The 113341-nt window shown below is 63.1% G+C and carries 99 protein-coding genes, 2 tRNA genes and 1 pseudogene (1 of these 102 cut by a window edge); 35 read left to right on the top strand and 67 right to left on the bottom strand.

The genetic code is table 11. The annotated features are described in order from the left end of the window. Positions 1-326: the 3' portion of a 3-hydroxyacyl-CoA dehydrogenase gene (locus GJV37_RS28270; RefSeq protein WP_065086533.1), read on the top strand. 910 nt of this gene lie to the left of the window's left edge; only the last 326 of its 1236 coding nucleotides appear in the window; its start codon lies off the left edge, out of view; the stop codon is at positions 324-326. A gap of 2 nt (positions 327-328) precedes the next feature. Continuing rightward, on the top strand, positions 329-2119 hold the full coding sequence (locus GJV37_RS28265; RefSeq protein WP_193453210.1) for an acyl-CoA dehydrogenase C-terminal domain-containing protein: 1791 nt from the start codon (positions 329-331) through the stop codon (positions 2117-2119). Between the two features lie 253 nt (positions 2120-2372). On the opposite strand, the gene GJV37_RS28260 is transcribed toward GJV37_RS28265, so the two are convergent. Genes GJV37_RS28260 through GJV37_RS28250 form a run of 3 tightly spaced genes read right to left on the bottom strand, consistent with a single transcriptional unit; the run spans position 2373 to position 4992 of the window. Further along, positions 2373-2885, bottom strand: a complete 513-nt coding sequence (locus tag GJV37_RS28260; RefSeq protein ID WP_193453209.1) for a dihydrofolate reductase — start codon at positions 2883-2885, stop codon at positions 2373-2375. Positions 2886-2905: 20 nt separating this feature from the next. Next, the gene (locus GJV37_RS28255; protein ID WP_170859019.1) at positions 2906-3973 is read right to left on the bottom strand and encodes a hypothetical protein; all 1068 of its coding nucleotides are present in this window, start codon (positions 3971-3973) and stop codon (positions 2906-2908) included. Then, positions 3970-4992, bottom strand: a complete 1023-nt coding sequence (locus GJV37_RS28250) for a hypothetical protein (protein WP_193453208.1) — start codon at positions 4990-4992, stop codon at positions 3970-3972. The genes GJV37_RS28255 and GJV37_RS28250 overlap by 4 nt, the downstream gene beginning before the upstream one ends. A gap of 179 nt (positions 4993-5171) precedes the next feature. Here GJV37_RS28250 and GJV37_RS28245 point away from each other — a divergent pair, with 179 nt between their 5' ends. Then, the gene (locus tag GJV37_RS28245) at positions 5172-6548 is read left to right on the top strand and encodes a DUF2868 domain-containing protein (protein ID WP_193453207.1); all 1377 of its coding nucleotides are present in this window, start codon (positions 5172-5174) and stop codon (positions 6546-6548) included. After that, entirely contained in the window at positions 6541-7914 is a 1374-nt protein-coding gene (locus GJV37_RS28240) for a GTPase/DUF3482 domain-containing protein (protein ID WP_193453206.1), read from the top strand. The genes GJV37_RS28245 and GJV37_RS28240 overlap by 8 nt, the downstream gene beginning before the upstream one ends. A 40-nt stretch (positions 7915-7954) precedes the next feature. On the opposite strand, the gene hisD is transcribed toward GJV37_RS28240, so the two are convergent. Further along, the gene (gene hisD, locus GJV37_RS28235; RefSeq protein WP_193453205.1) at positions 7955-9214 is read right to left on the bottom strand and encodes a histidinol dehydrogenase; all 1260 of its coding nucleotides are present in this window, start codon (positions 9212-9214) and stop codon (positions 7955-7957) included. A 12-nt stretch (positions 9215-9226) separates the two neighbouring features. Then, a complete protein-coding gene (locus GJV37_RS28230; protein WP_193453204.1) occupies positions 9227-10276 on the bottom strand; it encodes an ABC transporter substrate-binding protein in 1050 nt (349 codons plus the stop codon). A gap of 296 nt (positions 10277-10572) precedes the next feature. Between GJV37_RS28230 and GJV37_RS28225 the strand changes: the two genes are divergently transcribed. After that, a complete protein-coding gene (locus tag GJV37_RS28225) occupies positions 10573-11175 on the top strand; it encodes a cupin domain-containing protein (protein WP_084358832.1) in 603 nt (200 codons plus the stop codon). Here GJV37_RS28225 and GJV37_RS28220 read toward each other — a convergent pair. Together GJV37_RS28220 and GJV37_RS28215 are read right to left on the bottom strand one after the other, a co-directional pair. Continuing rightward, positions 11172-11642 carry a metallophosphoesterase family protein gene (locus GJV37_RS28220; protein ID WP_170859013.1) on the bottom strand — a complete coding sequence of 157 codons (471 nt, stop codon included), beginning with the start codon at positions 11640-11642 and terminating at the stop codon, positions 11172-11174. The two genes, GJV37_RS28225 and GJV37_RS28220, sit on opposite strands and share 4 nt — an antisense overlap. 49 nt (positions 11643-11691) lie before the next feature. Further along, entirely contained in the window at positions 11692-13083 is a 1392-nt protein-coding gene (locus GJV37_RS28215) for a nucleobase:cation symporter-2 family protein (RefSeq protein ID WP_024762204.1), read from the bottom strand. Positions 13084-13352: 269 nt separating this feature from the next. Between GJV37_RS28215 and GJV37_RS29735 the strand changes: the two genes are divergently transcribed. Next, the gene (locus GJV37_RS29735) at positions 13353-13808 is read left to right on the top strand and encodes a pilin (RefSeq protein ID WP_170859012.1); all 456 of its coding nucleotides are present in this window, start codon (positions 13353-13355) and stop codon (positions 13806-13808) included. A gap of 66 nt (positions 13809-13874) precedes the next feature. Here GJV37_RS29735 and ilvD read toward each other — a convergent pair whose 3' ends face one another. Next, entirely contained in the window at positions 13875-15713 is a 1839-nt protein-coding gene (gene ilvD, locus GJV37_RS28205; RefSeq protein ID WP_170859011.1) for a dihydroxy-acid dehydratase, read from the bottom strand. A gap of 377 nt (positions 15714-16090) precedes the next feature. Between ilvD and GJV37_RS28200 the strand changes: the two genes are divergently transcribed. Beyond that, entirely contained in the window at positions 16091-16405 is a 315-nt protein-coding gene (locus tag GJV37_RS28200; RefSeq protein WP_024762207.1) for a hypothetical protein, read from the top strand. Positions 16406-16546: 141 nt separating this feature from the next. Here GJV37_RS28200 and GJV37_RS28195 read toward each other — a convergent pair whose 3' ends face one another. Both GJV37_RS28195 and GJV37_RS28190 read right to left on the bottom strand, forming a co-directional pair. After that, entirely contained in the window at positions 16547-17743 is a 1197-nt protein-coding gene (locus GJV37_RS28195) for a class I SAM-dependent rRNA methyltransferase (RefSeq protein ID WP_193453203.1), read from the bottom strand. 81 nt (positions 17744-17824) lie between these two features. Next, complete coding sequence (locus tag GJV37_RS28190; RefSeq protein ID WP_193453202.1) at positions 17825-18364, bottom strand: type 1 glutamine amidotransferase domain-containing protein; 540 nt, start codon at positions 18362-18364, stop codon at positions 17825-17827. Between the two features lie 193 nt (positions 18365-18557). Here GJV37_RS28190 and GJV37_RS28185 point away from each other — a divergent pair, with 193 nt between their 5' ends. Then, entirely contained in the window at positions 18558-19382 is an 825-nt protein-coding gene (locus tag GJV37_RS28185; RefSeq protein WP_089285862.1) for an HDOD domain-containing protein, read from the top strand. A gap of 67 nt (positions 19383-19449) precedes the next feature. On the opposite strand, the gene GJV37_RS28180 is transcribed toward GJV37_RS28185, so the two are convergent. The 38 genes from GJV37_RS28180 to GJV37_RS28000 all read right to left on the bottom strand — a co-directional run bounded on the left by GJV37_RS28180 (position 19450) and on the right by GJV37_RS28000 (position 62955). Continuing rightward, positions 19450-21348: a beta-ketoacyl synthase gene (locus GJV37_RS28180; protein WP_193453201.1), complete on the bottom strand. Its 1899-nt coding sequence runs from the start codon at positions 21346-21348 to the stop codon at positions 19450-19452. A gap of 266 nt (positions 21349-21614) precedes the next feature. Further along, positions 21615-22547 (bottom strand): carbamate kinase, encoded by a 933-nt coding sequence (arcC, locus tag GJV37_RS28175; protein ID WP_024762211.1) that lies wholly within the window; start codon positions 22545-22547, stop codon positions 21615-21617. A gap of 71 nt (positions 22548-22618) precedes the next feature. Beyond that, positions 22619-23629: an ornithine carbamoyltransferase gene (locus GJV37_RS28170; protein WP_024762212.1), complete on the bottom strand. Its 1011-nt coding sequence runs from the start codon at positions 23627-23629 to the stop codon at positions 22619-22621. Between the two features lie 141 nt (positions 23630-23770). Further along, entirely contained in the window at positions 23771-25027 is a 1257-nt protein-coding gene (gene arcA / locus GJV37_RS28165; protein WP_024762213.1) for an arginine deiminase, read from the bottom strand. A gap of 16 nt (positions 25028-25043) precedes the next feature. After that, a complete protein-coding gene (gene arcD, locus GJV37_RS28160) occupies positions 25044-26495 on the bottom strand; it encodes an arginine-ornithine antiporter (protein ID WP_193453200.1) in 1452 nt (483 codons plus the stop codon). 587 nt (positions 26496-27082) lie between these two features. Continuing rightward, positions 27083-28477 (bottom strand): sigma-54-dependent transcriptional regulator, encoded by a 1395-nt coding sequence (locus GJV37_RS28155; protein ID WP_193453199.1) that lies wholly within the window; start codon positions 28475-28477, stop codon positions 27083-27085. Continuing rightward, positions 28474-30264, bottom strand: a complete 1791-nt coding sequence (locus tag GJV37_RS28150) for a sensor histidine kinase (RefSeq protein WP_170859007.1) — start codon at positions 30262-30264, stop codon at positions 28474-28476. The genes GJV37_RS28155 and GJV37_RS28150 overlap by 4 nt, the downstream gene beginning before the upstream one ends. A 332-nt stretch (positions 30265-30596) precedes the next feature. Next, on the bottom strand, positions 30597-31145 hold the full coding sequence (gene gmhB, locus GJV37_RS28145) for a D-glycero-beta-D-manno-heptose 1,7-bisphosphate 7-phosphatase (protein WP_170859006.1): 549 nt from the start codon (positions 31143-31145) through the stop codon (positions 30597-30599). Further along, complete coding sequence (locus tag GJV37_RS28140; protein ID WP_170859005.1) at positions 31142-31831, bottom strand: nucleotidyltransferase family protein; 690 nt, start codon at positions 31829-31831, stop codon at positions 31142-31144. The genes gmhB and GJV37_RS28140 overlap by 4 nt, the downstream gene beginning before the upstream one ends. Next, entirely contained in the window at positions 31831-32415 is a 585-nt protein-coding gene (locus tag GJV37_RS28135) for a D-sedoheptulose 7-phosphate isomerase (RefSeq protein ID WP_276511410.1), read from the bottom strand. The genes GJV37_RS28140 and GJV37_RS28135 overlap by 1 nt, the downstream gene beginning before the upstream one ends. Then, positions 32415-33446 carry a GHMP family kinase ATP-binding protein gene (locus tag GJV37_RS28130; RefSeq protein WP_170859003.1) on the bottom strand — a complete coding sequence of 344 codons (1032 nt, stop codon included), beginning with the start codon at positions 33444-33446 and terminating at the stop codon, positions 32415-32417. Before GJV37_RS28130 ends, GJV37_RS28135 begins: the two co-directional genes overlap by 1 nt. A gap of 12 nt (positions 33447-33458) precedes the next feature. After that, positions 33459-34490, bottom strand: a complete 1032-nt coding sequence (locus tag GJV37_RS28125; protein ID WP_170859002.1) for a GDP-mannose 4,6-dehydratase — start codon at positions 34488-34490, stop codon at positions 33459-33461. Between the two features lie 18 nt (positions 34491-34508). After that, the gene (locus GJV37_RS28120) at positions 34509-35642 is read right to left on the bottom strand and encodes a glycosyltransferase (protein ID WP_170859001.1); all 1134 of its coding nucleotides are present in this window, start codon (positions 35640-35642) and stop codon (positions 34509-34511) included. Beyond that, complete coding sequence (locus GJV37_RS28115; protein ID WP_170859000.1) at positions 35639-36730, bottom strand: acyltransferase family protein; 1092 nt, start codon at positions 36728-36730, stop codon at positions 35639-35641. The genes GJV37_RS28120 and GJV37_RS28115 overlap by 4 nt, the downstream gene beginning before the upstream one ends. Then, positions 36727-38748 carry a glycosyltransferase family protein gene (locus tag GJV37_RS28110; protein ID WP_170858999.1) on the bottom strand — a complete coding sequence of 674 codons (2022 nt, stop codon included), beginning with the start codon at positions 38746-38748 and terminating at the stop codon, positions 36727-36729. Before GJV37_RS28110 ends, GJV37_RS28115 begins: the two co-directional genes overlap by 4 nt. A gap of 5 nt (positions 38749-38753) precedes the next feature. After that, positions 38754-39680, bottom strand: a complete 927-nt coding sequence (locus tag GJV37_RS28105) for a GDP-L-fucose synthase family protein (RefSeq protein ID WP_170858998.1) — start codon at positions 39678-39680, stop codon at positions 38754-38756. A gap of 67 nt (positions 39681-39747) precedes the next feature. Beyond that, a complete protein-coding gene (locus tag GJV37_RS28100) occupies positions 39748-42126 on the bottom strand; it encodes a class I SAM-dependent methyltransferase (RefSeq protein ID WP_193453198.1) in 2379 nt (792 codons plus the stop codon). A 2-nt stretch (positions 42127-42128) separates the two neighbouring features. Next, positions 42129-43499: an ABC transporter ATP-binding protein gene (locus GJV37_RS28095; RefSeq protein WP_170858996.1), complete on the bottom strand. Its 1371-nt coding sequence runs from the start codon at positions 43497-43499 to the stop codon at positions 42129-42131. Then, on the bottom strand, positions 43489-44307 hold the full coding sequence (locus tag GJV37_RS28090) for an ABC transporter permease (protein ID WP_170858995.1): 819 nt from the start codon (positions 44305-44307) through the stop codon (positions 43489-43491). The genes GJV37_RS28095 and GJV37_RS28090 overlap by 11 nt, the downstream gene beginning before the upstream one ends. Next, positions 44307-44852, bottom strand: a complete 546-nt coding sequence (rfbC, locus tag GJV37_RS28085) for a dTDP-4-dehydrorhamnose 3,5-epimerase (RefSeq protein WP_170858994.1) — start codon at positions 44850-44852, stop codon at positions 44307-44309. Before rfbC ends, GJV37_RS28090 begins: the two co-directional genes overlap by 1 nt. Then, positions 44852-45733 carry a glucose-1-phosphate thymidylyltransferase RfbA gene (gene rfbA / locus GJV37_RS28080; RefSeq protein ID WP_170858993.1) on the bottom strand — a complete coding sequence of 294 codons (882 nt, stop codon included), beginning with the start codon at positions 45731-45733 and terminating at the stop codon, positions 44852-44854. The genes rfbC and rfbA overlap by 1 nt, the downstream gene beginning before the upstream one ends. Further along, entirely contained in the window at positions 45730-46638 is a 909-nt protein-coding gene (rfbD, locus tag GJV37_RS28075; protein WP_170858992.1) for a dTDP-4-dehydrorhamnose reductase, read from the bottom strand. Before rfbD ends, rfbA begins: the two co-directional genes overlap by 4 nt. After that, on the bottom strand, positions 46635-47693 hold the full coding sequence (gene rfbB, locus GJV37_RS28070) for a dTDP-glucose 4,6-dehydratase (RefSeq protein WP_170858991.1): 1059 nt from the start codon (positions 47691-47693) through the stop codon (positions 46635-46637). Before rfbB ends, rfbD begins: the two co-directional genes overlap by 4 nt. A 4-nt stretch (positions 47694-47697) precedes the next feature. Next, on the bottom strand, positions 47698-48597 hold the full coding sequence (locus tag GJV37_RS28065; RefSeq protein ID WP_240967297.1) for a glycosyltransferase family 2 protein: 900 nt from the start codon (positions 48595-48597) through the stop codon (positions 47698-47700). Between the two features lie 404 nt (positions 48598-49001). Then, positions 49002-49077: transfer RNA gene (locus GJV37_RS28060), tRNA-Thr, on the bottom strand. Between the two features lie 75 nt (positions 49078-49152). Continuing rightward, positions 49153-50691 carry a DHA2 family efflux MFS transporter permease subunit gene (locus GJV37_RS28055; RefSeq protein ID WP_170858989.1) on the bottom strand — a complete coding sequence of 513 codons (1539 nt, stop codon included), beginning with the start codon at positions 50689-50691 and terminating at the stop codon, positions 49153-49155. 10 nt (positions 50692-50701) lie between these two features. Continuing rightward, positions 50702-51886: an HlyD/EmrA/EmrK family protein gene (locus GJV37_RS28050; protein ID WP_170858988.1), complete on the bottom strand. Its 1185-nt coding sequence runs from the start codon at positions 51884-51886 to the stop codon at positions 50702-50704. A 14-nt stretch (positions 51887-51900) separates the two neighbouring features. After that, positions 51901-53382: an efflux transporter outer membrane subunit gene (locus GJV37_RS28045; protein ID WP_170858987.1), complete on the bottom strand. Its 1482-nt coding sequence runs from the start codon at positions 53380-53382 to the stop codon at positions 51901-51903. Positions 53383-53384: 2 nt separating this feature from the next. Beyond that, positions 53385-53858, bottom strand: a complete 474-nt coding sequence (locus tag GJV37_RS28040) for a MarR family winged helix-turn-helix transcriptional regulator (protein WP_024762232.1) — start codon at positions 53856-53858, stop codon at positions 53385-53387. Positions 53859-54247: 389 nt separating this feature from the next. Beyond that, on the bottom strand, positions 54248-55468 hold the full coding sequence (locus GJV37_RS28035) for a methyltransferase (protein WP_170858986.1): 1221 nt from the start codon (positions 55466-55468) through the stop codon (positions 54248-54250). A 66-nt stretch (positions 55469-55534) separates the two neighbouring features. Next, the gene (locus GJV37_RS28030; protein ID WP_024762234.1) at positions 55535-56227 is read right to left on the bottom strand and encodes an ABC transporter permease; all 693 of its coding nucleotides are present in this window, start codon (positions 56225-56227) and stop codon (positions 55535-55537) included. Beyond that, positions 56224-56919 carry an ABC transporter permease gene (locus GJV37_RS28025; RefSeq protein ID WP_024762235.1) on the bottom strand — a complete coding sequence of 232 codons (696 nt, stop codon included), beginning with the start codon at positions 56917-56919 and terminating at the stop codon, positions 56224-56226. Before GJV37_RS28025 ends, GJV37_RS28030 begins: the two co-directional genes overlap by 4 nt. 55 nt (positions 56920-56974) lie before the next feature. Then, the gene (locus GJV37_RS28020; RefSeq protein WP_024762236.1) at positions 56975-57727 is read right to left on the bottom strand and encodes an ABC transporter substrate-binding protein; all 753 of its coding nucleotides are present in this window, start codon (positions 57725-57727) and stop codon (positions 56975-56977) included. Positions 57728-57741: 14 nt separating this feature from the next. Further along, a complete protein-coding gene (locus tag GJV37_RS28015; protein ID WP_024762237.1) occupies positions 57742-58515 on the bottom strand; it encodes an ABC transporter ATP-binding protein in 774 nt (257 codons plus the stop codon). Positions 58516-58799: 284 nt separating this feature from the next. After that, positions 58800-61130, bottom strand: coding sequence for an LTA synthase family protein (locus GJV37_RS28010; protein ID WP_170858985.1), 2331 nt, complete (start codon positions 61128-61130; stop codon positions 58800-58802). 413 nt (positions 61131-61543) lie between these two features. Then, on the bottom strand, positions 61544-61666 hold the full coding sequence (locus GJV37_RS29730) for a hypothetical protein (RefSeq protein ID WP_281368026.1): 123 nt from the start codon (positions 61664-61666) through the stop codon (positions 61544-61546). Positions 61667-62028: 362 nt separating this feature from the next. Further along, positions 62029-62577, bottom strand: a complete 549-nt coding sequence (locus tag GJV37_RS28005) for an ImmA/IrrE family metallo-endopeptidase (RefSeq protein WP_193453197.1) — start codon at positions 62575-62577, stop codon at positions 62029-62031. A 12-nt stretch (positions 62578-62589) separates the two neighbouring features. Continuing rightward, the gene (locus tag GJV37_RS28000) at positions 62590-62955 is read right to left on the bottom strand and encodes a helix-turn-helix domain-containing protein (RefSeq protein WP_193453196.1); all 366 of its coding nucleotides are present in this window, start codon (positions 62953-62955) and stop codon (positions 62590-62592) included. A 426-nt stretch (positions 62956-63381) separates the two neighbouring features. Between GJV37_RS28000 and GJV37_RS27995 the strand changes: the two genes are divergently transcribed. Continuing rightward, the gene (locus GJV37_RS27995) at positions 63382-63963 is read left to right on the top strand and encodes a recombinase family protein (RefSeq protein WP_193453195.1); all 582 of its coding nucleotides are present in this window, start codon (positions 63382-63384) and stop codon (positions 63961-63963) included. Here the strand turns inward: GJV37_RS27995 and GJV37_RS27990 are convergent. Then, positions 63949-64251, bottom strand: a complete 303-nt coding sequence (locus GJV37_RS27990) for a helix-turn-helix domain-containing protein (protein ID WP_193453194.1) — start codon at positions 64249-64251, stop codon at positions 63949-63951. The genes GJV37_RS27995 and GJV37_RS27990 overlap by 15 nt on opposite strands. A 97-nt stretch (positions 64252-64348) precedes the next feature. Between GJV37_RS27990 and GJV37_RS27985 the strand changes: the two genes are divergently transcribed. Beyond that, a complete protein-coding gene (locus GJV37_RS27985) occupies positions 64349-64567 on the top strand; it encodes a hypothetical protein (RefSeq protein ID WP_193453193.1) in 219 nt (72 codons plus the stop codon). Positions 64568-65285: 718 nt separating this feature from the next. Here the strand turns inward: GJV37_RS27985 and GJV37_RS27980 are convergent. The 6 genes from GJV37_RS27980 to GJV37_RS27955 all read right to left on the bottom strand — a co-directional run bounded on the left by GJV37_RS27980 (position 65286) and on the right by GJV37_RS27955 (position 71424). After that, positions 65286-67016 (bottom strand): site-specific integrase, encoded by a 1731-nt coding sequence (locus GJV37_RS27980; RefSeq protein WP_246228455.1) that lies wholly within the window; start codon positions 67014-67016, stop codon positions 65286-65288. 152 nt (positions 67017-67168) lie between these two features. Beyond that, positions 67169-67244, bottom strand: a tRNA-Phe gene (locus GJV37_RS27975). 78 nt (positions 67245-67322) lie between these two features. Further along, on the bottom strand, positions 67323-67595 hold the full coding sequence (locus GJV37_RS27970) for an oxidative damage protection protein (RefSeq protein WP_037012291.1): 273 nt from the start codon (positions 67593-67595) through the stop codon (positions 67323-67325). Next, complete coding sequence (gene mutY / locus GJV37_RS27965; RefSeq protein WP_038803540.1) at positions 67592-68659, bottom strand: A/G-specific adenine glycosylase; 1068 nt, start codon at positions 68657-68659, stop codon at positions 67592-67594. The genes GJV37_RS27970 and mutY overlap by 4 nt, the downstream gene beginning before the upstream one ends. Beyond that, positions 68656-70884 carry an AsmA family protein gene (locus GJV37_RS27960; RefSeq protein ID WP_170858984.1) on the bottom strand — a complete coding sequence of 743 codons (2229 nt, stop codon included), beginning with the start codon at positions 70882-70884 and terminating at the stop codon, positions 68656-68658. The genes mutY and GJV37_RS27960 overlap by 4 nt, the downstream gene beginning before the upstream one ends. A gap of 141 nt (positions 70885-71025) precedes the next feature. Further along, on the bottom strand, positions 71026-71424 hold the full coding sequence (locus GJV37_RS27955; protein WP_037012303.1) for an acetyl-CoA sensor PanZ family protein: 399 nt from the start codon (positions 71422-71424) through the stop codon (positions 71026-71028). A 139-nt stretch (positions 71425-71563) separates the two neighbouring features. Here GJV37_RS27955 and hisB point away from each other — a divergent pair, with 139 nt between their 5' ends. The 7 genes from hisB to GJV37_RS27920 all read left to right on the top strand — a co-directional run bounded on the left by hisB (position 71564) and on the right by GJV37_RS27920 (position 76526). Continuing rightward, entirely contained in the window at positions 71564-72157 is a 594-nt protein-coding gene (gene hisB, locus GJV37_RS27950) for an imidazoleglycerol-phosphate dehydratase HisB (RefSeq protein WP_015479330.1), read from the top strand. Next, the gene (gene hisH / locus GJV37_RS27945) at positions 72157-72795 is read left to right on the top strand and encodes an imidazole glycerol phosphate synthase subunit HisH (RefSeq protein ID WP_024762242.1); all 639 of its coding nucleotides are present in this window, start codon (positions 72157-72159) and stop codon (positions 72793-72795) included. Before hisB ends, hisH begins: the two co-directional genes overlap by 1 nt. A gap of 3 nt (positions 72796-72798) precedes the next feature. Then, the gene (locus tag GJV37_RS27940; RefSeq protein WP_015479328.1) at positions 72799-73059 is read left to right on the top strand and encodes a DUF2164 domain-containing protein; all 261 of its coding nucleotides are present in this window, start codon (positions 72799-72801) and stop codon (positions 73057-73059) included. Between the two features lie 40 nt (positions 73060-73099). After that, positions 73100-73837: a 1-(5-phosphoribosyl)-5-[(5-phosphoribosylamino)methylideneamino]imidazole-4-carboxamide isomerase gene (hisA, locus tag GJV37_RS27935; RefSeq protein ID WP_024762243.1), complete on the top strand. Its 738-nt coding sequence runs from the start codon at positions 73100-73102 to the stop codon at positions 73835-73837. 23 nt (positions 73838-73860) lie between these two features. Then, positions 73861-74631 (top strand): imidazole glycerol phosphate synthase subunit HisF, encoded by a 771-nt coding sequence (gene hisF, locus GJV37_RS27930; protein WP_024762245.1) that lies wholly within the window; start codon positions 73861-73863, stop codon positions 74629-74631. Between the two features lie 231 nt (positions 74632-74862). Further along, positions 74863-75618, top strand: a complete 756-nt coding sequence (locus tag GJV37_RS27925) for a substrate-binding periplasmic protein (RefSeq protein ID WP_170859084.1) — start codon at positions 74863-74865, stop codon at positions 75616-75618. A 152-nt stretch (positions 75619-75770) separates the two neighbouring features. Further along, positions 75771-76526 (top strand): substrate-binding periplasmic protein, encoded by a 756-nt coding sequence (locus GJV37_RS27920; RefSeq protein WP_037012335.1) that lies wholly within the window; start codon positions 75771-75773, stop codon positions 76524-76526. A 124-nt stretch (positions 76527-76650) separates the two neighbouring features. Here GJV37_RS27920 and GJV37_RS27915 read toward each other — a convergent pair whose 3' ends face one another. From GJV37_RS27915 to gpmI, 4 genes are all read right to left on the bottom strand, one after another. Further along, a complete protein-coding gene (locus tag GJV37_RS27915; RefSeq protein ID WP_170858982.1) occupies positions 76651-77433 on the bottom strand; it encodes a divergent polysaccharide deacetylase family protein in 783 nt (260 codons plus the stop codon). Positions 77434-77436: 3 nt separating this feature from the next. After that, positions 77437-78747 carry a S41 family peptidase gene (locus GJV37_RS27910; protein ID WP_024762247.1) on the bottom strand — a complete coding sequence of 437 codons (1311 nt, stop codon included), beginning with the start codon at positions 78745-78747 and terminating at the stop codon, positions 77437-77439. A 27-nt stretch (positions 78748-78774) separates the two neighbouring features. Further along, the gene (locus GJV37_RS27905; protein ID WP_038803538.1) at positions 78775-80064 is read right to left on the bottom strand and encodes a murein hydrolase activator EnvC family protein; all 1290 of its coding nucleotides are present in this window, start codon (positions 80062-80064) and stop codon (positions 78775-78777) included. A 138-nt stretch (positions 80065-80202) separates the two neighbouring features. Continuing rightward, a complete protein-coding gene (gpmI, locus tag GJV37_RS27900) occupies positions 80203-81738 on the bottom strand; it encodes a 2,3-bisphosphoglycerate-independent phosphoglycerate mutase (protein WP_084359704.1) in 1536 nt (511 codons plus the stop codon). Between the two features lie 145 nt (positions 81739-81883). Between gpmI and GJV37_RS27895 the strand changes: the two genes are divergently transcribed. The 3 genes from GJV37_RS27895 to secB are packed head-to-tail and all read left to right on the top strand — an operon-like array spanning position 81884 to position 83082. Continuing rightward, positions 81884-82306 carry a rhodanese-like domain-containing protein gene (locus GJV37_RS27895; RefSeq protein WP_024762248.1) on the top strand — a complete coding sequence of 141 codons (423 nt, stop codon included), beginning with the start codon at positions 81884-81886 and terminating at the stop codon, positions 82304-82306. Between the two features lies 1 nt (position 82307). After that, entirely contained in the window at positions 82308-82562 is a 255-nt protein-coding gene (grxC, locus tag GJV37_RS27890) for a glutaredoxin 3 (RefSeq protein ID WP_024762249.1), read from the top strand. 37 nt (positions 82563-82599) lie between these two features. Continuing rightward, the gene (gene secB / locus GJV37_RS27885) at positions 82600-83082 is read left to right on the top strand and encodes a protein-export chaperone SecB (RefSeq protein WP_024762250.1); all 483 of its coding nucleotides are present in this window, start codon (positions 82600-82602) and stop codon (positions 83080-83082) included. A 790-nt stretch (positions 83083-83872) separates the two neighbouring features. On the opposite strand, the gene GJV37_RS27880 is transcribed toward secB, so the two are convergent. After that, positions 83873-84325 carry a hypothetical protein gene (locus GJV37_RS27880; RefSeq protein WP_170858981.1) on the bottom strand — a complete coding sequence of 151 codons (453 nt, stop codon included), beginning with the start codon at positions 84323-84325 and terminating at the stop codon, positions 83873-83875. Between GJV37_RS27880 and trmL the strand changes: the two genes are divergently transcribed. Then, on the top strand, positions 84324-84785 hold the full coding sequence (gene trmL / locus GJV37_RS27875) for a tRNA (uridine(34)/cytosine(34)/5-carboxymethylaminomethyluridine(34)-2'-O)-methyltransferase TrmL (protein ID WP_065086484.1): 462 nt from the start codon (positions 84324-84326) through the stop codon (positions 84783-84785). The two genes, GJV37_RS27880 and trmL, sit on opposite strands and share 2 nt — an antisense overlap. A gap of 403 nt (positions 84786-85188) precedes the next feature. Here the strand turns inward: trmL and ntrC are convergent, their stop codons facing one another. From ntrC to GJV37_RS27855, 4 genes are all read right to left on the bottom strand, one after another. After that, entirely contained in the window at positions 85189-86619 is a 1431-nt protein-coding gene (ntrC, locus tag GJV37_RS27870) for a two-component system response regulator NtrC (RefSeq protein WP_024766654.1), read from the bottom strand. 2 nt (positions 86620-86621) lie between these two features. Then, complete coding sequence (gene glnL, locus GJV37_RS27865) at positions 86622-87698, bottom strand: nitrogen regulation protein NR(II) (protein WP_024766655.1); 1077 nt, start codon at positions 87696-87698, stop codon at positions 86622-86624. Positions 87699-87905: 207 nt separating this feature from the next. Beyond that, positions 87906-88484, bottom strand: coding sequence for a DUF4124 domain-containing protein (locus GJV37_RS27860; RefSeq protein ID WP_193453191.1), 579 nt, complete (start codon positions 88482-88484; stop codon positions 87906-87908). Positions 88485-88486: 2 nt separating this feature from the next. After that, positions 88487-89014, bottom strand: coding sequence for a DUF4124 domain-containing protein (locus GJV37_RS27855; RefSeq protein ID WP_024766657.1), 528 nt, complete (start codon positions 89012-89014; stop codon positions 88487-88489). Between the two features lie 194 nt (positions 89015-89208). On the opposite strand from GJV37_RS27855, the gene GJV37_RS27850 reads away from it, so the two are divergent. After that, positions 89209-91416: a mechanosensitive ion channel family protein gene (locus tag GJV37_RS27850; RefSeq protein WP_024766658.1), complete on the top strand. Its 2208-nt coding sequence runs from the start codon at positions 89209-89211 to the stop codon at positions 91414-91416. A 167-nt stretch (positions 91417-91583) separates the two neighbouring features. On the opposite strand, the gene glnA is transcribed toward GJV37_RS27850, so the two are convergent. Continuing rightward, positions 91584-92993, bottom strand: coding sequence for a glutamate--ammonia ligase (gene glnA / locus GJV37_RS27845; protein ID WP_037012316.1), 1410 nt, complete (start codon positions 92991-92993; stop codon positions 91584-91586). Between the two features lie 332 nt (positions 92994-93325). Between glnA and thiI the strand changes: the two genes are divergently transcribed. The 9 genes from thiI to GJV37_RS27800 all read left to right on the top strand — a co-directional run bounded on the left by thiI (position 93326) and on the right by GJV37_RS27800 (position 106912). After that, on the top strand, positions 93326-94780 hold the full coding sequence (thiI, locus tag GJV37_RS27840; protein ID WP_024766659.1) for a tRNA uracil 4-sulfurtransferase ThiI: 1455 nt from the start codon (positions 93326-93328) through the stop codon (positions 94778-94780). A 170-nt stretch (positions 94781-94950) separates the two neighbouring features. Further along, on the top strand, positions 94951-96771 hold the full coding sequence (gene typA / locus GJV37_RS27835) for a translational GTPase TypA (protein ID WP_024766660.1): 1821 nt from the start codon (positions 94951-94953) through the stop codon (positions 96769-96771). 353 nt (positions 96772-97124) lie between these two features. Further along, complete coding sequence (locus tag GJV37_RS27830; RefSeq protein WP_425326849.1) at positions 97125-100772, top strand: DUF2339 domain-containing protein; 3648 nt, start codon at positions 97125-97127, stop codon at positions 100770-100772. Then, positions 100769-102133 (top strand): DUF3999 domain-containing protein, encoded by a 1365-nt coding sequence (locus GJV37_RS27825; RefSeq protein WP_193453189.1) that lies wholly within the window; start codon positions 100769-100771, stop codon positions 102131-102133. Before GJV37_RS27830 ends, GJV37_RS27825 begins: the two co-directional genes overlap by 4 nt. A 101-nt stretch (positions 102134-102234) precedes the next feature. Then, complete coding sequence (gene estP, locus GJV37_RS27820; protein ID WP_193453188.1) at positions 102235-104142, top strand: esterase EstP; 1908 nt, start codon at positions 102235-102237, stop codon at positions 104140-104142. A gap of 231 nt (positions 104143-104373) precedes the next feature. Then, positions 104374-105387, top strand: coding sequence for a class 1 fructose-bisphosphatase (locus GJV37_RS27815; protein WP_024766663.1), 1014 nt, complete (start codon positions 104374-104376; stop codon positions 105385-105387). Further along, on the top strand, positions 105387-105992 hold the full coding sequence (locus GJV37_RS27810; RefSeq protein ID WP_169887104.1) for a DUF924 family protein: 606 nt from the start codon (positions 105387-105389) through the stop codon (positions 105990-105992). The genes GJV37_RS27815 and GJV37_RS27810 overlap by 1 nt, the downstream gene beginning before the upstream one ends. A gap of 73 nt (positions 105993-106065) precedes the next feature. Continuing rightward, the gene (bamE, locus tag GJV37_RS27805) at positions 106066-106320 is read left to right on the top strand and encodes an outer membrane protein assembly factor BamE domain-containing protein (protein WP_024766664.1); all 255 of its coding nucleotides are present in this window, start codon (positions 106066-106068) and stop codon (positions 106318-106320) included. A 37-nt stretch (positions 106321-106357) separates the two neighbouring features. After that, the gene (locus GJV37_RS27800) at positions 106358-106912 is read left to right on the top strand and encodes a lipocalin family protein (RefSeq protein ID WP_170858976.1); all 555 of its coding nucleotides are present in this window, start codon (positions 106358-106360) and stop codon (positions 106910-106912) included. 80 nt (positions 106913-106992) lie between these two features. Here GJV37_RS27800 and GJV37_RS27795 read toward each other — a convergent pair whose 3' ends face one another. After that, positions 106993-108357 carry a formimidoylglutamate deiminase gene (locus tag GJV37_RS27795; RefSeq protein ID WP_193453187.1) on the bottom strand — a complete coding sequence of 455 codons (1365 nt, stop codon included), beginning with the start codon at positions 108355-108357 and terminating at the stop codon, positions 106993-106995. A gap of 247 nt (positions 108358-108604) precedes the next feature. Here GJV37_RS27795 and hutC point away from each other — a divergent pair, with 247 nt between their 5' ends. Together hutC and GJV37_RS27785 are read left to right on the top strand one after the other, a co-directional pair. Then, positions 108605-109315 (top strand): histidine utilization transcriptional repressor HutC, encoded by a 711-nt coding sequence (gene hutC, locus GJV37_RS27790; protein WP_065086557.1) that lies wholly within the window; start codon positions 108605-108607, stop codon positions 109313-109315. After that, on the top strand, positions 109312-109902 hold the full coding sequence (locus tag GJV37_RS27785; RefSeq protein ID WP_170858974.1) for a HutD/Ves family protein: 591 nt from the start codon (positions 109312-109314) through the stop codon (positions 109900-109902). Before hutC ends, GJV37_RS27785 begins: the two co-directional genes overlap by 4 nt. A 57-nt stretch (positions 109903-109959) precedes the next feature. Here the strand turns inward: GJV37_RS27785 and hutH are convergent, their stop codons facing one another. Next, complete coding sequence (hutH, locus tag GJV37_RS27780; RefSeq protein ID WP_170858973.1) at positions 109960-111489, bottom strand: histidine ammonia-lyase; 1530 nt, start codon at positions 111487-111489, stop codon at positions 109960-109962. 232 nt (positions 111490-111721) lie between these two features. On the opposite strand from hutH, the gene GJV37_RS27775 reads away from it, so the two are divergent. Together GJV37_RS27775 and GJV37_RS27770 are read left to right on the top strand one after the other, a co-directional pair. Continuing rightward, the gene (locus GJV37_RS27775) at positions 111722-112738 is read left to right on the top strand and encodes an ABC transporter substrate-binding protein (RefSeq protein ID WP_089285856.1); all 1017 of its coding nucleotides are present in this window, start codon (positions 111722-111724) and stop codon (positions 112736-112738) included. 435 nt (positions 112739-113173) lie between these two features. After that, positions 113174-113341 (top strand): annotated as a pseudogene (locus GJV37_RS27770) (urocanate hydratase); the annotation flags it as partial.

The following is a 113341-nucleotide window of genomic DNA, read 5'->3' as shown; positions in this document are numbered from 1 at the left end:
GCCTGGGCTACGCCCGCCGCGATATCGGTGCCGAGGAAATCCTCGAGCGCTGCCTGCTGGCCCTGGTCAACGAAGGCGCGAAGATCCTCGACGAAGGCATCGCCTCCACCAGCGCCGACATCGACACCGTTTACCTCAATGGTTATGGCTTCCCCAAGGACAAGTCCGGCCCAATGGCCTGGGCCGATGCCCAGGGCCTGCAGAGCGTGCTGGCGCGCCTGCGCGACCTGGCTGGCGAGCACGGCGCGCACTGGCAGCCGGCCGCGCTGATCGAGCGCCTGGCCGCCGCCAATGGTCGCTTCGCCGACGTCAAACAGGAGCATTGAACATGAGTTACCAGGCACCCTTGCGCGACATGCGCTTCGTCCTCCACGAACTGTTCGACGTCAGCGCGCACTGCGAGCTGCTGGGCAACGGCCTCGACCGCGAGCTGATCGACGGCGTGCTGGAAGAGGGCGCGCGCTACACCGGCGAAGTGGTCGCACCGCTGAACCGCAACAGCGACGAGCAGGGCGCGACCTTGCTCAATGGCGAAGTCACCACGCCGGACGGCTTCCGCGACGCGTACAAGCAGTACTGCGACAACGGCTGGGCGAGCATGACCGGGCCGACCGAGTTCGGCGGCCAGGGCTTCCCGCAGATGGTTTCGGCCAGCTTCCACGAGATGCTGATGGCCGCGTCGCTGTCCTTCCGCGTCTATTCCGGGCTGACCGAGGGCGCGGTGCTGGCGCTGTACAAGCACGGCGCGCCGGAGCTTCAGCGCGACTACCTGGCGAAGATGGTCAGTGGCGTGTGGAGCGGCACCATGTGCCTCACCGAGCCGCAGGCCGGCACCGACCTCGCGCTGCTGCGCACCCGCGCCGAGCCGCAGGCTGACGGCTCCTACAGCGTCAGCGGCAGCAAGATATTCATCAGCGGCGGCGAGCAGGACCTGTCGGAGAACATCGTCCACCTGGTGCTGGCGCGCCTTCCGGATGCGCCGGCCGGGGTGAAGGGCATCAGCCTGTTCCTCGTGCCCAAGTTCATCGCCAACCCCGACGGCACGCCGGGCGCGCGCAACTCCCTGAGCTGCGGCGCCATCGAGCACAAGATGGGCATCAAGGGCGCGTCCACCTGCGTGATGAACTTCGACGGCGGCACCGGCTGGCTGATCGGCCAGGCCAACCAGGGGCTGGCCTGCATGTTCACCATGATGAACGACGCGCGCTTCCAGGTCGGCCTGCAGGGACTGGGTATCGCCGAGCGCTCCTGCCAGGGCGCGCTGGCTTACGCCCGCGAGCGCCTGCAATCGCGCGCGCTGACCGGCGCGGCCGAGCCGTCGAAAGCTGCCGATCCGATCATTGTCCACCCGGACGTGCGACGCATGCTGCTGACCCAGAAGACCCTGACCGAGGGCTGCCGGATGGTGTCGGCGCTCTGCGCCCGCGAGCTGGACCTGGAGCACGGCCATCCCGAGGCGGACGGCCGCAAGGCCGCGGGCAAGCGCGCCGCATTGCTGATCCCCATCGTGAAGTCGTTCTTCACCGACGTCGGCCAGGAGGTTTCCAGCCTCGGCGTGCAGGTCTACGGCGGTCACGGCTACATCCGCGAATGGGGCATGGAGCAGTTGATGCGCGACAGCCGCATCACTCAGATCTACGAAGGCACCAACGGTATCCAGGCGCTCGACCTGATCCGTCGCAAGCTGCTGGGCGACGGCGGTACGGAGTTGAATGCGCTGATAGGCGAACTGGCGACGGTCTGCGAAACCGTGGGTGCGCGAGCGGAACTGGCTGGCCTGGCGGAAACCGTACGCCAGCGCCTGCTGGAATGGCGCAGCCTCACCAGTGAAGTGATCGCCGCCTGCCAGCGCGACCCGCAGGAAATCGGCGCCACCTCGGTGGACTTCCTGCAGTACTGCTCCTATGTGCTGCTGGCGGGCCTGTGGCTGCAGGCCGCTGGCGTGGCCCAGGCGAAGCTGGCGGCCGGCGAGGGCGATGCGGACTTCTACCGCGCCAAGCTCGCCAGCGCCGAGTTCTACGTCAAGCGCATCCTGCCGCGCGCCAGCATGCACCGCGAGGCGCTGCTGGGCGGGGCGGATTGTCTGATGGGGCTGGACGCGGAGCACTTTGCGTTCTGATGCGCCGGTAATGAAAAACGCCGCGCCGGGTGACCCGGGGCGGCGTTTTTCTTTGTGGGTTCGGAGTTGGGCGTTCCCTCACCCTAACCCTGGCTGCGCGCCCCGCTCAGAGGGAGAGGGGACCGTTTAGTGCGCTTTGAAAGCTTTGAGTGAGCCGGAGGGGCCAGGGAACGCAGAGTTCATCTCGGCACATTCGGCTCCCTCTCCCTCTGGGAGAGGGCTGGGGTGAGGGGGCTCTGAATACGCTGAGCAATCAAGCCCGCTCCCACACCTCGAACGCATAAGCCGGCGTCTCACCCTCCGCGGCGTGCTCGATGCTCGACGCCATATGCCAATGCGCTTGGTCCACTTCCGGGAAGTGCGCATCACCCGCCGGGCTCAAGCCCACGCGGGTCAGGTACAGCCGCTCGGCACGTTCCAGCGCCTCGCCATACAGCTGCGCCCCGCCGATCAGCATCAGTTCCTCGGCCTCTTCCTGCTTCGCCCATTCGGCGGCGCGCTCAAGGGCGGCGTCGAGGCTGGTGAAGACTTCCGCGCCTTCCAGCTGCAGCCCGGCCTGGCGGGTGACCACGATGTTCAGTCGGCCCGGCAGCGGGCGGCCGAGGGAGTCCCAGGTCTTGCGGCCCATGATCACCGGCTTGCCCAGGGTCATCGCCTTGAAGTGCTTGAGGTCCTGCGGCAGGTGCCAGGGCAGGCGGTTGTCGACGCCGATCACGCGGTTGTCGGCAAGGGCGGCGATCATCGCCAGGGGCAGGGCTTCGGACATCGTGACTCCAGTGCTGAACATCAGTGGGAACTCCCAGTGCCAGAGGATACCAGCCGCTCACCCTCGGTGGGGCCGGCGGCCGGCGGAACGCGCATGAAGAAGGTGCCGTCCTCGTTGACCTGGGTGATGCCGGTGGAGAGCACCTTGCGATAGTCCTTGAGGTTGAACGACAGCGTCTGCTCGGGCCGCTCGGCCTTGAGCAGAACCTGAGAGTAGGTAATCAGGATCTCGAAGATCTTCAGGTCCCCCGATTGCAGCCAGATATAGGACGGCCCCGCCTGGCGCGGCGGTTCGAAGGCCAGCGAAGCGGCGCCGGGCTTGGGCGCGAACTTCAGGTGCAGTCCCTTGGCGTCCAGCCAGCTGGATTCGACGCGGCCATCGATGCCCACCAGCGGGAAGACCTGGTGGTAGTTCAGGTGCATCACGTTGTCCTGCAGCACCGCGCCGGGACGCTCCAGGGTTACCAGCGAATCCAGGCGCAGGCCGACCAGACTCATGGCGCCGTAGCTGGGCACGCCGAGCACCTTCACGCTGTCGGGCTGGTAGTCGAGGTTGTCGCCGTCGAGCTTCACCGTGCCGGACAGCCGCAGCGGCAGCCAAGGCCCGACGCCCAGCGGCTGGACCTCGCCGGAGACCAGCAGGCGGTCGCCTTCGACGCTCAGCTGGAAGCCCCGCAGCATGGTCTCCGGGTAATCGAGGATGTGCTGGTTGAACAGGTTGGCGAGCTGCTCGGGGCTGAGGATCACCTCGCCTTCGGAGACGTTGATGCGCATGTCCTGGGGGCGGTCGAAGTCGATGGGCTCGCCGGCCTTGAGCGGCACCAGCCAGCCCTTGAGCTGCGGGCTGTGGAAGCCGATGCCGCCCTGGAAATAGAGGTCCACGTTGTTCAGCAGGATGCCCACGCCGTCCTGGCCGGAGTCGCGCAGGCCGCCCGGCCGGCTGGCCTTGAAGTCCGCTGCCGGCGGCGTCTGCTGGAACCAGCCCTGGCGCAGCACGCCCAGTTCGCGCTGCTGCTTGTCGATGGCGCTCTCGGCGGTGGCGTGGCCGGCAAATACCAGCAGGAGCAGGGAAGTGAGGAGGGTTCTCATCGGATTTTCTCCTCCGGGGCGGGCGCCTTCACGGGCGAGACGGCGATGTGCACCATGCCGTCCTCGCGCAGGCGGATTTCGCCGTACTGCAGCTGGCGGCGGTAGTCGTAGAGGTTGAACAGCAGCGGCGCGTCGGGGCTCAGGCTGGTGAACAACGCGTAGGCCTTCACCAGGATGGTCCGCGCCATCTTGATGTCGCCGCCCTCGATGAACATGTAGCTCTGCGGCGCCTTGAGCTGCGGCCATTTCAGCTCGGCCAGCTCGCCCCCCAGCAGCAGGTCCATGCCCCCGTCGGCGAGTTTCAGGCGGCTGACGGTGAAGTCCAGGCGCGGCGGCGGGAACAGGCCGTCGAGGTCGACCAGGATGCGGTTGCCGATCAGCTGCATGTGCGCGGTGTGCAGTTGCAGCACCTCGGACATCTCGATGGAGGCGGCGCTCAGCGAGGGTGTCACGTCCACGCCATCGACGTAGATGCGCTGCGGCACCAGCGCCACCTTCAGTGGCCCGGCCTGTTCGATTCCGGTGACCATGCGCAGCGGCCGCCAGCGCCCCTTGCGCAGCAGTTCGCCGTGGACTTCCTGGCCGTCGGCGCGGGTGCTGAGTTTGAGGTTGCGTACCGGCGCGTTGGCGTTGCGCAGCTCCTCGTTGAGCAGGCTGGCGAGCGTGGCGTCGGCAACGAAGATGTCCCCGGCCTGAATGTGCGCGACCATGGATTTCGGGTCGTCCAGCATCAGCGGCGTACCGGCGCCGGCCACCGGGCTCATCTGGATCAGCATCTTGCGGATGAAGAAGCCGATGTCATCGTGCAGGCGGAAGTCGGTCTGGCTGATCCACAGTTGCGAGGTATTACTGGCGGACTGCCGGGCGCCGACGCTGGCGTCCAGCTGGCGCGGCGGCACGGCCTGCATCAGCGGGGTGTCCGGGCCCCAGTCGGAGGGGCGCACCGGTGGCGTTTCCACGGCCGCCGCGGTGGCGGCGACGAACAGCAGGGGCAAGGCACTGAGCAGCGAGCGCAGCATGGCGAGGCCTCATTGTTTTTTTTATAGGGGCAGTGCTATTCGCCGAGTCTGAGCCTGACCGCGCCCGGCGAGAGCCCCTCCTTGGTTTGGTTGACGATACCGGGTGTTACCGGCGGCGCCGGGACGCCGCAGCGCACAGCGGTTATCCTTGCTGGCGAATACCGATTGCCGGAGACGCTGTGAGCGAGTCCCCCCTCCAATCCCTGTGGCTGTGCGAGGCCGTACGCCTGCGCGAGGAACAGGTCGGTCCCCTGGAAGACAGCGAAGCCAACCGCCGCGCCGTCGTCGTCGGCGGCGACCTCGCGCAGCGCCTGCAGAGCCGCGCACTGCTGCTGGCCGAGCGCGACGGCCAGCGCGCTGCGCTGCGCACCTGGGCCCAGGGTGCGCGCCTGTCGATCTACCTGCTGCTGGCCCTGGCGCTTTTCACTGGCGGTGGCCTGGCCTTCGCCGCGCTCGGCGACGGGCAGCGCCCGGTCAACGTCTTCTGGGCTTTGGCGAGTCTGCTCGGATTGCACCTGATTACGCTGGTTGGCTGGACGCTGGCCTTCTTCGCCGGCGGCGAGGCAGCCGGCGCGCTCGGGCGCCTGTGGCTGTGGCTGAGCGGCAAGCTCGCCCGCGATGCCCACGCGGCGCAGTTGGCGCCGGCGTTGCTGGTGCTGCTGGATCGCCAGAAGCTGACCCGCTGGGCACTCGGCCTGCTGGTCCACGGTCTGTGGTTCGTCGCGCTCACGACTGCGCTGGGCGTGATGCTGGCGCTGCTGGCGACGCGGCGCTACGGCTTCGTCTGGGAGACCACCATCCTCGGTGGTGACACCTTCATTGCGTTGACCCACGGCCTCGGCGCGTTGCCGTCGCTGCTTGGCTTCCCGCAGCCGGATTCGGAGCTGGTGCGCGCCAGTGGCGATGCCCTGGTGGCCAGCGAGAACGCGCGCCACGCCTGGGCCGGCTGGCTGGTGGGTATCCTGCTGGTGTATGGCGTGCTGCTGCGCGGCGCGCTCTGGCTGCTCTGCCTGTGGCGCTGGAAGCGCGGGCGCGCGCAGCTGGCGCTGGATGTCTCGCTGCCCGGCTACGCCCTGCTGCGCGAACGCCTGATGCCTGCCAGCGAACGGCTGGGTGTCAGCGATGCCGCACCGGATGAGCTGGTCGAGCCACAAGCGCAGCTGCCGGCGTCCACCGCCGATGGCGCGCTGCTGGTCTCCATCGAACTGCTGGACCGACCCAACTGGCCGCCGAAGCTGCCGGCAGGGATTGCCAATGCCGGCGACCTCGACGACGGCGCCCAGCGCCGCCGCCTGCTGGAGCAGTTGACGCGCTACCCGCCAGCGCGCCTGGTGATCGCCTGCGACCCGCGCCGCTCGCCGGATCGCGGCACCCTGGCGTTGATCGCCGAACTGTCGCGTTGCGCCGCCGCCACTCGCATCTGGCTGCTGCAGGCGCCACAAGGCGAAGCACTGGACGCCGAGCGCCTGGGCGATTGGCACGCCGGCATCGAGCGCCTGAATTTGCCGCACACCTCGGCATCCCCGCTGGGCTGGCTGGAGACCGGGCATGACTGATGCGCTGAAACTGGCCGTGGTCGGCCACACCAACGTTGGCAAGACTTCGCTGCTGCGGACCCTGACCCGTGATGTGGGCTTCGGCGAAGTCTCACACCGTCCCAGCACCACGAGGCATGTGGAAGGTGCACGCCTGTCTGTGGACGGCGAGCCGCTGCTGGAGCTGTATGACACGCCGGGCCTGGAAGACGCCATTGCCCTGCGCGATTTCCTCGACGGCCTGGAGCGCCCCGGCGAGCGCCTGGATGGCCCGGAGAAACTCCGTCGTTTCCTCGACGGCAGCGAAGCCCGCGGGCGCTTCGAGCAGGAAGCCAAGGTGCTGCGCCAGTTGCTCGCCTCCGACGGCGGCCTCTACGTGATAGACGCCCGCGAGCCGGTTCTGGCCAAGTACCGCGACGAGCTGGCGGTACTGGCTGCCTGCGCCCGGCCGTTGCTCCCGGTGCTCAATTTCGTCGCCAGCCCGCAGCACCGCGAAGAGCAGTGGCGCGAGGCGCTGTCCCGCCTCGGTCTGCACGCGCTGGTGCGCTTCGACAGCGTGGCGCCGCCGCTGGACGGTGAGCGCCGCCTCTACGAAAGCCTTGCACTGTTGATGGAGCGTGCGCGCCCGCAACTGGATCGACTGGTGGCCGATCATGAAGCGCAAGCTGTCGCTCGCCGCGAAGCCGGAGCTCGGCTAATTGCCGAACTGCTGGTGGATGTCGCCGCCTGTCGCCAACTGGTGCCGGCAGGCGATGCCGCCGTGCGCGCCGCTACCGAGACCCTGCGCAACCAGGTGCGCCAGCGCGAAGATACCTGCGTCAAGGCGCTGCTCAGCCTCTACGCCTTCCGCAAGGACGATGCCCGTGCGGCTGATCTGCCATTGATGGACGGCCGCTGGGGCGATGACCTGTTCAACCCGGAAACCCTGCGTCAGCTGGGCATCCGACTCGGCGGCGGCGTTGCGGCCGGCGCGGCGGCGGGGGCGGGGATCGATCTGCTGGTGGGTGGCCTGACCCTTGGCGCAGCCACCGCATTGGGCGCCATCGCCGGTGGCGCCTGGCAGACCGTCGGCCACTACGGCCAGCGCCTGCTGGGCAAGCTCAAGGGCAGCCGCGAGCTATCGGTGGACGACAGCGTGCTGCGCCTGCTGGCGCTGCGGCAGCGGCAATTGCTGGCGGCGTTGCAGACTCGCGGGCATGCGGCGGTGGAGGCGATCCACCTGCAGTCGCCGGAGGACAAGCAATGGCGCGAGGGCAAGCTGCCCGAGGCGTTGCGCAAGGCGCGGGCGCATCCGGAGTGGTCGGGTCTCAATGGCAAGCGGCGCAGCGAGAAGATCGAGCGGCAGGAGGCGGTGGCGCAGTTGGCCATGCAGTTGCTGGAGCCTTGATGAAGCTGCGCACGGCAGGGCGCCGTGCGCAGTTACTTACTCAGACGACATCGTAGTGGTAGCGAATCTCCGCCGCCTTGCGATGCCCTTCCAGGCCCTCGCGGGTCGACTGGCGCACGGCCACCGGGGCCACGGCCTCCACGCCCCGCTGGTCGAGCCACTGGTGGGTACAGACCTTGATGAAGGTACCCACCCAGACGCCGCCGGTGTATTTGCCGGCGCCGCCGGTGGGTAGGGTGTGGTTGGTGCCACTGATCTTGTCGGAATACACCACCGAGGCTTCCACGCCGATGAACAGCGAGCCGTAGTTGCGCAGGCGTTTGCCCACGCCGTGCGGATCGCGGGTATGCACCTGCAGGTGTTCGGCGGCCACCTCGTCGGAGTAGGCGATGGCCTCTTCCAGGCTGTCGCAGAGGACGATCTCGCCACGCTTGCGCCAGGACTGCTCGGCGACCTCGCGGGTGGCCAGCAGGGTCAATTGCCGCTCGACCTCGGCGAGGGTCTTCTCTGCCACCTCGCGCGAGGTGGTGATCAGGCCGACGCGGGTCTCCACGTCATGCTCCGCCTGGCCGAGCATGTCGGCGGCAAGAATCTTCGGATCGGCGCTGTCGTCGGCCAGGGTGAAGATTTCCGAAGGGCCGGCCAGTTGGTCGATGCCGACGCTGCCGATGGCCTGGCGCTTGGCCTCGTTGACGTACATGTTGCCCGGGCCGCAGATCTTGTCGACCTTGGGAATGCTCTCGGTGCCGTGGGTGAAGGCGGCGATCGCCTGCGCGCCGCCAACGCGGAAGATGCGCGTGGCGCCGGACAGGTGCGCGGCATAGAGCACCGCCGGGTGCACCTTGGGCGGGGTGCAGACGATGATCTCTTCGACCCCGGCCACCTTGGCTGGAATGATCGACATCTGCGCGGTGGACAGCAGCGGATAGCGGCCGCCGGGCACATAGGCGCCGACTCGCTGGATCGGGATCAGCCGGTGTCCCAGGTGCAGACCGGGGAGGGTTTCCACCTCCAGCGGTTGCAGGGTCTTCAACTGGGCCTCGGCGAAGGCGCGGATGCGCTCGATACCGAAGCGCATGTCGGCCAGCAGTTGCTCGTCGCAGGCCTGGCGCGCCGCCTCGATTTCCTCGGCGGTGACTTCGAACTGCTCCAGGCGCATGCCGTCGAACTTTTCGCTGTAGTCGCGCAGCGCGGCGTCGCCACGCTCCTGCACGTCGTTCATCAGGGCGGCGATCATCTCGCGCAGTTCGCGGGATTCCTGCTCGCGCTTGGGTTCCGGGGCTTTGATGTAGATAGGCATGTGTTCCTCGTCTTACTGAGCGATCCAGGCGTTGAAGCGCTGGTTCAGGTTTTCGATGTTGTCGACCCAGAAGTCGACATCCAGCGGCAGGGATTGGGCGAGGTTGGCCGGGGTGGTCGGCAGTTCCTCGCGCAGTTCGGCCGGGATCAGGTCGTTGGCGCGGGTGTTGGTCGGGCCGTAGGCGATGTAGGGCGGCAGCTTGGCCTGGTTTTCCGGCTGGCTGGCGTAGCCGATGAAGCGCATGGCGGCGTCCTTGTTCGGCGTGCCCTTGAGCACCACCCAGGAGTCGATGGCGTAGATGCTGCCGGGCCAGACCAGCTTGAAGTTGCGTCCTTCGTTGCGGTTGAAGCCGCTGATCCGGCCGTTGTAGGCGGAGGTCATCACCACATCGTTGGCCGACAGCAGTTGCAGCGATTGGGCACCGGCTTCCCACCAGACCAGGTTGGGCTTCAGCTCGTTGAGCTTGTTGAAGGCGCGGTCCACGCCTTCTGGCGTACGCAGGACCTTGTAGACATCGGCGGGCGCCACGCCATCCGCCATCAGGGCGATTTCCAGCGCGTATTTCGGCCCCTTGCGCAGGCCGCGCTTACCGGGGAATTTCTTCACGTCCCAGAAGTCCGCCCAACTGCTGGGTGCGGTCGTCAGGCGGCTGGCGTCGTAGGTCAGCCCGGTGGACCAGACCATGGCGCCGACACCGCAGTCGCTCACGGCGCCGGGGAGGAAGTCGGCACGGTTGCCGACCTGGTTCCAGTCGATGGGTTCGTAGATCCCGGCCTCGCAGCCCAGCGCGAGGTCTTCGGCTTCCACCTCGACCACATCCCACGGCGGCGTGCCGACCTTGGTCTTGGTTTCCAGGATGCCGATGCCGCCGTCCCAGCTCTGGTCCAGTACACGCTGTCCGGTGAGCGTGGCGAAGGGTTTGAAATAGATTTCCCGCTGCGCATCCTGGAAGTTGCCGCCCCAGGATATGACGGTGAGATCGCGTGCTTGGGCGGCGAGGGCCGCGCCAAGCAAGGTCACGCCGACGAGCGTGGACGAAATCGAGCGTGCTACCGGGTACATGGAGTTACCTCAGGCGAAGTGGATTGTTCTTGTCGTTTCACTCGAGTGGTAAAAATATTTACCAGTGAAGATCGGCGGCGGCAATCCCCCATGCCCGAGCCATGGCCCGTATTTCGTTGTTTTTCGCTTATAACCTATTGATAAGTAATGAAATAAAATCGGTAAAAATATTTACCACTTAATCCTCGAACACCGTGGCGTGCACCTCGATTGCTCTCAGAGTGGGGCGGGGGAAGGATGCTAGACTGCGCGCCGCCGGTGCCTTTCCCTGCGTCGGCTGGAACGAGGAAAGCAGCATGTCGGATGTTCATCGCACTGTGGTCGGCGTCGCCGACACGCCATCTCCTGCCGAAGAGAGCCTCGGCAGCCGCCTGCGCGACCTGCGCCAGGGGCAGGGCTTGTCCATCCGGCAACTGGCGGAGCGGTGCGGCGTCTCACACCCCAATATCTCGCTGATCGAACGCGACATGCAGAGCCCGTCGGTCAGCGTGCTCAAGCGCATTCTCGAGCCGCTGGGCGTGACCCTCAGCAACTTCTTCTCCGCGGCGCCGGTGCGCGACCGCGCGGTGTTCTATCGCGCCGACGAACTGGTGGAGCTGGCCGATGGCAAAAGCCTGTCCTACCGCCAGGTCGGCGCCAACCTGAGGGGGTCGTCGATGATGATCCTCCACGAACGCTACGCACCGAACGCCGATACCGGCCTGGAGCCCTACAGCCATGAAGCCGAAGAGGGCGGCGTGGTGGTCAAGGGGCGGCTGGAGATGACCGTGGGCGACGAGGTGCGAATCCTCGAAGCGGGGGATGCCTATTACTTCGACAGCCGGCTGCCGCACCGCATGCGCAACCCATTCGAGGAAGAGTGCGAGGTGATCAGTGCGGTGTCGCCGCCGACCTTCTAAGGCACCAAGACCAGCAGCTCGGCATGCGCCCGGCGGTTTTCCAGATGGAGCACCGCCACGCTGATCGGCAGCTTGAAGCGCCGTGGGCCCGCGCTCCCCGGATTCAGGTAGAGCACGCCCTCGCGCACCTCGTTCAGCGGCTTGTGTGAATGCCCCGCGAGCACCACGTCGATGCCTTCGGCTGCCGGATCGATGGCCAACTGCTTGAGGTCGTGGATCAGGTACAGCCGCAGCCCGCCCAGCTCCAGCAGTAGCGTTTCCGGCAGCGCTCCGGCCCAGTCGTCAGTGTCGTTGTTGCCGCGCACTACTTCCAGCGGGGCGAGTTCGCCGAGCTGATCGAGCAGCGAGGCAGGGCCGATGTCGCCCAGGTGCAGGATGCGCTCACAGCCGCGCAGCGCCTCCAAAGTTTCGGGGCGCAGCAGGCCATGGGTGTCGGCGATGACGCCGATGCGCAGGGATGTGGTCATACCAGGGAGCATAAACGACGACGCCACCCGAAGGTGGCGTCGTGGCGGCTCAGCCGTTGTGCGAGGCCTTGGCGGCGTCGGACTCGGGCAGGAACCAGTTCAGCAGCAGGGCGCAGATGCCGCCGGTGGCCACGCCTGATTCCAGCACATTGCGGATTGCGTGGGGCATGTGCGCGAGGAACTCCGGTACCTGGGAAATGCCCAGGCCCAGCGCCAGGCTGACGGCGATGATCAGCAGCGCGCGGCGGTCCAGATGGGTGCCGGCGAGGATGTTGATGCCCGAGGCGGCAACCGCGCCGAACATCACCATTACCGCGCCGCCGAGCACAGGCTCGGGAACGGCCTGGATCACCCCGGCGACGCTGGGGAACAGGCCCAGCACGATGAGCATCGCGGCGATCCACAGGCCGACGTGGCGGCTGGCGACGCCGGTCAGCTGGATCACGCCGTTGTTCTGCGCGAACACCGAGCTGGGGAATGTGTTGAACAGGCCGGCCAGCAGCGAGTTGGCGCCGTTCACCAGCACGCCGCCCTTGATGCGCTGCATCCACAGCGGGCCTTCGACCGGCTGCTTGGAGATCTTGCTGGTGGCGGTGACGTCGCCGATGGCTTCCAGCGAGGTGACCAGGTAGATCACCAGCATCGGGATGAACAGGCTCCAGGAGAAGCCCAGGCCGAAGTGCAGCGGCACCGGGACCTGGAAGGCCGGCGCCTCGTGCATGCCGGTGAAGTCCAGGCGGCCCAGGTAACCGGCCAGCGCATAGCCCACGGCCAGGGCGATGACGATGGCGCCGCTGCGCATCCACACCACCGGGATGCGGTTGAGGATGACGATGATCGCCAGCACCAGGCCCGACAGCATCAGGTTCTCGCCGTTGGCGAAGGTGCCGTTGGACATGGCGGAGAAGCCGCCGCCCATGCTGATCAGACCGACCTTGATCAGGGTCAGGCCGATCATCAGCACCACGATGCCGGTGACCAGAGGGGTGATCAGGCGCTTCACGAAGGGCAGGATGCGCGACACGCCCATTTCCACGAAGGAGCCGGCCATGACCACGCCGAAGATCGCCGCCATCACCGCTTCCACCGGGGTGCCGTTCTTCACCATCAGCGCCCCGCCGGCGATCAGCGGGCCGACGAAGTTGAAGCTGGTGCCCTGGACGATCAGCAGGCCCGCGCCGAACGGCCCGAAGCGCTTGCACTGGACGAAGGTGGCGATGCCGGAGATCACCAGCGACATCGACACGATCAGGTTGGTGTCGCGCGGCGACACGCCCAGCGCCTGGCAGATCAGCAGGCCGGGAGTGACGATCGGCACGATGATCGCCAGCAGGTGCTGCAGCGCAGCCAGCAGGGCGATGGGCAGGGCGGGGCGGTCTTCCAGGCCGTAGACCAGGTCGGGCTGGTCCTTGGCGGCGGACGGGTTCTCGAGGGAGCTCATGGGCGGCGGTCCGGGAAAAAAGAGCGCGATTTTACTGGCCCGAGGCGGGATCGCACAGTGCCATGAGGCAAGGAGGGATAAACGGGGAAGACCGTTTTCCTACGTCCTGGCAGGGCAGGTGTACTGCCGGGGCTTTCGGCACAGGGAAAAGTGCCGAATTTTCAACAGGGTGCGCGGACATGTCTGAATGTGCGAGCCAGGTGGCGTGACTTCACTGGAAGGCATCCGGAGCCATTCGGAGTTCCGGCTCAATCCAGAGGGATACGCAGATGGCTAAACAACAAGGCTTCACCCTGATCGAGTTGATGATCGTCGTGGCGATCATCGGGATCCTGGCGTCTATCTCCATCCCCATCTATTCCAATTATTCCTCTCGTGGAAAGGCCACCGCTGCGCTCGCGGAAATGTCCGGAATCAAGACGGCGGTCGGCATGTGCATTGTCGAGACGGGGAAAATGACGGAATGCAAAGCCGGGGCATTTGGGATACCGGAAACTTTCGCGACTTCGAACGTGCCAACCGGATACTCGGTTAAGGATGGGGTGATCGAGGCCACCACAAGCGCAACTGACGCTGACGGCAATTCTCTGGCGCTGTCCCTGAAGCCTGAAACGGACTCCAAGTCCGGCACGATCAACTGGAACCTGTCGGGAACCATCTGTAACGATGAGCGTGGTGTCAAGACTGGCACAGGTGGATGCGCAAAGTCCGATGAGGAGGGCTGATCCAGCGCCTTTTTCACCCACAAAAAAGCCCGGCATTCGCCGGGCTTTTTCATGTCACCGCCAGACTCAACCGTCCAGCAGCGCCTTGTCGCGCACCGCGCCCTTGTCGGCGCTGGTGGCGAGCAGGGCGTAGGCTTTCAGCGCGGTGCTCACCTTGCGCGCGCGCGGCAGCGCCGGCTTCCAGCCCTTCTTGTCCTGCTCGGCACGGCGGGTGGCCAGTTCTTCATCGCTGACCAGCAGGTTGATGCTGCGGTTGGGGATGTCGATCAGCACCTTGTCGCCGTCCTGCACCAGGCCGATGGCGCCGCCGGCTGCGGCTTCCGGGGAGGCGTGGCCGATGGACAGGCCCGAGGTGCCGCCGGAGAAGCGGCCATCGGTGAGCAGGGCACAGGCCTTACCCAGACCCTTGGACTTCAGGTAGCTGGTCGGGTACAGCATTTCCTGCATGCCCGGGCCGCCTTTCGGGCCTTCGTAGCGGATGATCACGATGTCGCCCGGTTTCACTTCGTCGGCGAGGATGCCTTTCACGGCACCGTCCTGGCTTTCGAAGATCTTTGCGCGGCCTTCGAACACGTGGATGGACTCGTCCACGCCAGCGGTCTTCACCACGCAGCCGTCGAGGGCGATGTTGCCGTACAGCACGGCCAGGCCGCCTTCCTGGGAGTAGGCGTGCTCGACGCTGCGGATGCAGCCTTCGGCGCGGTCGTCATCCAGGCTGTCCCAGCGGGTGCTCTGGCTGAACGCCACCTGGGTCGGGATACCGGCGGGGCCGGCCTTGAAGAAGGTGTGGACCTTCTCGTCCTGGGTCTGGGTGATGTCCCACTCGGCGATGGCGTCGGCCATGCTCGGGCTGTGCACGGTCGGTACGTCGGTGTGCAGCAGGCCGCCACGGGCCAGCTCGCCGAGGATGGAGAAGATGCCGCCGGCGCGGTGCACGTCTTCCATGTGGTACTTCTGGATGTTCGGCGCGACCTTGCACAGCTGCGGCACCTTGCGCGACAGGCGATCGATGTCGCGCAGGTCGAAGGCGATCTCCGCCTCCTGGGCGGCGGCCAGCAGGTGCAGGATGGTGTTGGTCGAACCGCCCATGGCGATGTCCAGGGTCATGGCGTTCTCGAACGCCTTGAAGCTGGCGACGTTGCGCGGCAGCACGGACTCGTCGCCTTCGCCGTAGTAGCGCTGGCACAGCTCGACGGCCAGGCGGCCGGCGCGCAGGAACAGCTGCTCGCGGTCGGCGTGGGTAGCCAGGGTCGAACCGTTGCCCGGCAGCGACAGGCCCAGGGCTTCGGTCAGGCAGTTCATCGAGTTGGCGGTGAACATGCCGGAGCAGGAGCCGCAGGTCGGGCAGGCGCTGCGCTCGTACTCGGCGACCTTCTCGTCGGAGCAGGAGTCGTCGGCGGCGACGACCATGGCGTCCACCAGGTCCAGGCCGTGGTTGGCCAGCTTGGTCTTGCCGGCTTCCATCGGGCCGCCGGAGACGAATACCACCGGGATGTTCAGGCGCAGGGCGGCCATCAGCATGCCGGGGGTGATCTTGTCGCAGTTGGAGATGCAGACGATGGCGTCGGCGCAGTGGGCGTTGACCATGTATTCCACGGAGTCGGCGATGATCTCGCGCGACGGCAGGGAATAGAGCATGCCGTCATGGCCCATGGCGATGCCGTCGTCCACGGCGATGGTGTTGAATTCCTTGGCCACGCCGCCGTGTTTTTCGATCTCGCGGGCGACCAGCTGGCCCAGGTCCTTCAGGTGCACGTGGCCGGGCACGAACTGGGTGAAGGAGTTGGCGATGGCGATGATCGGTTTCTTGAAGTCTTCGTCCTTCATCCCGGTGGCGCGCCACAGGGCGCGGGCGCCGGCCATGTTGCGGCCGTGGGTGGAGGTTTTCGAACGGTAATCGGGCATGACAGGTTCCTGCGGCTCAGGTGCACGGTGGGAGTCGATCCGGGTCTTTAAGTGCGGCGGTGTGCAGCGGATGGCGCTGGCCGGCGAGACCTTGAGCAGACTCTAAGTCGTATCGTGAGCGCGGTACGCACCGGATGCAAACAGCAGATGGCCTTGCATGGGCGAGGTCGGCGCGGGGCTTGGCGGGGTCACCGCCTGCTCGGCCGGGGCTCACAGGCCCGCCGGGGGATAAATGGCAGGAATGAGCCGGATTCTACGCCGGGCCTTGCCGCCAGGGAAAGGCTGGCGGTCGGCGCGGGCCATAGACTTTCGCCGCGCTGGCATGGTCAGAATGGCCATTGGCGCTTTTCGATCCCGTTCGTTGAAGGAGCAACCCCATGAAAGTCATCTCAATTGCTCTGCTGGCTGCAGTCTTTGCCGGCAGCGTGCAGGCCTCGTCCGACGCGGCCTGGCAGGCGCAGGACAAGCAGCAGCGCGAGGCCTGCCTGGCGCTGAGTCATCTGCAGAACAAGAAGGTGCTGGGGACTCCGGTGCTGTTCGACGACAGCGTGGGCTATACAGCGCTGATGATCGGGGGGACCTATGCGCAGAAGCACATGAAGGGCAAGCCAGGCCGCGAGTTGTGCCTGTTCGAGCGCAAGACTGGTAAAGCGGTGCTCAGCGAGGCGGATTCGCTGATGCCGGTGAAATGATGTGCTCCCCTCGACCAGAGGGCGCATGACGCCTCAAGCGTTATCCGCCATCCGCGGAATCGGGTGCAGAGACGGCGGATAAAGCGTTCCGCTTTATCCGCCCTGTGCCGATGAATGAAATACGGGGCGTGCGGTGATGCCTTAGCCGTTGGGCAGCAGACGCACCGTCAGGCTCTTGATGTAGCGGGTTTCCGGGATCCCCAGGTGGACGGGGTGGTCCGGGCCCTGGCCGCCGCGCTCCAGCAGTTGGATATTACGGTCCAGGTGACGGGCGCTGCCCAGCAGGATGTTCTGCAGGTCGTCCTCGGGCAGGTGCATCGAGCAGGAGGCGCTCACCAGCACGCCATCCTTGGACAGCAGGCGCATGGCCTGTTCGTTGAGGCGGCGGTAGGCGGCCTCGCCGTTTTTCAGGTCCTTCTTGCGCTTGATGAAGGCGGGCGGGTCGGCAACGATCACGTCGAAGCGCTCGTCGGCGGCCTTCAGCTCGCGCAGGGCATCGAATACGTCACCTTCCACGCAGGCGACTTTCTCGGCCAGGCCGTTGAGGGTGGCGTTGCGCTCCACGCCATCCAGGGCGAAGCCGGAGGCATCGACGCACATCACTTCGCTGGCGCCGAAGGCTGCGGCCTGGATGCCCCAGCCGCCGATATAGCTGAACAGGTCCAGAACGCGCTTGCCCTGCACATAGGGCTGCAGGCGGGCGCGGTTCATGCGGTGGTCGTAGAACCAGCCAGTCTTCTGACCTGCCAGTACTGGGGCTTCGAACTTCACGCCGTTCTCTTCCAGGCCGACCCATTCCGGGACTTCGCCGTAGGCGTTCTCGACGTAGCGCTCAAGGCCTTCGGCATCGCGGGCGCTGGAGTCGTTCTTCCACAGCACGGCGCTGGGCTTGAGCACCTGCAGCAGGGCGGCGAGTACGTCGTCGCGGTGCTTCTCCATGGTCGCCGAGGCGAGCTGGACCACCAGTACGTCGCCGAAACGGTCTACCACCAGACCCGGCAGCAGGTCGGAGTCACCGTAGACGAGGCGGTAGAACGGCTTGTCGAACAGGCGCTCGCGCAGGCTCAGGGCGACATTCAGGCGGTGAACCAGTAGCGATTTGTCGAGAACGTGCTTGATGTCACGGGAAATCAGGCGGGCGCAGATGAGGTTGTTCGGGCTCATCGCGACGATGCCCAGCGGCTTGCCGTTGGCCATTTCGAGGATGGCCTGTTCGCCGGCGCCGAAGCCGTTCAGCGGGGTGGCGGCGACGTCCACTTCGTTGCTGTAGACCCACAGGTGGCCGGCGCGCAGGCGGCGCTCGGCGTTGGCTTTCAGACGCAGGCTGGGCAGGGTCATGGGGAAGGCTCCGGCAAAAGAGCGGGATTATAGCGCAGCAGCGCGCGCCCCCGGAGCAGGGCGCACGCGCTTTTGATCGGATCAGGCGGCGAGGGTTTCGATCAGCTGCTTGTTGAAGGCGGGGATATCGTCGGGCTTGCGGCTGCTGATCAGGTGCCCGTCCTTGACCACCTGGCGGTCGACCCAGTGGCCGCCGGCATTGTTGATGTCGTCCTTGAGCGAGTTCCAGCTGGTCAGCGTCTTGCCCTTCACCAGGCCGGCGGAGACCAGCAGCCAGGCGCCGTGGCAGATCACGGCGATGGGTTTGCCGGCCTCGCTAGCCTTCTGCACGATTTCCTGGGCCTTGGGCAGGTTGCGGATCTGGTCGGCGTTGATCACGCCGCCGGGCAGCAGCACCGCGTCATAGTCATCGATGCGGGCGGTCTCGAAAGTGCTGTCGACCTTGAAGCAGTCAGCCGGCTTGTCATGGTTCCAGCCGCGTACCTTGTCGGTGCTGTCGGAGAGGATCCTCACCTTGGCGCCGGCCTCCTCGAGCGCCTCGCGCGGGCCGGTCAGTTCGACCTGTTCGAAGCCATCGGTGACCAGGATGGCGATGGTCTTGCCTTTGAGTGTCTGGCTCATGGCGTGTCTCCCATTTCTTCCGCTTGGGTGTAAAGGTTCCGACACAGCAGCCGATGAAAGTTCAGTCTAAAACGGCAGTTCCAGAATGCGTTGCTCTGGGTAAACTGTGCGCCCCGTCAACTTTCCAGTCCGCGCCTACATGTCCCAAGAACTCTCCGCCGAACAGATCCGTCAGGCCCTGCAGGGCATCAGCGTGCCGCCGCAGCCGCAGATCATGGTTGACCTGCAGATGGAGCAGTTCATGCCCAATCCGGACCTGAAGGCGATCGCCAAGCTGATCAGCCAGGACCCGGGGCTGTCCGGTGCGCTGCTGAAGCTGGTGAACTCGCCGTTCTTCGGCCTGGCCAACCGCATCACATCGATCCAGCGGGCGGTGAACCTGCTGGGCAGCCGTTCGGTGATCAACCTGATCAACGCCCAGTCGATCAAGGGGGAGATGACCGACGACACCATCGTTACCCTCAATCGCTTCTGGGATACGGCGCAGGACGTGGCCATGAGCTGCCTGACCCTGGCCAAGCGCATTGGCTACGAGTCGGTGGACGAGGCTTACGCGCTGGGGCTGTTCCACAATTGCGGCATTCCGCTGATGCTCAAGCGCTTCCCGCACTACATGGCGGTGCTGGAGGAGGCGTATGCCAGCGCCAGCGACGAGCGCCGCGTGGTGGACACCGAGAACCGCGTGCTGAATACCAACCATGCGGTCGTCGGTTACTTTACCGCGCGCTCCTGGCGTTTGCCGGAGCACGTCTGCGAGGCCATCGCCAACCACCACAATGCGCTGTCGATCTTCAGCGACGACAACTCCCGTGACACCCAGCTGAAGAACCTGCTGGCGATCCTGAAGATGGCCGAGCATATCTGCGGTTCCTACCGCGTGCTGGGTAACCAGGACGAGGACCACGAGTGGGAGAGCGTGCGCGCGCTGGTACTCGATTACGTCGGGCTCACCGAATACGACTTCGAGAATCTCAAGGGCAGTATTCTCGAGCTGGGCGTGGGGCAGGGGACGTACTGATCGCTCCTGTGGTGAAAGGCATGAAAAAGCCGGGAATCTACCCGGCTTTTTCGTTCAACGTCGGTGATCAGTCGATCATATCGCTGAAGCGCTCGTCCTTCTTGTAGGCAATGGTCTGGCTGAAGCCGGGGACCTGGATGCCCTGGTCGCTGATCTCGATGGCCTGCTCGTCGATCATGTCGTTGCCGAAGTTGTAGATGATGTCGAAACGGCCCTGGGTCGCAGCTTCGTCGTACTGGCGGGCGGCGGCGCGGGTGGCTTCGCGACGGGCCTGGTAGTCGTTGAAGGCAGCATCGCCGTGGCGCTTGCGCAGCATCTTTTCGGTCACCGCTGGGGACAGCAGCACGCCGGTGGCGTTGTTGCCGCCAAAACCCTTGGAGTTGATGAAGCAGACTTCCAGGTCGTTGCGGCGCACATCGGTGTTGGAGAGGGCGATGTGGTCCTTGAAGACGTCGTCGGCGAAGGTGTCCACGGTCTTTATGCCGGGGATGACGCCGTAGTGGAAGGTGCCCAGTGCCGAGATCAACTGGTCGGCGCTGGCGGTGGCCAGGGAGTGGCCGACGAAGGCTTTCACTGCGGTGATCGGCCAACCTTCGATACCGAAGGCGGTAGCGACGCGGTCGAGGATTTCCGACTCGGTCACGCGGTTGGCTGGGGTGCTGGAACCGTGGGCGTGGACGAAGCTGTGCTGGCGCACGCTTTTCTCGCCAACGATCTGCGCGGCGGCGGCCACGGCCTTGGCCATGGTCAGGTAGTTGCCCGGGCCGGGCGCGGAGATGGATTTCTTGAAGCCATCGGCGTTGATGAACACGTCCGGCACAGAACCGTGAATATCGGCACCCAGTTCGAGGGCCAGGGCGTCGTCCATCAGCACCACGTACTGCGCGGACTCGGCCAGGGAGAAACCGCAATTGTCGCCGAACGGGCGGCTGGCGCGGCGGAAGTCGACATCATCGCGGCCTTCGATCAGGCGCAGGCCTTCCTCGGTGGCCAGCGCGCCCATGGCGGCGTAGCCCTCGATGATCTCGGAGGTGATCGGCGCCTCGGCATTGCCGACGATGGCCACGCGGGCCTGGCCGCTGGTGATGACGTCGATGCCTTTCTGCAGGTTATAGAGGAAGGTGGCGCAGGCGCCGGTGACGCTGCCGGTCATGCCGACGCTGCCCAGCACGTAGGCGTTGATGAAGTCGGTGGGCATGCTGTTGAAGCCCAGCGGCAGTTGCTTGGCCGAGACACGGTGGCCGCGCAGGCGCGATTGCAGCAGGCCGCCGAAGCCGTTTTCGTCCAGCTGGCTCATGATGCTGCTGGAGAACACGGCGATTTCGTCAGGCTGCACGGCGTTGCAGATGGTCTTCCAGTCGATGCCGGTGGAGCGCACCGCGTCGGTGGCGGCGACCACGGACATCTGCAGCCCGCGCGGGTGGAAGCGCGAGTTGTACAGTTCGCTCGGCTCGAAGCCGGTGGGCAACTGGCCGGCCGATTTCACCGGCAGCGCGCGGTAGCTGTCGACCTTGAATTCGCAGCTGTCGTGCAGGGTGACGCGGACTTCGCCGCCTTCGGTCTCTTCCACCGACCAGTTGGCCGGCAGCGGTTCGGGCAGTTGCTTGCGCAGGGTGGTGAAGGTCACGGGAGCGCCGGCTGCGCTGACGGTCAAGCTTTTATGGCAGTGCGCGGCGTCGACGTCGAGGTACTGCAGCTCGATGCGACGGATCAGGGTGGACTGGCGAATCTGCTGCCCGAAGCGTTGTTCGATGGCAACCAGATCGAGGGCTTTGCCGTCGGCATCCTGATACTGGCCGTCGACGACTTTCACCAGCTTCATCATCACCGCGAGGCCGGCGAGGGTTTCCTGGCGGGCGGCGCTCTCCATGGATTCGAGGACGGTGCGGCGGAACCCATGGTGGAAGGAACTGCGGCCTGCCGCGTTATATCCACCAAAACCAACGATGACCGGTAGTCGAGACATCTCTCGGAAACTCCTTCAGCAAGTGCATCTTGTGCGACTGGGCGCCAGTTGCGCAGGGAGGCGCGGCCCGGTGGCACAAAGCCAGGCGGTGGCTTCTAGTGATTCGAATGCTTTAGCTGACGAGGATGATGACTGCCGAGTCACGCTTGCGCCAGGAATTGTCGGAAGTAGGCGACGAGTTTCCGGGCAAATCGCGCAGGGGCCTTGAACGAAAACGGGAGCCGTGGGGGCTCCCGTTTCGATATTGCCTTTGCTGAGGACAGGACTTAACGGTACTCGATGCCAGCCTTCTTGGTGCTGACGCGGGTGCCGGATTCGCCTTTGGTGATGGCGACGATGTTTTCCAGCGAGCCGATCACCGCATCCTTGCCGGTGGCGCGAGCGAACTCGATGGCTGCCATGACCTTCGGACCCATGGAGCCGGCGGCGAAGCCGAGGCGTTCCAGTTCGTCCGGGTGTGCCTGGGCGATGGCCTTCTGGGTCGGTTTGCCCCAGTCGATATAGGCTGCGTCCACGTCGGTGGCGATGATCAGGATGTCAGCCGACAGCTCCTGGGCCAGCAGCGAGGAGCACAGGTCCTTGTCGATTACCGCTTCGACGCCGGAGAGTTTCTTGCCGGATTCGTCGTACATGGTCGGGATACCGCCGCCGCCTGCGCAGATGACGATGGTGCCTTTCTCCAGCAGCCACTTGACCGGGCGGATTTCGAAGATGCGCTTTGGACGCGGACTCGCCACCACGCGGCGGAACTTGTCACCATCAGGGGCGATGCTCCAGCCTTTCGCCTTGGCGAGGCTTTCGGCCTCTTCCTTGGAGTAGACCGGGCCGATGGGCTTGGTCGGGTTCTGGAAGGCCGGGTCCTTGGCGTCGACTTCGACCTGGGTGAGGATGGTGGCGAACGGCACTTCGAACGGCAGCAGGTTGCCCATTTCCTGTTCGATCATGTAGCCGATCATGCCTTCGGTTTCGGCGCCGAGAACGTCCAGCGGATAGGGAGCGACCTTATCGTAGGCCGCGCCCTGCAGGGCCAGGAGGCCGACCTGCGGGCCGTTGCCATGGGCGATCACCAGCTCGTTGCCGGGAGCGACCTTGGAAATCTGTTCGGCAGCAATGCGAACGTTCAAGCGTTGATTGTCAGCAGTCATGGGCTCGCCACGACGCAGCAGGGCATTACCGCCCAATGCGACGACGATACGCATATTCAGTACCTCCGAAAGAGTGGAAACGCGCCCGGACCGGCGCTTGTGGCGCGGCCCGGGGCGGCCCGGCATTACATGTCGGCGAGGGTCGAAACGAGGATTGCCTTGATGGTGTGCATGCGGTTTTCCGCTTGCTCGAAGGCAATGTTGTACGGGGATTCGAAGACGTCTTCGGTCACTTCGATACCGTTCTTCAGGTTCGGGTACTTGGCGGCGATTTCCTTGCCGACCTTGGTCTCGCTGTTGTGGAAGGCTGGCAGGCAGTGCATGAACTTCACGCGCGGGTTGCCAGCGGCTTTCATCATGTCCATGTTGACCTGGTAGGGCAGCAGTTCGTTGATGCGCTCGCCCCAGGCTTCCACCGGCTCACCCATCGATACCCAGACGTCGGTGTGGATGAAGTCCACGCCCTTGACGGCGACTTTAGGGTCTTCGGTGATGGTGATGCGGGCACCGCTTTCTTCGGCGAATTTCTTGCAGGCGGCGACGTGCTCGTCGGTCGGCCAGAGTTCCTTGGGAGCAGCGATGCGCACGTCCATGCCGAGCTTGGCGCCGATCAGCAGCAGGGAGTTACCCATGTTGTTGCGGGCGTCGCCCAGGTAGGCGTAGCTGATGTCGTGCAGGGGCTTGTCGCTGTGCTCACGCATGGTCAGGACGTCGGCCAGCATCTGGGTCGGGTGGTACTCGTCGGTCAAGCCATTGAACACCGGGACGCCGGCGTATTTGGCGAGCTCTTCGACGATTTCCTGCTTGAAGCCACGGTATTCGATGGCGTCATACATGCGGCCCAGTACGCGGGCGGTGTCCTTCATGGACTCCTTGTGGCCGATCTGCGAGGAGTTCGGGTCGATATAGGTGACGTTGGCGCCTTGGTCATAGGCGGCGACTTCGAAGGCGCAGCGGGTGCGGGTCGAGGTCTTCTCGAAGATCAGCGCAATGTTGTTGCCTTTCAGGTGCTGTTGCTCGGTACCGGTGTACTTGGCGCGTTTCAGGTCGCGGGACAGGTCGAGCAGGTAGCGCAACTCGCGAGTGCTGTGATGCATCAGGCTGAGCAGGTTGCGGTTGTGCATATTGAAAGCCATGTTCGTTCTCCTTGTGGGATGGAAAGCTGGGCCTCGTCAGTACAGCTCGTGGCTGGCGGGGCAGGCGGCCCTGGCTTGGGCCGCCTTTTTCAGATCAATGCGCTCTGTGGGTTGTAGTCGCGTTCTTGTCCGTACCGTCGATCAATAGTCGATCGGGTCGCGGATGATCGGGCAGGTCATGCAGTGACCGCCGCCACGGCCACGGCCCAGTTCGCCGGCGCTGATGGTGATGACTTCCACACCGGCCTTGCGCAGCAGGGTGTTGGTGTAGGTGTTGCGGTCATAACCGACCACCACGCCCGGCTCCAGGCAGACCACGTTGTTGCCGTCGTCCCACTGCTCGCGCTCGGCGGCGAAGCTGTTGCCGCCGGTTTCGACCACGCGCAGTTTCTTCAGGCCCAGGCTCTCGGCGACGACGGTCATGAAGTCCTTGTCTTCGCGCTGGACGTTGATGCCGTAGGGGCTCTTCTCGTCCGGGCGCAGGGTGAAGGCGACGATCTCTTTCACCACTTCCGGGAAGACGGTGACCAGGTCGCGGTCGCAGAAGGTGAAGACGGTGTCCAGGTGCATCGCGGCGCGGGACTTGGGCAGGCCGGCAACGATGACTTTCTCCGCTGCGCCTTTGGCGAACAGTGCCTGGGCGACCTGGCCGATGGCCTGGCGGGAGGAGCGCTCACCCATACCGATCAGTACGACGCCGTTGCCGATGGGCATGACGTCACCACCTTCGAGGGTGGACATGCCGTGATCCTTGTCCGGGTCGCCGTACCAGACTTCGAAGTCGGCGTTGACGAATTCCGGGTGGAACTTGTAGATCGCGGTGGTCAGCAGGGTTTCCTGACGTCGCGCCGGCCAGTACATCGGGTTCAGGGTCACACCGCCGTAAATCCAGCAGGTGGTGTCACGGGTGAACTGGGTGTTGGGCAGCGGCGGCAGCAGGAAGCTGGAATGACCGAGGTAGTCACGGTACATCTTCAGCGCCTTGGCGCCTTCGCTTTCGGGGATGTCGTCAGCGGCCACGCCGCCGATGAGGAATTCCGCCAGTTTGCGAGGTTCCAGGCTTTCCAGCCAGCCGCGCAGTTCCTGGGTCAGGCCCACGCCGACGCTGTCATTGGTGATCTTGCGATCGAGGATCCACTTGAGGGCTTCGGGGTTCTGGACGGTCTCGGTCAGCAGGTTGTGCATTTCGAGGACGTCGATGCCACGCTCGCGCATCTTGGTGACGAAATCGAAGTGGTCACGCTTCGCCTGGTTCACCCAGATAACGTCGTCGAACAGCAACTCGTCGCAGTTGCTCGGGGTCAGGCGTTGGTGGGCGAGTCCGGGCGAGCAGACCATCACTTTGCGTAGTTTGCCAGCTTCAGAATGGACGCCAAGTTTGGTTTTTTCCGTGCTCATGAGATGTCTCCAGGAGTTACAGAGTGAGGAAGCCGTCGTAGAGGCCGTACGCCGCGATCAGGGCGCCGATGACAACGCCAGCGAAGATCAGCTTCTCGATATTGGTGAAGATGGGTTGGCCCACTTCACGTTTCGCCTTTGCGAAGAGGATTACCCCCGGCGCATACAGCAGCGCCGACAGCAGCAGGTACTTCAGGCCACCAGCGTAGATCAGCCAGATGGCGTAGATGACCGAGATACCGGCGATGATCAGGTCCTTGGTGCGGTCGGCCGAGTCGGTTTCGTAGGTCTCGCCCTTGACCGCCAGCAGCAGGCCATAGGCGGCGGACCAGAAGTACGGGATGAGGATCATCGAGGTCGCCAGCAGCAGCATCTTGGTATACGGGGCCATTTCGCCGTCGGCACCGCCGGAGGTGAAGAACACGATGACCAGGAAGACCTGCACGCAGATGTTGGTCAGCCAGAGGGCGTTGGCCGGCACCTGGTTGGCGTTCTCCTTGCGGAGGAACTCCGGCATGGTGTGGTCCTTGGCGGCGGCGAACATGATCTCGGCGCACAGCAGGACCCAGGAGAGCAGGGCGCCCAGCAGGGAGATCAGCAGACCGACGCTGATCAGGACAGCGCCCCAGTGGCCGACCACATGCTCCAGCACCAGCGCCATCGACGGGTTCTGCAGCTTGGCCAGTTCCGGCTGGGTCATCACGCCCATGGACAGCACGTTCACCAGTACCAGCAGCAGCAGGACGGTGATGAAGCCGATCACGGTAGCTTTACCGACGTCCGAGCGTTTTTCCGCACGGGAGGAGAAGATGCTCGCGCCTTCGATGCCGATGAACACCCAGACGGTGACCAGCATCATGTTGCGCACCTGGTTCATCACGCTGCCCAGGTCGGGATTGCTCTTGCCCCAGATGTCCGCGGTGAAGATGTCCAGCTTGAAGGCGAACAGGCAGATCAGGATGAACAGGAACAGCGGGACGATCTTCGCCACCGTGGTGATGGTGTTGATGAACGCCGCTTCCTTGATCCCGCGCAGCACCAGGAAGTGCAGGGCCCACAAGAGGATCGACGCGCAGACGATCGCCGCGACCGTGTCGCCCTTGCCGAAGATCGGGAAGAAGTAGCCCAGGGTGCTGAACAGCAGGAGGAAGTAACCGACGTTGCCCAGCCAGGCGCTGATCCAGTAACCCCAGGCCGAGGAGAAGCCCATGTAGTCACCGAAACCGGCCTTGGCGTAGGCGTAAACACCACCGTCGAGCTGGGGTTTGCGGTTGGCCAGGGTCTGGAAGACGAATGCCAGGGTCAGCATGCCGACCGCGGTGATAGCCCAACCGATGAGAATGGCGCCGACGTCTGCGCTGGCGGCCATGTTTTGCGGAAGGGAGAAAATGCCCCCCCCGATCATGGATCCTACGACCAGGGCTGTCAGCGCGCCGAGTCGTAGTTTTTGGCTGCTTTCTTGCGACATTTAAGAATCTCCCTATAGGAAGTTGGAGAGTGGTGCTATTAGGCGCCTGTCCCTGGGGGGGTACCCCTGACTCAGGTCAATAGCTTGCTATCCAATGTATTGGGCAGTACTTCCTGCTCTGCCCACCCCGGATAAACCATAGGAGAGGTTTTGCATTAGCGCCCGATTTAGAGGGGATTTCGTGAAGATTTGAGCGCGGTTTCATGACCGCGGAATGGCAGATGAATATGCAAATCCACGCAGGAGGCGCGATGGCGCTTGATTCTCAGCTACGAGCAGGCTGAGGACCGCTGTGTAGGAAAATCCTGAGCGATGATGCGGTAGGAGGGAATTGGCCGGGGCAGGATCACTGCACCCGGCGATGCACCTGTGGAATTGAAAGTGCGAGATGGCAAGAAGCCCGAAGGACACCACCGGGCTCGTGGCCCGGCGGGGCGGCGTGACGGGCACGCCGCGAGATGTAATGCTCAGAGGCGATCACACCCATGTCGCAGAGCAAGGTGTGTGCCAGGATGAAAGACTACGTCAGAGCGCTCTGCGGCGCTTTTCGCCCTTGGTCGCAGTCGAGCTCATCGGCGGATTCTTGCTCACGCGTCGGCATCGTCGGCGGAAATTCCGCCACTGCCGGAAAAAAGCAGCCCATGCTTGCGCAACTTGTCGTGCAGCGTCTTGCGCGGCAGGCCCAGCGCCTCGGCAAGGCTGCGCATGGAGTTGTGCGGTCGGCTCATCTCGGCGGCGATCAATGAGCGTTCGAAAGACTCCACCTGCTCGTTCAAACCGGCTCCAGGAGCGGCAGTCTTGGCCTGGCTGTGGCCTTCGTCCAGACCCAGATCCAGCCCGAGTGCAAAGCGCTCTGCCGCGTTCTGCAATTCGCGGACATTACCCGGCCAGCCATGGGCCAATAGCTGCGCCCTTTGTGCTGAGTCTAGCGGCCTTGCGCTCAAGCCATGGCGTTCTGCAGCGCGTTCGGCGAAGTGTTGGAACAGCAGCAGGATGTCGTCGCCGCGCTCGCGCAGCGGTGGAATGCGCAGGCTGGCAACATTGAGGCGGTAATAAAGGTCGGCGCGGAAGCGGCCTTCGTCCGAGGCCAGGCGAAGGTCCTCTTTGGTTGCCGCGATGATGCGGATATCCAGCGGGATGAGCTGGTTGGAGCCCAGGCGTTCGACAGTACGCTCCTGTAGCAGACGCAGTAGCTTCACCTGAACGTCAAGGCTCATGCTCTCGATTTCGTCGAGGAACAGGGTGCCGCCGTTGGCGAACTCGAACTTGCCAATGCGGCGCTTCTGCGCGCCGGTAAAGGCTCCCTGCTCGTGGCCAAACAGTTCGCTTTCGACGACCGACTCGGCAAGGGCTCCGGCGTTGATGGCAACGAAGGGGCCATTGCAGCGATTGGACAGATCATGGAGAGCACGCGCCACCACTTCCTTGCCCGAGCCCGTTTCGCCCAGCACTAGTACATCTGCCTGGATTGCCGCCAGTGAGGCGACCTGCTGTTGCAGGCGTTGCATCGGCGCGGACTGGCCCACGAGGCGTCCTCGGACCTCCTTCTGCTCTGTCAGCGCCAGACGCAGGCTGCGGTTCTCCAGCACCAGACGGCGCACGTCCAACGCGCGGCGCACGCTGTCCAGCAAAGCATCGCTGGGAAAGGGCTTTTCCAGGAAGTCGTAGGCGCCCGAGCGCATGGCCTTCACCGCGAGCGGTACGTCACCGTGGCCTGTCACCAGGATCACCGGCAGCTCCGAATCCTGCGCGTGCAACTGTTCGAGCAATTGCAGTCCATCGATGCCCGGCATGCGGATATCGCTGACGATCACTCCCGGCCAGTCGCGTGCCAGGTGGGGATCGATCCCTCGTGCATCGCCCAGCGGCACTACCTTGAAGCCAGCGAGGTCGAGTGTCTGGCAGAGCGCCTGGCGCAAATGCGGATCGTCATCGACCAGCAAAACCTGGGTCGTGGGATCGAAAGGCTCGGCCGAACTCATGCGCGGGTTTCCTCTTGCGGCGTCAGGGTCACACCGGGAGTGCCCGGCAGCAGGTGCAATTGTACGAGAGCGCCGCCCTCCGGGTGATTTCCAAGTTCCAGACGGCCGCCGAGAGTGCGTAACAAGGTGTCGCAGATGGCCAGTCCCAGGCCGAGACCCTTTGCACTGGTCTTGGTGGTGAAGAAAGGCTCCCGAGCATGCGCCAGGGCCTGCTCCGAAAAGCCGGGGCCGTTGTCGCGCAGCGAGACGATGACGCGCTCCGGCGTTTGCTCGGCGGTTAGCCAGATACGCCGCGGCAGGCCTTTTTCCGCAAGGGCGTCAAGGGCGTTGGAGATCAGGTTGGAAAGGATCTGTCGGAGCCGTGTTTCGCCCGCTTGTACCCAGAGTGCCGCATCCGGCAGGTCTCGCAACAATTCGACGTTCATCGCCTGGCGCCGCTGCGCGACCAGGGCCAGGGTGTCGTTGATCGCCGGCTGCAACGCGACGTTCTCCGGAGCCCGACGGGCGCCGCGGGCATAAGCCTTGAGGTGGCCGATGATCGAGGCCATGCGCCCCGTCAGTTCGCCAATCTGTTGCAGGTTGCCGCGGGCATCGTCATAGCGCTCGTGATCGAGCAGAACGCGGGCGTTGTCGGCATAGCTGCGGATGGCCGCGAGCGGCTGGTTGAGTTCGTGGCTGATGCTGGCTGACATGGTGCCCAGGGCGGTGAGTTTCCCGGCCTGTACCACTTCATCCTGGGCGTGCATCAGTTCGCGTTGCGCCTGTTCGCGGTTGCTGACCTCCTCCAGTAGCCGGGTATTGGCGCCTTCCAGCTCCTGGGTGCGCTCCTGTACGCGCAGCTCCAACTCATGCTTTGCCTGGGCTTCCAGGGCGATGCGCTCCAGGAAGTGGCGGCGGCTAATCGTCAACAGTGACAGCAATAGAAGAAGGGCCACCAGGGTAGCTGCGCCGATCAGCACGACGCTGCGCACAGGGCCGTCGACTTGGGTGCGCGGCGTATAGATGCTCACCGTCCAGCCGGTCTCCGGCAGATCGCGGCTCTGGCTGATCCAGCGGCGCTGATCGATTTTCAGCGGCAGCGGATGCAGCACTGGATAGGGAATGTTCTCGGCGATCTCGCGCTGCTTGGCCGGCGACAGCTCCTTTCCGGTATGGAAGCGCCACGCGTTGCTGGAGGAGAGGATGACGACGCCGTTGGAGTCCATCACCAGCAACTGCTCCGGCGTATTGCCCCAGAGCTGCTCCATGTGTTCGAGGTCGACCTTCACCACCAGCACGCCGAGCAACTTGCCGCCATCGCGCACACCGCTGGCGAAATAGTAGCCGCGTCGCTTGGAGGTGGTGCCCAGGCCGAAGAAACGCCCCTGTCGGCCAAGCGTCGCTTCCTTGTAGTAGGGGCGGAAGGCGAAGTTGCGGCCGACGAAGCTGTCCGGCTGATCCCAGTTGGAGGCGGCGTGGGTCATACCGTCTGCCTGTATCAGGTAGATGACGTCCGCCCCGGTGCGCCCGCGGATGCGCTGCAGCTCCAGGTTGGCGGCGTTCTGCGCCGTCAGGCTGTCAGGCGTCTGCAGAGCGGCGCGCAGGGTCGGCAGCTCGCCGAGGATCGGTGGCAGGTCCTCGTAACGGCGCAGGGTGCCCAGCAAGTTGGCGACGTAGAGGTCGAGGGTCTGCTGGTTCTGTTCGGCGAGTTGCTCGCTGTAGTAGCGCTGGGCGATGTAGTGCAGCGGCCAGAGCAGCGGGGCAGTCAACGACAGTATCAGGGCGTACCAGCCAAACCGATTCTTCATAGCCAGGTTTGCCTGTGAGGCGGTTCGGGGATGATCGGAAATTTTATGGGATCCACCCCGCTTTTGGATATGCATCGGCCGCGCGCGATGGAAGCGTTCAGTGTGCCAATAAGGCCGGCCGGCCTGCTTGACTCCAGCGGTTCATCGCCAACGGCGGTGTCAAGGTTGGAGCGAATACCCAGCGCCAGAACCGGAATTGTTGCTGGGATTGTGGAGAGCGTTGCCGCGCAGTTGCCACGGAGTCCCCCTTGCAGGCTCCACAAGGGGGGCTCTCGAAACCACCGCGCAAGCCGCTACCGGTTCATCGAGCCGCTGAGGGCTCCGCCAGGTCGCTACTTTCGTGGATGGAGAAAGCCGACTGCATCACCGAGCTGCCGAATCGGGGTTCCTTGCGCTACGCCAGGTTCATCGCCGACGTAGAGCAGGACGCCAACACCAGCTCGTTGTCCCGCCTGCATGTCGGTGATCTTGTCTCCCACCATGATTGACGCGTTCAGGTCGATACCATGCTCGCGTGCCGCCTGTATCAGCATTCCCGGTCCGGGCTTTCGATACTCGCTCTCGCGACGGTACTCGCCAATGCCATGTTCCGGGTGGAACGGGCAGTAGTACACGCCATCGATATGCGCGCCGTGCTGGGCAAATCGGGCTTTCATCCAGTCGGTCAGTGCATGGAAATCGGCTTCCGAGTAGTAGCCGCGACCGATGCCAGCCTGGTTGGTCACGACAATGACCAGATAGCCGGCTTGGTTTGCGGCAGCCACCAATTCAAAGATGCCGTCAATGAACTGAAAGTCATCGGGGCGGTGGACGTAGGCGTGATCGATATTGATCACGCCGTCGCGGTCCAGAAAAAGCGCAGGGCGCATGGCGTCGCTCATCGTCCGGCCAGTTCTGTCTGTGCCCGTTGGTAGTCTTCCGGCACCCCGATGTCGATGAAGTGGCCGCCGGTCACGAAAACGTTCACCGGCATCGTCTGCACCGCATTGGCGAGAAAGTCGGCCTCGAGTGAGAACGGCTGGTTCAGCTCGAAATGATCCAGTTGATTGCGATCAAATACATAGCATCCGCCATTGATCAGGCCTGGCCCGGAAACACCCTTCTCGGTGAATCCCCGCACCAGGTCGTCCTGCACCAGCAAGCGCCCGAAGCGCGCGGTGTCAGTTACCTGCCGGGCGACGATGAGCGGATTCCGCCTGGCCAGCCAGAGCTCGTCGATGGCCGATGCTTCCAGGTCGAGAAAGGTATCGCCGTTCAGCACGAATACGTGATCCCGGGTACAACGGGTCATCGCCAGGCGCACTGCGCCACCCGTACCGAGCGGGCTATCCTCGACCACGTAATCCAAGTCCATCCCGGCAAACCGGCTGCCAAAATGATTCGAGATTTTCTCGGCCATATAGCCCAGCGACAGCACCACCCTGGAAAAGCCCTTGCTCGCAAGCGAGCCCAGGAGAATTTCCAGGAACGGGCGCCCCGCGACGGGAGCCATCGGTTTGGGCCAGTCGGGCACTACTTCGCGTAAGCGGGTGCCGAAGCCACCCGCCAGCACAATGGCTTCACGCATCAGGCTTGAGCCTTGAAGATGGCATTTTCCACCAATCCGCAAAGAATATGCCCCAGCACCAGATGGCCTTCCTGAATCTTGGGCGTATCACTGGCGGGCACTTCCAGCAGGTGATCGCACAGCTCCTGCATCGGTCCACCGCGGTTACCCGTCAAGCCGATGCATACCATACCCAGCGCGCGAGCCTCTTCGAATGCCTTCAACACGTTGGGCGATTTACCCGAAGTGGAGTAGCCGATGAAGATGTCGCCCTTTTGTCCCAGCGCCTGTACCTGCCGCGCGAAGAGTTTTTCATAACCGTAGTCGTTGCCGATGGCGGTCAGGATGGAGGTGTCCACTGTGAGCGCGATAGCAGGCAGGCCCGGGCGATCGAAAGCAAAACGACTGACGAACTCCCCTGCAATGTGCTGGGCGTCGGCGGCACTGCCACCATTCCCTGCCAGCAGGATCTTCCCACCATTCTTCAGGCACTGGATGGTGGCTGTTGCCGCCGCACCCAGTTGCGCTTGCAAGGCGTGGTCTTCCAGCATCGCGCCCATGACACGCTGAGCTTCCTTGATCTGATCGAGTACATACTGGTGCATCAAACTCTCCATGCCTGTGTGCCTTGCTTCGTAAAGTGGCAGTTACTGACCTGCCCGTTGAATTGATTCAAAGTGCGAATCACATCCATGCGTCGCTCGGTGGGTACGAAGAACAGCATAAAGCCGCCGCCGCCCGCCCCCGAGACCTTGCCCGCCAGGGCACCGGCGCTTATGGCGGCCTCGTAGATCTCTTCAATGTGCGGATTCGACACAGTCTTGGCCGACCGCTTCTTGTTCTCCCAACCCAGCCGCATCGAGTCGACGAAACCTGCGAAGTCTCCTCGCAGCAGGCATTCTTTCATGACTTGTGCTTCGCGCTTGATGCCGTGCATCGCCTCGATCGCATCGGTGGCGCCTGATTTCACGTTGCTGCTCTGGTCGGCAATGATGCGGGCCGATTCGCGCGACACGCCCGTGAAGAACAGCACCAGCGAAGCCTCCAGTTCACAGAGGATCCAGTTCTTGATGCGCAGCGGGTTGATGATCGCGCGGTCGTCGGCATAGAACTCCATGAAGTTGAAGCCGCCGAACGTGGCTGAATACTGGTCCTGCCGTCCGCCTTGCAGAGCGCAATCAATACGTTCGATCTTGAATGCCAGGTGCGCCATGGCGTAATCGTCGAGCGGAAGGTTCAACAACTCGACGAAAGCTCTGATGATGGCCACTACGAGGGTCGAAGACGAACCCAGTCCTGAGCCGGCCGGAGCATCACAGAAGGTGCTCAGTTCCAGAGGGATTGGTCGACCGCCGTTGAAGTGCTGCACCATGTGGTTGTAAACCGCCTTGTGCAGATCGAGCTTGCCATTCAACAGCAGGGGTTCGCCCAGCGCATGCACGGTTTCCGTCTGCTGGTCGGTGGCGAGGAAGCGTACCTCGGGCACATCCAGCGTCTTGATCACTGCATAGGCATAGCGGTCAATGGCGGCATTCAGAACGTAGCCACCGTGAATGTCGCAATAGGGGGACACATCGGTGCCGCCGCCTGCCAGTCCAAGTCGCAGGGGCGCACGCGCTCTAACAGTCACAGACATACAAGAACCTGATCAGCGGTTGAGTGGGATTTTGCCTTTGGCGATCTCGTCCCGCCAATGATTGAGCAGGTCCTCAAACATCTTGCGGGCAGTGATTTCGGGCTTCCAATCAATGGCTGCGCGAATCTTCGTGTTGTCGAACATCTGATAGTCGGCATCGATGGGGCGCAGTCTGTCCGTATCTGTGGCCACGGTGATGTCGTTGCGCGTGCTCATTTCCAGAAGAATATCAATCACCTCGGGGAGCTGGAACGCCTCTTCCCCGGCGATGTTGAAGTATTCGCCGCGGGCGATTTTCCCTTGAGCGCTGGCCTCGAGCAGGAAGAAGTAAGCTCGAACCGCATCGCGTGCATCCTGGAAGGTACGCGTGCTGGACAGGTTGCCGACCTTGATGACTGGTTCCTGGAGACCTGCCTCGATCAGCGCAATCTGCTTGGCTACCGTGCTTTCGAAGAATACATCGCTGCGGCGGGGGCCGGAGTGGGTCCCCATGCGGGTGACGAAAGTGCGCATGCCGTAGGCTTCGCCATAGAAGCGACCGAGATAGTCGGTGCCAATCTTGCTGATGCTGTAAGGGCTGGCGCCGTGGAACGGGGTGTCTTCGGCAAGTGCGACGCCCGGTTCGGCCCGCCCATAAACCTCGCTGGAGGAGCAGACGTGAATCACGGGGTCATATCCATCGGCTTCCTTCTGCTGGCGGATGCTCTCCAGCAAGTTGGCGGTACCGATGATGTTGGTTTGCAGGGTCTCAATCGGGATGTCGAACGAGGTCTTGGGGTAGGACTGTGCGGCCAGGTGCGAGATGAAGTCGGGTTTGACGGCCTTGATCATCCGTGCAAGGGCGGCGTAATCATTGAGGTCTGCGTAGTACAGACTGATCCGATCCTTGCGATTGATGCGTTGAGTCAGATGGTAAAGATTGTCCATCGGCTCCTGCCAGCGCATCATGCCGACCACTTCGTAGGGGGTGTGCTCGAGAACGTAGTCGGCCAGTTGAGAGCCAACCTGTCCAGTTATCCCGGTAATCAGTATCTTCTTGGTCATGTGGGTTCCTCCGTAAAGTCAGATATTTAATTCGTAGGTGGATGCAATTTCTGGCCGCCAGGCGGACCACTGATAATGAGCGCTGCATACGGCCATGGCTTTTTCCTTGGCCCGTTCTCTACGTTTTTCATCCTGAAGCAATGTAATGCAGGCTTCAGAGAAGTCATCGGCGTTGCCCGCGATGAAGATACTTTCACCATCCTTATAGGAAAGCCCCTCACAGGCAATGGGCGAGGCGACACAGGGGAGACCAAACGCGGCATATTGATGAATCTTTCCACGAACGCCGGCGCCACTGAGTGCGGGCGAAATACCTATCGCCGCGCCACTGAGTGCCTCCGTGATCGTGCTGACGGGACCGACTACGTCGATCTGCTCGACTGCGCAGTTTTCCAGGACTGATTCGTTGATGCCGTGGCCAACCAGACGGAACCGGTAGTTTGGCAAGGCTTGGCATATGGCCGGATGGACCTTCTGAACAAACCAGTAAAGAGCTTCCTGGTTTGTTCTGGAGCCGAAATAGGCAAAGAAAACTATTGTCTCGTTGCCTTTGGAGGGTTCAGGCGCAGCAATAGGCAGAGCATTCTGGGGCGACATACAGGTCGGCAGGCATATCACTTTCCCAGCCTGCTTTAAGAGTGCCAAGGCGTCCCGGTCACTGTCTGAGACGGTAACTACCTTGTCTGCCTTCAATGCATAGACAATTTCCATCGACGCGTTCAGTGCCAGTCCGAGCGTATTTCGCCATGTGCGCCAGAGTCTGCGCCTCCCTTGCGTCAGGGCAATCTTGGCAGCGCGCAGCTGGGACTCCATAGGGGAGAAAATCAGCGTTGCCGAGGGCCAGAGCGCTCGGAGTGCGCCGATCAGGGCTCCGGACTGATGGTACTGAACGTCAATCAGTGAAAAATCCGTGTTGCCAAGGTTCAGCGCTGACAGTCCTCGCTTTGAAAACTGGCTTGCTGCAATGCAGTGCACCTCGTCGAAGATATCTTTCAACAAGGCAAGGTCATAACTCTGGTCACCGCATGTAACCAGCGTTAAATGCAGTTCCGGCTGGATTTTTTTCAGCTCGCCGTACAGATCCAGTAGCCGCTGGCCACCCGCGTGCTCTGTGGACGGCGGGAGATAACTAACAAGCAGGACTCTTTTCATGAGGCTGACTTTGGCCTCGTGAATCTCCGGCCGAAGCTGATGGCAGGCTTTTCGACGGACTGATGCAGCAACCAGGACGCAAGCAGCGAGGCAAATACGGCGGATAGCAAGATCAGATAGGGCTGCTGGGTATGCTCGCGGACAAGTGCCATCGCAACAAGTCCGATAGCGGCATGAATCAGATAGAACGGATAGACCAGGTCGGCCAGGGTATCGATCATTTTAGGCAGCCGCTTCAGTACTATCGGGCCCAAATGGTAGAAAATGAGGAATATGCCTGCTGCAAGCAGATGAGTCCCGAGGTTTTCATAGGTCGATGCATCGACCTTGCCGAGCTTGAATATCTGGAAGCCGACGTAGGAAAGAATAATCGAGGGCAACAGGGTTACCGCTTTCGTCAGCACGGCGTCTTCTTTTTCCGCCAGATAGATCGCCGAGCCGATGGTAATGAACAGCAGGAAGCGCGACTGGTAACCCGCAAGCCAGACGAAGTAATGCTCGCGGTAAGCTACGCCGAGGAAAATGCTCAGCAGTAGAATCGCCTGTATGAACATCAGTCGGCGCAGAGTGAAGTTTCCGACAAGAAATGCAATGAAATAGAACAGCACTTCTATTACCAGGGTCCAGAGTACCCCCGCTATCGGAGCAATGCCGAGCCAGGGGTAGGTGAGGGTGATACTGGCTAGGTAGGTCGACGCTCCAAAAGTGATTCCCTGGGTGAAGTAAAGAAAGATGCCAAGAATGACTACCGCGGCAATCAGTGTCGGAAAAATCCGGAAAAACCGATTCAACAGAAATTCCGCGCGATTGTAGCGTGCGCACATCATTGGCATCAGATAGCCGGTAATCAGAAAGAAGAGACTGACTCCCAATATTGCTGATTGAGTTGAGAATGCCTCGATCAGAAATACTTCGAGCAGGTACGCGTGCCACTGCGTCTGGTCAATCAACGGTAGGGTGGTCAAGTCTGGGTTGATGATCCCAGGAATTACCTGGGCCCCCCCGCCGACCATCACAAAGTGTCCCCACATGACCAAGATGACGCTGACTACGCGCAGCAGGTCGAGGTAAGCCAGTCTCCGAATCACTTTCTGGCTCCCAGGCCGACCGTTTCACGCAGTCTTTTATAGTAACGATAAATCGGACGCAGTCGGCCGATGAACCCGTTGACTACATGTACTGCCGGATCGACGGGGGGCATTGCTGGCAATGCATGCCCGGATACATGATCAATGATCTCCCTGGCGATCGGGGATTCATGATGTACGTCGTACAGGGCATTCAGTTCGTGGTTGTAGTTGGTCCGCAGCTCATAATGCTGTGCCCAGAAACCGCGCTCTGTCGCTTTGCGATAGGCCTCATAGTGTCGATGGAAATGCCCGAACTTGACCCGCTGTAACATGTGGCGGGATCGGTGAAGCGCCAATCCTTGTCCTGATGCGGCAGCGATGATGCTGATGGGCAGGAGAACGTCAAGACGCTCGACCTGCTCCTGCTCAAGCAGATACAGCGACTTGTTACCGAAGAACAGGGTCGAAAGCTGATGCTCCGCCAGGCTGTTTTGAGTCCAGCGATAAAGACCTGTCGAGGCATTGTTTCGGAGGATACCGACAGTGCCCAGCGGTGCCGTTTGAGTTTGATCGTTCACATAGAACCCGCCTACGTGAACGCCGCTTGCGCGCTCGGCCGGCGCCGCAGAGAACCAGTCGAGTGCCTTCGAAAAAGCATCGTAGAGGGGGTAATCGAACTGGGTCAGGAAGGTGACGAAGTCAGCGTCTGTCTTCTTCGATGCCAGAGATACCTTCTCTCCCAGGCGCAGCTTGGCCCAATCCTTCTGGGTCAGTATCCGCGCATCGAAATCCACCAGAGACACATTTGCCGGCAGGTCCGGAACGCTGGGAAGCGAACCGCCACAGGTAATGATGCGCACTTGTACGTCGTGCAGCTGAGCCGCCTGACCGGCAGCCTCAACCACGTGCGGGATATTCAGGAAGTCGGTTGTGCTGCCCTGCGCTTCCGGATCCGTCTCGTGCTGAAGCAGGAAAACATCGACCTTCTTTTGCGCGAGCACCGTGCATTTGGCAGCCATGCGTTCTTTACGATACCGCAGGGCGCGCTCAAAGCACGGCTCGAAGCAAAAGCGTTCTGCCATCAGTGCCTGGGCGCGAATGACGCGGTCCCTGGCTTCAGTCGGATTGCTGTTGATGGCCTGAAGTGCGGCTAATACCGACTGTGCACGCTCCTTTTCGTCATTACCCGAGAAGTAATATACAAGGTCCCCGAACAGATGCTTCACGTGGGGATTCTCATCGGAAATCACGGGTACACCCGCAGCGATCCCTTCGAAAACGCGGCTGGAAGATGTTTCCGACTTTATGTGCGCCGGCGAAGAGACCGCCAGTACGGCGCCGTACTGACGCATCACTTGCGTCATGCTGACGCCATCGAAGGGAATCTCTCCCTTATAGGAGCTGAACCCTTCCCACGGACTGATGCCTTCGAGCTTGTTTGGGCCATAGAAGTCGGCGGCATCCCGCTCCTGCAGAATGTCCAGCAGGCCTTGGGCGCGCCCGGCCCTGTCGATGCCGCGCTCCCAGTTCACGCCACAGTAGAAAACCTTGTGCGCTGCCTCTGTGCCCAGTTGGTCCAGGGACTTGGGCGGAACCAGCTCGCGCAATGAGCAGGCAGGGAACATCTCAAGCTCGCTATCCCGCCACTCGGAACCCACAACACTCTTTATATGCCTCTTCAGAAGAGCAGAGCCATTGTAAAGGTATTCGTCGTACGCTCTGAGATGGTGAAGTAGGACGCTTCGGTAATCTCCGCGCAGGTGCATGAATTCCAGTGGGTTGGCAACCCAGAGGAACGTCGGGAGATTCAGGAACTTCGGCGTGTCGTAGTGAAACGAGATCGCGAAGTCATACTCATGAGGTAGCGCTTCTGTGTTCAGACACAGTCCGCTTTCAACATCGAAACCGAAGTAGTCAACTACTTTTATCGTGTAGCCAGTCTGTTTGATTTTCTCAATCAGCTCATATTCGCCATTCTTTACGTTTGGCCATTGTGAGATGAGAAGAATGCGCGGCGAAGCTGGGTTCTTGTTCATGTTGCTCAGTCCTGGGCGTTCTCTGTGTACCACGCCCAAGTTTCTTCCAGGCCCTGCCGGATGGTGTGCTGACAGTTGAAGCCGATGGAGTCGATCTTGGTCAGGTCGTAAGCGCGGTAGTCCTGACCGTTTGGCTTCGTTTCATCCCAAACGACCTGGTCCTGCATGCCGGTGATATCGGCAATCATCTCGACGATGTCGCGAATGCTATAAACCGTGCCGCTGCCGATATTGGCCGGCCCGCTGATGTTCTTCATGATCGCCAAACCCACGCGGGCGGTATCTTTGACATACATGAAGTCACGTTGGGCACTGCCGTTGCCCCATACCACTACTTTCTCCCCGCGGCGCTTGGCATCGAAGAATTTCTTGATCAACGACGGTACGACATGGCCGAACTCGGTATCGAACTTGTCTCGCGGCCCGAACAGGTTGCACGAAACAACATAGGCCCACTCCATGCCGTAACTTTCTTCATAGGCACGGAGCATGGCGAGCATGGCACGCTTGGCATGGGCATAGGAGTTCTCCGCGGCATGCGGCTCACCCATGAAAATCATGTCTTCTTTCAGCGGAAGGCCAGGCGAAGGATAGGGGTAAACAGCGCCAGTGCCCATGACGGTGATCTTTTTAACTCCAACTTTCTGAGCGGCGTCTACCACGTTGGTATTGATCATGACGTTGTCGTAAAAAGACAAAGCCTTGTTCTTCATGTTTCCCATGATTCCATAAACACGAGCGGCGGCATGGAAAACATAGGTCGGTTGGTGTTTTTCGAAATATGCCCTGGTCGAAGCGGCATCGGTCAGGTCGCAATCCTGACGGCCCAGCGCGAGGACGTTGCTGAACCCTTCTTCCCTCAGGTGCTCAACCAGCGACGAGCCAACCAGACCTCTTGCGCCAGTTACCAGGATTTTTTCGTCAAACTTCATTTTTTCCCCACATGATTTCAATGTTGATAATTGGCGCCGTTTCAACATACGGCAGCCTGTCAGTCGATCAGGGTTGATTGCCCAATTTGGCTACACAGCTTTCGAGCCGCTCAGTCCGCTCACGCAGGGTCTCTCGCGTAGCGACCAGTTCGTCGGTTCTGGATACGAGATCCTCACAGGCCTGTTCAAGCCGCTCTGTACGTTCGCGGAGTATCTCTCGGTTGGCCACCAGTTCCTCGGTGCGAGACTTCAATTCCTCGGCGACTGCTTCAAGCGTTTCCGTTCTTTCTCGCAGCGTTTTTCGAGTGCTCAGAAGCTCCTGGCTACTTTCGGCGAGGAAATCACGCGTGTGCATCAAGTCCTTACTGACGCCGAGGTACTCGGTCTGGAAGCAGTTGTCCAGCGTTGTAAAGTTGAGCGCCTTTCCGCTGTTCAGAAGGTTGATGCCATTCGCGCATCTGGCAATGTTGTCCCAAGCCGCCGCGTACTCCCGCACGCCGTCTCCGTGATTGAATCGGTTGGGGTATTCCGGATTGATGAGTATGTCCGAAAGGTTTGCCTCAAGAAGTGTCGTGCCAAGATTGACACCGAACTTCCAGGCGTTTTCAGCTGCAGTGACGTCGCCAAGTGAATAAGCAATCAGTCCTGCGCGATATGCGGCTTCTGTTGTCTTGGTCGAGAGATGAATGCCGAAAGAACTGACCGGAGTCTTTGCACATTCGAGATAGGCACGCATGGCACCAAGCTGATCTCCGATGGACTCAAGGAGTTTTGCCCTGACGAAACCAAGAGAAACGTTCCACCGCAGAGCTATCGGGTCGCTGCAAGGTGCGCTTTGTGCCTGATTCAGCAGGTCAATCTGACGCTGCCTTCTGTGGCTATCCGGACTTTCCAGGACGGAGTAGGAAAGGACACAGAGTCCTGCAGCGAAGTCATTGGAGCCTTGCGGGTACTTGGCTACAACCTCAGCGGCCAGAGCTTCCAGGGCCTGTCGGCTCTTCAGACGGTACTCGGAGTTGACCATCGCATGCATGAGCCAGGGGTTCTGGAAATACTTGGCATACTGAATGGAAGGATGATTGGTGGTAGAGATATTCGAAAATACTTGCTCTACATAGTCGTCGGAGCTTCCTGCCAGTGGCGACTTCATGGCAGTCATCAGCCACCATTCGCAATCGGTTGGGGAATCTTCCGAGAACACCACCTCATGGAGGCTCCGCGCTCGCGGCTCCCACTGGTTGTCCTTTTCCCGGGACTTGCAGCGGCTGGCAGTCTGCGCAAATGCATTTTCGAGAATGAAATGCGTGCTCAACTGTTGCTTGAGCTTATTCCAGTCGTACACATGCAGGTGGTACGGATTGGGGTCTTCGCCTGTTTCGTCGCTCCAGTCATTGGGAACGCTTACGATGATGCGTCCGCCTGGCTTCAGCACCCGGTTGAATTCTGCGAGCAGTTCCTGCGGAGCTTCGACATGCTCAAGAGTTTCAAATGAAACCACGACGTCGAAATGCGCATCAGGGAAACGAGAGAGGAACTCAGGGAGCATTCCGCAGAGATAGTCGGCGCCGTTCTTGTCCGTGCCGTAGAGTTTATTGGCGTATTCGGCCGAATGTTCGCTGCCATCTACGCCAATGACCTGGGCTGCATCCGTGAGGCTTCGAATGACGTGTGCGCCATATCCAAGGCCGCAGGCTGCATCCAGTACGCGATCCCCCGGCTTGATGTAGTTGCACGCCCAGTCGTAGCGAATCACGTGGGCATCAGAGCGCTCCCCCACATCGCGGAGCATGTCCATATGCAGGCCGCGCTCGGCTTCCAGGAATGAGAGCGGATAAGCCGAGACTACCGGCAGCGGAGCTTTCTGCAGGAGAATAGTGATCTGCCAGCCATCCTGGTTGAGCTCTTCATAGCCATTGACCCGGTAATACCGGGGGTGCTTGATGAAGCCGGCTTCCAGGCAGCGTTGTTCCCACCATTTACGGCCCTCGACCGTGAGGTGCCAATGCCCGTCGCGGTCCTGTGTGGTCGCTATCTGGAGCAGCACATTCCGGCTGCAGATCCGATGGATTTCCGCCAATGCGGATGGAACATCCTCTGGTGAGAGATGCTCCAGGCAATCGGTTGAGACAATGGTTTCAAACTCATTGTCGGCAAAAGGCAGGCTGAGTACATTGCCCTGGGTGAAGCGGCCCGGCAGTCTGGCGTTGCAGCGCTCAACGACTACTTCGGAGACATCCACACCATGGGCATTGCATCTGCGCCGTACCAGCGCCTCGACCAGCCCACCTTCTCCTGCACCGATATCGAGGGTTTTGCCCAGGCCGCAACTTGAGATCAGCAGTTCGGCAACCGTGTCCATGTTTGCACTCGACTCGCCAATTCGATCTGGCAGGTCCCAGTAGTTATTGTATATGCTGGAGTAGTCAGTCTTTTCTAGATTTTTCATTGTCAGTCCCAAGTGGCGTTCATTCTTAAGTCGCATATACCGCCAAAGAAATACGCCTCTTTGCGCACAAGTACTTTGAAGAAAGCTGCTTCATCTATCCAGTGCAGTATGCGTTGCTGCAAATAGTCTGGAGTGGCTTCGAAACTCAGGCAGGCTTGAACTTCGTACAGGTTCATTCCCAGCGGGCAGTCACATAGAAAATCAACCGAGAATTCTTCGTTAGAGTGGAAGTTCTTCTCCCAGAAGATATCTCGCGCGCTGCCATCGGCGTAGCGAGATATATCCTGGTTCAAAGTGCCCCACGAGTAGACCTTGACTCCCTCTTTATTTCTGAGGCGAATGGCTACATTGAGATTGCGTGCGGTCGACAGGGCTTGGCATCGTACATTGATGCGCAATTGCTCGCCAGGGTAGAAGCTGGAGCATTCTTCGCCTTCACTATTGAGTACTCGGACTCCAACGATACGGGCATGTCCATCGCCGAACTCCATCAGTTCGGAGCGATTGTTTGCCTTTGCCGGCGTCTCGGCAGGAACTGCAGTGCTGCTTGGAGTGTCAGCAGTGGTCTCGCTCAGCAAGGCAGTAAAATAGGCGCTCTCTTCATCGTGCAGGAGTTTCCGATACTCCAGGACGACCTCCGACGAGGTCCCCCAGGCCAAGCTCTTGCCATGAGCAAGCAGAAGTGCGCGATTAGTCAGTGTGCGAACACTTTCCTGATCATGTGAGACGAACAGTAGGGTTGTCCCGTTCGCGGCCAGTTGTTCGATCTTCTGGAAGCAACGCTTCTGGAATAGCCAATCGCCCACGGCGAGGGCTTCATCGACAATCAGGATATCCGGCGCAACATTGACCGCCACGGCGAAGGCGAGTCGAACCATCATGCCGCTGGAGTAGGTTTTGACAGGTTGTTCGATAAAGTCGCCAATATCGGCGAAGCCAACAATTTCATCGAACCGGCTGTCGATCTCTTCCCGGCTCAGGCCGAGCACTGCGCCATTGAGGTAGACGTTTTCCCGGCCGGTGAACTCGGGATTGAAGCCCGAACCCAGTTCCAGCAACGCAGCAATTCGGCCATTGGTCTGAACGGTGCCGTGGGTGGGGTTGAGGGTGCCGCAGATCATTTGCAGCAAGGTAGATTTTCCGCTGCCGTTGCGGCCGACAATGCCGACGGTCTCGCCCTTCCTGACTTCGAAGCTCACATCCTGGAGTGCCCAGAATTCGCGGAAATACTGCCTGGGCTGCATGCCGATCGCGCGCTGCAGGCGCGGCAGGATCATCTGCTTGAGGCGATCACGAGGCTGATCGTAGATGTGGTAGCACTTGCTCAAGCCTTCGATCTTGATGGCCATGTCATTGTGTTGCTCAGAGGACATCGGCGAACCCCTTGCGTGTCTTCTGGAACCAGGCAAACCCCAGCCAGGCGATGACCAGCGTTGCTGCCCAATAGGCTCCCAGCAGCGCGAAGTCTGGTGCGTGGCCGAAATACAGCACGGCTCGCATCTGCTCGATGGCCGGGGTGAGGGGGTTCAGGTACAGCAGGTGCCGATAGGCTTCCGGCAAGGCGGTCGCTGGATAAAAGAGCGGGCTGAGGAACATCAGGATCGTGGTCACGATGCCTATCAACTGGCCAACGTCGCGCAGGTACACGCCAAAGGAGGCGAGTGCCCAGCTCAGGCCCATGATGAAGAGCATGAATGGCAGGATGATCAGCGGCAAATAGAGTGCCGTGGCATGGGGAACGCCAAACAGGATGAGGTAGGCCAATAGCCAGACGATGAGGCTGATGGTGCCGTGGAACAAGGCTGAAAGCAGATTCACGAACGGCAGGATTTCCAGAGGGAAAATTACCTTCTTGACGTAATTGACGTTGGAAAGAATCAGCCCGGGCGCCCGGTTTATGCACTCTGCAAAGAGATTGAAAACGATAAGCCCGGCAAACAGCACCAGAGCAAATTCGGACTTGGAATCGCTGCCGCCACTCCAGCGCGCCTTGAATATTTCGCTGAAGACGAATGTATAAACTGTCAGCATCAGTACCGGGTTGAAGAAGGACCAAAGGAGACCCATGGCTGACCCCCGGTAACGCCCCAGAACTTCACGTCTGGTCGAGGCCTTAATGAGCTCTCGATGTTTCCACAGGCTGGCGATTATCGCCTGAGGGGTGGCTGAGAAGTGTTGCATCAGGCAAACACCTCTGCTTGTTCGAAAAGCATGCCGGCATGGTCCTTGGCGGAAAGTATGGGTTGAAGGTCGGCTGGCCAGGCGATTTTTAGGCTCGGATCGTTCCAGGCGATGCAGCGCTCGAACGCTGGGGCGTAATAATCCGTGGTTTTGTACAGAAACTCGGCGGATTCGGACATTACGATGAAGCCGTGGGCAAAGCCCTCGGGCAGCCAGAGTTGGCGCTTGTTCTCGGCGCTCAGTGTCGCACTGACCCAGCGACCAAAAGTCGGCGAGCTTTTGCGCAGGTCGACGGCAACGTCTAGCACTTCACCTGCGACTACTCTGACCAACTTCCCCTGTGGTTGCTGAATCTGATAATGCAGGCCGCGCAGAACGCCTTTCGCCGAGCGCGAATGGTTGTCCTGTACGAAGTTGACCTGACGTCCGATGATCTCCTCGAATTTCCGCTGATTGAAACTTTCCAGGAAAAATCCTCGATCATCGCCGAAGATCTCGGGTTCTAGTAGTAAAACGTCCGGAATGGCGAGATGGGTAGCTCTCATCAGTAAACTGTCTCGTCGAGAATTCGCCTGAGGTATTGCCCGTAGCCATTCTTGGATAGCGGAGCAGCAAGGGTGGCCAGTTGTTCGGCTGTGATCCATTGCTGGCGAAAAGCGACCTCTTCCGGGCAGGCTACTTTCAGGCCCTGGCGATTTTCCAGGGTGGCGATGAGCTGACCGGCATCCAGCAGTGAGTCATGGGTGCCTGTATCCAGCCAGGCATAGCCGCGCCCCATGATCTCCACGTTGAGCTTGCCCTGTTGCAGGTAGATGCGGTTGAGGTCGGTGATTTCGAGTTCACCACGTGCTGAGGGTTTTAGGCTCTTTGCCAGCTCTATCACCTGGTTGTCATAGAAGTAGAGGCCGGTGACTGCATAGCTGGACTTGGGAGTCAGCGGCTTTTCCTCCAGTGAGAGCACCTTGCCGCTGCTGTCGAATTCCGCCACGCCATATCTTTCTGGATCCTGGACGTGGTAGGCGAATACGCTCGCGCCTTCTTCTTGGCGCGCCGCATGCGTCAGGAGCTGCTGGAAGTCATGGCCGTAGAAGATGTTATCCCCCAGCACCAGGGTGCTGGGGGAGTCGCCAAGGAAGTCCTCGCCGATCAGGAAGGCCTGGGCCAGTCCGTCCGGGGAGGGCTGCACGGCGTACTGCAGGTTAAGGCCCCATTGGTTGCCACTGCCGAGCAGTTGCTCGAAGCGTGGCGTGTCTTGTGGCGTGGAGATGATCAGGATGTCGCGAATACCAGCGAGCATCAGGGTGCTCAGCGGATAATAGATCATCGGTTTGTCGTATACCGGCAGCAATTGCTTGGAAATTGCCAGGGTGGCTGGATGCAGCCGAGTACCAGAGCCGCCAGCGAGAATGACGCCTTTGCGTTTCATACGATTCCTAGATCAACCAGTTCTCTGACCGTGCGCTGCGCATGGTGTTCCCAGTGGGGCAGCACGAGGCCGAAGGTCTGCTGCAGTTTGCCATTTGCCAGTCGCGAGTTGGCTGGCCGCTGGGCGGCGGTCGGGTACTCGCTGGTCGAGATGGGTGCAATGCGGTCCGGGGAGGTGCGCAGGCTGGCGCCCAGTCGAATGGCTTCATCTATGAGAAAACGGGCGAACTGGTGCCAGCTGGTTTCGCCACTTGCCACCAGGTGATAGGTGCCAGAGGCGTTCTCGCGCAGGGCCGGTTTGCTCATGAGGTCGCGCAGTATAAGGGCGGTGATATCGGCAATGAGTTCGGCGCTGGTCGGGGCTCCGACTTGATCGGCGATTACGCGTAGTTCGTCGCGCTCCTTCGCCAGCCGCAATATGGTTTTGGCGAAGTTGGCGCCGCGCGTCGCATAGACCCAACTGGTTCTGAAAATCAGGTGGCGGCAGCCGATCTCGCGGATGGCCAGTTCGCCTTCCAGCTTGGTCTGCCCGTAGATTCCGAGCGGTCCGGTGGGGGCGTCTTCGCTGAAGGGCTGGCGGCCTTGGCCATTGAAGACATAATCGGTGGAGTAATGCACCAGCCATGCGTTGCTGGTCCGTGCCGCACTGGCCAGGACCCTGACTGCTTCTGCGTTGATTCTGCGGGCGTTGGCGAGGTTGCTCTCGGCCTTGTCCACGGCGGTGTAGGCACCGGCATTGACGATGATGTCGGGGCGCTCTGTCGTGACCAGGCGGGTCAGGGCGTCAAGGTCATTCAGATCAGCGCGCTGGCGGTCACAGGCCACGAGTTGAGCCAGGGGGGGCAGGGCGCGTTGAAGCTCCCAGCCGACCTGACCATTGGCGCCGAGAAGAAGGATCTTGTTCATACGTATTGCTTGCCTACCCACTCGCGGTATGCGCCGCTGGTGACATTGGCGACCCAGGTCTGGTTTTCAAGGTACCAACGTACGGTCTTGCGAATGCCTGTCTCGAAAGTTTCTGCCGGTTTCCACCCCAATTCGCGCTCGAGGCGACTGGCGTCGATCGCATAGCGACGATCGTGCCCAGGGCGATCTTTAACGAAGGCGATCTGTTCCCGATAGCTCCGCCCGTCAGTTCGCGGCTGCTCCTGGTCGAGTATGTCGCACAGCGTTTGGACGACGTCGATATTGGCCTTTTCGTTCCAGCCGCCAACGTTGTAGGTCTCGCCCAGGGCGCCAGCCTCTAGTACTCGGCGGATGGCGCTGCAGTGGTCTTTGACATAAAGCCAGTCGCGAATCTGCTGGCCGTCACCGTAAATCGGCAGTGATCGATCTGCCAGGGCGTTGTGGATGACCAGCGGAATGAGTTTCTCGGGGAAATGATAGGGGCCGTAGTTGTTCGAGCAGTTGGTGGTCAGTACCGGCAGGCCGTAGGTGTGGTGGTAGGCGCGGACCAGATGGTCAGAGGCGGCCTTGGAGGCCGAGTAGGGGCTATTGGGTTCGTACTTGTTGTGCTCGGTGAATGCAGGGGCGTCCGGGGACAGGGAGCCATAGACTTCATCGGTCGATACATGAAGGAACCGGAACTCGTCCCTCTCGGCGACCGGCAGGGCCTGCCAATAGTGGCGTACGCACTCCAGCATGCGGAAGGTGCCTACAATGTTGGTTTGGATGAACTCCTCGGGGCCCAGTATCGAGCGGTCCACGTGGGATTCGGCGGCGAAGTTGAGGACTGCCCGGGGCCGGTATTCATCAAGCAGCCGGGCGACCAGGTCGGTGTCGCCGATGTCGCCCTGTATGAAGGTATGGCGCGGGTCGCTCTCCAGACTCGCCAGATTTTGCCGATTGCCCGCGTAGGTCAGTTTGTCCAGGCTGACGACCGCTTCGTCGTGTTCGTTGAGCCAATCCAGTACGAAATTGGCGCCGATGAAGCCGGCGCTTCCGGTTACGAGAATAGTCATGAAGTCAGAGCCTCTGGAGAATGGCCGCAGCAGTCAGCCCGAGGTTGCCGAGAAGGGTTTGTCGATACACGCCAGCCTTGAGAATCAGGCTCAGGCGCTTGGGCAGTGAAGACTTTCTGGCTTGTTCGAACAGCTCCAGAGTCTGTTGGCTCTCCGCGCTGAGCTCACCTTCAAGGGCTCTGATGGCACGAAGATTGGCGTCATTCCAGTCTTTGAATGTCCCCGTCATCATTTTCTTGATTCGGACAAGGCGCTCCGAGACGCCCGTATTGGAGCCAATCAGATTGCTGCCGTGCTGGCGGTATCCGATGGTCGGCATTGGGTCGTAATAGATGGTGCCCTTGCACCCGGACACGACCAGATAGGCCCACCAGTCGTGGGAAATGATTCTGTCGTTGTCATTGGTTTTGGCGAGCAGGCGGCGGGTGGCGCCATTGAAGAGCATCGTGTTGCCGCCAGCCAGGCTCTGGACCAGGGCGTTGCGGAAGCTGGGAGGGGCGCTGAACAGCGGCGACAGGCCGATGGGTGTGCCGGCGCAGTCGATCAATTGCGTGCGTGCGCAGTACAGGGCGGGAATGTCGGGTGCAATTTTCTCGCACCAATCCATGGCAAGCTTTAGCTTGTGAGGCTCCCAGAAGTCATCCTGATCGCAGAACGCGAAAAAATCGGCATCTACCTCTGGGCGTTTTAACAGCGATAGAAAATTGGCAGAGAAGCCTTTGTGGGGGCCGTCGACTATGAACAGGCGCTCTTCGCCCAGTTTTTTCTGGTAAGAGTCGAGAATTTCCAGAGTCTCATCGCTGGAGCCGTCATCGGAAGCATAAATGGCCCAGTTCCGATGCGTCTGCCCAATGATGGAGTCGAGCTGTTCCGCCAGGAATGGCGCACCGTTGTAGGTGGACAACAGAACGGCCACCTTGGGTCCTGGCGCGTCCTGGTCGAGTGGTCCATGTGTTGGCTGTACCGCTCTGCTGGCGATCACTGTGCTGCCCTCGGCGGTTCCGTCCGCATCTCGAAGTATGCCCTGTTGGTGCTTTGCGGCGCTCCAGGCGGGTCGATCGGCCGGCCGCTTGCGAGTGGCCATGGCGTGATTGCGGTCATTATATTCATGCAGACAGGTCCGTAAACCTATGCCGTCACTCGAAATTTTGATCCGAGGGAATTCGGTAGGTCTCTCTATACAAAAGCATGATTGACTCTATGCGGCGCAGAAGGTTCTGCCCGACATGCTATCCGTTCGTCAGAGTTTCTCACGGTAAAAGAAAAAGGCCCACCGCCAGGGGTGGGCCTTTGTCAAGTCGCTATTCATGGTGCCGGCACCAGGAGTCGAACCCGGGACCTACTGATTACAAGTCAGTTGCTCTACCAGCTGAGCTATACCGGCAAGGAGGGCGGCCATTATAGCCATGCCAACCTTTGTGTAAACCACTGATTTGTCAGACTGATCCGACAGTTTCTGTCAGTGTCCTCCGGCCGTCGCCGCGCCGGGCTTGGCGCCGAAGGGGGGCTTGGCCAGGCAGATGATGACCAGCATGGCGAGGAACAGCCAGCCGAGCAGGGTGAAGTAGTCGATGGTGCTGATCATGTAGGCCTGGCTTTCCACCATGCGTTCGAGCAGGGCGGCGCTGTGCTGGCCGGGGCCGCCCAGTTGTTCGACGGTGGCGCGGGTGGCCGGGTCGTACTGGCTGATGTTCTCGGTCAGGTAGGCGTGGTGCATGGTGGCGCGGCGGTTCCAGATCCAGGTGGTGAGTGACGCGGCGAAGCTGCCGGCAAGGGTCCGCAGGAAGGTCGCCAGGCCCGAGCCGTCGGCGATCTGGTCCGGCGGCAGGTCCGACAGAAGGATGCTTAGGATCGGCATGAAGAAGAACGCCACGCCTAATCCCATGAACAATTGCACCAGTGCGATGTGCAGGTAGTCGACGTCAGTGGTGAAGTCGGCGCGCATGAAGCAGGTCGCTGCCATCGCCAGGAAGGCCAGGCCAGCCAGCAGGCGAAGATCGAAATTGTTCGCGTAGCGGCCGACGAGCGGCGACAGGAAGACCGGCAGAATCCCGATCGGCGCTGCCGCCAGGCCTGCCCAGGTCGCGGTGTAGCCCATCTGTGTCTGCAGCCACTGCGGCAGCAGCAGGTTCATGCCGAAGAAACCGGCGTAGCCGCCAACCAGTGCCAGGGTTCCCACCGTGAAGTTGCGGTGCACGAACAGTCTCAGATTGACGATCGGGTGCTTGTCGGTCAGCTCCCAGATCACGAACACCGCCAGGGCGATCACCGCGATGACCGTACCGCCGATGATGAAGCCGGATTCGAACCAGTCCAGGTCGTTGCCCTTGTCGAGCACGATCTGCAGCGCCCCGACGCCGATCACCAGCATCGCCAGGCCCATGTAGTCCATCGGCGCGTGCTTGATCACCACCGGGCGGGCGCGCAGTTGCTGGTAGACGACCATGGCGGCGAACAGGCCGATGGGCACGTTGATGAAGAAGATCCACGGCCAACTGTAGCTGTCGGTGATCCAGCCGCCGAGGATGGGCCCGGCGATGGGCGCCACCACCGTCACCATCGCCAGCAGTGCCAGTGCCATCCCCCGTTTCGCCGGGGGATAGATGGAGATCAGCAGGGTCTGGGTAATCGGGTAGAGCGGCCCGGCGACGAAGCCCTGGATGGCGCGGAAGCCCACCAGCATGCCCATCTGCTGCGCGACGCCGCAAAGGAACGAGGCGATGACGAAGAGCAGGGTGGCGGCGATGAACAGCCGCACTTCGCCGATCTTCCGGCTGAGCCAGCCGGTCAGCGGCAGGGCGATGGCGTTGCTCACCGCGAACGAGGTGATGACCCAGGTACCCTGCTCGGAACTCACCCCGAGGTTGCCGGAGATGGTCGGCAGGGCGACGTTGGCAATGGTGGTGTCCAGCACCTGCATGAAGGTCGCCAGCGACAGGCCAATGGTGGCCATGACCAGGCTGGGCGGGCTGAAACTGCTGCTGTTGGGCTGGCTCATGGCAGTCGGATCAGCGCTGCGCGGTGCTGTGGTTGGCGTCGGCCAGATTGGCCTGGATCAGCTTCTCGATCAGTTGGTCCGCAGAGGCCAATTGCTCCTGGTAGATGTCGGTGGAGAACACCGCCTCGTGCGGCGCCTGCTGGGCAAGCGCGGGGCCGCTCTGGTCATGCAGGCTGACGTTGACGTCCATGGACAGGCCGATGCGCAGCGGATTCTTCGCCAGTTCCTCGGCGTTGATGCGGATGCGCACGGGTACGCGCTGGACGATCTTGATCCAGTTGCCGGTGGCGTTCTGCGCCGGCAGCAGGGAGAAGGCGCTGCCGGTGCCGACGCCAAGGCTGTCGACGGTGCCGGAGTATTTCACTTCGCTGCCGTAAAGATCTGAGCGGATGTCTACCGGCTGGCCGATGCGCATGTGCTTGAGCTGGGTTTCCTTGAAGTTGGCGTCGATCCACACCTGGTCCAGCGGAATCACCGCCATCAGCGCGGCGCCCGGCTGCACACGCTGGCCGACCTGCACGGTGCGCTTCGCAACGTAGCCGGTAACCGGCGCGATGATCACAGCGCGGGCGTCGTCCAGATAAGCCTGGCGCAGCTTGGCGGCGGCGGCTTTGACGTCCGGGTGCGAGGCAATCACGGTGTCGTCGACCAGCGCGCGGTTGGTGTCCAGTTGCTGTTCGGAGGTGGTCAGCGAGCTGCGCGCTGTGTCCAGGGCGTCGCGGGCGTGGGCCAGTTCTTCCTGGGAGATGGCGCCGTCGTTGGCGAGGTTCTGGCGGCGCTTGAAGTCGGCCTCGGCCTTGGCCAGGGCGACCTTCTTGGCCGCCACGTCGGCCTTGTAGCCGTCGACGTTGCTGAACAGCCCTCGCACCTGGCGCACGGTGCGCGCGAGGTTGGCTTCGGCCTGCTGCAGGGCGATGTCGGCGTCGCTGGGGTCGAACTTCACTAGCACCTGGCCCTTGCGCACCAGGTCGCCGTCATCGGCGCCGATGCTGACCACGGTGCCGGTGATCTGCGGGGTGATCTGCACGACGTTGCCGTTCACGTAGGCATCGTCGGTGTCCTCGTGCCAGCGGCCGTAGAGGATTTCCCAGGCGACGCTGGCGAGGCCTGCGAGGATGACGACGGCGAGCAGGATCAGCAGCCAGCGCTTGCGCTTGGGATTGCTGCTCGGGGTTTCTTGCATTGCGGTGCTCATGTCGGGTGCCTCGTTCAGTGCGCGGCGGCCGCGTTCGCCTGGGCGAGCGGGGCGGGAGTGGGAGTGGTGTCGGGCTGGTAGCCACCACCCAGGGCCTGGATCAGCTGCACCGAGAGGTCGATGCGCTGGGCGTCCAGGCTGGCCAGTTGGCGTTCGGCGAGGAGCAACTGTTGTTGCACGCTGAGGGCGTCGAGGTAGTTGCCGACACCTTCGCCATAACGGCGCATGGCCAGGTCGAAGTTGGATTTGGCGATGTCGCGGGCATCGCGCTGGTCGTCGATCTGCTGCTCCAGCGAGCGCAGCTTGCCGAGGTCGTCGGTGACTTCGCCCAGGGCATTGACCAGGGTCTTGTTGTACTGGGCAACAGCCAGGTCGTAGTCGGCGTTTTTCCCGGCGAGGTTGGCGCGCAGGCGGCCGCCGTCGAAGATCGGCAGGGAGATCGCCGGGGCGATCTGGAAGAAGCGGCTCGGCGCCTTCAATACGTCGCTGGTGTGCAAGGCAGCCAGGCCGACCATCGCGCCCAGGTTCAGGTTGGGATAGAACTCGGTCTTCGCCGAATCGATGCTTTTCGACGCGGCCTCGACGCGCCAGCGTGCGGCAACGATGTCCGGGCGCCGGCCCAGCAGTTCGGCCGGCAGGTTCGACGGCAGGGTCAGTGCGCCAGGTTTGAGTTCCTGCGGACGCTGCAGCTCCTGGCCGCGGTCCGGGCCCTGGCCGAGCAGGACGGCCAGGGCGATGCGATCGCTGGCGATGTCCTGTTCCGCCGCCGCCAATTGCTGCTTGGCGCTGGCCACCTGGGTTTGCGTCTGTTGCAGCTGGACCTTGCTGTCCAGGCCGGCATCCATACGCTTCTGGCTGAGCTGGAAGAGATGTTGTGAGCGATCCAGTTCGTCCTGGGCCAGGTCGCGGGCGATGAAGGCGTGGGCCAGTTCGCTATAGGCACGGGCGACATTGGTGGACAGCGTGATCGACGCGGCCTGGCGGTCGACTTCGGCGGCGTTGGCTTGGCCGAGCGCGGCCTCCCAGGCGTCGCGCTGACCGCCCCAGAGGTCGAGGTCGTAACTGAAGCTCGCCGACAGGTATTTCACCGCTGAGTAGCGGCCGCCGGTCGGCGCCGGCAGGACGCTTTCCGGTGCGCGGATGCCGGCATAACTGGCAGTGCCTTTCACGCTGGGCATGCGCTCCGCGTCCTGCGCCTGGGCAGCGGCTGTGGCCTGGCGGGCGCGGGCCTCGGCGATTTGCAGGTCCGGGGTGCCACGCAGGGCTTCATCGATCAGGCTGTCCAGTTGTGCGTCGCCCAGACCGGTCCACCAGCGCTCGCTGGGCCAGGCGGCGGGCGACAGCGGGGCGCCGTCAAGGCTGACGCCGGCCTTCAGGCTGGTGGGATCAATGGCCTTGCCGCTGGTGTGCAGGCCAGAATAGTTGGCGCAACCTGCAAGGCCGAGCATGGCGGCGAACACGGCCGCCGGCAGCAGGGCAATACAAGGACGTTTCATCTTCACTTCTCCTGCGCCGGGCAGCTGGCCGCGGCGCCATGGGCGCGCAGGATCTTGTCGAGCAGGCCGGTGAGGGTCTGCAGTTCGTCGCTGGAAAGGCCGCCGACCAGTTCGTTCATGGCCGCGGCAGCGATGCGCGGCGCCTCGTCGTTCACCGCCTGGCCCGCAGCGCTCAGGCTCAGGCGCACGCTGCGGCGATCGTTGGGACAGGGCTGGCGCAGCAGCAGGTCTTTGCGCGACAGGCGGTCGAGCATGCGGGTCATGGAGCCGCTGTCGATCGACAGCTCGCGGCACAGCTCGGCCGGGGTGTTGGCGCGGTCGTTGCCGATGAAGAACAGTACCTTGAACTGCGCGGCGGTGATGTCCAGGTGCGCCAGGTGCTTGTCCAGCAGGCGATCCTTGAGGATGGCGGTGGCGCCCAGCAACTGGCCGATGGAGCCTTTGAACGGAAAGTCCGCGACGTCGTAGTGATTCATGTCAAAACAGATAGCTGCTTAGGCAGTGAAATGTTTCGAAATGATACTGCCTAGGCAGCGATTGACAAGGTGCGATTGTCGCGATTGCGCAACAATCCGTTCGACGAAGCGCAATTGGGACGTGATTGGCAACAGGGATGGTTGATTTCCTACGACCTTGGCAGCTCTTTATGCACAACGGAGAAAGCTTTAGGGCACAAATCGCATATGCCCTGTGATGGCAATCACGAAAGTTCGTAAGTTACTGTTTTTGAAAGATTTGTTTTTCGTGTACAGAAAATGATCAGATCGCAGCGAGACGGTCTGGCCGGTAAGGAAGGTGGCGTTTTTCCTGGGTTACGAACAGAGTTATCCACAGGGTCTGTGGGTGAAGCTCTGGAACGCCCGTCTCAGATGCGTTCAGCCAGCAACAGCAGGTTGCGCGGGGTCATTCGCGTGGCGCAGAAGGCGCCCAGGGTGGCGCGATAGCCCTGCTCCTCGAGGAATAACGCGCGGTCGAGCAGCAGCCAGAGCTCCATGGGCCGGCGGAACAGTCCGCGCACCAGTTCGAGGTTGCGGACTTGGGCCAGTCGCTGCCAGCCTCGGGCCTCCAAATGGAGCCAGTCGACCACGGCAGGCAGGTGGAGGCCCTTGAGCGCGGCGAGATCACGACAGTAATCGGCGAAGGATTTGTCCAGCCAGGTCGGTGATACGGGCGGGACGGGCAGGTAGTCGTCACTGTCGCGGACCTCCCGCTGCAGCAGGTCGAATGCCAGTCGACGTGCCATCGAAGCATCGCGCTGGCGGCGCACGCGGGCACCGGCGGTCACGGTTTCGGCCAGAGGCAGACGCAGGTCTTCGCGCGAAAGCCCGAGAGTGGAGCCTTGCGCGGCGTTTGAGAGCGGCTGGTAGTGTTCGCTATCGATGCGGTTGTAGCAGCAAGGTGCAACCGCAAGCTGGCGACAGCCGCGACTGCTGGCGAGCTGCAACAGACGCACGTGCAGGTCGCCGCAGGCGTGCAGGGCGACGGCGGTGTGCCCGGCCTGGAGATGCTCGAGGGCGTTCGGGGCGAGCACGTCCTGCTGATGATGTCGGGCCTGCAATTGGAGCCGGTCGCTCAGGCGCTGGCCATCCTCAACCAGTGCACTGTCCAATTCCAGGCTCAACAGTGGCTTGCCGTCGCGGGCCAGCAGGCGGCCCAGGTGGCCTTTGCCGGCGCACCAGTCGAGCCATTGCTGCGGCGCCTCGGCGAACTCCAGTCGGCTGGCGAAGGCTTCGATCTGTTGCCACTTGCGACCGGGGACATCGACAGTCAGCAGGTTCGACAGCTTTCCCATGGGCGTTGCCGGGAACTCGCCGACGACGGACAGTTTGGCAGCCATGGCAGCCAACGTGGGGAAGGGCGCGGGAGCGTCGAGTTGCTGCGGTGCGTTGTGCACCGCATCGGCCTCTTCGAGGCTTCGGCTGCGCAGCCAGGTGGCCAGTTCGGGGTGGTCGTGCTCCCAGGGCAGCTCCAGCACCGTGAAGGGTTTGGGCCGCCAGAGCGCCTGGTGTTCCAGCAGGAAGGTGTCCAGAGCCAGGAAGCGCTGGAGCAGGTCGGGGCCGGTCAGGGGAGTGTCGTTCGGGAGCACGGTGCGAAGCGGGAGAAAGCCACGGGGCGCGCATTATAGCGACCCCGTGGGGGAACGGCGCGCCGGTCAGCGGCCCTGCATGGAGTCGACCTTCAGCCAGCGTTCCAGCAGGCGGAAGATGCGGGTAAGCAGGAGGGTGATGACCAGGTAGAACACCCCGGCGAGGCAGAAGAACAGCATGGCCTCGTAGGTGCGCGCGATGATGGTGCGGGTCATGCCCATGATGTCGAACAGGGTCACGGTGTAGACCACGGCGCTGGCCTTGAGCATGAGGATCACCTCGTTGCTGTAGGCCGGCATGGCGATGCGCGCGGCGCGCGGCAGGATGATGTGGAACAGCGCCTGGCGGCGGGACATGCCCAGCGCGCGGGCGGCTTCCACTTCTCCGACCGGGATGGCGTGGATGGCGCCGCGCAGGATCTCCGCGATGTAGGCTGCGGTGTGTAGGGTCATGGTCAGCAGGGCGCACCAGTACGGGTCGCGCAGGTATGGCCAGAGCGGCCCCTTGCGCACGCTTTCGAACTGGGCGAAGCCGTAGTAGACGATGAACAGCTGCAGCAGCAGCGGTGTGCCGCGGAAGAAGAAGATGTAGGCGTAGGGCACGGCGCGTACGTACCAGTGCCGCGAGGCGCGGGCGATGCCCAGCGGTACGGCGAGGCACAGGCCGGCTACCACGGCGATGGCCAGCAGCTCCAGGGTCAGGGTGGCGCCCTGGAGCATCTTCGGCAGCCATTTGAGGATCAGCTCGAGATCGGTCATAGCTCGTTCCTCACGAAGCCGCGGCCGGCGCGTCGCTCAAGGAAGTGCAGGGCGGCCATGATGAAGACGGTCAGGCCCAGGTAGATGAAGGCCGCAGTCATGTAGAAGGTGAAGGGTTCCTTGGTCGCGTTGGAAGCGACCTGGGCCTTGCGCATGATTTCATCGAGGGTGATCAGCGAGACCAGTGCGGTGTCCTTCAGCAGAATCAGGTAGAGGTTGCCCAGGCCTGGCAGCGCCACGCGCCACACTTGCGGCAGGACGATGCGCCAGAAGATGCGCGGAGCGGAGAGGCCCAGCGCCTGCCCGGCTTCGCGGTGGCCCTTGGGAATCGCCAGTAGCGCGCCACGGAACACCTCGGTGGCGTAGGCGCCGAAGCACAGGCCCAGGGCGCAGGTGCCGGCGGCGAAGGGCGACAGGGCGAATTCGGGGTAGCCGAACAGGTCACCGATGGCGTTCAGGCCGGCCACGGTGCCGAAATAGATCATCAATACCCAGAGCGTCTCGGGTACGCCGCGCACTACGGTGGTGTAGAAACCGCCGAGCATGCGCAGGAAGCCATTCTTCGAGGTCTTGGCGACGGCGCCGAGCAGGCCGAGGATCAGTCCCACGCAGACTGCGGCGAGCGAGAGCTTGAGCGTCATCCAGGTGCCGGCGATCAACTGATCGCCAAAGCCGTGCAGGTCGAAAATCATGGGGAGTCACGCCTGAAGGCGCGCGCCGCCCGGCAAGGGCGGCGCGGCACGTGCATCAGTAGATGCTGAAGGGGAAGTACTTGTCGTTGATCTTCTTGTAGGTACCGTCGTCGACGATTTCCTTCAGAGCGGCGTTCAGCTTCTCGCGCAGCGGGTCGCCCTTGCGCACGGCGATGCCGATCTTGTCGTTGTCGAATACCGGCTCGCCCTTGAACTCGAAGTCCTTGCCGGCGTCGCTCTTCAGCCAGTCGTACTGCACGAACTTGTCGGCCAGTACGCCGTCGAGGCGGCCCGAGGACAGGTCGAGGTAGGCGTTTTCCTGGGTGTCGTACAGCTTGATGGTGACGACGTCGGACATGTTGTCCTCGAGCCAGGTACCGGCGATGGTCGCGCGCTGCGCGCCGATCACCTTGCCTTTCAGGTAGCCCTTGTCGGTCTTGAAGTCGGTGGACTTGGGCGCCACGAACTGCAGCTTGTTGGTGTAGTAGGGGTTGGTGAAGTCGACGGCCTGCTTGCGCTCGTCGGTGATCGACATGGAAGCGACGATGAAGTCGAATTTCTTGGCGTTCAGGGCCGGAATGATGCCGTCCCAGTCCGAAGTGACGACTTCGCATTCGGTCTTCATCTTGGCGCACAGCGCCTTGCCGATGTCGAGGTCGAAACCGACGACCTGGCCGCTGGCGTCGATACCGTTGAAGGGCGGGTAGGCGCCTTCGGTACCGATGCGCAGTTTGTCCGCGGCGATGGCCTGGCTCCCCAGTGCAAAGGTGGCCGCGATAGCCAGAACGATCTTCTTATAGTTGTTCATGCAGTGATGCTCCGTTAGCGGTGGCTGGACATGAATTGTTTACAGCGTGCCGATTGCGGGTTGTCAAATACCTGCTGCGGCGGTCCCTGCTCTTCTACCAGGCCCTGGTGGAGGAACACCACCTCGCTGGAAACCTGGCGGGCAAAGTTCATTTCGTGGGTCACCAGCAGCATGGTGCGACCCTCCTCGGCAAGCGCGCGGATTACGTTAAGCACTTCCTGGACCATTTCCGGGTCCAGTGCCGAAGTCGGTTCGTCGAAGAGGATGACCTTGGGTTGCATCGCCAGCGTACGGGCGATGGCGGCGCGCTGCTGCTGGCCGCCGGAAAGCTGTGCGGGGAAGCTGTGGCGCTTGTCGGAGATGCCGACCTTGGCCAGCAGGGCCTCGGCGATCTCGGTGGCTTCGGCCTTGGTCTTGCCCAGCACACGGCGTGGCGCCTCGATGATGTTGTCGAGGATGCTCATGTGCGGCCAGAGGTTGAAGTTCTGGAAGACGAAGCCCAGTTCGCTGCGCAGGCGATTGATCTGCTTGCCGTCCGAGGCGACCAGCGAGCCGTCCTTGGATTTCTTCAGCTTGAGTTCTTCACCGGCAACCAGGATCTGGCCCTGGTGGGGGTTCTCCAGCAGGTTGATGCAGCGCAGGAACGTGGATTTACCGGAACCGGAGGAGCCGAGAATGGAAATCACATCGCCGTCGCGGGCGGTCAGGGAAATGCCTTTGAGCACTTCCAGGTCACCGTAACGCTTGTGCAGGTTACGGATTTCCAGTGCGGGTATGGCCGTGGCCATAGGGGGCTCCTCTGTTGTTATTCGGACGCTTTCGCAGCAGGTCACTGCAGAATCGGGGCCATCCTGGCGAGGGGCAACCTAACACGCACTCCAGGGTGCGCCAAGCGCCCATCTGCCGCGGTCGTCGGCTGTAGTGGCAAGTTGTCGCATTGCCGCTCGGCGTTGTCGCCTGGGCTGAACTAGCCGCGCCGGAGGAGGGCGTCCGATGGTGGCGCGGGCGCGGGATAGTGCCAGTTTGGGCCGGCCGTTAAAAGTCCGGCGGCCACTGGGGCCGCCGGTTCGGGTTACTGCATCATCTGCCGCAGCTGCGGATTCGGATCTTCCAACGCCTCGGCGGGCGTAATGTCGTCCTGGGACTCCGGCGGCTGGCTGGCCATCAGATTCGGGTGGCCGGACAGGCGCGGGACCGGCAGCGGCTTGGCGTCGGCCAGGCCGGTACCGCCGGCTTCGGTGGCATTGATCGTCGATTTGCGTGGCTGGGTCAGCACGTGGAAGTCGGTGATCTCGATGACGCCCTTGCCCTCGGCCAGCAGGTGGAAGGAGAACGCCTTGCGCGCTTCCTCGTTGTCGAAGCCGAAGGTCACTTCCAGCGGCTGGTTGCGTTTCACCAGCGGGAAGTCCGGCATCTGGATCGGCACCGGCTTCTCGAACGAGCGCGTCTTGAGTGTCACTTTCGCACCCTTGGCGTCCATCTGGATCGCCCGGATCTTCAGGCTCACCGTGGTGTGGGTGTTGGCCGGGAATTCCAGGTACTGCGCGCCGATCAGGTTGTCGGTGTACTCGTTGTCGATCTGCGGCTTCAGGCGGATGCGTTCCTTGGTCGCGAACTGGTATTCGCGGGCCGACTGCGCATTGACCACCGACTGGTCGAGGATGTCCGCGCGAGCGGTCATCAGACGGGCATCGCGGCCACTGAAGCGCCCGACGAACTTGGCGCTGTCAGCGATGAAGCCGTCACTCTGGTAGCGCCGGCAAACCTGCTGGAAGTCGCACTCGGTGAAGTTGCCCTTGCCGTCGTGGTAGCGCTGCATGCCGTTGGTGAACGTCACCATCTCGCGCCCGTTGCTGTATTCGCGGAACAGGGAGCGGCCGGCAATATCCTGCGGCGCCTTGATGGCGAAGTAGTCGAGCACCGAGGATTCCATGTCGACGTGTCCGTAGACGCCAGCCTTCACCGGCGGGAGCGCGGCCTGTTCCGGTGCAAGAATCAGGTTCAGGCCCCAGGCCGAGGCAAGGCGTACGTTGTCGATGCCGTGGGATTCGTCGGAGGTGACGATCACCAGGGTGTCCTTGAGCACGCCTTTCTCTTCCAGGCCCTTGAGGAAGGCATCGACCGCGTCGTCGAGGTAGGCGACCGCTGCCTGGCGCGGCGTCGGGTACTTGGCCAGGTACTCCGGGGTGGCCGAATACGGCTGGTGGGTGCCGACGGTGAGCAGGGTGAGCATCCACGGCTGTTTCTTCTGGCGCAGCTGGCCGACATAGTCCAGCGCACCCTCGAAGAAGGCCTTGTCATCCATGCCCCAGGCGAACTCCAGGTAGGGCTTCTTCTTGAACCAATCGCGGCCCAGGGTCTTGTCGAAGCCCATGGCCGGCATGACCTTGTCCTTGGCCATGAAGCGCAGCCCGGCGCCCTGCAGGAAGTGGGTGCTGAAGCCGGCCTGGTGCATCTGCGCCGGCAGGCACTCGGCGGCGCGGGTCGGATTGCCCAGCAGCTCGACGCCCTTGGGCGTGCCGTTGTCCAGCTTGCTGTAATCGCCGCAGAGCATGGCATAGAGACCGCGGATGGTCTGGTGGCTATGCACTACGTAGTCCGGGGTGGTCATGGCGCGCTCGGCCCAGGTGCTCAGGCGCGGCATCATCGATTCTTCGTAGCTGCTGCTGAGCGCGGCCCGGTTGGTGGCCACGTAGGCGCCAGGAATACCTTCCATGGCGATGATCAGCACATTCTTCGCCTGGCCGCGACCGGCCAGCAGCGGCGTCCCGTTGAGGTCGTGCTGGGTCAGGCCGGTGACGTCCGGGCGGACTTCCGGAAGGTCGCGGTCGCGCCAGTCCTGATAGGCCATCTCGCCGCTGGTGACAGCGCGGGAGACAAGCTGGTGCGGCAGGTTGAACTGCTTCCACATTTCCGCATCGCTGGGCTGGAAGTACTGCACGGCGGCATGGCTGGCCAGCAGGACCGCCGGCACGGCATAGGCGTAGCGCGGCAGCGGCTTCTCGCGGCGGCGCCAGAGCAATGCGCTGAGCAGGATGCCGGCGCCGATCAGGATCGCCAGGTGCAGGTGGTTGAGGCCGCCGCCCTCGGTGGAGTTGGCGACGAAGGTCGGGTCGGCGAGGAAGTGCAGGTCTTCCGGCGCGGGCATGCGGCCCACGGCGCTGACCAGCTCGGCGGTGCCGATCACCGAGAGCGCCCAGACCAGCATCACCGGAATCGCGATGAACAGTCGTCGATTGTGCAGCGCGACGACCAGCAGTGTGCCGAGTGCCAGGTCCGACAGGTAGCCCAGGGGAGAGCCCCAGCCAAGGCTGTAGCGGCCGATCAGCGGGATCAGCAGGAAAAGGGCAGACAGAGAAACCAGGTTGCCCCGGGAATTCCACCAGCTAATGAGTTTGCGCACAGTGACTCCGCTACCAAACATCGAATCCCGGAGGGTATCCCACTCAAAGTGTGGAAATCGTCCGGATGGTCATGATTCTGAAAGATCGGTGTGCTATGTGCCAGTAGACACTGAACTTAAGCAAACATTCGATACGAATCGTGGGAACGTGCCGGGGCGGGGGAGTGACTTGTTCGGACGGGAATGAAAAAGCCCCTGAAATCTCTCGATTTCAGGGGCTTTTCGGAAGGCTTGGTGCCCAGGGACGGAATCGAACCGCCGACACTGTGCATGAGATGCTAAGCCCACTGAGAATGCGGCTCTCAGGGGAAAGACGCTTGGGGAAGTGTACCCGATCTGTGTACCTGAGTCCCTTGTGTTTCATCCAGTAAAGGAAAGGCCCGGCAAATGCCGAGCCCTTCCACATTACGAAGTCACTTTTTCTTCGGAGTGGGCTTCGGAATGGTTTCCACAGTTGTGGTCTTCGGACGGCGCTTCGCCTCCTCAATGGGGATGAAGCGTCCGCTACCCGAATCCCGACCGCGCTTATTGCTCATATCTCTTCTCCTCGAAGATGAATGGACGATCTATACGCTAGGTAGAACCCACCTATGGTTAGTCCACGGGTGGGGTTGCTGCAGGGTTAGGCGCGGACCAAGAAGCACCAGGCTTCGTGGCCGTACTCGTGGGCGTCCAGCATACGATCGGAGTTCTTCACCCGACGGTAGCGGCAGCACACCCAACGAAACCCTTTAGGGGCCGGTTTTTTGGGCATTAGCCATCTTCACCTCCTTAGGGGAGGGGATTTTTCTCTTGCATTCTGCGTTGAAATGACTAACCTTCCGTTCGCAGATTGACGTCCGCAAGTGCGAGTTACTCCCCCTCAACTCGCAGGGCTTTTCGGAGTTGGCGCTCCTCATCAGCCCAAAATTCTCATAAGACCCTTCTTGGCAAGGATCTTGTTGTGTACCTGTGCGGCATCCCAAGAAACTTGGAACCGTTCGACTATCTCGGCGAGACTCTGGCAAGTGACCATCTTGTCAGTAGGCATTAGAAGTGCCCCAGCAAAACGGTTCGCCTGCCACTCACTATCCCTGAATTTCTTTAGCTCGCCGTGTTCTGCTCGGTGAAAGCGAATCGGCACATTTCGATGCATCAGGTAGTGGCCTAGCTCGTGTGAAGCTGTAAAGCGATCCCTTCCTTTTCCTTCTACTAGCCCCTCATACACGTCCAGTCTGAGGCGGATGACATTCTCATCCGGGATCGTAAGCCCATGGTTTGGCCCCATCTCGTATTGCTCGGCGACTTCCAGGGCGAACCCTGGAAACGCCTGGGGCATTACAAACTCCAAAACCTCTGCAATGGGGAAGGCGTCCGTCTGGATTCCCAGTTCTCGCCTTACACTCATCGCCACCCCGAATACATTATCTTGGCTACGAGGTGGCACTTCACATGAAGGGCCGCTCATTCACTTCGTCTCCTACTTCTTAGGCTTTTGTAATAGAGCTAGAAGCTTGTCCAATTCCGTCGGCTGCATCTCACCGAACTGCCTAGCGAAGGCCAGCGCGGTTTCCTGGTGTCTCTGAGAAAGGCCTTTCACCTCTAGGGCAATTTGCCCTCTGCTGATCTGGGCGGCGTCCTCGATCTCCACAAACTCTGTGGAGCCGGGAGCGATGTTTAGGTACTTAGCAACCTTTCTGGTCAGTTCGTCCGACACAGATTTCTTACCGGTTTCTACTGCTGACAGGTAGGCGGAGCTAACGCCTAGACCTTCAGCCATGTCCTTCAAGAGAAGCCCTCTGTCGATCCTGGCTTTCCTTAGGATCTTTCCAAATTCTGTGAACATGCTGCGCGTCCCCTCTCTTGGTTCTATGACCAATCTGGAGCATGAAGTTAACCTCAAAAGGTTAATCATGCAAGCTGATTTCGTACGATTCTAGCACTCTGGATGAATTGTCCTACGTAGGAGGGCGGATTTGCGGATGTGCGGCGTATCACAGGCTGCTTATCTGGACCTTCAGGCAAGGGTATTTGCGGGCCGAAATCGCGTTACGCGTTGGAGAGGGCCTTGGAGGTTGCCTGCCTTTGATTCGCCCCCTATCCCCTTGCAGGATAGCTGGGCGTTGCATCGTGGGGATTATGGAGGGGGCATAAACCGTCCGTTTTACGCTACCGGCTGTCGTTTCGTCTGATGGTTGCATAAAAATAGCCTTACCAAATTTGTGCAACCAAGTCATCATGCTACCTCCTTTATTGCTACCGGTGAGCGCCAATGAGTCGCACGTTCCTATACGCCAGGGTCAGCACCTCAGATCAGTCAACGGACAACCAACTGCTGGAAGTTCAAGGTGCTGGATTCTGCGTCTTGGCTGGGCGCGTTGTCGCAGAGACCATAAGCGGTTCGGTCCCTGCTTGTGATCGGCCTGGGTTTCAGAAGCTTCTGGAAAGAATGGAAGACGGGGACGTTCTGCTTGTAACCAAGCTTGACCGTCTGGGAAGAAATGCAATGGATGTCCGAGCAACCATAGAGTTGCTGGCCACCCGAGGCATCAGGGTGCACTGCTTAGCACTAGGCGGAGTGGATCTCACTTCTGCCGCCGGCAAGATGACGATGCAAGTATTGGTAGCTGTCGCGGAGTTTGAGCGGGACTTGCTCATTGAGAGGACACAGTCAGGTCTCAAGCGCGCAAAAGCTGAGGGGAAGAAGCTCGGCCGGCCTGAGGCATTGGCAACTCGGGCCAAGGTTCAACATCTGAAGAGCGAGGGGTTATCTCAATCGCAGGTGGCGGAGCGCTTGGCAGTTCATGTCGCCACGGTGAAGCGTCATTGGAAGCACGCATTACCTGCTAATTGAGTGGGCAAGCTCCAATAGGCGAGCTTTGTCGCTGCTGCTCATCTTGTGAAACAAAACGAGTAGTTCGGCGGCGTCCGCTTCTGGCGCAAAGAAGTACGCGACAGGTAGGTTCAGCACCTCTGCGATCCGCTCTACTAGGTCATAGCTAGGTGCTCGCTTCGCCAGTTCATAGCGGTTCATCCGGGTGCTAGCTGACATCGGGTCTAGCCCCGCCTCCAGCCCCAGTTGCTCCTGGGATAGGCCTGCCCGTATGCGGGCCTCCTTCAAGCGCTTTGCAAACACTGACATGGCCGACCATCCAAAGAGACTGATGGTCGGGTTTCGTAATTGATTCGTTACTACCGAATTGGTAGTGTCTGTCCTGGCTTGCTAGGAGAGTGCTGAGATGGGAATCGTCAGTAATTGGTTGAAAGGATTTGCATTGAACTCATACTTGAAGGACGCCAAAAGGCTTGAGGAATTTATCTTTTGCCTGGGTCCAAGTGAATTAGTGCAGATAAAGATTTCCGTGGCAGTTTCATTGGTGTTCTTGCTGGAAGAGAGTAAGGCGGTGGAAGAGGCTGGTTTCTTGAGGGAGGCGCTCGAGTGTTTATATGAGAATTAATTCCCGAATGAATCTCTTATGAAGGCGCTTCCGTTTGTTAATTCAAAGATAATAACCTAACAACGCCAAGCTTCTTCGATGAACAATCCAGTTAACAAAATGATTGCTGCGGGGCTACAGGTTTGGCTGTTGTCTGTTCGGTCGCTGATACGGCCAGAGCTCTTGCCATGTGCGCGTAGAGTGTGGGGTCGAATTGACGGCGCGGATAAGGTGGACTTTATGGTGGGGATTTCCGATATCTCCAGATTTCTTGGTGGGCATCCAATCGGAGAAACTCTAGGAATGAACGTTGGGTTTGAGGTGCCCGCTGCTTTTGTGGGGACCTAGTAGCGGTGTATCTGAAGTGCTTCCTAAATCAGAAAGGATATTTCGTTGCGGTGCAATGAGTTGAAATTGGCACACTATCAGGATGAGGAATCAGCAGCCCGTCGCAATTGGCTCCCTATCTGGATGGAAGGCTTACGTACCTAACGACCGACGACACCTGGAGCGACCGACGACCTATACCAGCAGCCCATAGCTTTTGTGGGCGGGAAGGCGGAGGGAGGGAGTGTCCGAGGGAGAAGGGCGAGGACGACCGCGAAGCGGGCGGACGAGAGTAAGTGATGATGAATAGGTTATATATGAGATCAAGTCATCGATGGGTCAGAGTTATCTGTATCTGCGAGGGGGGTTGGGGGGGAGTTGGTGCTCCCCCTTCCGATTCTGGTGCCGACGCTTACTTGGCTTGAATGGCGAGTCCCGGTACAGAAGGATACTTGGCGAGCTCTTCCACGATTCTTGAAAGGGGCATGGTTCCGTAATCCCTGCTAACACTGCCATCGCTATGCCCCGTGATGGCGTCGTGGATATCCTCAGGGATACCTGCCCCCCTGCTTAGGGTCTTGAGCGTGTGTCGAAAGCCGTGGGAGGGGCTGGCAGGGCTGCTGATGTGCGCCACCTCTCTCAGGTACTTGGCCCAGGCCTTACCCCAGTTCGCGCCGTAGAAGCCCGCTGGAGAGGCTTTGAGGTGGGGGAATAGCTGCCCCCTCGGAGGTAGGTTGTCCGCGTACTCCAGAAAGCCTAGGTGGATCAGGTCGGGGTGAAGGGGGACACGGCGCCGGCTACCTTCTGTCTTGACGGTGCGCCCATCGGTGGGGGTGCTAGGGCCTCTAGGAGCCTCTTCATGAGTCGCCAGAATCGATAGGTAGGGAACCCCTGCCTCGTCCCTCATTACGTCAGCAGCGGCGAGCTGGGCAAGCTCTTCGCGACGGGCTCCTGTGTAGTACATGAGCAGGGGTAGCCAGTACCACGCTTTCCCGAAGTCTTGGCGAGGGGGTTGCCATCCTGCATGGGTGAACACCGGGCTGCTGAATATTTCCTGGAGCTCGGTCGCGGTGTAGTCCTTCCTGCGTCGGGCTCCTTTGGTGACTGCGGTTTTGCTGGCAGCCTTTGCTACTCCCGATGCTTCCACGGGGTTTTCCTTGATCCAATCCATGCGAACGGCGTAGCCCAGCACAGCGGACAAGGCGCGGAGTCGATTGCGTATGGTCGCGGTAGATAGCAGGGGAAGGGACTCTGCTTTGGCTTTATCAATCAGTGCCTGAGCCGTAAGTTTCGCCGCTCCCTTGGTCTTCACTGGCATTTCAGCCAGCTTGGCCCGGTAGTTTTGCACCGTACCACGGGTGATCTTATCGACTTGCATGTCCCCGAAGAGCTCGGTGAATCGGCGAATGGTGCTGCGAAACTCATCCAGAGTCTTCCGTGTGCTGCGGTTGTCGCCGTCATCCAGCGTCTTGGCTTTAGCGTAGCTTTCAAAGCATGCGAGAAGCTTGGTTGTCTGGGTGTTTCCCTGACGCCTAATATCGAGTGGCTGCTGATCGATGAGATCGACTTTTGCCAGCCAGTCGCCTTCGTGCCTCTGCTTCGCTAGGTCCGAAAGTCTTAGCAGGTGATCGCGAAATGCCGCTACTAGGGCAGACCGCGTTGTCGAATTGGCTGCTGGCAGCGGTATGTGTTCGGCTTTAAGAGTTTGCCGGGCGTTCGACAGGGCTTCTGCATCGATATCTGTCTCGCTTCCCGTGTCCAGTGCTTCGCGGAGACTAATCCATTCCTGCTCCTCGACGGGCCCGAAAGGAGACTCCCAGGTTGTTATCGTCCCAGGCATAAGGCAGGTCCTGAACTCTCCGGTCCTCTCCATTTCATCGAGGCACCTGCGAAACCAGCGAGCAGCCAACTGCTGGATATCGCGATGACCAAGCGACTCTGTGCCTGCTAGTTGCGCGCGTGCTATCGAGAAGGCTTCTTCGCTCTTGCTGTACTCGGCGGCAAAGCGTGCTTTCGCTTCGCTGGGATCGCGTGTCTTGAGAGATCGCTTGTACTCGCGGCCAAGGACGCTACGCAGTTCATCGGGAACGCGGCGGCGGAGGTAGAACACTCCGCTCGTGGGATGCTTGAAGGGCTGTGCCATGAAGGATCGTGCGCGGTATCGGGGTGATCCGCTGATCATACGGCTGGAGTCGGCCATGTGTACCCACCTTGTGTACCAGTCGGGTGGGCTTTAGCCATGCCTCAGAAAGACAAAACCCCTGATCTCTTTCAAGATCAGGGGCTTAGGTGTCTTGGTGCCCAGGGACGGAATCGAACCGCCGACACGGGGATTTTCAATCCCCTGCTCTACCAACTGAGCTACCTGGGCAACGTGGCGCGCATTAAAAGGGTTTTCGGAAAGGGTGTCAAGCGTGCCGCGAAAAAATTTTTCAAATAATACCGGAGCTTACGCGCTGGGCGGGACGTAGCCTTCGGCCTGCGCGTATTCCTCGCCGCTGAGGAACTTGTCCATTTCGGTGCTGAGGAACTTGCGATCCTCGGCGTTCATCATGTTCAGGCGACGCTCGTTGATCAGCATGGTCTGGTGCTTCTGCCATTCTTCCCAGGCTTTCTTCGAAACGTGCTCGTAGATGTCCTGGCCCTTGGCCCCGGGATAGGGCGCGCGATCGAGGCCGGGCAGCTCTTCTTTGTATTTGCGGCACATCACCAGTCGGGTCATGACATTTCTCCTGCGTTCAACACGTCGGCGGCTCGTTTGAGCAGCTTCTTCACCGGGGCGGCAAGGCCGAGCCGGGGCGGGGTGGCGAGGTTATACCAGAGCCAGTCGGCCTCGGCCACGGCGGGGGTTGCGTCTTCGACGCGCACCAGCCAGGGCTCGATGGCCAGCTGGAAGTGGCTGAAGGTATGGGTCAGGCCGGGCAGTTCGCGGCGCTCGCCCAGGCGAAGGGCGTGGCGCTGGGCCAGCGGGTCGAGGGCGGCCAGGTCCTCCAACTCGGGGAAGCTCCACAGGCCGCCCCAGAGGCCGGTCGACGGACGGCGATAGAGCAGGATGTCGCCCTCGCGATTGGCCAGGATCGGCATCAGCGTGCGCTTCTGCGGCAGCGCCTTGCGCGGCTTGGACACCGGGAAATCGGTCTCGCGGCCGAGGAAGTGCGCGCGGCAGCCCTCACGCAGCGGGCAGAGCAGGCAACTCGGCTTGCTGCGGGTGCAGAGCGTGGCGCCCAGGTCCATCATCGCCTGGGTGTAGTGGTTGACCCGCTCCTGTGGCGTGAAGCGTTCGGCGGCGTCCCACAGTTGCTTGGCCACTTTCGGCTCGCCCGGATAGCCGTCGCAGGCCAGGTAGCGCGCCAGCACGCGCTTGACGTTGCCGTCGAGGATCGGCGCGCGCAGGCCCATGGAGATGCTGGCGATGGCGCCGGCGGTGGAGCGGCCGATGCCAGGCAGCTCGGCGAGCTGCTCGACGTCACGGGGGAATTCGCCGCCGTGCTGCTCCATGACCCGCTTGGCGGTCTTGTGCAGATTACGGGCGCGGGTGTAGTAGCCCAGGCCCGTCCACAGGTGCAGTACTTCGTCTTCCGGCGCATTCGCGAGATCGGCCACGGTGGGCAGCGCCGTCATGAAGCGGTCGTAGTAGCCCATCACGGTGCTGACCTGGGTCTGCTGCAGCATGATTTCCGAGACCCACACCCGATAGGGCGTGATGTTCTGCTGCCAGGGCAGGTCATGGCGGCCGTGCGTGTCGAACCAGTCGAGCACGGCCGAGTTGAAGCTTTGCGGGGTCACTTCTTGAACAGCCCTTTGAGTGCGTCTTTGAGTTCGGGACTGACCTTGTCGCCGAGCTTCTCTTCGAGTTTCTGGTTCAGCCGGTCCCCGGCCAACCGTGCGGCGATCTTGCCGATGCCGTCCTTGTCCAGGCGACAGGCCTTGGCGCCCAGCTCCAGCGGGCCGCGGCAGCGCAGCGGCCACTCGATGCCGACATAGCGCTTGTTCACTTCGCAGGCCGGATCGGGCATGTCGCTCTTGTCGCCTTCGATGGTCACGCCGACGCGGTAGTCCATGCCCAGTACACGCAGGTCGAGGTCGCCGTCAGCCTTGACGGTCAGGCCGGGAATGCTGGCCTTGAGGTCCGGGTTGCTGGCCACGCCGTTGCGGAAGGTGAGGTTGCCCTGCAGTTCGCGGAACGGGGTGTCCTTGCCGCCGTGCTCGGCGGTCAGCGACTTGCGGTTGAGCGTGGCGATGCCCTGGCACAGTTGTTGTTCGAGGTTGGCGTTGAGCAGCACGCCCTGGGTCATGACGAAGCGCGCGGTGCCGTTGAGGTTGTCGATCCAGGCCTTTTGACTGTTGCCCTGGGTGGTGATGTCGGCATCCAGATCGAGCAGGCCCTTTACCGGCGGCTTCTGGCCCTGGGATTCGAGCAGGCGCTCCACCGGTATGTCGGCGATGTGTTTCTTGGCCTTCAGCGTCGGTACGTCCTGGCGCACGTCGAGGCTGGCGCTCGCGTTGAACCTGCCGTCGTAGAGCTCGCCGCGCATGTCGTCGAGGTTGAGCAGGCCACCCTGGCCGCGCAGCTTGAGCACGGCGTTGTCGATGGGCAGCTTGTCCAGGATCAGCTGGCCGAGGGTCAGGCTGGCGTCCAGGTCCAGTGCACGCAGGCGGGCGATAGGCAGCAGCGGCGTGTCGCTCCAGGCCTGCTGGGTCGGCTGGTTGGGCAGCGGAGTGTCGCCTTTGATAGCGCTCTGCTCGGTACTGGCAACTTCAGCCTTGCGTGCGCTGTTGGTGGCGTCCTGGGCCTGCTTGACCTTGGCCGGCAGGTAGCGGTCGAGGTTCAGCTTGTCGCCGGACAACTGGGCGCGGATGGCCTGCTTGCCGAAGTCGGCGATGCCGAGGTTGCCGCTGAAGCTGCTGTCGTCCAGCTTCAGCTTGAGGTCGTTCAAGGTCAGGCTGTTGCGGGTGCCGCTGACGCGGGTGGCCAGTTCGAGCTTGGTGAGGGTGGTGGCGTCGGCCATTTCCGGCAGGGTCTGGCCGATGCTTTCGAGGAATTCGCGCAGATTGAACGGCGCCAGCGACAGGCCGCCATCGAACTTGGGTTCCTTGTCCAGCTCGCGGGCCTTGATCTCGCCGAGGGCGCGCAGCTGGTTGACGGTGACCTTCAGGCCATTCCACTCGGCAACCTGGGCTGCCTGGTCGAGTACCAGCTGGCCCTGGGCACTGTAGTTGGCGGTCTTGCCCTGGAACTGGTCGCCGGAAACTTCGCCGGAGAGCTTGGCGTCTTCGAGCTGGTAGCGCTTGAGCGCGCGGTCGAAGCGCAGGTTGCCGGTCAGTTCGGTGCGGGCGCGGATCACCGGCTGGTTGGTGCCCAGGTAGGCGCTGAGCTTGAGCGGGATGTTGCTGCCTTCGCGGATGGCCCCGGTGGTCAGCTCGAGACCCTCGACGCTGTAGGTCTTGCCGCTCTGGGCGTCGGCGTAGTCGATACGCGCGTTCTTCACGTTGAGGCTGTCGATGTCCAGCTTCATCGCCTGGTGGGATTGCTGGGCGTCGGCCTTGGCCTGCTCGGTCGGTACGGGCGCTGGTTGTGCGGCAGGCGGCGTGCCGGCGGCGGGCTGGGCGGGCTTGCCGATGCTTTCCCAGTTGCCGACGCCGGCCTTGTCCCTGTTCAGGGAAAGGGTCAGGCCTTCGACGCGGATATCGCTCATCTGCACTTCCTTGCGCAGCAGCGGCAGCACGCGCACGGACATGGCCAGCAACTGGGCGTCGGCAAACGGCTTGTCCGGGGTCTGCAGGCTCGCCACGCTGGTGTCATGCAATTCCAGCCCGAGCCAGGGGAACAGGCTCCAGCCGATATCGCCCTTGAGGTTCAGTTCGAGGTTGGCCTTGTCCCGGGCGAGCTGGCGGATCTCGTCCTTGTAGTCGTTCGGGTCGAAGAAGTGGGTCAGCAGGAAGCCGGCGGCGACGATGAGCAGCAGCAGGACCAGGGCAATGATGCCGATGAGTTTGCCGAACGCTTTCATGGACGGGTCCTTGTTCAGGCGGCGAATGGAATGGCGAAGGAGTATACCAATGACGCGCCGGCACCCCAGCCCGCAGGGCAGGGTGGCGTTATTGCGGAGTTGGAACGGGGACGCGGCGCTCGGTTCCCGTCATGAACGCGATCAGGTCGTTTCCAGTGTCAGGCCGAGATGCTCGGCGAAAACAGCCGCTTCGTGTTTGCCGTCAGGTGCTGTCAGCCGCAGCGCGGCCCCTTGCAGCACAGCCAGGCGCTGCGCCTCTTCGAGCAGGCGGCGGGCCACGCCGCGTCCGCGGGTGACCTGGCGCACGCAGAGGCGGGAAAGCCGCCAGGTATCGCCATCGCGCTCGATCCAGGCGGCGCCCAGCAGGCGATCATTGAAGCGCCCGGTGAACAGCAGGCCGTCGGCAAGTCCACGTTCGACCAGCTCGCCGGCGTCTGGGAAGGGCGCCAGCAGCCAGTCGGGCGCGTCGGCGTAGATCTTCAGCAGGTCCTGGCGGTCCTGGTCGCTGGGCTGGGTCAGGTGCTGGACGACGACGGGCATGCTCGATCCTCGTATTCGGGCCGCGCAGTGTAGGACCATCGGCCAGCGCCGACCACCGCCCGTAGCGGCGCAGCGCCCTGCGCGCCTATAATGCCGGCCCTTCTTATAATTACGTGCAGTGTTAGCTGTGGAGCTGGTGATGGCCGAACGCAAGGCATCCGTCGCGCGCGACACCCTGGAAACCCAGATCAAGGTTTCCATCGACCTGGATGGAACGGGCAAGGCCCGCTTCGATACCGGGGTTCCCTTCCTCGAGCACATGATGGACCAGATCGCCCGCCACGGCCTGATCGACCTGGACATCGAGTGCAAGGGCGACCTGCATATCGACGACCACCATACCGTCGAAGACATCGGCATCACCCTCGGCCAGGCCTTCGCCAAGGCTATCGGCGACAAGAAGGGCATCCGCCGCTACGGCCATGCCTACGTGCCGCTGGACGAGGCGCTGTCGCGTGTGGTCATCGACTTCTCCGGCCGCCCCGGCCTGCAGATGCACGTGCCGTTCACCCGCGCCAGCGTCGGCGGCTTCGACGTGGACCTGTTCATGGAGTTCTTCCAGGGCTTCGTCAACCACGCCAACGTCACCCTGCACATCGACAACCTGCGTGGGCACAACACCCACCACCAGATCGAAACCGTGTTCAAGGCCTTCGGCCGCGCGCTGCGCATGGCCATCGAACTGGACGAGCGCATGGCCGGCCAGATGCCGTCCACCAAAGGGTGCCTGTAATGCAGACTGTCGCCGTCATCGACTACGGCATGGGCAACCTGCACTCGGTGTCCAAGGCGCTGGAGCGCGTGGGCGCCGGGCGCGTACTGGTGACCAGCGACGCCAATGTGATCCGCGAGGCGGACCGCGTGGTGTTCCCCGGCGTCGGCGCGATCCGCGACTGCATGGCCGAGATCAAGCGCCTGGGCTTCGACAGCCTGGTGCGTGAAGTCAGCCAGGACCGTCCGTTCCTCGGCATCTGCGTCGGCATGCAGGCGCTGATGGAGCGTAGTGAAGAGAATGACGGTGTCGACTGCATCGGTCTGTTCCCCGGCCAGGTGCGCTTCTTCGGCAAGGACCTGCACGAGGACGGCGAGCACCTGAAGGTGCCGCACATGGGCTGGAACGAAGTGGCGCAGGGCGTCGACCACCCGCTGTGGCACGACATCCCGAACAACGCGCGCTTCTACTTCGTGCACAGCTACTACATCGAGGCGGGCAACCCGCGCCAGGTGGTCGGCCGCGGCCATTACGGGCGTGATTTCGCCGCTGCGCTGGCCGATGGCTCGCGCTTCGCCGTGCAGTTCCACCCGGAGAAGAGCCATACCCATGGCCTGCAGTTGTTGCAGAACTTCGCCGCCTGGGATGGCCGCTGGTAAGCCATGGCCCGCCAGAAGGACAAGCCCGCGATCCTCGAACTCGATGGCGCCCAGCGCCAGAGTGCGGCGCGGGCCATCCAGCGTTTCCTCGAAGACCGTTTCGAGCTGGATGTCGGCTCCTTCGAGGCCGAGGAGGCGCTGGATTTCTTCATGCGCGAGTTCGGCCCGCTGTTCTACAACAAGGCGATCTTCGACGTGCAATCTCACCTGAAAGACCGGTTCGAGAGCATCGAAAGCGACTTGTGGGCGCTCGAGAAGAGCTGACCCGACCCCATTCATCTTTGGATTCGAGCAGGTTCAACCCATGCTGATCATCCCCGCAATCGATCTGAAAGACGGCGCCTGCGTGCGCCTGCGCCAGGGCCTGATGGAAGACGCCACCGTCTTCTCCGATGACCCGGTATCCATGGCCGCCAAGTGGGTGGAGGGCGGATGCCGTCGTCTGCACCTGGTGGACCTGAACGGCGCCTTCGAAGGCAAGCCGGTCAACGGTGAAGTGGTCACCGCCATCGCCAAGCGCTACCCGAACCTGCCGATTCAGATCGGCGGCGGCATCCGTTCGCTGGAAACCATCGAGCACTACGTCCGCGCCGGCGTCAGCTACGTGATCATCGGCACCAAGGCAGTGAAGCAGCCGGAATTTGTCGCCGAAGCCTGCAAGGCATTCCCGGGCAAGGTCATCGTTGGCCTCGACGCGAAAGACGGCTTCGTCGCCACCGATGGCTGGGCGGAAGTGAGCTCGGTACAGGTCATCGACCTGGCCAAGCGTTTCGAGGCCGATGGCGTCTCGGCGATCGTCTACACCGACATCGCGAAGGACGGCATGATGCAGGGCTGCAACGTCGAAGCTACTGCTGCCCTGGCCAACGCCACGCGCATTCCGGTGATCGCTTCGGGCGGCATCCACAACCTGGGCGACATCCAGAAGCTGCTGGACGCCCGCACACCGGGCATCGTCGGCGCCATCACCGGTCGCGCGATCTACGAAGGCACCCTGGACGTCGCCGAGGCCCAGGCACTGTGCGACGCCTTCAAGGGCTGAGCTGAACCACGGGGAACCCTGACATGGCACTGGCTAAACGCATCATTCCCTGCCTCGACGTGGACAACGGCCGCGTGGTGAAGGGCGTCAAGTTCGAGAACATCCGCGATGCCGGCGACCCGGTGGAAATCGCCCGTCGCTACGACGAGCAGGGCGCGGACGAGATCACCTTCCTCGACATCACCGCCAGCGTCGATGGCCGCGACACTACTCTGCATACCGTCGAGCGCATGGCCAGCCAGGTGTTCATCCCGCTGACCGTGGGCGGCGGCGTCAGGACAGTGCAGGACATCCGCAACCTGCTCAATGCCGGTGCGGACAAGGTCTCCATCAACACCGCCGCGGTATTCACCCCGGAATTCGTCGGCGAAGCCGCCGCGCGCTTCGGCTCGCAGTGCATCGTGGTCGCCATCGACGCCAAGAAAGTGTCGGCCCCCGGCGAAACCCCGCGCTGGGAAATCTTCACCCACGGCGGCCGCAAGCCTACCGGGCTGGATGCCGTGGAGTGGGCGAAGAAGATGGAAGGCCTGGGCGCCGGTGAAATCCTGCTGACCAGCATGGATCAGGACGGCGTCAAAAGCGGCTACGACCTGGGCGTGACCCGCGCCATCAGTGAGGCTGTGGGCGTTCCGGTGATCGCTTCCGGCGGTGTCGGCAACCTGGAGCACCTGGCCGCCGGCATCATCGAAGGCAAGGCCGACGCGGTTCTGGCGGCGAGCATCTTCCACTTCGGCGAGTACAGCGTGCCGGAAGCCAAGGCTTACCTGGCCAGCCGCGGCATCGTCGTGCGCTGATCCCTTCCGGGCCGGGGTTCTCCCGGCCCGATGGCTCTATCGCGAGCCTTTCTCTCCTGCGTCCGGTGGCCGCATCCCCTTCCTGCGCACGAAGCTTGCTAGCCGAAGGCTTCAGTCAAGGTAATGGCGTATCCATGTCCCGTTGCCATATTCATAGGGTTTATTGGCGTCAATTCTCCGAGTAAGCTCTCCGCCTTCTCAGAAATGTCATACGCAGGAAATATCTCGATGCTGAAGCGCATTCTGCTCGCATGGCTAGGCTGCGGCCTGCTTCTGGCCGGTGCGGCAAGGGCCGAAACGGATTCTTCGGATTACAGCGTGGTGCTGCTCACCGAGAACTTCCCCCCTTACAACATGGCCATCAACGGCAAGAACTTCGCCCAGGAAGACAGCATCGACGGCATCGCCGTGGATATCGTCAAGGAGATGTTCAAGCGCGCCGGCGTGCAGTACAGCCTGACCCTGCGCTTCCCCTGGGACCGCATCTACAAGCTGGCGCTGGAGAAGCCCGGCTACGGCGTGTTCGTCACCGCCCGCCTGCCCGAGCGCGAAAGCCAGTTCAGGTGGGTCGGCCCGATCGGTCCGGACGACTGGGTGCTGCTGGCCAAGGCCGACAGCCCGATCAGCCTGAACAATCTGGACGAAGCGAAGAAATATCGCGTCGGCGCCTACAAGGGCGACGCCATTGCCCAGTACCTGAGCGAGCACGGCTTCGAGCCGGTGCTGGCGCTGCGTGACCAGGAGAACGCCGCCAAGCTGCGCGACGGCCAGATCGACCTTTGGGCCAGCGGTGACCCGGCGGGTCGCTACCTGGCCAAGCAGGTTGGCGTCACCGGCCTGAAGACCGTGCTGCGTTTCAATAGCGACCAGCTGTTCCTCGCGCTGAACCGCGAGACCCCGGATGCCGTGGTGCAGAAGCTGCAGGCGGCGCTGGACAAGATGCGCGCCGAAGGTTTCGTCGACGACGTACTCAACAGTTACCTGTGACACCCGAAGGCCGGCTACTCGCCGGCCTTCGTGTTTGGCGCCGACATCCCTCGGCGCCGGTTTTGCCACGGAAGGCAGACGAGCGAAGTATTCCGTCCCCTCTGCAGGGATGCCGCAAGCCCAATAACGATAACCAAGCGAGCGGTATGACCATGCTGAAAGTCCTGATCAAGACCCTGACCCTGGGTCTGTTGCTGGGGGCCGCCACGGCCCGCGCCGAGTTGCCCGCCGATTACAAGATGGTGCTGCTCACCGAGAACTTCCCGCCGTTCAACATGGCGGTGGACGACAAGAACTTCGCCCGTGATGAGGGTATCGACGGCATCAGCGCCGATATCGTTCGCGAGATGTTCAAGCGCGCCGGCATCCAGTACAGCCTGAGCCTGCGTTTCCCCTGGGACCGCCTGTACAAACTGGCCCTCGACAAGCCCGACTACGGGCTGTTCTCCACCACCTATACGCCCGAGCGCGTGCCGCTGTTCAAGTGGGTCGGGCCGATCGCCAAGACCCACTGGGTGCTGCTGGCGCCGCCGGGCAGTTCGATCAAGGTGAAGGACCTCAAGGACGCCGCCAAGTACAAGCTCGGTGCCTACAAGAACGACGCCGTCAGCCAGAACCTGGAGAGCCAGGGCATCCCGGTGCTCAACGCGCTGCGCGATCAGGAAAACGTGAAGAAGCTGACCACCGGCGAAATCGACCTCTGGGCCACCACCGATCCCGTGGGTCGCTACCTGGCCAAGCAGGAGGGCGTGTCCGGCCTGCAGACCGTGCTGCGTTTCAATGAGGCGCAGTTGTACCTGGCGATCAACAAGGATACGCCGGACGAGGTGGTGGCCAAGCTGCAGAAGGCGCTGGACGAGATGCGCGCCGATGGCTTCATCGAGCAGGCGACCAATAACTACCTGTAAGCAGGGACGGGTGTGCGGGATGACCGGCTGAAGATTTGGCTGCACTCCGCTCAGTCGGCTCCCTCTCCCTGAAGGGAGAGGGAGTTATCCGTGCGCTTGGCGGGTGCAGTGCTCGCCGGGAAAGTCAGCGGTAAATCCCATCCCGCCCATGCCCCGCCATGGCGCGGTTGCCGCGCTCGGCGATCATCAACGGCGGTTTCACCAGCTCGAAGCCCTGGGCCTTCAGCGTCGGCAAAACACGCTTGAGCACCGCCAGGGTCGCCGGCTTCGGGTGGCCGATCATCACCACCGTGCCCTGCTTGCGCGCCAGTTGCAGGCCGCGCTGCATCTGCTCCATCACTGCGGCTTCGCTCGGGTCGTCATCGAGGAATACGTCCCGCGAGAGGCTGGCGAGGCCGATCTTCTGCGCCTCGGCGGCGGCTACGGTGGCAGCGCTGGTGCGGCTGTCGAGGAGGAACAGATGGCGGCGCTGCAGCTCCGCGGCCAGCCAGGCCATGGCCGGGCGGTCGGCCGTCATGCGGCTGCCTTCGTGGTTGTTCAGGCCTTGCACATAGGGGACTTTTGCCAGCGCGGCGTCCAGACGCCGAGCTCTTTCGTCCTGGGTCAGCTCAGGGCTCCAGGCGAAGTCACCGCGGGCCGGGTCCATCGGCATGTGCAGCATCACGGTGCGCCCGCGCTGGTGCGCCTCGCGCGCAAGCTCGGCGGCGTGGGGCGTGTCGGGGATGATCGCCAGGGCGATGGCGGAGGATATGTCGAGCACCTGGCGGTCGCGCGCCAGATTCTGCCCGAGGTCGTCGATGACGATGCTGACCAGCGGCTTGCTGCCATCCGGCCGGGGCGCGGCGGCCACCGGCAGGCACAGCAACGCACCCAGGCACAGGCTCAGTAGCAGCCGGGCCGGGCGCATCGGTCAGTTGTTGCCGCGGCTGACGCTGAGTCCTTTCAGCAGGCTGAGGGCTTGGCTGAGCTGGTAGTCGCCATCCTGCGGGCGATCCTCCGGCGGCTTGCCGGAGGCGGTCGGACGATCCTGGCCACCATTGCCGTTGGCCAGGTGGCCCTGCAGGTCGGCTTCCTTGAACCCGTCGAACTCGCTCTTCTCGCGGGTCACCTTGGCGCGTTCCACCTCAATGTCCGGGGTGATGCCCTGGGCCTGGATGGAGCGGCCGTTGGGGGTGTAGTACAGCGCGGTGGTGAGCTTCAGGGCGCGGTCGTTGTTCAGCGGCAGCACGGTCTGCACCGAGCCCTTGCCGAAGCTGTCGGTGCCCATGAGGATGCCGCGCTTCTGGTCCTGCAGAGCGCCGGCGACGATTTCTGCCGCCGAGGCGCTGCCGCCGTTGATCAGTACCACCAACGGCACACCGTCGCTCGGGTCGGCCGGATCGGCGGAGAAGCGCAGCTCGGAGTTGGGGATGCGGCCCTTGGTGTAGACGATCAGACCCTTGGTGAGGAAGGCGTCGGCCACTTCCACCGCCGACTGCAGCACGCCGCCAGGGTTGTTGCGCAGATCCAGGATCACGCCCTTGAGCTTACCCTTGTTGTCGTTGCGCAGCTTGGCCAGCGCCTTGACGGTCTCCTCGCCGGTGTTGACCTGGAACTGGGTGATGCGCAGGTAGCCATAGCCCGGTTCGAGCATCTGGCTCTTCACGCTCTTGACCTTGATGATGGCGCGCTTGAGGGTGACGTCGAACGGCTTGCCGCCGCCGCGCACGATGGTCAGGGTGATCGGCGAGCCAGCCTTGCCGCGCATGCTGTCCACCGCCTCGTTCATCGACTGGCCCTTGGTCGGCTTGCCGTCGATCTTGACGATCAGGTCGCCCGGCTGGATGCCGGCGTTGGCGGCGGGGGTGTCGTCGATCGGCGAGATCACCTTGACGAAGCCATCCTCGCTGCCGACCTCGATGCCCAGGCCACCGAACTCGCCGCTGGTGCTTTCCTGCAGCTCGGCGAATTCTTCCGGGCCGAGGTACGCCGAGTGCGGGTCGAGGTTGCTGAGCATGCCCTTGATGGCATTCTCCAGCAGCGTCTTGTCGTCCACCGGTTCCACATAGGCCGCCTTCACCCGGTCGAGGACCTCGGCAAAGGTGCGCAGCTCATCGAGCGGCAGCGGAGCCTCCTTGCCGTTGGCCGCAGCAGATGCGGCCGGCGCGTCGGCGGCCTGGACCGCACCGACGCCGAGCAGCAAGGCCAGGGCCAGGGTAGTAAGACGGAAAGCTTGCGACATGTTTGGCTCCTAATGCGTGATCGCCGCTTATCCTTGCGTGCGACACCAGGTCGAAGGGTCCGCCGGGCGGCCCTGATGGCGAATGGCAAAATACACCGCCGGGGTACTCTGACCCCCGCTGGCTCCCACGGTTGCAATGGGATCGCCCGCTTTGACGGTATCGCCGGCGTCCTTCAGAAGACTTTGATTATGCCCATAAAGGCTCAGGTAGCCACCACCGTGGTCGAGAATCACCAGTAGGCCGGAGCCGCGCAGCCAGTCAGCGAACACCACGCGGCCGCCATGTACGGCACGCACGGTGCTGCCGGCAGAAGCGCCGATCAGTACGCCGTCCCAGGTGGCACGGGGGTCGTCGCCACGCGGGCTGCCGAAGCGCGCCAGCACGCGGCCATCCACCGGCCAGGGCAGCCTGCCCTTGGTGGCGGCGAAGGCTCCGCCGAAACCCGCGCCGCTGGAAACCAGCGGGCCGCTGTAATCGGGGCGCTTCGAGGGCGTGTCCGGCTTCTCGCCGCGTGCCGCCAGTTCCTGCTCGCGCTTGACCCGCTCGCGCTCGGCGGCCAGGGCGCGCTGCCGCGCTTCCTCGGCTTCGCGGGCCTGGCGGGCGAGGGTTTCCTCGATGGTCTTGAGTACCTTGTTGAGGTCCTCCTGGCTCTGTTCGCGGTCCTTGAGCTTGCTGCTGCCGTCCTTGAGATCGCTGTTGAGCTTGGCCAGGGTCTCCTGGCGCGCCTTGCGGGCGTCGGCCAGTTCCTGGCGACGGGCTTCCAGGGCGCTCTGCTGGGCGACCTGCTCGTCCTTCTGCGAGGTGATTTCCTGCTCGACGTTGCTCAGCTGGCGCAAGGTCTCGTTGAAGGCGGAGAGCTGCTCCAGGCGCGCCTTGTTGATGTAGTCGTAGTAGGTGAGGGTGCGGCTGAACTTCTCCGGGTGCTCCTGGTTCAGCAGCAGCTTGAGGTATTCCTGGCGGCCGCTCTGGTAGGCGGCGCGGGCCTGGATGGCGATCAGACGCTGCTGCTCAAGGCGCGCGCCCTGGAGTTTTTTTTTCTCTGAATCGAGGCGCTGCAGTTCTTCCTCGTTCTTCTTCATCTCGTCCTGGATCTGCTTGATCTGCTTCTCCAGGTCGCCCATCTGGGTCTCGGTGGACTTGAGCTGCTTCTGCACCCCGGACTTTTCGTCCTGGATGTTCTTCAGGTTTTTCTTCAGCTCGTTGATGTCTTTCTGCGTCTGCTCCAGCTGACGCTGGGCGTCGGCGCGTTCGTCGGCAACGGCCGGGAGCGGGCTCAGGAGGCAGATCAGCAGCAGCGGGAGGAGGGCGCGAGGCATTGGGCGGCGGGGACCTGAAGTCTGGACGGCCTAGTATGCCCGTGGCGGGCATTAAAAAAAACGCCCCAGGCCGCATGGCGTGGGGCGTTTGCTCTGACCGACGGGAGGTGGCTCACGTTCCCGCCAGATCGACAGCCATTAAAGCAGGGTGACGATCGATTTCCCGGTCATCTCTTTTGGCTGCTCCAGACCCATCAGGTTCAGCAGGGTCGGGGCCACATCGGCGAGTACGCCGCCCTCGCGGATGCTCAGCTTGCGCTTGCCGACATAGACGAAGGGCACCGGCTCGCAGGTGTGCGCGGTGTGCGCCTGGCCGGTCATGGCGTCTTCCATCTGCTCGACGTTGCCGTGGTCGGCGGTGATCAGCGCTTCGCCGCCGACCTTGTCCAGCGCCTCGACGATGCGACCGACGCAGGTATCCAGGCACTCGACGGCTTTCACCGCGGCTTCGAACACGCCGGTGTGGCCGACCATGTCGCCGTTGGCGTAGTTGACGATGATCACGTCGAAGCGCTGGTTCTCGATGGCGTCGACGATCTTGTCGGTGACCTCCGGCGCGCTCATTTCCGGCTGCAGGTCATAGGTGGCGACCTTGGGCGAGGGGATGAGGATGCGTTCTTCGCCTTCGAACGGCTCTTCACGGCCGCCGGAGAAGAAGAAGGTCACATGGGCGTACTTCTCGGTCTCGGCGATGCGCAGCTGGGTCTTGCCGTTCTTGGCCAGGTATTCGCCCAGGACGTTGTCCAGGGATTCGGGCTTGAACGCGCAGGGGGCCGGAATGCTCGCCGCGTACTGGGTCAGCATCACGTATTCGGCCAGGTGCAGCTCGCGCTGGCGCGGGAATTCCTTGAAGCCCGGCTCGACGAAGGCGCGCGACAGCTCGCGGGCACGGTCGGCGCGGAAGTTCATGAAGACCACGGCATCGCCATCTTCCACCCGCACCTGTGCGCCGATGCGGGTGGCCTTGACGAATTCGTCGCTCTCACCGCGCTCGTAGGCGGCGTTCAGCGCGCCCTCGGCGGTCTCGGCGGTGAATTCGGCAGTGCCGTCGGTGATCAGGTTGTAGGCGGCTTCGACGCGGTCCCAGCGATTGTCGCGGTCCATGGCGAAGTAGCGGCCGATGATGCTGGCGGTACGGCCCTTGCCGATGCGGGCGAAGGCGTCGTCGAGCAGCTTCAGCGACGGCTCGGCGCTCCTGGGCGGCGTGTCGCGACCGTCGAGGAAGGCGTGCAGGTAGATTTTCTCGGCGCCACGCTGGGCGGCCAGCTCGGCCATGGCGATCAGGTGGTCCTGGTGGCTGTGTACGCCACCGTCGGAAAGCAGGCCGAGGATGTGCACGGCCTTTCCGGCATTCGCTGCCTTGTCCACGGCGCCAGTCAGCACGGGGTTCTGGAAGAACTCGCCATCGCGGATGGCCTTGGTGACGCGGGTGAAGTCCTGGTAGACGACACGGCCTGCGCCCAGGTTCATGTGGCCGACCTCGGAGTTGCCCATCTGGCCGTCGGGCAGGCCGACGTCCATGCCGGAGCCTGAGATCAGGCCGTTGGGCTGGCTGGCCAGCAGGCGGTCCCAGTTGGGCTTCTTCGCGGCATAGATGGCGTTGTATTCCGGGCTCTCGCTATGGCCGAAGCCGTCCAGAATGATCAGGACCAGCGGTTTGGGCGTTGCAGTCATAGTTACGGCTCTTTCCGAGAATAGGGGTCAGAAAAGGACACATATTTTACCTTTTGGTGCCGACAGACGCCATGATCCCTAGGGTTCAGCCGTCAGATACGCGCGTGTATACTGGCCGGCATTTTTACGTCTGGATGTCCTGCGCATGTCTTCGTTTCTTCCTCGTCTGATCGAATTCGCCACCCACCACTACCTGCTGGTCGGTGCCCTGGTCATCCTGCTGGTACTGCTGGCCCTGCACGAAATGCGCAAGGGCGGCCGCGCGCTGTCCACCCGCGAGCTGACTGCCATGGTCAACGCCGAGCAGGCCGTGGTGCTGGATATCCGTCCCACCAAGGAGTTCACCACCGGTCACATCGTCGGTGCTCTGAATATCCCGGCGGACAAGCTGAACGCCCGCATGAGCGAGCTGGACAAACACAAGGCCAAGACCATCATCGTGGTCGATGGCATGGGGCAGCACTCGGGCACCTGGTGCAGCGTGCTGCAGAAGGCTGGCTACACCGCCGCCAAGCTTTCCGGCGGTATCGGCAGCTGGCGTGGCGACAACCTGCCCCTGGTGAAGTGAGATGCCGTCGACCTTGATCTACACCAGCGCGTGGTGCCCTTATTGCATCCGCGCCAAGGCCCTGCTGGACAAGAAGGGTGTCGCCTACGAGGAAATCTCCGTGGACGGCAAGCCTGGCGTTCGCGCCGAGATGGCCAGCAAGGCGGGCCGCACTTCGGTGCCGCAGATCTGGATCGACGGAACCCACATCGGCGGCTGCGACGATCTTTACGCGCTGGAACGCGCGGGCAAGCTGGATACGCTGCTCTCGGCGTGATCCCTCATTCTGAAACGATGCACAAGAAGGTCCCGAAATGACTGAACAAGCCAGCAACGGCGCAGCCGAACAAGACAACAACCCGCAGTTCTCGCTGCAGCGCATCTACGTACGCGACCTCTCCTTCGAGGCCCCCAAGGCTCCGGAAATCTTCCGCCAGGAGTGGCAGCCGGCCATTTCGATGGACCTGAACACCCGTCAGAAGCAGCTGGACGGCGACTTCTACGAAGTGGTCCTGACCGTTTCGGTGACCGTGAAGAACAACGAGGAAACCGCTTTCATCGTTGAGGTGCAGCAGGCCGGCATCTTCCTGATCAAGGGCCTGGACGCTTCCAGCATGAGCCACACCCTGGGTGCCTTCTGCCCGAACATCCTCTTCCCGTACGCTCGCGAAACCCTGGACAGCCTGGTTGTCCGCGGTTCTTTCCCGGCGCTGATGCTGTCCCCGGTGAACTTCGATGCGCTGTACGCGCAGGAAATTGCCCGTATGCAGGCTTCCGGCGAGATCCCGGCTCAGTAATCACTGACGCCCGACGAGAAAGGCGCCTTCGGGCGCCTTTTTCTTTGCCTGCGATCTGGGGTGGTCAAAATTTGCACAACATTGTGCGAGCTACGAGCCGCATGGCCTGTGCATGGTTATCCACAGGCTGTTCCGTCGGTTGCTCAGAGTTGCTGTGGGTAAGCGCTGCTGCTCTTCGTGGGAGCGCGCTTGCTTGCGAACAGTCTGGCTGTAGCTGAGGGAGTCCGGCGTTCGCGAGCAAGCTCGCTCCTGTAGAAAGGAAATGCGGGCTGAGCGTTCAAGTTTGGTGCATGCGCACTAGCAGGGCGCAGGTGCAGCGACACTCGACGCGCCGGGAAATGTCTGGGGAGTGCTGCCGTCAGCGCGTTTCAGTTATCGGGTAGAAATCGCTGAAAGCCTTATGCGGCAAGGCCTGTAGGGTCTTTTCGTGTCGTGCCTCCGCTCGCCGTCAAGGCCCTGGGCCGATTTTGGCACGCCCTCTGCAATACCCCTGACAACAGCGATTTCAGGGGCCTCGGTACAGGCAGGCTGGGGAACCCCTCTTTTACATCTTGCGAGCGTGCAGCCCGAAGCGGCGGCCGTCGCAGCCGGTTCGGGGGTCCTGGTACAGGCAGGCCGGGAAAGCCCCCTTTTTATGCCCGCAGGCGTGCCACGGCGCCCTGCGCACCCGTTAGGGGTCCTGGTACAGGCAGGCCGGGGAAACCCCTCTTTTATGCCCGCGAACCTTCGCTCGAAGGCTTCGCCTCCCACTTCGGGGCCCCGGACCAGGCAGGCCGGGAATACCCCGCTTTTATTCGGGCCGCGCGCTGATGGTCAGGCGCCACCGGCCCTCGACTTCGGTGCTGTCCCAGGTACCTTGCAGGCGCCGGGTCGACAGCAGCGTCAGCAGAAGCCCTTCTCCTTGCGGCTCCAGTCTCCAGCGCACCGGCGCATCATCGATCCGCAGTTGCCCCTGCTGTGCCGTGGCAACGGCTTCGATCTGCAGCACCAGTGCGCCGTCCTGATGGCCGGCGCGAACGGCCGGCTGCGCGTCCAGGGTGAGTACCAGGCCATCGGTCGCAGGCTCTATGGCGAGGATCCGGGTTGGCCCTTCGTGCGGCGGATTGACCAGGCGGCCTATCATCAGGCCCAGCAGCAGGCCCAGCACACTCAGTGAAACCATCACTTTCAGCCAGGGCCTGGGCCGCATTTGCTCCTTTGCGGGAGTAGAATGCCCGCCGTTCTCAGGCTCGGAGCGCTGCATGTTCCACGTAATCCTTTTTCAACCGGAAATTCCCCCCAACACCGGCAACATTATCAGGCTGTGCGCCAACGCGGGCGCAAGCCTGCACCTGATCGAGCCGCTGGGCTTCGAGCTGGACGACAAGCGCCTGCGTCGCGCCGGGCTGGATTACCACGAGTACGCCAGCGTGCGGCGCTACGCGAGCCTCGAGCAATGCCTGGAACAGCTCGGCCGCCCGCGCCTGTTCGCCTTCACCACCAAGGGTTCGCAGCCATTCCATGAAGTGGCCTACGAGCGTGGCGACGCTTTCCTCTTCGGTCCGGAAAGCCGTGGGCTGCCCGAGGAAGTGCGTGACGCGCTGCCGCCGGAGCAGCGCGTGCGCCTGCCGATGCGTCCGGGTTGCCGCAGCCTGAACCTGTCCAATACCGTCGCCGTGACCGTCTATGAAGCCTGGCGTCAACACGGCTTCGCCATGGACTGAGCGTTTTTTGTACGGCCCACGCCAACCCGCGTCGGGCGTGAAGCGCAGCGGCTTGCCCCAAGCTTATCCACAGGCAGGCGCACAGCCGATGTGGGCAACCCGCAAATTCCTGCACAGAAACCGAGCAAACTCCCAGACCGCGCATGCTCTGGGCTGTAGCACGTTCCTTCCCCGTTCCGTGCACAGTGTTATCCACAGGTTCTGGGGGTAAATGCTACCGGGATGTGACCTGGTTTAATGGGCATTGATGGCGGCCGTGGCCCCCACTTACAGCCAATGACGCGCTCGCCAACTGTGAAGGAGCGGACTTCGTCCGCGAGCGGTCAGCCCCGCACCGCGCTGCGGGGTTTGGCACGGCAACACAAGAAAAAGGGGCCTTCGGCCCCTTTCCAGTGGAACGACTTCAGTCGTCGCCGTCCTCGTCCGGGCCGTCGATCTTCATGCCCAGTTCCTTGATCTTGCGAGTCAGGGTATTACGGCCCCAGCCCAGCAGCACGGCGGCGTCGCGGCGGCGGCCGGCGGTGTGCTTGAGCGCGGTCTCGATCATGATCCGCTCGAACGCCGGCACGGCGGTGTCCAGCAGGTTCGACTGCCCGCGTCCCAGTGCCTGGTCGGCCCAATGGCGCAACGCCTGCTCCCAGTTGGCGGCCGGCACGCTGTCCTGCGGCTGGGTCATCAGCTCCGGCGGCAGGTCGTCGATATGCACCTCACGGCCCGAAGCCATGACGGTGATCCAGCGGCAGGTGTTCTCCAGCTGGCGCACGTTGCCCGGCCAGCCGAGGTTCTTCAGGTATTCCTCGGTTTCCGGCTTGAGCAGCTTCGGCTCGACTGCCAGCTCCTGCGCCGCGCGGGAAAGGAAGTGTCGGGCCAGTGCCGGGATGTCCTCGCGGCGGTCGGCCAGGCGCGGAATGTGCACCCGGATGACGTTCAGGCGGTGGAACAGGTCCTCGCGGAACTTGCCTTCGCGCACCAGGTTTTCCAGGTTCTGGTGAGTGGCGGCGATGATCCGCACGTCCACCTTCACCGGGGTGTGGCCACCCACCCGGTAGAACTCGCCGTCGGCCAGTACGCGCAACAGGCGGGTCTGGGTGTCGGCCGGCATGTCGCCGATTTCGTCGAGGAACAGCGAACCGCCATCGGCCTGCTCGAAGCGGCCGCGCCGCTGGTTGGCTGCGCCGGTGAAGGCGCCTTTCTCGTGGCCGAACAGTTCGGACTCCATCAGATCCTTGGGGATCGCCGCCATGTTCAGCGCGATGAACGGCGAAGCCGCGCGCGGGCTGTGGCGGTGCAGGGCGTGGGCGACCAGCTCCTTGCCGGTGCCCGATTCGCCGTTGATCAGCACGGTGATGTTGGAGTGGGAGAGGCGGCCAATGGCGCGGAATACTTCCTGCATCGCCGGCGCCTCGCCGATGATCTCCGGGGTGCGTGTCTGGTTGGCCGGGGCTTCCAGGCCCTGCTGCTCCTGGGCGTGCTGGTTGGCGCGCTTGACCAGGGAGACGGCCTCGTCGACGTCGAACGGCTTGGGCAGGTATTCGAAGGCGCCGCCCTGGTAGGAGGCCACGGCGCTGTCCAGGTCCGAATGCGCAGTCATGATGATCACCGGCAGGCGCGGGTGCACCTCGCGGATCTGCGCCAGCAAATCCAGGCCGCTGGAACCGGGCATGCGGATGTCGGAGATGATCACGTCCGGTTGTTGCCGGCCCAGGCGGCTCATCACGCTGTCGGCGCTGTCGAAGCTGACGGTGGTCATGCCTTCCTGCTGCAGGGCTTTTTCCAGCACCCAGCGGATGGAGCGGTCGTCGTCGACGATCCAGACGGTCTCTGATCGGCTCATGGTCAATGGACTCCTTGTTCCAGGGGCAGGAACAGACTGAACACGGTGTGGCCGGGATGGCTCTCGCATTCGATCAAGCCCTGGTGCTGGCTGATGATGTTCTGGGTGATGGCGAGGCCCAGGCCGGTGCCGTCGGCGCGGCCGCTGACCATGGGATAGAAGATGGTGTCCTGCAGTTCAGCCGGAATGCCGGGGCCGTTGTCGATGATCTCGACCTTGCACACGAGGCGATGGCGCGTGTGGCCGATGGTGAACTGACGCAGGGTGCGGGTGCGCAGGGTGATGCGCCCCAGCTTGAGTTCGTTCTGCGCGGCGATCGCCTGCATGGCGTTGCGCACGATGTTGAGCACCGCCTGGATCATCTGCTCGCGGTCGATCAGCAGATCCGGGATGCTCGGGTCGTAGTCGCGTACCAGCGGAATGGTGCCCTGGGTTTCGGCTTCGACGAGGCTGCAGACGCGCTCCAGCACTTCGTGGACGTTGGTCACCGAGAGCTGCGGGAGCTTGTTGGAGCCGAGCATGCGGTCCACCAGGTTCCTCAGCCGGTCGGCTTCCTCGATGATGACGTTGGTGTAGTCCTTGAGCGATTCGTCCGGCAGCTCGCGGGAAAGCAGCTGCGCCGCACCACGAATCCCACCCAGCGGGTTCTTGATCTCATGGGCCAGGCCGCGCACCAGGAGCTTGGTGGTCTCCTGCTTGGACAGTTGCGCCTCTTCCTTGGTGATCCGCAGCAGCCGGTCGCGAGGGTGGACTTCGAGTAGCAGCAGGGTGTCGCGACGGTCGAGAATCGGCGTCACCGCGTAGTCGACGGTGATGGTCTGGCCGGTCAGCGAGGTCAGGGTCGCTTCGCGCTTGGTGAAGGGGTGCGCCTCTTCCACGGCCTGGCGCAGCGACTGCAGTGCCTCGGGCGATTCGGTGAACAGCTCGCTGATGAATTGCCCATGGCTGCGCTGGCCACTGACTGCCAGCAGCATTTCCGCTGCCGGGTTCATGTACTCCAGGCGCAGCTCGGCGTTGAGCAGGATCACCGCCGTGGTGAGGTTGTCGAGCAACAGGCGGAGCTGGGTTTCTGTAGGCATGGCGTAGGAGATGTCTCAAGACTGTGCGGGAAAATGCAAGAAGCAAACCAGGCCCTGAAAAGACGCGTATTTCGCGGCATCGCGCTGATTTGCGGTGCGCAGGCGGCCAATCCGCTCAGCGGGAGTGACCCGAAATGGGGAGAGTATAGAAAGTGGTGCAGGCATATGCACCGATATGGTGCATTTGTGGCTGGTCGCACGCCGCCGTCAGCGACGGTCGGCGCTGAACGGTTGGCTGCGGTCGAGGTCGAGCGAGTCGGCCACGGAAACGCGGATCATGTGGAAGGGCTGGTTGGGCGTCTGCTCGATGGTGCGCCCGAGGGTGTCGATGATTTCCACCGACAGCTGGTGAGTGCCGCGATCGATGTTGTTCAGCGGGAAGACCGGGCTGCGGCCAGGGTCGCCGACCGGCTTGCCGTCCAGCAGCAGGCGGTAGAGGTGGCCGGGCAACAGGGCTGGGTCGCTGGTGGCGGAAACGATCAGGGCCCCGTCATTGGCGCGTACGGTGGCATCGGGCTCCGGCACGATGATGCGCAGCAACTGGTAGGCCGGCGGGCCGGGCGGCAGCGCGGGAGTGGCCGGTGCGTAGAGCGGCGGCGGCATCTGCACGCCGTTGGGCGAGCCGGGCTGGGAGTTGGTCGGCGCCAGTTGCAGCTTCTGCGCGTTGCCGCGCGGCGGCTGGTCAGTGAAGACGCGATTGCCGTCCTTGTCGATGTAGGTGTAGACCTCGGCACTGGCCGAGAGGCAGAACAGTACCGAGAGCAGGAAAACCACCAGATGACGCATCGTCAGTTGGCCTTGCGCGCAGGGCTGTTGGTGCTGATGCGTTGCAGGGTGAAGCTCACCGGACTGCTGGCCTGGATCACCCGGCTGCCCTGCAGCACCTGGACAGCCAGGGTGTGATCGCCACGGTCGATGTTCTGCAGGCCGATGCTGGTGCTGCTGGTCGGGACGCCGTAGGGCTGGCCGTCGAGCAACAGCTGCAATTGATGATCCGGCGCCAGGGGCGGCTGCACCACGACGTTCACCGTGAAAGTACCGTTGTTCTGGCGCAGCGCTTCGTCGTTCGGCAGGTTGCTCAGGGCGAGAATGGCATAGGCACCGGCAGGCTGGTTCTGGCTGCCGCTGACGGCGGGGACGATGGGAGCCTGCGGGCCGACAGTGTTGGTCGGTGGCAATTCCACGGGCTTGGCGTCGACGTTGGTCGGCGGCTGGTTGGTGAACACCGTCTTGCCGTTGGCGTCGGTGTACTTGTAGATCTGCGCGCTGGCTGGCAATGCGGCGGCGAGCAGCAGGGCGGTAAGGATCAGGCGCATGAAGAATCTCCGGATGGTCGTGCCAAGCCTTGCACCGCCGACGGCGGCTGGCAAGTTGCCTATTGTCTTTCAGCAGGGTGCCGCGCGTTGTGCGCTGCTGCTCGTCGAAGGACCTTTCCCGCGCGGGACGGGTCCGAGCCTGGCGCCCGCGTCTGTATGATGCGGGCGAGCGTCATTTTCCATCGGTGTGGGGTGTGCCTGTGATTTCGATTCGTTACCTGCTTCGTCAGTGGCTGCTGCTGTGCTGCCTGGGCCTCGGCTTGTCCGCCGCCGGTCCTGTGCTGGCGGCGCTACCCGGGCCGCTGGCCGGGGTGACGGGCGGTGGCGAGGCCAAGGTCAGCGATGCCCAGCTGGAGCAGTCGCTGAACCAGGTGATCAAGACCCTGGAGAATGACCAGCAGCGCGGCGATCTGCTGAAGAAACTCAAGCAGCTGCGCGATGCGACGCAGAAGGGTGCACAGGAGCAGGGCGGCGTGCTCGGCCTGATCGGCGATACCCTGGGCAGCCTGGAGAAGCAGTTCGAAGGCGCCAACAGCCCGATGGTGCGCTGGGCCGAGCTGTTCCAGGGGGCGGGCTACGAACTGGAAGTGCGTACGCCGTCGCTGGCGGAATGGCCGGGGATGATCCTCGATTTTGCCCTGGTCATCCTCATCTGGGCCTGCGTCGCCCTCGGCCTGCGCTGGATCGCCGGGCGCATGCGCAAGCGCTTCGGCCTGGAAGACGAGCTGCCACAGCATCCCAAGACCCGCGACCTGCTGCTGTTCGCCTTGCGCAAACTGGGCCCCTGGCTGGTCGCCTTCCTGATTACCGTCTACCTGTCGGTTGTCCTGCCCAGCTCGCTCGGCAAACTGGTGGCGATGGTGATCGCTTACACCCTGGTGTGCGGCACGCTGTTCTCCGCCCTTTGCGTGATCTCCCTGTCGCTGCTCAGCGGTCCGCACCGCATGCGCGCGCTGGATATCCTGCGCCGTCGGGCCTTCCGTCCGCTCTGGCTGATCGGCAGCCTCGCCGCACTGGGCGAGGTGATGCACGACCCGCGCGTCATCGAGAGCCTGGGCATGAACATCTCGCTGTTCGTCGGTTCGGTGGCGAACATCTGCGCGGCGCTGCTCACCGCGCTGTTCGTCCTGCAGTTCCGCCGCCCCATCGCACACCTGATCCGCAACCAGCCGCTGGAACGCCGGCTCAAGCGCCGCGGCCTGAGCGACCTGGTCGAGCTGATCGGCTCGATCTGGTTCCTGCCGGTGCTGGTGCTGGTGGGCATTTCGCTATTCGCCACCATCGTTACTGCCGGCGACAGCAGCTACGCACTGCGCCGGGCCCTGGTCTGCGCCGTCGTGGCGGTGGTGGCGATGACCGTCAACGGCCTGATCCGTCGCGCGCACCAGCGCTCTGCCCGGCGCGGTGCGCGTCGCCATGCGCCCTACATCGAGCAATTGCAGAGCTTCGGCTACACGCTGCTGCACATCGCCAGCCTGCTGTTCTTCCTGGAGATCGGCCTGCGCGTCTGGGGCATGTCGCTGATCCGCTTCGCCGAGGGCGACGGCTCGCAGATCAGCCTCAAGCTGTTCAGCTTCGGCACCACCCTGCTGGTCGCCTGGCTGGTCTGGATCCTCACGGACACCGCCGTGCAGCACAGCCTCGGACTGGGCGGCAAGAAGAGCGCCAATGCCCGCGCCCTGACCATGCTGCCGCTGATCCGCAACGTACTGTTCGTGACCATCGCGGTGATCGCCCTGATCGTCGCCCTGGCCAACATGGGCATGAACGTCACGCCGCTGCTCGCCGGTGCCGGTGTGATCGGCCTGGCCATCGGTTTCGGCGCGCAATCGCTGGTGGCGGATTTGATTACCGGCCTGTTCATCATCATCGAGGACTCGCTGTCCATCGACGACTACGTCGACGTCGGCGGCCACCTCGGCACGGTGGAGGGCCTGACCATCCGCACCGTGCGCCTGCGCGACCTGGACGGCGTGGTGCACACCATCCCGTTCAGCGAGATCAAGAGCATCAAGAACTACTCGCGCCAGTTCGGCTACGCCATGTTCCGCTGGCCGGTGCCGGCGAGCATGCCGATCGACGACGCGCTGGCGCTGGTCAAGGAAGTCTCCGGCGAGCTGCGCACCGACCGCACCATCAACCGCGCCATCTGGTCGCCACTGGAAATCCAGGGTATCGAGAGCTTCGATGCCGGCCAGGCGATCCTGCGCTTCCGCTTCAAGACCGCGCCGATCCGCCAGTGGGAAGTACAGCGGGCGTTCAACCTGCGCCTGCGGCAGAAGCTCGACAAGGCCGGGCTGGAGCTCTCCATGCCGCGCCTGAACGTGCAGCTTTCGCGCATGCGCAAATCGCGCCGCGAGGACGACGAGGAACAGGGCGTGCCGGCGGACGGTGGTATCTGACCCGGCCTCCCGTTGCAGAAACGGGCCTGCTCGCGATCAGATCAGTGCCAGGCGGTTCGCGAGCTGGCTCGCTCCTGCGGGGATGAGCTGCGGCGTTTTTCTGCAGGCATAAAAAAGGCCTCCCGAAGGAGGCCTTAATGCTGTCGCTATTTATAGGTATTCGTGGATCAGACGCTGTAGTACAGGTCGTATTCCAGCGGGTGCACGAAGGTACGCACCTTGATTTCTTCTTCCGACTTCAGCTCGATGTAGGCATCGATGAACTCGTCGGTGAACACGCCGCCCTTGGTCAGGAACGCACGGCCCTTGTCGAGTTCTTCCAGCGCCTCTTTCAGGCTGCCGCACACCTGCGGGATTTCCTTCGCCTCTTCCGGCGGCAGGTCGTACAGGTTCTTGTCGGCGGCATCGCCGGGGTGAATCTTGTTCTGGATGCCGTCCAGGCCGGCCATCAGCAGAGCGGCGAAGCACAGGTAGGGGTTGGCAGCCGGGTCCGGGAAGCGCGCTTCGATGCGGCGGGCTTTCGGGCTGGAAACGTACGGGATGCGGATCGAGGCGGAACGGTTACGGGCCGAGTAGGCCAGCATGACCGGGGCTTCGAAGCCCGGAACCAGACGCTTGTAGGAGTTGGTGGCCGGGTTGGTGAAGCCGTTCAGGGCCTTGCCGTGCTTGATGATGCCGCCGATGAAGTACAGGGCGGTGTCGGACAGGCCGGCATAGCCTTCGCCCGCGAAGGTGTTCTTGCCATCCTTGGAGATGGACATGTGCACGTGCATGCCCGAGCCGTTGTCGCCGTACAGCGGCTTCGGCATGAAGGTCACGGTCTTGCCGTAGGCGTCGGCCACGTTGTGGATGCAGTACTTCAGGGTCTGCACTTCGTCAGCCTTGGCAACGAGGGTGTTGAACTTCACACCGATCTCGTTCTGGCCGGCGGTGGCCACTTCGTGGTGGTGAACTTCCACGGTCAGGCCCATTTCTTCCAGAGCGTTGCACATGGCGGTACGGATTTCGTGGTCGTGGTCGACCGGCGGCACCGGGAAGTAGCCGCCTTTAACGCCCGGACGGTGACCTTTGTTGCCGGTCTCGATGTCGGCGTCGGTGTTCCAGGAAGCCTGCTCGGAGAAGATCTTGAACATCGAGCCGGAGATGTCGGACTTGAACTTCACTTCGTCGAAGATGAAGAACTCCGGCTCCGGGCCGACGAAGACGGTGTCGCCGATGCCGGTGGACTTCAGGTATTCCTCGGCGCGCTTGGCGATGTTGCGCGGGTCGCGCTCATAGCCCTGCATGGTGCTCGGCTCGATGATGTCGCAGACCAGGATCAGCGTCGGCTCTTCGGTGAACGGGTCGAGCACGGCGGTGCTGTCGTCCGGGAGCAGGATCATGTCGGAGGCTTCGATGCCTTTCCAACCAGCGATGGAGGAACCGTCGAACATCTTGCCGGCTTCGAAGAATTCATCGTCCAGGGCGTCGCGGGCGGGCATGGTGACGTGCTGCTGCTTGCCTTTGGTATCGGTGAAGCGCAGGTCAACCCACTTCACGTCATGATCTTTGATCAGTTGTTGCGACTTGTACGACATGCTGTCCTCCAGGAGGGATTAGAGCTGGGAGCTTTTTCGTGCCCCAGTATCGGGTGATGCCGGCCGGAATACTCCGCCAGGGCAACCTGCCTCACAAGAGAGCAAGTTGCGTGCCAGTGCCCGTAAACGGGCAGGGCCCCTGAAAATGCGGGCTGTGGCGGGTGTTGCGGCGAACTGCGCCGTTTCTCTGCACTGCTTTGGTGCTCCATGGTGGTGCACAAGTCCATTTTGGTGCACAAAAAAGAAAGTCTCTGATTTCTGCTCAAGTCTTGAGCAATTTCGGATATAATTCCGCCCCTTTTTTTCAGTCCCATGGCAATCGCCCGATTCGCATGAAACTCATCGTCAAGGTCTTCCAGGAAATCACCATCAAGAGCCGGCCGGTGCGCAAGCGCTTCATCCGGCAACTGGCGAAGAACATTCGCACGGTGCTCCGCGACCTCGACCCCGAGCTGATGGTCGAAGGCGAGTGGGACAACCTCGAGGTCGAGACCAGGGTCACCGACCCCAAGGCCCTGCGCGAGATGATCGAGCGGCTGACTTGCACGCCGGGCATCGGCCACTTCCTGGAAGTGCATGAGTACCCGCTGGGCGATTTCGACGACATCCTCGAGAAGTGCAAACAGCACTTCGGCGACAAGCTGCTGGGCAAAGTGTTCTCCATGCGCTGCAAGCGCGCCGGCAAGCATCCCTTCACCTCTATAGATGTGGAGCGTTATGTCGGCGGCGGCCTGCGCCAGCACTGCGGTGCGGCGGGCGTATCGCTGAAGAACCCGGAAGTGGAAGTGCGCGTGGAAATCCGCCACGACCGCCTCTATGTCATCCACGCTCAGCACGAGGGCCTGGGCGGCTATCCGCTGGGCGCGCTGGAGCAGGTGCTGGTGCTGATGTCCGGCGGCTTCGACTCCACCGTGGCGGCCTACCAGATGATGCGCCGCGGCATGATCAGCCACTTCGTGTTCTTCAACCTCGGCGGCCGTGCCCACGAACTGGGCGTGATGGAAGTCGCGCACTACCTGTGGCAGAAGTACGGCAGCTCCCAGCGCGTGCTGTTCGTCAGCGTGCCTTTCGAGGAAGTGGTCGGCGAGATTCTCACCAAGGTCGACGACAGCTACATGGGCGTGACCTTGAAGCGCATGATGCTGCGCGCCGCGAGCCGCGTGGCCGAGCGCCTGGAGATCGACGCGCTGGTGACCGGCGAGGCGATTTCCCAGGTGTCCAGCCAGACTCTGCCGAACCTCTCGGTGATCGACCGGGTGACCGACACCCTGGTGCTGCGCCCGCTGATCGTCAGCCACAAGCAGGACATCATCGATACCGCGACGAAGATCGGCACCGCCGAGTTCGCCAAGCACATGCCCGAGTACTGTGGTGTGATCTCGGTGAACCCGACCACCCAGGCCAAGCCGCAGCGCGTCGACTACGAAGAAACCAAGTTCGACATGGCCGTGCTCGACCGCGCCCTGGAACGCTCCACCCAGATGACCGTCGACCGCGTGATCGACGAACTCGGCAAGGACCTGCCGGTGGAGATGGTCGACGAAGTGTTGGCCGGCCAGATAGTCATCGACATCCGTCACCCGGATGCCCAGGAAGATGAACCGCTGGCCATCGAGGGCATCGAAGTCCTGCCGATGCCGTTCTACGCCATCAACAGCAAGTTCAAGGAACTGGACCCCAACCGCCAGTACCTCCTGTATTGCGACAAGGGCGTCATGAGCCGCCTGCACGCCCACCACCTGGTCAACGAAGGGCACACCAATGTGCGTGTTTACCGTCCGCAATAAAGGTGCGGACCAACGCCGCCAGCCCGGACTGTTCGGCGGCAGTATCCGCCACCGACCTCCCGACACATTGGGTGCGTAGGCTCACGCCCTGACCTTTTGCACCGCCGCGCCACGGCCCGGCCCCCGCTGCCGAAAACGGCAGCCGAAGATTCACTATCGAGACTGACACTGTGATCGAAAAACTGCGCAACATCGCCATCATCGCCCACGTCGACCATGGCAAGACCACCCTCGTGGACAAGCTCCTGCGCCTGTCCGGCACCCTCGACCGCAAAGAAGCGGAAAACGAGCGCGTGATGGACTCCAACGACCAGGAAAAAGAGCGTGGCATTACCATCCTGGCGAAGAACACCGCCCTGAAATGGAACGACTACAGCATCAACATCGTCGACACCCCCGGCCACGCCGACTTCGGTGGCGAGGTTGAGCGCGTGATGTCCATGGTCGACTCCGTACTGCTGGTGGTTGACGCCCAGGACGGCCCCATGCCGCAGACCCGCTTCGTGACCCAGAAGGCGTTCAAGGCCGGCCTGCGTCCGATCGTCGTGGTGAACAAGATCGACCGTCCGGGCGCGCGTCCTGACTGGGTTATCGACCAGATCTTCGACCTGTTCGACAACCTCGGCGCCACCGACGAGCAACTGGACTTCCCGATCGTCTATGCCAGTGCCCTGAACGGCATCGCCGGCATGGACCACGAGAAGATGGACGACAACATGGACGCGCTGTTCCAGGCGATCATCGACCACGTCCCGGCGCCGAAAGTCGACGTCGACGGTCCGTTCCAGATGCAGATCTCCCAGCTGGACTACAACAGCTTCCTCGGCGTGATCGGCATCGGCCGTATCGCTCGCGGCAAGGTCAAGACCAACACCCCGGTCGTGGCCATCAGCGACGACGGCACCAAGCGCAACGGCCGTATCCTGAAGATCATGGGCCACTCGGGCCTGCAGCGCATCGAAGTCGCTGAAGCCGAGGCCGGTGACATCGTCTGTGTCTCGGGCATGGACGAGCTGTACATCTCCGACACCCTGTGCGACCCGCAGAACGTCGAAGCGCGCCCGCCGCTGACCGTCGACCAGCCGACCGTGAGCATGACCTTCCAGGTCAACGACTCGCCGTTCGCCGGCAAGGAAGGCAAGTTCGTCACCAGCCGCAACATCAAGGACCGTCTGGACAAGGAACTGCTGCACAACGTGGCCCTGCGCGTCGAGCAAGGCGACTCCCCGGAGAAGTTCAAGGTCTCCGGCCGTGGCGAACTGCACCTCTCGGTACTGATCGAAACCATGCGTCGTGAAGGCTTCGAGCTGGCCGTAGGCCGTCCGGAAGTGGTCATCATCGAGACCGCCGAAGGCGAGAAGCAGGAGCCTTACGAGAACGTCACCATCGACATCGAAGAGCAGCACCAGGGCTCGGTGATGGAGCAGATGGGCCTGCGCAAGGGTGATCTGACCAACATGATCCCCGACGGCAAGGGTCGCGTGCGCCTGGAGTACACCATCCCGGCGCGTGGCCTGATCGGCTTCCGTAACAACTTCCTGACCCTGACCTCGGGCACCGGCATCCTGACCTCGACCTTCAGCCACTACGGCCCGATCAAGGCCGGCGAAGTGACCAACCGTCAGAACGGCGTACTGGTCTCCATGGCCACCGGCACCGCGCTGACCTACTCGCTGGAAACCCTGCAGAGCCGCGGCAAGCTGTTCCTCGGCCCAGGCGACGAGATCTACGAAGGCCAGCTGGCCGGCATCAACAGCCGCGACAACGACCTGGTGATCAACCCCACCAAAGGCAAGAAGCTCGACAACATGCGCGCTTCGGGCAAGGACGAAGTCATCGCCCTGGTTCCGCCGATCCGCTTCACCCTCGAGCAGGCGCTGGAATTCATCGCCGATGACGAGCTGGTGGAAGTGACGCCGAAGTCGATCCGTCTGCGCAAGAAGATGCTGAACGAGAACGACCGCAAGCGCTACGAGCGCGCCAAGGTCTAAGTCGACCAGCAGTACGAGAAAGCCGGGCTTATGCCCGGCTTTTTTTGCCCGCGGTAAAGGCCGCCAGCGATTGTAGGAACAAGAGGGTGTCGTAGGACGCGTCCGATTTTTCCTCGGAGCGTGGCTGAAGGGCAGTCTCGCGACGTCTGACTATTCGAAGCTGTGAGATCGTGGACGCAGGCCAGGGAGCCGGGCCGATATACTCAGCTGTCCGGGCGTACGCGTCCGGATCGGGATGGATTCGCACAGAACCTCAAGGATTCGAAAGCATGCAATGGATTTTCATGCTGGTCGGCCTGGTCATCGGCGCCGCTGCGGGCGAGTCGATCACCGGGGCGGTACTCGGCGCGGTGATGGGCCTCGCGCTGGGGCAGACCTTCGCGCTGCACAGCCTGCAACGGGAGAACGCCAGCCTTCGTGGTGAGCTGAAGGCTTTTGGCGAGCGCTTCGACCAGGGCACCAAGGCTCTCTATGAGCGGCTGCTGCAGGTGGAGCGCGGCGCGGCCGGGCAGGTGCCGCCGGCCGGCGTCGAGTACACCGCGCCCGAGATGCCCGTTGCTGCGTCCAAGACTGAGGCAGACGCCGACGGCGAGCCCGAATTCGAGGCACCCACCCGCGAAGCTGTTGCCACCGAGCTGGAGTGGAGTATCGAGCTGCCTGCCGACGAGCTGGCGCCTGCCCTAGCGCCTGCTGCGCGGGAGGAAGCAGCTGTCGAGTGGTCGGACCTGGTGCTCGAACCCCTGGACAAGCCAGCAACCCAGGCGCGTGTCGAAGAGCCCGAGGTTCAGCCACACGCGGCTCCTGCCGCCCCGCCGGTGCCACCACAACCGCCAGTTCCCTCCCTGTTCGACCGCGCCTTCGGGGCCGCCCGCGACTGGCTGCTCGGCGGCAACACCGTACTGCGCGTCGGCGTGCTGCTGTTGTTCCTCGGCCTGGCCTTCCTGCTGCGCTACGCCACCGAGGGCATGACCATGCCGCCGCAGGGGCCGTACATCGGCACCGCCGCCGCCGCGCTGGCGTTGCTCGGCCTGGGCTGGTGGCTGCGTCATCGGCGCCCGGCCTATGCGCTGATCCTCCAGGGCACCGGTATCGCCGTGCTCTACCTGACGGTGTTCGCCAGTATCAAGCTGTACCCGGCGATGAACCACGGCGACGTGCTGATCGATCCGCAGGCCGGGTTCGTGCTGCTGGTGGCGGTCACCCTGTTCTCGGCGATCCTGGCCATCCTCCAGGATGCGCTGGGCCTCGCCGCTGCTGCCGCGCTGGGTGGTTTCGCCGCGCCGATCCTGGCTTCCACCGGCGGCGGCAGCCATGTCGCGCTGTTCAGCTACTTCGCCCTGCTCAACGCCGGTATCTTCGCCATCGCCTGGTTCAAGGCCTGGCGCCTGCTCAACCTGATCGGCTTCTTCGGCACCTTCGGTATCGGTCTCGCCTGGGGGCTGCGCTCCTACAAGCCGGAACTGTTCGCCACCACCGAGCCGTTCCTGGTCCTGTTCTTCCTCACCTACGTCGCCATCGGCCTGCTGTTCGCCCGCCGGCGCCTGCGCGAGGCGGCTGGCGCGCCGGAAGATGACTCCCGCGAGGCGCTGCTGCGCTGGTCGGCGCGGCAGACCGACTACGTCGACGGCACCATCCTGTTCGGCACGCCGTTGCTGGGCTTCGGCCTGCAGTACGGGGTCATCCAGCACCTGGAGTTCGGCGCTGCGTTCAGCGCCCTGGCGCTGGGTCTGTTCTACATGGTGCTCGCCCGCGTGCTGGCCGGTCGCACTGCCGGCCGCGCGCTGCTGTTGGTGGAAACCTGCCTGGCGCTGGGCGTGGTATTCGGCACCCTGGCGATTCCGCTGGGCCTGGACGCGCGCTGGACGTCTGCCGCCTGGGCCGTGGAAGGCGCCGGTATCTTCTGGCTCGGCCTGCGCCAGCAGCGGCCGCTGGCGCGGATTTTTGCCCTGCTGTTGCAAGTGGGCGCAGCGCTGGCGTTCCTCGCCGGGCTGCATGCCGACCCGCAATCGCTGACGCTGCTCGAAGGCGCACCGCTGGGCGCGCTGATGCTCGGTGTGGCATTGCTGTTCAGCTTCTGGAACCTGCGCAATGCCGATCCACACATTCTGCGCAACTGGGAGCCGAGTGCGCGTCCGGTCCTGGCAGCTTTCGGCCTGGCCTTCCTCTACCTGATCGCGCCCCTGCTGCTGGGCGCGGACGGCACGGCCATGACCTGGGCCATCGCCGGGCTGGCCACGCTGTTCGCCGCGCTGCGCCTGCGCTCGCGCACTTTCCTGGCCTGCGCATTTGCCGTGCAGCTGTTGGGCGGAGCGGTGTTCCTCCTGCATCTCCATGGCGCGCAGGAGGGCGGCGGGGTGCTGGGCTCCGGCTGGCGCGGGCTGGTCACGGCCTCGCTGATTGGCCTCGCGCTGATCGCAGGCATGCTGGTCGCTGCGAGAGACGCCATGGTCCGCGACGACCGCCGGCTGGTGCTGGGATTGAGCGTGGTCCTGCTGCTGGGCCTGGCCTTCGTCAACCTCGCCGTGCTTTTCGTGCTGCCGTGGCAAGCGGCGGCGGCGGTGTGGGCGGGCAGCGGCCTGCTGATCCTCTGGTTGAGCCTGCAATTGCAGCAACGCGCCGCTTTCGTCTTCGGCCTGGTGCTGCAGGTGATTGGCGCGGGCGCCTTCCTCTTCGGTGGCGCCGCGCTGTTCGGCGACCTGCCCAGCGAGGGCCTGAAGCCGCTGGCGCACATGGGCTTCTGGACTCCGGCGGTGCTGGCGCTGGCCGCTCTGGTCGGCGCCTGGCGCCTGCACCGGGCCAGCGAGCGCGAGCGCAACCTGGCGCTGGGTGGTCTTGGGCTGGAGCAGCTTTCGCAGTTGCTGCTGGTCTGGGGCACCGGCTGGTGGGCATTGACCGCGCTGTGGGAGATCGCCCGCTTCGTGCCCGGCGAGATGCGTGAGCACGTGGCAGTGCTGGTGGCTGCGATCAGCGTGGGCTCCTGGTCGCTGCTGGCGCGCCGCGAGCAATGGCGCGCGCTGGCGCTGCTGTGCCTGGCGCTGGTGCCGATGTCGCTGGTGGCCCTGGCCAGTGCCTGGAACCTGCAGTACCACCCGCTGGCGGAGCTGGGCTGGCTTGGCTGGCTGGCGGTGTTCGTGGTGCACTTCCTCATACTGCGTCGCCTCGATGCGCTGCTACCGCGCCTGGCCGCGCGCACGGCCCATGTGCTGGGCTGCTGGCTGATCCTCGGCGTGCTGGCGCTGGAGCTGCGCTACCTGTTCTTCGCCCTGGCCGAGCACTACAACGCCTGGCGCTGGCTGGGTTGGGCGCTGGTACCGAGCCTGTTCCTGATCCTCATGGGCGGTGTGGCGCGCCTGCCGTGGCCGGTGGCCGCCTTCGAGCGCGAGTACCGCGCCATCGCCGCCGCTCCGGTAGCCCTGGCGCTACTGGGCTGGTTCTGGCTGGTCAACCTGTTCAGCAACGGCGCGGCCGACCCGCTGCCGTACCTGCCGCTGCTGAACCCGCTGGAGCTGGGCATGCTCATCGTGCTCGGGGCGATCTTCCAGTGGACGCGCCTGGGCCTGCCGCAACTGGGCGTGGCCGAATCCACCCTGCGCCTGCCGGTGCAGGCGCTGCTGGGCGCCTCGCTGTTTGCCCTGCTGACCATGGCCGTGTGCCGTACCGCGCACCATTGGGGCGGCGTGCCGTTCGAGTTCGACGCCTTGAGCCAGTCCATGCTGGTGCAGGCCGGGCTGTCCATCGTCTGGGCGCTGATCGCGCTGGGTCTGATGATCGCCGGGCACCTGCGTGGCCGGCGTGATTTCTGGCTGGTCGGCGCGGTGCTGCTGGTCGTGGTGGTGATCAAGCTGTTCCTGGTCGACCGCGCCAGTGGCGGCAGCCTGGAACGCATCATTTCCTTCATTGGTGTCGGCGTGCTGATGCTGATCGTCGGCTACTTCGCGCCGCTGCCGCCGCGCCGGCCTGTGCCCGAAGAGTCATCGCAACAGGAGCAACCCTCCGCATGAAGCTCAAGACACTCGTACTTTTCATCGGCGCGTGCCTGCTGGGTAATCACGCCAGTGCTGCGCCCGCGCCGGCGGATTTCGCCAATCGCGTGCCGCTGGAGGTTTCCGGCAACGGCCCCTGGTACCGCGTGCAACTGCCTATCGAAGTGCTGTTCGCGGCCCGCCATGGTGACCTGCGCGACGTGCGCATCTTCAACGCCGAGGGCGAGGCGCTGCCCTACAGCCTGCGCACCAGCGCGGCGAGCGAGAAAGAGGTGCGCAGCGAAGTGCAGGCGCGCATCTTCCCGCTGCGGGGAGCCTCCGGCAGTGCGGCCGGCGACAACCTGAAGATTGTCCGCAGCACCACCGGCACCATCCTGGAAATCACCCCGAATGCGCCGACGCCGGACAAGGCTCAGGTGCTCCGCGGCTGGCTGCTGGAGACCGGTGCCGGCGACCTGCCGCTGGACCGTCTGCAGCTTGACTGGACGGCCGACGGTGACGGCTTCCAGCGCCTGCGCATCGAGGCCAGCGACGACCTCGAACACTGGCGCTCGCTGGGCGAGGGACAACTGGCGCGGCTGGATTTCAACGGCCAGCGCATCGAGCAGAACGACATCGCGCTGCCCGGCGAGACGGCGCGCTACCTGCGTCTGTGGTGGGAGTCGCCCGAGCAGGCCGCGCAGCTGGTGGGCGCCACGCTCAGTGGCAGCCGCAGCACTAGCGGCCCGGTGCCGATGCTCTGGTCCGAACCGCTGGCGGCCAAGGCCGACACTAATGGTGACTTCAACTGGAGCCTGCCGTTGGCGCTGCCGGTGGAGCGCGTGCGGATTCCTCTGCCGCAGGACAACACCCTGGCACCGGTAGTCATCTCTGGCCGCCACGACGGCAACGTGCAGTGGACCCCGCTGGCGCGCGGCGTGCTGTATCGCCTGCCGGGGCAGGGTGGCGAGGTTACCCAGGAAGAACTGGAGCTGCCTGGCCGCACGTTGGGCCAGTTGCGCCTGCAAGTGGATTCGCGCGGTGGTGGCCTCGGCGGCTCGACAGCGCACCTGAGCGTGGGCGTGCGCGCCAGCGAGCTGGTGTTCCTCGCCCGCGGCGGTGCGCCCTATGAGCTGGCGGTGGGCAACGGTTCGATCACCGATGGCAGCCTGCCGTTGACCACCCTGGTGCCCGGCTACGAGCCCAAGCGCCTGGTGGGCATGGGCGAGGCACGGCTCAAGGGCACTCTTCAGGCTCCTGCCACACCCGCGACGGCCAAGGAGGCGAAGGCCGATACAAACTGGAAACGCTACGGCCTGTGGGCGCTGCTGCTGGCGGGCGTCGGCCTGCTCGCGCTGATGGCGCTGAGCCTGCTGCGGAGCAATCGCCAGGCCAGCTGATCGGCGCGGATCGCCGCAAGATAGGGGTGTCGCCTTTAGAAATTCTGATACTGTCTTGGTTGTTCTGATTACCGAATAACAACAAAGCATGGAGTAGCAGAATGATCAGAAAGGCGCTCACCCCGCTGGCGGCTGCGTGCGCGATGGCCATTGCCGCACAGGCCTCCGCAGCCCCTTCGCCGTATTCCACCATGGTCGTCTTCGGCGACAGCCTGAGCGATTCCGGACAGTTCGCCGACGCCGGCGGCCCTGCCGGTGCCAGCACCCGCTTCACCAACCGCGTCGGCTCCACCTACCTGGACGGCAGCGGCGAGATTTTCGGCCCCACGGCGCCGATGATCCTGGGCGGCAAGCTGGGCATCAATGGCACCGACCTGAACCCCTCCACGTCGCTGGTCCCCGGCACCGTGGACGGCAACAACTGGGCGGTCGGCGGCTATCGCACCGACCAGATCTACGATTCCATCACCGCGCCCGGTGGCTCTGTCGTCACCTCCGGCTCCAACAGCCGTACCCGTGATGGCTACCTGGTGAACAATCGCGCCGACCCGAACGCACTGTATTACCTCACCGGCGGCGGCAACGACTTCCTCCAGTTCCGCATCACCGACGACCCCACGGCCCGCGCCGCCGCCGGCCGCCTGGTGGACAGCGTCGATGCGCTGCACAACGCCGGTGCGCGCTACATCATGGTCTGGCTGCTGCCCGACCTCGGCCAGACCCCGGCCACCAACGGCACCGTGCTGGAATCCTTTGGCACCCAGCTGTCGGGCATTTTCAACGAGGAGCTGGCCGCGCAGCTGGCCGCCTCCAATGCCAACGTCATCCCGCTGAACATCCCGGCGATGTTCAAGGAAGTCCTGGCCAACCCGGGCGCCTATGGCCTGGCCACCGACCAGAACCTGATCGGCACCTGCTTCAGCGGCAACAGCTGCCCCGAAAACGCGGTGTATGGTCGCCACGGCAGCAGCCCCGATCCGACCAAGCTGATCTTCAACGACGGCGTGCACCCGACCATCGCCGGCCAGACGCTGATTGCCGACTATGCCTACTCGGTGCTCTCTGCCCCGTGGGAAGCAACCATGCTGCCGGAGATGGCCCTGGGTACGTACAACGCCTACCAGGACCAACTGCGCAGCCAGTGGCTGGCGGACTGGGAAAGCTGGCAGGGCGTGAACCAGTGGCGCGGCTTCGTCAGCGGCGGCGCGCAGCACCTGGACTACGACGACCAGGACAGCGCGGCCGACGGCTCCGGCTACGGCGCCAACCTGACCCTGGGCACCAGCTATCGTCTCGATGACGCCTGGCGCGTCGGTGGCTCGCTGGGCTTCTACCGGCAGAAACTGGAGCTGGGTTCCGACGACTCCGACTACAAGCTCAACAGCTACCTGGGCAGCCTGTTCGTGCAGTTCCAGCAGAACCGCTGGTGGGCCGACGCCTCTGTCACTGGCGGCAAGCTCGACTTCGACGATGCCAATCGCAAGTTCAGCATCATCAACCACGAAGTCGAGGAAAAGGCCGACACCGACGGCAGCCTGCTGGCCTTCAGCGGTCGCCTGGGCTACGACATTGCCCAGGGCGGCGAGAACTGGCACCTGTCGCCCTTCGTCAGTGCGGACTGGGCCCGGGTGAAAGTGGACAGCTACGAAGAGGGCAGCGGCCGTTCCACCGCGCTGGCCTATGATGAGCAGAATCGCTACTCCCGGCGCCTCGGCGTGGGCCTGCAGGGCAAGTTCGACGTATCGCCGCAGACCCAGCTGTTCGGTGAAGTCGCGGTAGAGCGGGAATATGCCGACGACACCCAGAACGTCGGCATGAACTTCACCAGCCTGCCGGACATCGGCTTCAGCCTGCAGGGCTATACCCCGCAGAGTCACCTGCAGCGCGCCACCATTGGCGTAGCCCAGAAGCTGACCCCGGAGCTGACCCTGCGCGGCAGCTACAGCGCACACCGCAGCAGCGACGACCTGGCACAGGGGGTGAACCTGGCGCTGAGCCTGGACTTCTGATCGCCTGAGGTGAATGAGCGGGGTGACGGGCGGATGCGGCCGTCACCCCGTTTTCTTTCACGTGGTCCGCTCGCCGCGCGGCCGAAAGTCGCGGGGCCGACCGGCGTTGGGGAACTGCCCGTGAGCGGTGGGCTCCAAGCATTCGGTGAGCCGCTGTGCAAGGAGGCATCGCGGTCGTTTCCACGCTAGAATGCGCCCTGATTTTTTTCCTCTTCTCCCCTGGAGCCTTCCATGTCCCGCGTTACCCTGAGCCGCTACCTGATCGAGCAGACCCGCAGTCACAATACCCCGGCCGACCTGCGCTTCCTCGTCGAGGTAGTAGCGCGCGCCTGCAAGGAAATCAGCCATGCCGTCTCCAAGGGCGCCCTGGGCGGCGTGCTGGGCAGCATGGGCACCGAGAACGTGCAGGGCGAAGTGCAGAAGAAGCTGGACGTGATCTCCAACGAGATCCTCCTGGAGGCCAACGAGTGGGCCGGCAACCTGGCCGGCATGGCATCCGAGGAGATGGACCATCCCTACCAGATTCCGGGAAAGTACCCCAAGGGCGCCTACCTGCTGGTCTTCGATCCGCTGGACGGCTCCTCCAACATCGACGTCAACGTCTCGGTCGGCACCATCTTCTCCGTGCTGCGCTGTCCGCATGAGTACCTGAGCCAGAACGACAGCCTGCGCGAGGAAGCCTTCCTGCAGCCGGGTACCACCCAGGTCGCCGCCGGCTACGCCATCTACGGCCCGCAGACCATGCTGATCCTGACCCTGGGCAATGGCGTGAAGGGCTTCACCCTGGACCGCGAACTGGGCAGCTTCGTGCTGACCCACGAGAACATCACCGTGCCCACCAGCACCGCCGAATTCGCCATCAACATGTCCAACGAGCGCCACTGGGAAGCTCCGGTGAAGCGCTATGTCAGCGAACTGCTGGCCGGCAAGGAAGGCCCGCTGGGCAAGAACTACAACATGCGCTGGATCGCCTCCATGGTGGCCGACGTGCACCGCATCCTGACCCGCGGTGGAGTGTTCATGTACCCGCGCGACTCCCGCGAGCCGGAGAAGCCCGGCAAGCTGCGCCTGATGTACGAAGCCAACCCGATGTCCTTCATCATCGAGCAGGCTGGCGGCGCCGCCACCAACGGCCACCAGCGCATCCTCGACATCCAGCCGGAAAACCTGCACCAGCGCGTCGCGGTGTTCCTGGGCTCCAAGGAAGAAGTCGAACGCGCCACCGCCTACCACCAGGAAGGCTGATGAGCGCCGCGCCCTGGCAGTCGCTGCTCGACTGGTGGTTCGGCAACGCGCTGGACGCCAACGAAGTCGCCGCCCAGCGCAACGCCCTGTGGTTCGGCAAGAGCGCCTGCCAGGACGTGGACTCGGAAAACCGTTTCGGTGGCCTGGTGCGCCAGGCCCTGGACGGTGGTCTGCAGGAGTGGGAGCGCGAGCCGCAGAGCTGGCTGGCGCTGGTCCTGCTGCTGGATCAGCTGCCGCGGATGATCTTCCGTGATTCCCCGCGCGCCTACGCCGGCGATGCCCGCGCCCAGCAACTGGTGCGCCAGGGGCTGGAGGCCGGTTTCGATCGCCAGTTGCCGCGCATCGAACGGGTGTTCGTCTACATCGTGCTGGAGCACGCCGAGAATCTGGCCAGCCAGAACGAGGCAGTGCGCCTGTATGAGGAATTGCAGGGCGAATCCAGCGAGAGCGAGAAGGTGCTGTTCGCTGGTTACCTCGCCTATGCGCGCAAGCACCAGGTGGTGATCAAGCGCTTCGGCCGCTTCCCCCACCGCAACGCCATTCTCGGCCGCGAATCCACGGTCGAAGAAGTACAGTTCCTCACGGAACCTGGCTCACGTTTCTGACTCCAACCCGGCGGCCGAACCGGTCGCCCTGTGCCAAGCTTGTTGGCCTGCCCCCCAAAAAATGGAGTTGTCGATGTCTTTCCGCCGCCTCGCGCTCGTCGCGTTCTGTGTCGTCCTGGCCGCTTGCAGCAAAGTGAACCAGGAGAACTATTCCAAGATCAAAACCGGCATGAGCAAGGCCGAGGTGGAAAGCCTGCTCGGCAAGCCTGCCGAATGCTCCGGCGCACTGGGGGTTTCCAGCTGCACCTGGGGAGACGAGAAGGCTTTCATCAGCATCCAGTACGCTGGCGACAAAGTGCTGCTGTTCTCCGCCCAGGGCCTGAAGTAGGCCTGGGGGACGGGGCGGGCAGCCAAGGAGCAACGCAATGCGTCGATCCCTTATCTGGTTGGCCTGCCTCGCCGCGTTGAGCGGTTGTGCCGGTTCCTCGCCGCAACCGCCGCAGACCGTGCAGGTCGACCTCAAGCGCTACGAGGGCACCTGGTACGAGCTGGCGCGCAAGCCGATGTTTTTCCAGCGCCACTGCGCGCAGTCGGAAGCCCACTATCGGTTGCAGCCTGATTCCAGCATCGCGGTGACCAATCGCTGCCTGACCACCGACGGTGAATGGGACCAGGCCACCGGCCGCGCCGAAGCGCAGGTGCCGGGCCGCACCGACAAGCTCTGGGTGCGTTTCGACAACACCTTCACGCGGATCTTCCCGGGGCTCGCCAAGGGTGACTATTGGGTACTCTACGTCGACGCCGATTACCAGACCGCGCTGGTGGGCAACCCGAATCGCGAGTACCTCTGGCTGCTGTCGCGCAAGCCGGTGGTGCCGGATGCCACCCGCATGAAGCTGCTGGGGCTGGCCCATGAGCGCGGCTTCCAGACCGACGACCTGATCTGGCGGGCAGCCGATTCCAGTTCGGCGGCCCAATAAAAAACGCCCCTCGGGGCGTTTTTTATTGGCGGGTATTTCGCGCGGTATTGCCGGCGCGGGCTTTTCGTAGGAGCGAGCTGTCAGTCCAGCAGCTCGCGAAGGACGCCACCGAACGCCTGGGCGCTTTGTTCTTCAAGCGCGTGCCGGCCTTCGCGCACACGCCATTGCCCGGCAACCATCACATCGCGTACCTGGCGGTCGCCGCCGGCGAACAGCCAGCGGTTGAGGATCGCGTCGCCACGGGCAGTTTGCAGGTAAGGGTCGCCACCGTTGAGTACCAGCAGGTCGGCGCGCTTGCCGACAGCCAGTTCCCCCGTGGGCTGGCCAAGCGCCTGTGCGCCGCCGCTGAGGGCGGCATCGAACAGGGTGCGGCCAACCATGGGCTGGTCCTTGCCGTAGAGGCGGTTGCGGCGCTGGTCGCGCAGGCGCTGGCCATATTCCAGCCAGCGCAGTTCCTCGACCACGCTCAGTGATACATGGCTGTCCGAACCGATGCCGAAGCGGCCGTTCTGGGCGAGGTAATCCACCGCCGGGAAGATGCCGTCGCCCAGGTTCGCCTCGGTGGTCAGGCAGAGGCCGGCGACCGCGCCACTACGGGCCATGGCGGTGACTTCGTCGGGTTCGGCGTGGGTGGCGTGGACCAGGCACCAGCGTTCGTCCACCGCGACGTTCTCGTACAGCCACTGCAGTGGTCGGCGACCGCTCCAGGCCAGGCAGTCGTCGACTTCCTTCTGCTGCTCGGCGATGTGGATGTGCACCGGGCAGCCGCTGGAATCAGCGCCCAGCACCTCGGTGATCTGCTGCGGTGTCACCGCGCGCAGGGAGTGGAAGCACAGGCCGAGGCCCTGCTGCGGCTGGTCTGCCAGGTGCGTGCGCAGCCCGTCGATCAGTTTCAGGTAGCTGTTCGTGCTGTTGATGAAACGGCGCTGGCCTTCGCTCGGCGACTGGCCGCCGAAACCGGCGTGGGAGTAGAGCACCGGCAGCAGGGTCAGGCCAATGCCGGCATCCGCCGCGGCCTGGCTGACGCGCAGCGCCAGTTCCGCCGGGTTGGTATAGGGCTGGCCGTCGATGTCGTGGTGCACGTAGTGGAATTCGGCGACGCCGGTGTAACCGGCCTTGAGCATTTCGATGTACAGCTGGCGGGCGATCACCCCGACCTGCTCGGGCGACAGGCGACCGACCAGGCGATACATCAGCTCGCGCCAGGTCCAGAAGCTGTCGTTGGGGTTGCCGGCAACTTCCGCCAGGCCCGCCATGGCGCGCTGGAAGGCGTGGGAGTGCAGGTTCGGCATGCCCGCCAGGCCCGGTCCGGCGATGCGCTCGGCGCCTTCTGCGCTGGCGTCCGGGGTGATCGCGGTGAACTGGCCCGCGGCATCGATTTCGAAGCGGACGTTGCGCGCCCAGCCAGAAGGCAGCAGTGCAGTTTCGGCGAACAGAACGGACATGCGGGAGTTCCTCGCAGGTTTCTTGGAATTTGTATATACATATACAGACGTTTGCCGGGGCCGTAAACTGCAAGGCAACCCGGCGGTCGTCAGAGGACTTGTATGCACGGGTCGAATCCGGTACATGCCGGAGTCAGACCGCAGTCGCCCTCCAAAGAAAGAACACCGTCGCCACGACAAGGAGTTTCCCGTGCCCGCATCGCCCACGCCTACCCCGCCCGCCGAGGGTTCGTCGCTCGCCGCGCAGATGGGGGAAATTCCCGCGCCGCTGTACGCTCGCGTCAAGCAGATGATCATCCAGCAGATCCAGTCCGGAACCTGGCCGCCGCACCACCGCGTGCCGTCCGAGGCGGAGCTGGTTGCCGAGCTGAGTGTCAGCCGCATGACCATCAACCGCGCGCTGCGCGAGCTGACTGCCGACGGCCTGCTGGTGCGCATGCAGGGCGTCGGCACCTTCGTCGCCGAGCCCAAGGGCCAGTCGGCGCTGTTCCAGGTGCAGAACATTGCCGAGGAAATCACTGCCCGCGGGCACAAGCACCACCTCGTGGTGATCAGTCTGGTGGAAGAGCTGGCCAGCGCCGAGCGCGCGCTGGCGCTGGACGTGCGCGAGGGCCAGCGCATCTTCCACTCGGTGATCGTGCACTACGAAAACGATATCCCGGTGCAGATCGAGGACCGCTACGTCAACGCGGCCGTGGCGCCGGATTACCTCAAGCAGGATTTCACCGGGCAGACGCCCTTCGCCTACCTCACCCAGGTCGCCCCGCTGAGCGAGGGCGAGCACGTGGTCGAGGCGGTGCTGCCCAGCCCCGAGGAATGCAAGCTGCTGTCCGTCGACCGCCATGAACCATGCCTGCTGATCCGCCGGCGCACCTGGTCGGGACGCAATACCGTGACCAGCGCGCGCCTGCTCTATCCGGGTTCGCGCTACCGCCTGGAAGGACGATTCAGTTCATGAGTGAAGTGCGAATTCTGCGCGCCGCCGACTACCCGGCGATGCCCTGGAAGAATGGCGCGGGCACGACCCGCGAGATCGTCCGCGATGCCGGCGATGGCCTGGAAGGCTTCGGCTGGCGCGTGTCCATCGCCGACGTAGGGGCGCCGGGGCCGTTCTCTGCGTTCACCGGCTACCAGCGCGTCATCAGCGTGTTGCAAGGCGAGGGCATGCGGCTGAGCGTGGACGGCATCGATTCCCGCGACCTGCGCGCACTCGATGCCTTCGCCTTCGATGGCGCCAGTGCGGTGGACTGTACGCTGCTGGGCGGCGCGATTCGTGACTTCAATCTGATCTATTCGCCCACTCGCTACCGGGCACGCTTGCAGTGGCTGCGGTTGGACCGCGAGGCGCATTTCTTCAGCAGCGCTTCCACGGTGCTGTTGTTCAGTACGGGCGAGGGGGTTCACCCCAGTCTGAACGGCGAGGCCGCCGGGGTGCTGGGGCTGCATGACACGCTGATTGCCGAAGGTGCGGGCGTTCTGCGGGAGTGGCGGCTGACGGTGGCGGGAAGTGCAGATATCTGCGTGATCGAACTCGATCCGCGATGAACAACAAGGGCGCCCCGGCGCCCTTGTTGTTGGCGGGATGTTGATCCGTAGGGCGGGTTACGAATACAACCGCTCGTAGCCAATCCAGCGGCTCATCACCCCATCCTCGACCCACGCCCGCGCGGCGGCGATGTCCGGAGCGAAGTAGCGGTCCTGTTCATAGTGCGGCACCTGGCTGCGGATCAGCGTACGGACTTCCTGCAACTGCGGCGAACTTTGCAGCGGCGCGTGGAAGTCCACGCCCTGCGCGGCGGCGAGCAGTTCGATGGCGACCACACCGGCGCTGTTGGCGGCCATGTCCTGCAGGCGGCGGGCGGCGAAGGTGGCCATGGAGACGTGGTCTTCCTGGTTGGCCGAGGTCGGCAGGCTGTCCACCGAAGCCGGGTGCGCCCAGGTCTTGTTCTCCGAGGCCAGCGCCGCCGAGGTGACCTGGGCGATCATGAAGCCGGAGTTGAGCCCGCCTTCCTTGACCAGGAACGCCGGCAGGCCGGACATGGCCGGGTCCACCAGTTGGGCGATGCGCCGCTCGGACAGCGCGCCGATCTCGGAGATTGCCAGCGCCAGCACGTCGGAGGCCATGGCCACCGGCTCGGCGTGGAAGTTACCGCCTGACAGAACGTCGCCGTCAGCGCTGAACACCAGCGGGTTGTCGGAAACCGCATTGGCCTCGCGCAGGAAAACTCCAGCAGCGAAGCGCAGATGGTCCAGGCATGCGCCCATCACCTGTGGTTGGCAGCGCAGCGAGTACGGGTCCTGCACACGCTTGCAGTCGATGTGCGACTGGTTGATCGGGCTGTCGTGCAGCAGCTCGCGGTACAGCGCGGCGACGGCGATCTGCCCCGGCTGGCCGCGCACTTCCTGAATGCGCGCATCGAAGGGGACGAACGAGCCTTTGAGCGCTTCCACCGTCAGGCTGCCGGCGACTACCGCCGAGACGAACAGTTTCTCCGCTGCGAACAGCCCGCGCAGGGCCAGCGCGGTGGAAACCTGGGTGCCGTTGATCAGCGCCAGGCCCTCCTTCGGGCCCAGCACCAGCGGCTCGGCGCCGGCGATGGCGAGGCCTTCGCTGGCTTCGAGGATGCGCCCTTCATGGCGCACCTGGCCGACGCCCAGCAGGATCGCGGACATATGCGCCAGCGGCGCGAGGTCGCCGGAGGCGCCAACCGAGCCCTGGGATGGAATACACGGGTAGACCCGTGCGCGGTAGAGCTTGAGCAGCGTCTCGATCACCGCCGGGCTGACGCCGGAAAAGCCGCGCGCCAGCGAACCGATCTTCAGCGCCATGATCAGTGCCACGCTGGCGTCGTCCAGCAGCGGGCCGGTGCCGGTGCAGTGGGAGAGGATCAGGTTGCGCTGCAGGGTGGCGAGCTGGTCCTCGGGGATGGAGGTGCGCGCCAGCAGGCCGAAGCCGGTGTTGATGCCGTACACGGTGCGCTGGTCGGCGATGATCTGGCTGACCGTCTGCGCGCTGTGCAGGATGGCTTCGCGGCATTCGTCGGCAAGCTGCAGGTCGGGCTGGTGCTGGTAGATGGCGCGCAGTTGGTCGAGGTCGAACTGGCCGGGCGTCAGGAGCAGGGTTGCGGGCATGTCGGCATCCTGGATTCGGTGAAGTGTTACCGTGGATAGTTCCTGTATATACAGGTATAGCAATCTCTGTGCCATGGCGCGCCAGGGCCCATGCCTTCGTCGCCGGTCGCGCTGAGAGGCCGCTCGGGAGAAAGTGAATGTCACCCCCGGTGGCATTTCCAGTCCGATGGTTGTGGGCAAACCGCGCCGCGGCGGCTAAACCCTAAGGACACCAACGCGCCCGGAGTCGCCCATGTCCGCCCCCCGTTGCCTGTTCGCGCTGCTACTGGCCTTCGGCCTGTGCGCCCAGACCCTTGCTGCCGGCTGTCCCTATCCGAAACCCGTGGTATTCGCCGGGCTGAACTGGGAGAGCGGGATGTTCACCACCGAGGTCCTGCGCTTCATCCTGGAGAAGGGCTACGGTTGTCAGACCGACGCCGTGCCGGGTAACACGGTGACCATGGAGAACGCGCTGAAGCAGAACGACATCCAGGTCACCGGCGAGCAGTGGGCCGGGCGCAGTACCGTGTGGCAGCAGGCCGAACAGGCCGGCCAGGTGTTCTCCGTGGGCGAGACAGTGAAGGGCGCCAGCGAAGGCTGGTGGGTGCCGGATTATGTAGTGCACGGCGATGCCAAGCGCGGCATCAAGGCTTCCGCGCCGGGCCTGAAGTCCGTCAGCGACCTGCCCCGGTACAAGGCGTTGTTCAAGGATGACGAGGAGCCGGACAAGGGCCGCTTCTACAACTGCCCCACCGGCTGGACCTGCGAGATCGTCAACACACAGAAGCTCAAGGCCTACGGGCTGACTGACAGCTACGTGAACTTCCGTACCGGCGCCGGCCCGGCGCTGGATGCGGCGATCAGCTCGGCCATCGCACAGGGCCGGCCAGTGCTCTTCTATTACTGGGCGCCGACGCCGCTGCTGGGGCGCTTCAAGTTGGTGCAGCTGGAGGAGCCACCGTTCAGTGAGGAGGCCTGGAAGACCTTGACCGACCCGAACAACCCCAATCCCGAGGGCTCTCGCTCGCTACCGGCGAAGATCAGCATTGGCGTGTCGCGCGACTTCCACGACAAGGCGCCGGAACTGGTGCAGGTGTTCGAGCAGGTCGAGCTGCCGCTGCCGATATTCAACGCGCTGCTCGCAGACATGGCGCAGCATCATCGGAACGTGGCGGACGTGCGGGCAAAGTTCTTCCGCGAGCACCGGGCGTTGTGGTCGAAATGGGTGACGCCCCAGGCGGTGGGGAGGATCGATGCAGCGTTGAAGTGAGCGAGTGCCTGAAGAGTGGTCATTGTGCTGGACGCTTTTCTTCCCCTTGTCCTGTCAGTGCTCGTGGTCTGACGCTGGCGTACTTTCCTTCGTCCTCATGCTTGTCTATACAACCTGTGTCTCTTCGTAGCGAGCGGTGTTACCGAAGGCTACGAAACGGTGCACGGAAGCCTTCTTCCGGTGCGGCTGTCTGTCAGACGGCGCTTTCTGTCAGCTCCTGCTCGTTTCATGTTTTCCTATTTTTATTTTTATTAATCAATAGCTTAATTGATTGTTCTGGTGGGCGATCAGCACCGCCAAACAAGGTTGGCCCTTGCTTTGCTTATACTTGTACATACAAGCATAGACATGATGGTTTCGAGACTTTCGGAACTGTCCAACGAACCGCCAAAGCCCTCACCGGCTGAACGATCCGAGCAAGCGAAGGAGCCTTCCGTGACCAAATTCCGCGACGTCGAAATCCGTGCCCCGCGCGGCACCCAATTGAACGCCAAAAGCTGGCTGACCGAAGCGCCGCTGCGCATGCTGATGAACAACCTCGACCCGGAAGTCGCCGAGAACCCCAAGGAGCTGGTGGTGTACGGCGGCATCGGTCGCGCCGCG

This window comes from Pseudomonas nitroreducens (assembly GCF_010994165.1).
Classification (GTDB): Bacteria; Pseudomonadota; Gammaproteobacteria; order Pseudomonadales; family Pseudomonadaceae; genus Pseudomonas; species Pseudomonas nitroreducens.
This window is presented reverse-complemented; position numbering and strand designations above follow the sequence as displayed.

What these genes read in the sequence shown, in the direction of transcription:
- GJV37_RS27985 (WP_193453193.1), top strand. Translation starts at nt 64,349, where the DNA reads ATGGGAATCGTCAGTAATTGGTTGAAAGGATTTGCATTGAACTCATAC.
- GJV37_RS27825 (WP_193453189.1), top strand. Translation starts at nt 100,769, where the DNA reads ATGAAGCTCAAGACACTCGTACTTTTCATCGGCGCGTGCCTGCTGGGT.
- GJV37_RS28140 (WP_170859005.1), bottom strand. Translation starts at nt 31,831, where the DNA reads ATGCGTGAAGCCATTGTGCTGGCGGGTGGCTTCGGCACCCGCTTACGC.
- hutC (WP_065086557.1), top strand. Translation starts at nt 108,605, where the DNA reads ATGGGGGAAATTCCCGCGCCGCTGTACGCTCGCGTCAAGCAGATGATC.
- gpmI (WP_084359704.1), bottom strand. Translation starts at nt 81,738, where the DNA reads ATGACTGCAACGCCCAAACCGCTGGTCCTGATCATTCTGGACGGCTTC.
- GJV37_RS27905 (WP_038803538.1), bottom strand. Translation starts at nt 80,064, where the DNA reads ATGCCTCGCGCCCTCCTCCCGCTGCTGCTGATCTGCCTCCTGAGCCCG.
- GJV37_RS28110 (WP_170858999.1), bottom strand. Translation starts at nt 38,748, where the DNA reads ATGAACAAGAACCCAGCTTCGCCGCGCATTCTTCTCATCTCACAATGG.
- GJV37_RS28040 (WP_024762232.1), bottom strand. Translation starts at nt 53,858, where the DNA reads ATGAATCACTACGACGTCGCGGACTTTCCGTTCAAAGGCTCCATCGGC.
- GJV37_RS28125 (WP_170859002.1), bottom strand. Translation starts at nt 34,490, where the DNA reads ATGACCAAGAAGATACTGATTACCGGGATAACTGGACAGGTTGGCTCT.
- GJV37_RS28255 (WP_170859019.1), bottom strand. Translation starts at nt 3,973, where the DNA reads ATGAGAACCCTCCTCACTTCCCTGCTCCTGCTGGTATTTGCCGGCCAC.
- GJV37_RS27970 (WP_037012291.1), bottom strand. Translation starts at nt 67,595, where the DNA reads ATGACCCGACTGGTGATGTGCCGCAAATACAAAGAAGAGCTGCCCGGC.
- GJV37_RS27910 (WP_024762247.1), bottom strand. Translation starts at nt 78,747, where the DNA reads ATGTCGCAAGCTTTCCGTCTTACTACCCTGGCCCTGGCCTTGCTGCTC.
- trmL (WP_065086484.1), top strand. Translation starts at nt 84,324, where the DNA reads ATGTTCCACGTAATCCTTTTTCAACCGGAAATTCCCCCCAACACCGGC.
- GJV37_RS28225 (WP_084358832.1), top strand. Translation starts at nt 10,573, where the DNA reads ATGTCGGATGTTCATCGCACTGTGGTCGGCGTCGCCGACACGCCATCT.
- GJV37_RS27940 (WP_015479328.1), top strand. Translation starts at nt 72,799, where the DNA reads ATGGCCCGCCAGAAGGACAAGCCCGCGATCCTCGAACTCGATGGCGCC.
- GJV37_RS28015 (WP_024762237.1), bottom strand. Translation starts at nt 58,515, where the DNA reads ATGGCCACGGCCATACCCGCACTGGAAATCCGTAACCTGCACAAGCGT.
- GJV37_RS27830 (WP_425326849.1), top strand. Translation starts at nt 97,125, where the DNA reads ATGGGCCTCGCGCTGGGGCAGACCTTCGCGCTGCACAGCCTGCAACGG.
- GJV37_RS28020 (WP_024762236.1), bottom strand. Translation starts at nt 57,727, where the DNA reads ATGAACAACTATAAGAAGATCGTTCTGGCTATCGCGGCCACCTTTGCA.
- hisF (WP_024762245.1), top strand. Translation starts at nt 73,861, where the DNA reads ATGGCACTGGCTAAACGCATCATTCCCTGCCTCGACGTGGACAACGGC.
- rfbB (WP_170858991.1), bottom strand. Translation starts at nt 47,693, where the DNA reads ATGACTATTCTCGTAACCGGAAGCGCCGGCTTCATCGGCGCCAATTTC.
- GJV37_RS28180 (WP_193453201.1), bottom strand. Translation starts at nt 21,348, where the DNA reads ATGTCTCGACTACCGGTCATCGTTGGTTTTGGTGGATATAACGCGGCA.
- arcC (WP_024762211.1), bottom strand. Translation starts at nt 22,547, where the DNA reads ATGCGTATCGTCGTCGCATTGGGCGGTAATGCCCTGCTGCGTCGTGGC.
- gmhB (WP_170859006.1), bottom strand. Translation starts at nt 31,145, where the DNA reads ATGAGCGACGCCATGCGCCCTGCGCTTTTTCTGGACCGCGACGGCGTG.
- GJV37_RS28190 (WP_193453202.1), bottom strand. Translation starts at nt 18,364, where the DNA reads ATGAGCCAGACACTCAAAGGCAAGACCATCGCCATCCTGGTCACCGAT.
- GJV37_RS28090 (WP_170858995.1), bottom strand. Translation starts at nt 44,307, where the DNA reads ATGCAACACTTCTCAGCCACCCCTCAGGCGATAATCGCCAGCCTGTGG.
- GJV37_RS28045 (WP_170858987.1), bottom strand. Translation starts at nt 53,382, where the DNA reads ATGAAACGTCCTTGTATTGCCCTGCTGCCGGCGGCCGTGTTCGCCGCC.
- GJV37_RS27795 (WP_193453187.1), bottom strand. Translation starts at nt 108,357, where the DNA reads ATGTCCGTTCTGTTCGCCGAAACTGCACTGCTGCCTTCTGGCTGGGCG.
- GJV37_RS28260 (WP_193453209.1), bottom strand. Translation starts at nt 2,885, where the DNA reads ATGTCCGAAGCCCTGCCCCTGGCGATGATCGCCGCCCTTGCCGACAAC.
- GJV37_RS28030 (WP_024762234.1), bottom strand. Translation starts at nt 56,227, where the DNA reads ATGACCGATCTCGAGCTGATCCTCAAATGGCTGCCGAAGATGCTCCAG.
- GJV37_RS28000 (WP_193453196.1), bottom strand. Translation starts at nt 62,955, where the DNA reads ATGTTCACAGAATTTGGAAAGATCCTAAGGAAAGCCAGGATCGACAGA.
- GJV37_RS27880 (WP_170858981.1), bottom strand. Translation starts at nt 84,325, where the DNA reads ATGCAGCGCTCCGAGCCTGAGAACGGCGGGCATTCTACTCCCGCAAAG.
- GJV37_RS28195 (WP_193453203.1), bottom strand. Translation starts at nt 17,743, where the DNA reads ATGACCCTGCCCAGCCTGCGTCTGAAAGCCAACGCCGAGCGCCGCCTG.
- GJV37_RS28055 (WP_170858989.1), bottom strand. Translation starts at nt 50,691, where the DNA reads ATGAGCCAGCCCAACAGCAGCAGTTTCAGCCCGCCCAGCCTGGTCATG.
- GJV37_RS28095 (WP_170858996.1), bottom strand. Translation starts at nt 43,499, where the DNA reads ATGTCCTCTGAGCAACACAATGACATGGCCATCAAGATCGAAGGCTTG.
- GJV37_RS27915 (WP_170858982.1), bottom strand. Translation starts at nt 77,433, where the DNA reads ATGCGCCCGGCCCGGCTGCTACTGAGCCTGTGCCTGGGTGCGTTGCTG.
- GJV37_RS27995 (WP_193453195.1), top strand. Translation starts at nt 63,382, where the DNA reads ATGAGTCGCACGTTCCTATACGCCAGGGTCAGCACCTCAGATCAGTCA.
- GJV37_RS28050 (WP_170858988.1), bottom strand. Translation starts at nt 51,886, where the DNA reads ATGAGCACCGCAATGCAAGAAACCCCGAGCAGCAATCCCAAGCGCAAG.
- GJV37_RS27920 (WP_037012335.1), top strand. Translation starts at nt 75,771, where the DNA reads ATGCTGAAAGTCCTGATCAAGACCCTGACCCTGGGTCTGTTGCTGGGG.
- hisA (WP_024762243.1), top strand. Translation starts at nt 73,100, where the DNA reads ATGCTGATCATCCCCGCAATCGATCTGAAAGACGGCGCCTGCGTGCGC.
- GJV37_RS28005 (WP_193453197.1), bottom strand. Translation starts at nt 62,577, where the DNA reads ATGAGCGGCCCTTCATGTGAAGTGCCACCTCGTAGCCAAGATAATGTA.
- secB (WP_024762250.1), top strand. Translation starts at nt 82,600, where the DNA reads ATGACTGAACAAGCCAGCAACGGCGCAGCCGAACAAGACAACAACCCG.
- GJV37_RS28265 (WP_193453210.1), top strand. Translation starts at nt 329, where the DNA reads ATGAGTTACCAGGCACCCTTGCGCGACATGCGCTTCGTCCTCCACGAA.
- GJV37_RS29735 (WP_170859012.1), top strand. Translation starts at nt 13,353, where the DNA reads ATGGCTAAACAACAAGGCTTCACCCTGATCGAGTTGATGATCGTCGTG.
- GJV37_RS27855 (WP_024766657.1), bottom strand. Translation starts at nt 89,014, where the DNA reads ATGCGCCTGATCCTTACCGCCCTGCTGCTCGCCGCCGCATTGCCAGCC.
- GJV37_RS29730 (WP_281368026.1), bottom strand. Translation starts at nt 61,666, where the DNA reads ATGAGCAATAAGCGCGGTCGGGATTCGGGTAGCGGACGCTTCATCCCC.
- estP (WP_193453188.1), top strand. Translation starts at nt 102,235, where the DNA reads ATGATCAGAAAGGCGCTCACCCCGCTGGCGGCTGCGTGCGCGATGGCC.
- GJV37_RS28120 (WP_170859001.1), bottom strand. Translation starts at nt 35,642, where the DNA reads ATGAAAAGAGTCCTGCTTGTTAGTTATCTCCCGCCGTCCACAGAGCAC.
- rfbD (WP_170858992.1), bottom strand. Translation starts at nt 46,638, where the DNA reads ATGAACAAGATCCTTCTTCTCGGCGCCAATGGTCAGGTCGGCTGGGAG.
- rfbC (WP_170858994.1), bottom strand. Translation starts at nt 44,852, where the DNA reads ATGAGAGCTACCCATCTCGCCATTCCGGACGTTTTACTACTAGAACCC.
- GJV37_RS27980 (WP_246228455.1), bottom strand. Translation starts at nt 67,016, where the DNA reads ATGGCACAGCCCTTCAAGCATCCCACGAGCGGAGTGTTCTACCTCCGC.
- glnA (WP_037012316.1), bottom strand. Translation starts at nt 92,993, where the DNA reads ATGTCGTACAAGTCGCAACAACTGATCAAAGATCATGACGTGAAGTGG.
- GJV37_RS27895 (WP_024762248.1), top strand. Translation starts at nt 81,884, where the DNA reads ATGTCTTCGTTTCTTCCTCGTCTGATCGAATTCGCCACCCACCACTAC.
- GJV37_RS28215 (WP_024762204.1), bottom strand. Translation starts at nt 13,083, where the DNA reads ATGAGCTCCCTCGAGAACCCGTCCGCCGCCAAGGACCAGCCCGACCTG.
- GJV37_RS28240 (WP_193453206.1), top strand. Translation starts at nt 6,541, where the DNA reads ATGACTGATGCGCTGAAACTGGCCGTGGTCGGCCACACCAACGTTGGC.
- glnL (WP_024766655.1), bottom strand. Translation starts at nt 87,698, where the DNA reads ATGCCTACAGAAACCCAGCTCCGCCTGTTGCTCGACAACCTCACCACG.
- ilvD (WP_170859011.1), bottom strand. Translation starts at nt 15,713, where the DNA reads ATGCCCGATTACCGTTCGAAAACCTCCACCCACGGCCGCAACATGGCC.
- GJV37_RS27990 (WP_193453194.1), bottom strand. Translation starts at nt 64,251, where the DNA reads ATGTCAGTGTTTGCAAAGCGCTTGAAGGAGGCCCGCATACGGGCAGGC.
- GJV37_RS28130 (WP_170859003.1), bottom strand. Translation starts at nt 33,446, where the DNA reads ATGTCTGTGACTGTTAGAGCGCGTGCGCCCCTGCGACTTGGACTGGCA.
- GJV37_RS28150 (WP_170859007.1), bottom strand. Translation starts at nt 30,264, where the DNA reads ATGAAGAATCGGTTTGGCTGGTACGCCCTGATACTGTCGTTGACTGCC.
- GJV37_RS28135 (WP_276511410.1), bottom strand. Translation starts at nt 32,415, where the DNA reads ATGCACCAGTATGTACTCGATCAGATCAAGGAAGCTCAGCGTGTCATG.
- GJV37_RS28200 (WP_024762207.1), top strand. Translation starts at nt 16,091, where the DNA reads ATGAAAGTCATCTCAATTGCTCTGCTGGCTGCAGTCTTTGCCGGCAGC.
- GJV37_RS27955 (WP_037012303.1), bottom strand. Translation starts at nt 71,424, where the DNA reads ATGCCCGTCGTCGTCCAGCACCTGACCCAGCCCAGCGACCAGGACCGC.
- bamE (WP_024766664.1), top strand. Translation starts at nt 106,066, where the DNA reads ATGTCTTTCCGCCGCCTCGCGCTCGTCGCGTTCTGTGTCGTCCTGGCC.
- GJV37_RS27785 (WP_170858974.1), top strand. Translation starts at nt 109,312, where the DNA reads ATGAGTGAAGTGCGAATTCTGCGCGCCGCCGACTACCCGGCGATGCCC.
- GJV37_RS28100 (WP_193453198.1), bottom strand. Translation starts at nt 42,126, where the DNA reads ATGAAAAATCTAGAAAAGACTGACTACTCCAGCATATACAATAACTAC.
- hutH (WP_170858973.1), bottom strand. Translation starts at nt 111,489, where the DNA reads ATGCCCGCAACCCTGCTCCTGACGCCCGGCCAGTTCGACCTCGACCAA.
- hisB (WP_015479330.1), top strand. Translation starts at nt 71,564, where the DNA reads ATGGCCGAACGCAAGGCATCCGTCGCGCGCGACACCCTGGAAACCCAG.
- rfbA (WP_170858993.1), bottom strand. Translation starts at nt 45,733, where the DNA reads ATGAAACGCAAAGGCGTCATTCTCGCTGGCGGCTCTGGTACTCGGCTG.
- GJV37_RS28025 (WP_024762235.1), bottom strand. Translation starts at nt 56,919, where the DNA reads ATGATTTTCGACCTGCACGGCTTTGGCGATCAGTTGATCGCCGGCACC.
- grxC (WP_024762249.1), top strand. Translation starts at nt 82,308, where the DNA reads ATGCCGTCGACCTTGATCTACACCAGCGCGTGGTGCCCTTATTGCATC.
- thiI (WP_024766659.1), top strand. Translation starts at nt 93,326, where the DNA reads ATGAAACTCATCGTCAAGGTCTTCCAGGAAATCACCATCAAGAGCCGG.
- hisH (WP_024762242.1), top strand. Translation starts at nt 72,157, where the DNA reads ATGCAGACTGTCGCCGTCATCGACTACGGCATGGGCAACCTGCACTCG.
- GJV37_RS28155 (WP_193453199.1), bottom strand. Translation starts at nt 28,477, where the DNA reads ATGAGTTCGGCCGAGCCTTTCGATCCCACGACCCAGGTTTTGCTGGTC.
- ntrC (WP_024766654.1), bottom strand. Translation starts at nt 86,619, where the DNA reads ATGAGCCGATCAGAGACCGTCTGGATCGTCGACGACGACCGCTCCATC.
- GJV37_RS27860 (WP_193453191.1), bottom strand. Translation starts at nt 88,484, where the DNA reads ATGCGTCATCTGGTGGTTTTCCTGCTCTCGGTACTGTTCTGCCTCTCG.
- arcD (WP_193453200.1), bottom strand. Translation starts at nt 26,495, where the DNA reads ATGTCGCAAGAAAGCAGCCAAAAACTACGACTCGGCGCGCTGACAGCC.
- arcA (WP_024762213.1), bottom strand. Translation starts at nt 25,027, where the DNA reads ATGAGCACGGAAAAAACCAAACTTGGCGTCCATTCTGAAGCTGGCAAA.
- GJV37_RS28220 (WP_170859013.1), bottom strand. Translation starts at nt 11,642, where the DNA reads ATGACCACATCCCTGCGCATCGGCGTCATCGCCGACACCCATGGCCTG.
- GJV37_RS28230 (WP_193453204.1), bottom strand. Translation starts at nt 10,276, where the DNA reads ATGTACCCGGTAGCACGCTCGATTTCGTCCACGCTCGTCGGCGTGACC.
- GJV37_RS27810 (WP_169887104.1), top strand. Translation starts at nt 105,387, where the DNA reads ATGAGCGCCGCGCCCTGGCAGTCGCTGCTCGACTGGTGGTTCGGCAAC.
- hisD (WP_193453205.1), bottom strand. Translation starts at nt 9,214, where the DNA reads ATGCCTATCTACATCAAAGCCCCGGAACCCAAGCGCGAGCAGGAATCC.
- GJV37_RS28105 (WP_170858998.1), bottom strand. Translation starts at nt 39,680, where the DNA reads ATGAAGTTTGACGAAAAAATCCTGGTAACTGGCGCAAGAGGTCTGGTT.
- GJV37_RS27815 (WP_024766663.1), top strand. Translation starts at nt 104,374, where the DNA reads ATGTCCCGCGTTACCCTGAGCCGCTACCTGATCGAGCAGACCCGCAGT.
- GJV37_RS27800 (WP_170858976.1), top strand. Translation starts at nt 106,358, where the DNA reads ATGCGTCGATCCCTTATCTGGTTGGCCTGCCTCGCCGCGTTGAGCGGT.
- GJV37_RS28170 (WP_024762212.1), bottom strand. Translation starts at nt 23,629, where the DNA reads ATGGCTTTCAATATGCACAACCGCAACCTGCTCAGCCTGATGCATCAC.
- GJV37_RS27960 (WP_170858984.1), bottom strand. Translation starts at nt 70,884, where the DNA reads ATGAAAGCGTTCGGCAAACTCATCGGCATCATTGCCCTGGTCCTGCTG.
- GJV37_RS27775 (WP_089285856.1), top strand. Translation starts at nt 111,722, where the DNA reads ATGTCCGCCCCCCGTTGCCTGTTCGCGCTGCTACTGGCCTTCGGCCTG.
- GJV37_RS28250 (WP_193453208.1), bottom strand. Translation starts at nt 4,992, where the DNA reads ATGCTGCGCTCGCTGCTCAGTGCCTTGCCCCTGCTGTTCGTCGCCGCC.